The organism is Paenibacillus soyae (genome assembly GCF_024623455.1).
Classification (GTDB): domain Bacteria; phylum Bacillota; class Bacilli; order Paenibacillales; family Paenibacillaceae; genus Pristimantibacillus; species Pristimantibacillus soyae.
In genome coordinates, this window is the sequence record NZ_JANIPJ010000012.1 from 1 (window position 1) to 115,343 (window position 115,343).

Consider the following 115,343-nt stretch of genomic DNA (forward strand, 5'->3'; position numbering starts at 1 on the left):
TTTACTGGTAGTTAGATTACAAGCGAGAAAAGTCTGTCAAAAAACTTTTTGACAGACCCTTATTCAAGTGCGTCAAAAACGTAGGAGCGACACAGACGCTTGACAGGTTTCGTTCATATCAAGGGCTCTCAGTTCCGCAACAGTCACGACTTCCGCAACATTCACGACTTGGGTTCAAGCACCTGTGCAAGCATCCGTTCAGATACCGGTTCACGTAAGTAATGAACGTAAGAGTAAAGTCAATTCATAAGTGAGGAGCCTGTGCATGATCGAATCGAAGGAACAGCTGGAAGCGGCTGCAAGTAAGATCGCGCAGCTGAAGAGCGAAATCGCGAAGGTGATCGTCGGACAGGAGATGGTCGTGGAGCAGCTGCTCTGGTGTTTGCTCGCCGGCGGGCACGCTCTGCTGGAGGGAATTCCGGGACTCGGCAAAACGATGCTGGTCCGAACCGTGGCCGATACCGTGTCGCTGCGTTTTTCCCGCATCCAGTTCACGCCGGACTTGATGCCGTCCGATATTACCGGCACGACGTTAATGGAGTTCGGCACGCAAGGCGCCGCCTCGCAAAGGTTCCAGCCCGGACCGATCTTCGGTAACCTGGTGCTGGCCGACGAGATTAACCGGGCGACGCCGAAGACGCAAAGCGCGCTGCTCGAGGCCATGCAGGAAGGAACGGTTACGGCTGGCGGGGAGACGCATGTGCTGCCGAAGCCTTTTTTCGTGCTGGCCACGCAGAATCCGATCGAGCAAGAAGGCACGTACCCGCTGCCGGAAGCGCAGCTGGACCGCTTCTTGCTGAAGATCGGTGTCGAATATCCGACGCGCGAGGAGTTGAAGGAAATCGTCCTGCGCACGACCACTCTCTCCCAGCCCAAGGCCAGCGTTGCGATGACGGGCGAGGAGCTGATTCACATCCAGCAGCTGGCCAAAGGGCTTCTCGTTGCCGACGACGTGCTCGACCTGGCCGTGAGACTCGTTATGATGACGCATCCGGAAGAAGCCGACGCGCCGGAGGACGTGAAGCGGTATGCCCGGTTCGGCGCAGGTCCCCGCGCCATACAAGCGTTGATCGCGGTAAGCAAAGTTCGCGCCTTAAGCCATGGCAGGCTGCACGTTTCCTGGAATGACCTGCGGACGGCAGCGCTGCCGATTCTGCGTCATCGCATCGTGCTTACTTATGAGGCGCAGGCTCTCGGGCTTACGGCGGACAAGCTGACCCGATCGATCCTTGAAGCGATAGAGGCGTCGCGATGAAGCTTCAGGCATCCTCGGCGATAACGGCCGAAGCCGCGCTTAAGCTTTTGTTTCCCGATCTATCGGTGCTTGCGCTAGCGGAACGTCTCCGGCTGTCATCGGGGAACCGCATTCGCGGCACGATGGCCGGCAAGCGGCGGTCCGTAACGCTCGGAGGCTCGCAGGAATTCGCGGATTATCGCCCGTATTCGCCTGGAGACGATACGCGGCGCATCGATTGGAATGTGTACGGGAGAACCGGCCGCGCTTACGTGCGGCAGTATTGGGACGAGCAGGAGCTGCATGCCCATTTGTACGTGGATGCTTCTCGTTCGATGTCATTTGCCGGCGGATCTGCCGTCAGCAAGCTGCAATATGCCCTTCGATTGGCGGCGCTTGTCGGTTTTGCCGCGCTTGCCGGCGACGACCGCGTTACGGTACGCGCGTTCGATGAGCAAACCATGGGAATGGAGCTCCCGGCTTTGCAGGGAAGGCCGGCTTTTACGAAGCTGTATCGATTTCTGGCCGGCATGTTCGCCGAAGAAAGCCGGTCATCGGGCGGCGGCGCGACCCGTTCGGACCGCCCGGATGTCGGGGCAAGCGATCTGACGCTACCGTTCGGAATGCCGGGTGCCCTTCCAAGAAGGGCAGGCGTAACATGGCTGTTCACGGACGCGATGTTCGAGTCCGGATTGCGCGAAACGCTGCTTACGCTATCGTCGACCGGGCAGCAGGTCGTGTTCGTCCATTTGCTTTCCCCGGAAGAGGTGGACCCTAGCTTAAGCGGAGAGCTGAAGCTAGTGGACAGCGAGCTGGGGACGGGGAAGGAAGTCGCTATTTCGGAGAAGCTGCTGCGGGAGTATCGGGCATCCGTGAGAGCCTACCAGGAACAATTGACGGCGACGTGCGCCGAGCTCGGAGCCTCGTACGTTTTTTTGGAGACGGGCATGTCGATGACGGAGGCTTTGCAGCGATTGCTCGCCCTCCCCGGAGGGCTGAAGAAGTAGCTTGCGGTTGATCGACCATTATGCTTACGAAGTGAGTTTTTCTTCGAAAAACTAAGCTTATGCTTACGAAGTGAGTTTTTCTTCGAAAAACTGTAGGAGGTGATAGCTTGCAATTTCTATCCGCGGCTTCGGCGTGGTTTGCGGCGGCGCTTCCCCTTATCGCGCTGATGTACCTATTGAAGAGGACCTATCGGGAGACCGAGGTGGCCAGCCATTTGCTATGGCGGCGGCTGCTGCAGGAGCAGGAAGCGAACAGGCCGTGGCAGAGATTGCGCGGGCGATTGCTGCTGCTCCTGCAGCTGCTTGCGGCGCTGCTGCTCGTGCTGGCCCTGATGGAGCCGGCCGCGCTGCGACCGGCCGGCTCGAAGGGGCATGCCGTGCTGGTTATGGACCGATCGGGAAGTATGGCCGAAGTATCGGCCGAAGCGGCGGGGGCGGAACGGAGCACCCGGTTCGAGGAAGCGGTACAAGCGGCGAAGCAGTGGATCGCGCAGCAGCCTGGCGGACGGCCGATCAGTCTTATCGCCTCCGGAGCCGAGCCGATGGAGCTGGCATCCGCGGAGACCGACCACGAGTCCATCATTCGGTTGCTGGACGAGATTAGGCCATTTTATGGGAATACGGATAATGCCGCCGCCTTGTCGTTAGCGGACTCTTTGCATCTAGGCGAAGAGGATGGCATCACGCTGCTGTTTACGGACGGCCGATGGCGCGACGCGGAGGAGGCGAATCAGCTCGCGTTGAACGCGGCTGCGGAGATTAGAAGGATTGGCGCCGAGGATCGGCCGGACAACGGCTCGATTATTCAGATGGGCATCGCTTCGGATTCGTCCGACAACCATCTCCTGCATGCGACGGTGACGGTTCAAAACAATGGAAGCGGGGAGAAAACCTTCACCGTTCGATTGCTCGCCGTCCAAGAAGACGGGAGCAGCGAAGCCGCGCGGGAGCTGCAGCTCGCGGTTCCTCCCGGGGAATGGAGAAGCGCCGAGGCTTCAGGTCTTCCTCCCGCGGACTACTACAAGGCCCAGCTGCTCCCCGCCGTGGATGGCGTGTCGGCGGACAACTTGGCCTACGGTTTTCCGGCGGTTCGGCAGAGCAGCAGAACGCTGCTCGTGACGGAGGGTAATTTGTTTCTGGAGAAGGCACTGATGCTGGCGGGCGTGCAGCCCGTAAAGATCCATCCGGATGCCGCCGCGCCGTCCGAAGAGTCCGCGCAGGCTATCGATTGGATCGTGGTCGACGGGAATTACGAGAGATTATCGCAGGATGCAGGCTGGGAGAAGCTGCTGAGCGGAAAGCCGCTTTGGCTGATCGATCATCCCGAGAATGAAGCTCCGACTACCGCCGTTCCGAAGCATGCCGCCGTAGAAGCGGCCGAGCATCCCGTTACCTCATACATTACGCTTCAAGACACGCATATTGGCAAGCTTCATGTGCCGCTATCCGATGAGGTTGACTGGGGGGCGCCGATCCTAACGTTCGGCGAGATACCGGCCATCTTCGCAGGCTCCGAACAAGGAAGGCCGAGACTGCGTTATACGTTCAATCTGCAGGACACGGACTTGCCGCTTCGACCGGAGTTTCCCGTCTTGATCGTGCAGTCCGCAGAATGGATGAGCGGAGGGTCGCTCGGCGACCTCGGCGTCGTCCAAGCTGGCGGCGCGGTTGAAATCCCGTTTCGTTCGGAGACGGCGCGTGCCGAATGGGAGGCGGTCGAGCTGTTAGACGCCGGAGTTGGGGCAGCAGGCACAACAGCGAAGCAGAATCTACCGGCTATCGATCTGACTGCGTCCAGCCAAGAAGCGCCGTCCATTCCCGGCTTGTACAGACTTCTCGAAACAGGTAGCGATGGCGAAATGGCGGGCAGCCGTTATTTGGCCGTTAAGCCGGATTACGCGGAATTCGCGTCTGGACAAGGCGACGAAGGGCTGCTCACGCTGCAGTATCGTTCGGACGGAGGAGATGCCGCCGCGCCGGACAACGATTCCGGAGCTCCGCTAGTCCAGGAGCCTCTGCTGCTATGGGCCGTATTGGCCGTGCTCCTCGTGATGCTGATGGAATGGGAGGTGTATCGCCGTGGGCATGCAGGCTAATTCGGTTTGGGCGCTTCTTCTTCTTCTGCCTCTTATAGCTTATATCTGGTGGATGGTTCGCCGCACGCCAAGACTGAGCGGCGTCCGGAAGCTGGCGGTTGTTGCGACCCGTACTCTTACTCTCCTGCTTCTTATTGCGCTGGCGGCCGGACTGACGCCATACCGAATGCAAGAGCAGCGGAACGTTGTTTTTGTCGCGGACCGTTCCGCCAGCATGAAGGGAGAGGAGCGGCAAGGAGCATGGATTGCGAAGGCATGGACGGAAAAGCCGGAGGAGGGCTTCGCCGGGATCGTCTCGACGGGTCTTCACGCCGTAGTCGACCGGCCGCTCGCAAGCGGCGCGCTGCCGAGCGGAGAGGCTTACTCGTTCCGGACGGAGCTCGCGAGTTTCTATACGGATCTAGCGAAAGGCTTGCAGCTCGGCGCCGCGATGCTGAAGGAGCAGGGCGGAGGCCGCATCGTGCTGCTGTCGGACGGAGCGGAGAATGCCGGCGACGCCATGCGTCAGGCAAGATTGCTGCAGGATGCCGGCATACCCGTCGACGTCGTGCATTTGTCTTCGGAGCTTGCCCGCGACGCGTCGATCGAGGAGCTCCGGGTGCCCGGCGTACTGAAGCAGGGGGAAACGTTCAGCTTCGAGCTTGCCATTCGCAGCACGTTCGCGGGCGAAGCCGAGCTCCGGCTCTATGAGGATGATCGCGAGCTCGCCGTCTCGAAGGTGATGCTCGAACGCGGAGACAATCGCTTTGCCATGCAGAACGTAGCGATCGAACCGGGCTTTCACCGGTATCGCGCCGAGGTGGCCGCCGCGGGAGACGAGCAATCCGCGAACGACGCCGCCCACGCTTTCGGCAGGGTCGGCGGCCCGCCGAAGGTTCTCATCGTGGAAGGAAAGCCGGGCTCGTCGGTTAATATCGAAGCCGCGATGACCGCATCGCTGATCGGGCATGAGACGATCGGACCGGAGCAGTTATCCCGTGAGCTCGCTTCATATGCCGCATATGACAGTATAATTCTTCATAACGTGCCCGCGACAAGGATCGCGGAGCAGCCGATGGAATGGCTGGCCAAGGCAACGGGCGACTACGGCGTCGGACTCGTGATGCTTGGCGGAGACGAAAGCTTCGGTCTGGGCGGGTATTTCCAAACGCCGGTGGAACGGGCCCTGCCCGTCTACATGGATCTGAAGGGGCGGAAGCAAATGCCTTCCTTGGGACTTGTTCTTGTTATCGACCGGTCCGGCAGCATGGGGGACGGCAAGCTGGAGCTGGCCAAGGAAGCGGCCATGCGAACCGTAGAATTGCTGAGAGACGCGGATACGGTGGGCGTCGTCGCCTTCGACTCCATGCCCTGGTGGGTCGTCGAGCCGACGCCGCTCACGAACAGGGATGAGGTGCTGGAGAAGATTCAAGGCATCCAGGCGGAAGGCGGCACCGAGATCTATTCCGCTCTCGACTCAGGGTACCAAGGGCTGCTTCAGCTCGATGCTCAGCGCAAGCACATGATTCTGCTGACGGACGGTCAATCATCGACCAACATGAATTATCGGACGATTACGGACGCAATGAATGAAAACGGGATGACCTTGTCGACGGTCGCAGTGGGAGACGGCGCGGATATAGCGCTGCTTGAACGGCTCGCGAACGACGGCAAAGGACGTTACTATTTCACCCGGGATCAGAGCACGCTGCCGGCCATCTTCAGCCGGGAGACCGTCCTCATGTCCCGCACCTATATCGTCGACGGGACGTTCACCCCGGGGATCGGCGACGCGGGAGCGTGGGGGCAGCTGTGGGAGCGCGGGGTGCCGCCGCTTCAAGCTTACGTGGCTACATCCCCGAAGGAAATGGCGGAGGTTGCCCTGTGGTCGGCCGACGAGGATCCCATTCTGGCGAGGTGGACGTACGGCGCCGGCCGTTCGGTCGCTTGGACAAGCGATGCGACGGGCAAGTGGGCGCCGGATTGGGTGAAGTGGGAGCAGTTCCCCGAGGTGCTTACGGAATGGGTGAAATGGACCTTCCCGCAATTCGACAGCTCTCCGTACCGAATATCCACCTCTTTATCGGGCGGCGAAGGAACGTTAATCGTAGAAGCGGCGGGCGGCGATTCCGGATTGGAAAGCGGTCTTGCGGCCGTTCTGCAGGATTCCGGCGGAGAAACGTTCGCGAGGCGATTGATGCCCGTTGCCCCCGGCCGTTACGAGGCGAGGCTGGAGTCGCTCGAGCCTGGCGCTTACTTAACGCAGATCGGCAGGCTTGGGGGAGCGGGGGAGAGCGCCGAGATCAGCGAAGGGATGACGGCGGGTTATGTCGTTCCGTACTCTCCCGAATACCGGATAGGCGGTCAAGACGGGTCGGAGCTGCTGCGCAGAATCGCGGAAGCGACGGGCGGGAGACAGCTTGGACCGGAGGATGCGGCGAGAAGCTTCCAGTTCGATCCGATCAAGCTGCGGGTTCCCTACGACATATCCCGCGAGCTGTTGATTGCGGTGCTGCTGCTCTGGCTGCTGGATATCGCCCTGCGGCGATTGTCTCTCCCTTGGGGGCGGATTGGCGACGCGCTTCTCGCCCCATCCCGGACCGGCAAGCGCCAGTCCCTTCGCTCTCAAGGCGCCGCGCAGGAAAGCGCGATCGGCAGGATGAAGCAGCGAACGCAGGAGCGCAGCCGGTTCTACGGGGCCGGCGGCTTCTCTGACGCGAAGCCGGCGAAGACGGGCGGCGAGCCCCTCGAGGCGGAACGGAACAGAGCGGGCGCGCCTTCCTCCGAAGCCAATCGTCCGTCCCATTCCGCGGGGCAGATCCGGCGCGACGATCTTGCGGATCGCGCGAATTCGCAGACGCCGAAGCGGGTGCAGCCGCAGACAAACGGAAATTCTCCGGCGGACGCGCCGGAGCAGTCATCATCCATCCATCGCCTGCTCGCTGCCAAAAACAAAAACAAACGGTAACCCGGCGCCTGCCGGCATGGACATTCGGCTCCGGGCGCGATACAATGCTATCGAATAGATGAATGTGACAGGAAGGATGTTGAAGCTATGTTTCGCGAGATGACGGCAGCCGAGCTCCAAGATCAGCTTGAGCAAGGCGTAAAATTGAATTTGATCGACGTGCGGGAGCCGGACGAATGGATGGAAGGGCATATTAAGGAAGCGCGATTGATTCCTTTATCCCAATTTCAGGCCCGCGCGCATGAAGTGCATGACGTGGAAGGCGACGTCGTCTTTATATGCAGAAGCGGCGGCAGAAGCGGCAGAGTGTGCGAGTTTTTGGCCCTGCAGGGCTTCGACGTGACGAATGTGACGGGAGGCATGCTCGCTTGGACGGGCGATGTCGTGGAAGGCGAATAAGTTGTGCAAATGCGGGAGCGGCGATAAGCCCGGCTCCCGCTTTTTGTTGCGGATGAGTGCGGCATGTGACGAGCCTGTTAAAATTCAATGTTAATTTTGTTTACATCGCATGGGGGATCGGTATATATTAAATCATAAAACGACGAGGAGGGCGTGAAATGGAGGATCGGATTCTGGCCATGCCAAAGGTGGATTTGCATGTGCATCTGGACGGAAGCGTGAGGCCGGAGACGGTCATCGCGCTGGCGAGGGAAGGCGGCCATAAGCTGCCCGCTTGGGACCCGGGGCTGCTTGCGCCTTATATGAGAGCGGAAGGCGACTGCGACAGCTTAACGGACTATTTAAGCAAATTTCATTTTGTCGGTCAGTTTCTTCATACCTCCTCGTCGCTGACAAGAACGGCTTATGAGGTCGTGGCGCAGTCGGCGGCCCATAACTGCCGGTATGTCGAGGTCCGGTTCGCGCCGCAGCTGCATCGCAAGCTGGGACTAAGCGTGGCGGATGCGATCCGCGCGGTGCTCGAAGGGCTGCGGCAAGGCGAACGCGACTTCGGCGTTGTCGCGAGGTGCATCGCGATCTGTCTCCGCGGCCACTCCGAAGAGCTGAACCGGGAAGTGATCCGCGAAGCGGCTCATCTGCTCGGTAAGGGGGTCGTGGCGGTCGATCTTGCCGGAGCGGAAGCCGCGTACCCGCCGGAGCTCTACCGGGATATTTTCGCCATGGCCCGCGAGAGGGGGCTGCCGATCACGATTCACGCCGGCGAAGCGGCGGGCGCGTCCAGCGTTCGATCCGCCGTCGAGCTGCTTGGCGCGCAGCGAGTCGGGCATGGCGTTCGCATGAAGGAGGATCCGGCGGTCGTCGAGCTGATTCTTCGGGCAGGCATTCCACTGGAGATGTGCCCCAAGAGCAATCTGCAGACGAAAGCCGCGGAAAGCTGGGTCTCGTATCCGCTGCGGGACTATTTCGACCGGGGCATTGCCGTCACCGTCAATACCGATAACCTAACCGTGTCGAATACGACGATCACGCAAGAATACGCGCTGCTCCGCGACGAGCTGGGCTTCCGGGACGAGGAGCTTGCACAGATCGCGATGAACGGCGCCGCCGCCGCTTTCGTGCAGGGCGAGGAGAAGAGGCGGCTTCTCGAAGGGATGAAACGGGACATGGCCGAGTGGCTGGGCAGTCCGTCTGCTAGCTGACGAGCTCCTTGATCATAAGCGCGATCCTCATGCGCAGGCTGTCGGCGGGATTGCGGACCTGGACGCCAGTCAGCTGCTCGATGCGGTTCAGGCGGTACAGCACGGTATTTCGGTGGATGTATAGGCCTTTGGCCGTCTCCCCGATATGGCAGTGATTGTCGTAAAACACGCGAAGCGTCCGCCGCCATTCCCGCTGCTCGCCCTCGTCGATGCCGTTCCATGCCTCGAAGGTTTCCTGCAGAAACTCCTGCAAATCATCGACAGGGATGAGCCGCAGCAGGTCCTCGAACTCCTTCGTGTGGTAATATTGCACGAATCGCTGCTTGTTGTGGCTTCTTCCCAGCCGGTAGGCGTCCATTGCCTGCTTGTAGGCAACGGGAATGTCGACCAGCTTGTTAATCGGGCTGCCGATGCCGTACGACAATCCGATATCCTCGCTCGCCGCCATGCGCTCCGAGATGGCCTGCAGCTGCTGCGAAGTCCGCAGCTTTCCTTCCGGGGAGGAGCCGAGCAAATCCTTGGCGGACAGCAGGGCAATCAATTTATCCTTCAGCGTAAACAACACAAACGGCGCGCCAAACCTCGCGAATTCTTTGGTCAGAACATGGTAGAGATGATCGGTTTCCCTGGCCTTCCGTTCGATGGCGATCTGATCCTGTTCCGACTCGGCCGCGTGTTCGTCCGAATCCCTTCCGCATACGACGCAGATCATCGATTCCGCAGGGAAGAGTCCGTGCTGCTTGCCGCGATGAATGATCTCCTGCTCCGACGTTATCTCTCCTTGCACGAGCTCCGTAAAAAATTCGATCTTGAACCTCCGGGCTCTATCCTTGACGGCTTGCGCCTTCAGCAGCTCGAAGCCAAGCACATTGGCCGCCTGCTCCAAGGCCAGCGCATGATGCGTCCTTATCTCCTCTTCATCGGTAAACGCCAATATATACCCCGGTCTCTGAGGCGTGGGAATCGGCTGAAGCCGAACATGCTTCGTCCCGTCAGCCGCGGTGCCGCCATGGACCTTATACAAGCCGCCGTTCAGCGTCTGCTTGTTCGAGGCGTAGTCCGCTATCCATTTGTTCAGCAGCTGAATGTTCGGCCGAAGCGTGGTCGACAGGTTGATGAGCTCCAGCTTCGAGCCGAGGATGACGATGGGGCAGGCGATAAGCTGCGAGAGCTTGTCGACGATTTCGATTAATCCTTCTCCGTTCAGTATCAGGTTGAAAAAGGTATGATGCGTATCGAGCGCGTAGCTTAGTTCATTCGTTTTGTTCTGCAGGATGCTGCTCAGCGCGCCGTTCAGCACTTCGCCGAGGGAATAGTCGAGGGAAAGCTCGAGCAACGGGAACTGCAGCTCATTCGCCTTCAGGATGACGGACTCTGGAATTTCCTCCAGGAACCGCTTGGTTTTGATGGCGAGACCGGCGCAGCCCGCTTCCGCCATTTGGGCCACAAGCGTATCCAGCGTTTCGGGATGGTCCTTCATCGCGTAGGCCGTCGTGAGCAGCAGCTCGTTAGCCTTAAGAAAATGGATGATGTCCGGCGCGTCCATCATATTGACCGTATTGACGCTGCGATTCAGACCTTCGGCGCCCGCTGCTATCCGCGCATTCCGAAGCGCGGGGATTTGAAGCAGGTCTTTCAAAAGCATAGAGATCCGCCCCTTTCGCGTCATGTTATCTAACATTAATATAGCGGAATTTGGAGGAAAGGAAAAGATGATTTTGAAAAAAAAGAGATGTTCTGCACAAATCCCCCGCTGAATTCTATATATTATGTACAATGACAAAACGAACGTCCCATCATATGATAGTTTCAATTCCATTTAACGCGTTAACTATTCTGACATGATTCGAGGGTCAATCATTCGTTCCAATTCGGAAAGATATGGATTTGGGAGGAGGGGAGCTATGGAACGGTTGGATCGATCGCGGAAGCATCGCTCGGAACGCAGCTTCACTCCTGATAACAATGAGCCGGCGGGCGACAAACCGCAATACGCGTTAACGGCGGAGGGGGATGCGGTGATTCGCTGCGATATCGAGCGGATGCTGAACCGTCTCTTCCAAAGGGATGCCGGCTGGTCGCTTCCCGCCGTCGGAAGACGGGAGGAGATTATGAACGCGCTCCTCGGCAGTCTCATCCGTCCCAGCGAGACGGTTCTCGTTCCGGTCTATGGGCCGCGCGGCCGAAGCATCGCCGATCTATGCGAGCGGCTCGGGGCGGACCCTGTCGTGCTGGAGATGGCGGAAGCTGACGGCTTCGATCTAGCGGGCTTGGAGAACGAGCTGCGGCGTAGGCGGCCGGTCCTTGTCGCAATCTCCCACGGCGAACCGCTCTCCGGCATGAGCCGTTCGATGGAGAAAATCGGAAGCTTATGCCAAGAGTTGGACATTCTGTTCGTTGCGGATTGTACCGCGACGTTCGGCTCCACCCTGGTTCAGGCGGAGAAGTGGCATCTGGATGCGGCTATTGGCGCACCGATTTCGAGGATGGTTATTCCCGTTTCGTATAACGAGAGAGCGCTGGCCAGGATGCGTCATCGCAGTAACGTCGAGCTGCCCTTTCTCCGCATGATAGACGATTGGAACAGCTTGCTTCGGGAGAACGAAGAGGCCGGACGGCTTGTCCTCCGGAAGCTGCGGGATCGGCTGGCGATTATGATCGGCAGAGTAGACGGGGATGAGGCTATTTGACGGCGAGGATTCCGTCGCAAGAGGTTAGGAACGACTTACAAGCATAAGGGGGTATCCGGCATGGATCCATTATTGAAAGCATCGAACGACTGGGATCTTGCGACATTCGTCGCGCAATACGGCTTGTTATTCGAAGCTTCGCCATGGGTGGCGGAGAGGGCGTGGCACAGCCGCCCGTTCCGCACGAGGGAAGAGCTGCTGGAGTGCATGTCGGCCATCGTGATGGAGGCGGACGAAAGCCTGCAGCTGGAGCTGCTCCGCGCGCATCCCGAGCTGGGCGCGAAGGTGCGGATGACGGCGGAATCGACGGAGGAGCAGAGAGGGGCCGGGCTCGACCGGCTGGAGAGGGACGAGGCGTATATTTTTGGACGGATGAACGCTGCGTATCGGGAGAGGTTCGGCTTCCCGTTCATCATCGCGGTAAAAGGGCTGACGGCGGATATGATCGCGGATTCCATGCAGAAACGGATGATGAACACCGCGGCGGAAGAGAAGACTCGCGCGCTGCGGGAGGTATGCAGGATCGCGTCGTTCAGGCTGGAGCACATGGGCGCCGATCCCGCGGCGAGCTAAGGAGGCGGGCGTCGCATGGGCAAAGTAACGACGCATGTGCTGGACACGGCGCTCGGGCAGACGGCGGCAGGGATGGCCGTCGTGCTATACAGGCTGCTGCCGGGCGGCGGCGAAGAGCTGATCGCGGCATCCTCGACGAACGAAGACGGCCGACTGGACCGGCCGCTGGTCGAAGGTGATCGGTTCGCGGAAGGTTTGTACGAGATTCGATTTTTTGTCGGCCGTTATTTCGAGGAGAAGCCCGGGCTGGCGCCGTCGATATGGGACGTCGTCCCGATCGCCTTCCGGGTAAAGGACGCCTCGCAGCATTACCACATCCCTCTGCTCGTTGCGCCAGGCGCATACAGCACGTATCGGGGCAGCTAAGGCGAAGGAGAGAGCGAGCATGGCGACAAAGCTGATTAAAGGCGCGCAGATTATTACGATGGATGAACGGGAGACGGTGCTCTCTGGGGATGTCCTGATTGACGGCGACCGGATCGTCCGCATCGCGGAAAGTATCGAAGAGGAGGCCGATCTCGTCATCGACGCGAGGGGCAAGACGCTGCTCCCCGGGTTCATCCAGACGCATATCCATCTCTGTCAGACGCTCTTCCGCGGCCGCGCGGACGATCTGGAGCTTCTGGATTGGCTGAAAAAAAGAATTTGGCCGCTCGAAGCGGCTCATGACGAGGAATCCGTCTATTACTCCGCGATGCTCGGAATCGGCGAGCTTATCCGGAGCGGAACGACGACCATTCTGGATATGGAGACGGTTCATCATACCGGCTCCGCCTTCCAAGCGATCGAGTCGAGCGGCATTCGAGCCGTCTCGGGGAAGGTCATGATGGACCATGGAGGCGACGTTCCCGCGGGGTTGATAGAAACGACGGAGCAATCGCTGCAGGAAAGCGTCGACCTGCTGGAACGATGGCATGGGAGAGCGAACGGGCGCATCTCGTACGCGTTCTGCCCGCGGTTCGTCGTCTCCTGCACGGAAGAGCTGCTGCTCGGCGTCCGCGAAATGTCGAAACGGCACAACGTGAAGGTGCATACGCACGCATCGGAGAACAGGGGCGAGATCGCGCTTGTCGAACGGGAGAGAGGGATGCGCAACGTGCTGTACCTCGATCACATCGGACTTGCGACGCCGGATCTCATCCTCGCGCACTGCGTCTGGCTGGACGATGAAGAGAAGCGCGTCATACGCGAACGCGGCGTCAAGGTGACGCATTGTCCCGGCTCCAACCTGAAGCTGTCTTCCGGCATCGCGGAGGTGCCGGAGCTGCTCGGCAGGCATATTCCGGTTGGCATCGGCTCCGACGGCGCTCCATGCAATAACACGCTCGATATGTTCTCGGAGATGAGAATGACGGCGCTGATCCAGAAGACGCTGCACGGCCCGACCTCGATGGACGCCAGGACGGTGCTCCGCATGGCCACGATGGGAGGCGCGGAGGTGCTCGGCATGGAGAGGGAGATCGGGAGCGTGGAGGTCGGCAAGAAAGCGGATTTGATCCTGCTCGAGCTGAACGAATTCCACGCCTACCCGTCCTTCGAAGCGGATCCCTACTCCCGAGTCGTCTATTCCGCGGGCTACAGCGATGTTGATACGGTGCTGATCGACGGAGAGCTCGTCATGCGCGGCAAAATGCTTCTTACCGTCGATAAGGGGACCGTACTGAAGGAAGCGGACCGCTCGATTGAGCGATTGCTGAGGAGATTGAACGAAGGGGGCTGAGCTTATGCCGGACTCGGAGCTCATTAAGGAAGCCGTGTCGCTTGGGGGGTGCTGCGTACTGGCGACCATCGTTCACGTGGAGGGGCACGCCTACCGGAAGGCCGGCGCGATGATGCTGCTCAAGGCGGATGGCGAGGCAAGCGGGGCGCTGAGTCCCGGCTGCCTGGAATCCGATCTTCTCGCTCATGTGCCGGACATTCTGCGGCAGAACGCGCCGCGTCTCGTGGATTACGACATGAGGCCGGCGGATGATTTGTCTTGGGGGGAGCATATCGGCTGCGGCGGCTTGATCCGCGTGCTGCTCGAGCCCGTGTCAGGGGAGTTGTTGTCCCGTCTGAGGATAGCGTGCGAGCGGATGGATGCGGGAGCGCCTGTGCTGCTTATCCGCAGGGTGGGGGCGGAGAACGGACTTCCCGTGGCTTATGAGTTCGCGGAATCCGACGAAGCGGCCGATGCTTGTCATCGGGAAGGCGTCTTGATCGTACGATGGGAGCCGAAGCCCCGATTGCTCCTGTTCGGGGCGGGGGATGACGCGAGGCCGCTGTCCCAGCTGGCGCAGCAAGCCGGATTCGCCGTCACCGTCGCCGATTTTCGCGAATCGCTGTGCAAGGCGGAGCGGTTCCCCGGCGCGAAGCTCTTATTCGGCTTTCCGCAGGAACTAATGCCTTTGCTGCAGCCGGGCTCCGGCGATTACATCGTTATCATGAGCCACCAGCTTCAGAGGGACCGGCAGTTTCTGGAGCTCGTGCTGCCGTCGGAGCCCCGCTTCGTCGGCGTGATGGGTTCCGAGGCGAGGAGAACGCGCCTGCTTGGCGGTTTGTCCCGCTCCGCCGCGGTTTCTTGCCCGGCCGGCTTGCCGATCGGAGCCGACGGCCCGTTCGAGATTGCCGTCAGCATTATGGCGGAGCTCATTCAAGCTAGGCGCGGAGGGGGGCGGTATGGTGCGGGGTGGAATCGCGGTTCTGTATATGGGAGCGGGGAGCAGCAGCCGCATGGGGTATCCGAAGCTTTCGGCTGACGTTCGCGGCAAGGGCAAGCTCGGAAGCCTGGCGCTGCGAAGCGCCCTGCGTTCCGGCATCGGTCCGGTGATTGTCGTGACCAAGGCGGGACCCGTGCCGGATTGGCTGGCGGAGATAGAAGGCGAGCATCAGACGGAGGCGTATACCCGGGTGGAATCGCCGAACGCGGAGCTCGGCATGGCGCACTCCATCCGGGCGGGTTATGCGCAAGCCTCGCGCGGCCAGCTTCGGGGAATCGTGATCCTGCTCGCGGATATGCCGCTTGTCACGGCGGAGATGATCCGCGATCTGGCCGACCGTTACGAGGCCGAACCGCATTTGGATTTCGTCGCCTACCGGCAAGGCGGCCTTCCCCTGCCTCCCGTGCTGCTCGCGTCATCCATGTTCCCGCATCTCCGCCATTTAGAAGGGGATGCCGGAGCCAGGCGGCTGCTTCAGGATCCGAGATTTTGCGGCGCTTTCTTGCAGGCGGAGACGGAATTGAGTTTGGCGGATTTGGATACCGAAGAAGACTGGGCCCTTATGCCCTGGAGCTGATTCATTGACTACGACGACAGGCGGGAGGTAGAAGGAATGGGGCGTATGGCGGTTCAGATGCTCCAAATCGTGAAGCGGTTCGGGCAAGTCGCCGCGAACGACAACGTGGATTTCTCCGTCAAGCAAGGCGAAATCCATGCGCTCCTGGGCGAGAACGGCGCGGGCAAAAGCACGGTCATGAGCCTCTTGTCCGGTATGTACAGAGCGGACGGCGGCGATATTCTCATCCATGGGGAAGCCGCCCGAATCCGCTCGCCGAGGGACGCCATGCAGCTCGGCATCGGCATGGTGCATCAAAACTTCAGGCTGGTCCCGACGCTGACCGCGCTCGAGAACATCATCCTCGGCGAGAAGAGTCGTCCATGGCGGGGGAAGGCCTGGAAGCAGGATAAAGCGCAGGAGATCGAAGCGATTTGCGGGAAATTCGGACTAAGCTTTCCGATTCACGCGCCGGTCTGGCAGCTGTCGGTCGGCGAGCAGCAGCGGGTCGAAATCGTGAAGACGCTGTACCGCGGAGCGGACATTATCCTGCTCGATGAACCGACGTCCGTGTTGACGCCGGGCGAAGCGGAGCTCCTCTTCGAGACGCTCCGGGAGCTGAAGCAAAGCGGGAAGACGATGATTATCACGACCCATAAGCTGAAGGAAGTGATGGCCGTGTCCGACCGCATATCCGTCATGCGCAAAGGCCGCATGATCGCTACGATGGATCGGAGCGTTACCAACACGAGGGAGCTCGCCGAGCTGATGGTGGGCAGACAGCTGCCTGAAGCTAGCGAGACGGCCCCGGGCTGCCCGGGAAACATCGTGCTCGAGGCGACGGGTATGAAGGTGCTGGCCGACCACGGTTACCCGGCGCTGGACGGCGTTAGCTTCGCCGTGAAGAAGGGGGAAATCGTGGGCGTAGCGGGCGTGGCCGGCAATGGGCAGAAGGAGCTGGCTGAGGCGATCGCGGGGCTTCGGAACTGGGAGGAAGGCGCCATGACCTTCCTTGGCGAGCGGATGGAGGCTGCCAGCATACGCCGGAGGATTGATAAGGGCATTTCGCTCATCCCGGAGGATCGCATGAAGAGCGGCCTCGCGGGCAGCCTGGATCTGGTCGACAACTTGATGCTGAAGAGCTATGGAAGTGCGGAGCGGTTCAAGCTCGGTTTCGTTCGGAAGAACCGGAATGAACGCTGGGCGCAGGGACTGGTCGATCAGTTCGATGTTCGAACTCCTGGATTGAACGCGCCGGTCAGGGGGTTATCCGGAGGCAATCAGCAGAAGCTGCTGCTGGCGCGCGAGATCGACCGCAAGCCCGGCCTGATGGTCGCCGTTCATCCGACGCAGGGACTCGACGTCGGCGCCACGGAATCGGTCCATAACATGCTGATCGGCTTGCGCGACTCCTCGGCCGGCATACTGCTCATCTCGGAGGATTTGGACGAAGTGATGAAGCTGTCGGACCGGGTTCTCGTCCTGTACGGAGGCAAGATTGTCGGCGAGCTCGGCAAATGGGACATCGACAAAGAGCGAATCGGCCGCCTGATGGCCGGACTCGGGGAGACGAAGGAGGCGGCAGGATGAGCCGGAACATGATGGCCGAAGCGATACGGGGCGGCAAGCAAGCGGGCCGCAGGGCAAAAGCCGGACCGAAGCTGCCGTTCATTCTGCAGTTCGACCCGATGAAGAAGGGCGGCCCTTGGTGGATGCCGATTGCATCCGTGGCCGCGGCGCTGCTGCTCTGCGCGTTGTTCATCTGGGCGAACGGCATGAATCCGCTGACGGTATACGAGAAGATGGCGGCGGGGGCGTTCGGTTCCTCCTTCGGGATCAGCGAGACGCTGGTGAAGGCGATTCCGCTTCTGCTCTGCGGTCTCGGCGTGGCGGCCGCTTACCGGATTTCCGTCTGGAACATCGGCGCCGAAGGCCAGCTGGTCGTCGGGGCGATCGCCGCGACGGCGGTCACGATTTATTGGCCGAATCTGCCCGGGGCTCTGTACATACCCGTCATGGCTGCAGCGGGCATGGCGGCAGGTGCGGTGTGGGGGCTGTTCACGGCTTATCCGAGAACGCATTTCGGCGTGAACGAACTCATTACCTCGCTTATGCTCAATTACGTCGCGCTTCTGCTGCTGGATTATCTCGTATTCGGACCGTGGCGCGATCCGGCAGGCTTTAACTTCCCCGGCACGCCGCTCTTCTCGCCCGAGCAGCAGCTGATGACCTTCTCGGGTACTCGGCTTCATTACGGCCTGCTGTTCGCGTTCGTCGCCGTCGTCCTGTTCGCCGTCTTCTACGGCAGGACGCGCTGGGGGTACGAGATGAAGCTGCTGGGCGCTAATCCGCTGGCCGCGAAATACGCGGGCATATCCGTAAGCCGTCACATTATTCTGGTCATGCTCGTCAGCGGAGGACTGGCGGGGCTGGCAGGGATGAGCGAGGTGTCCGGCGTCTCGCATCGTCTGATGTACGGCATTTCGCCGGGATACGGATATACCGCCATTATCGTGGCTTGGCTGGCGAAGCTGAATCCATGGGGGATGATGGCGACATCGCTGTTCGTAGGCGGTCTAATCGTAGGCGGCTACAGCGTGCAGACGATCGGTCTGCCGTCCTCCATGTCGCTGATGCTGCAGGGCGCGATTCTGATCTGTCTCATCGGCGGGGAAATGCTGGGCAAATACAAGCTGGTCAGAAGGAGGTGACGCCATGGACTTCTTCGTTAATCTCGTCATCGCGGCGATTTCCTCGGGCACGCCGCTGCTCTTCGCGGTGCTGGGCGGCATCTTAAGCGAGCGGTCGGGCGTCGTCTTCCTCGGGGCGGAAGGGACGATGCTTATCGGCGCGGTCGTCTCGTGCCTCGCCTTCGTTCATACCGGAAGCCTTACGCTCGCGATCGCGGCGGCCGTCGGAGCAGCCGGAGCGTTCGGGCTCGCGCACGCATTCCTCAGCGTCACGCTGAGAGCGAACCAGATCGTATGCGGCTTGGCGCTTACGCTGTTCGGCACCGGGCTGTCCGCTTATCTCGGCAAGCCGGTCGCCGGGCAGGCGCTCGCGGTATCCATGCCGAGGGTGAAGCTTCCGTGGCTGGAGCCGATCCCGTTCGTCGGTCCCATCCTCGCGAATCTGGACATTCTCGTCTGGCTCAGCTTCTCGCTTGTGATCGCTCTTTATCTGTACATGTACAAAACGTCCTGGGGCCTGCATCTGCGTGCCGTCGGCGACAACCCCGCGACCTCGGACGCCATGGGGCTGTCCGTTGACAGGATCCGTTATGTTCACGTCATCGCGGGCTCCATGCTGATGGGACTCGCGGGAGCTTATCTCATCCTGGTCTATTCGCCGAACTGGATGGAAGGCATGACGTCCGGCAGGGGCTGGATCGCGATCGCGCTCATTATTCTGGCAGGCTGGAACCCGTTGTACGCGCTGGGAGGCGCGTATTTGTTCGGCGGGCTGGATGCCCTGGGATTCCGGCTGCAGCTCATGGAGATCGGCATTCCGTCGTATTTCCTGAAGATGCTGCCGTATATCGTCACCATTCTGGTGCTAATGGCGGCCGGATGGCGAGGACGCAACAAGCCGTCTATCGAGCCTAAGGCGCTCGGCGTCCCTTATGTTAGGGAGCAACGATTCTAATCTCAATACGGGGGGCATGCGGATATGGCGATGGAAAATGCGGAGCGGGCCGGAGAGACGGCCTTGCATGAGCCGAAGACCGCGGAGGAAGCATGGAGGGTGAAGCGTAGCTTGGGTCATGCCGCCAGCTATGTGTCGGGAGGAACCCTGCTGCGCACGCAGTGGGAGAATGGCCTCAAGTCCATGCCGCGCCATTTGATCAGTCTGGAGAAGATCGGCGAGCTGTCCGGCATTCGATTGGCGGGAGCCCACGTCCGCATCGGCGCCGCGGCCAGGCTGAACGAATGCCGCGCCCATCCGTTGCTGCTGCGGCATGGCGGCCTGCTCGTCCGGGCGATCGGCGAGATCGCGGCGCCGTCCGTCAGGCATTTGGCGACGCTTGGCGGCAACGTCTCCAGCTTGACCGGGGACGCGATTCCGGCGCTAATGGCGATGGACGCTTCGGTGATTTTTTTCCGGGAGCGGTGCTGGCGGACCGAATCGGTCCGGGATTGGATTCAAGGCGCGGGCGCCGTCCGCGAACCCGATGATCTGATCGGAGCGATCGCGATTCCTGTTCGTTCCGGCGACGGGGAAGGGGATGAAGAAGCCGGCGGGAGCTTCGAGTTCTACGAGAAGGTCGGGCGTAGAGAAGCGTTCACCCCGTCGCTCGTCACCGTCGCCGGGCAGGGCATGGTATCCGATGACGGCGCGCTTCGGGATATTCGGTTGTCTGCCGGCGGCGGATCGGCGCTTCCGGACCGGCTGCCGGCGGCGGAGCGGGCTCTAAGCGGCGCGCGGCTCAGCGAAGAGATGCTGGCCGTTATCCATCAGACGATCAAAGACCAGTACAAGGCGGCCGAGGATTTGTTCGCGGGCTCGGGCTACCGCAAGGAAGCTTCGGCCAATCTCATTACGTCCCAGCTGTGGAAACGATTGAAATCGTAAGGCTTCTTAGGGGGAGGAAGGAGGTTCGGTCATGCTGACGAGGGGAGAAAGAACGTCGCATAAATGGCGGCGGAGGCCGGACGGGCCGGATAAGGTGACGGGCGCTTTGCGATATTTGACGGATATGTCGCTGCCGGGCATGCTTCACGGCAAGGTGCTTCGAAGCGCCGAGCCCCATGCGTTCGTCCTCGATATCCGCACGGCGAAGGCGGAGCGGGTGCCCGGCGTGGCGGCCGTCATTACGCACCTGGACGTACCGGGCTTGAATCGCTTCGGTATCGTCAATCCCGATCAGCCCGTGCTGTGCGAGGACCGAGTGCGCTACGTCGGCGACGCGATCGCCGCCGTGGCGGCCGACACGAAAGAGACGGCCGAATATGCACTGTCGCTGATCGAGGTCGATTACGAGCCGATTCCGGTCGTGGACGATCCGGAGCTGGCGCTGCTGCCGGAGTCGCCGAAGCTGCACGAAGGCGGCAACGTACTGCATCGCACGAGCTACCGGAAGGGGGAGCCGGAAGACGCCTTCGCCGGCTGCACCCACATTGTGGAGGGGACGTACTACACGCCTCGGCAAATGCATGCGTACATGGAAACCGAAGGAGGGTTGTTCGTGCCGGAAGCGGACGGCAGGCTGACCGTCTACGCGGCGACGCAGCACGGCTACAAGGACAGGATGCAGCTATCCCGCATACTCGGCATTCCGGAGGAAGCGATTCGTATCGTATCCAGCCCGATCGGCGGCTCGTTCGGCGGGAAGGACGAATTGAACGTCCAGCCGTACGGCGCTCTGCTCGCCCGCAAAGCCGGCATCCCCGTCAAGCTGCACAACAGCCGCAGGGAATCGGTCCGGGCGGGACTCAAGCGCCATCCGATGAAGATCGTCATGAAGACGGGCATCGACGGGGAGGGAAGGCTCATCGCCCATGAAGCCCGCATCACCGCGGACACGGGCGCTTATTCCACGCTCGGCGCTCCCGTGCTGAACTTCGCGACGGAGCATGCGTCGGGACCGTACCGGATTCCGCATGTTTCGATAGAAGGGGTATCCGTATTTACGAACAACGGCGTATCAGGAGAGTTCAGAGGGTTCGGAGGCAATCAGGCGATCTTCGCCGTCGAGAGCCAGATGAATCGGCTGGCGGAGCTTGCGGGCATGGATCCTTGGGAGTTCCGCAGGCTGAACCTGCGGGAGCCGGACGACCCGGGCCCTCTCGGACAGCGAATCCTACCGTCCGCAGGGCTGCTGAAGGCATGGCAGTCCATCGCGGACTCGGAGGTCTGGAGCAGGCGGACGCGGAAGCCGACGGAGTCCGAGCCGTGGATCAAACGCGGCGTGGGAGCCGCTCTCGCGATGCATGGCTCGGGGCTTGGCTATGGCATTCCCGATCCGGGCGGCGGGAGGCTGTCGCTTACCAAGGAGGGTAAGCTGGAGGCGGCCTTCAGCTTCGAGGAGTTCGGCCAAGGCATAACCGCTACGCTTGAGCTTATGCTCATGGAACGGTTCGGCTGCGGAGCGGACGATCTCAGTATCGTCATCGGGGACACGGACAGGGTGCCGCATACCGGCTCCAGCACCGCGTCAAGATCGACGACGATCGCGCATATCGCGTTGTCGAAGCTGCATCCGCAGCTATCCGAGCGCTTGATAGCGGGCGCTTCGGCAATGGCGGGCGTTGCTGCGGAGCGGTTGATGACGGGACCGGGCGGCATATGGATCAAGCCGGACGATGACTCCGGGTCGTCGCTGGCGGCGACTTACAAGGAGCTGGCGGAGACGCTTGGCGGGGAGCTCGCGTTCGAGACGAAGTTCGACTTTCCCGTCACGCCGGATCCGATCGTCGGGGGCCACTATTTGTATACATGCGCGGCCGTCGCCGTCGAGGCGGAGATTAACACGCTTACAGGAGCGGTCCGGCTGCTTGCCAAGCATCACGCCGTAGCGGCGGGGCCGGCGGTTAATCCGATGGGATATATCGGGCAGATCGAAGGAGCAAGCGTCATGGCGCAAGGCTTTACGTTGACCGAAGACGCGTTGATGCTGGACGGTCATTATAAGACTGAAAATTTAGACAATTATATCGTGCCGACGATTCGGGACGTCGCGGACGATTTCACGCTGCATGCCATCGAAGAGCTGCCGGAAGGCGACCCATACGGTCCGCGGGGGATCGGTGAAGTGGGCTCGGTGGCGCTCGCTCCGGCGATCGCGATGGCCGTGCGCGACGCGGTGGGCAAATGGGTGAACCGGCTTCCGATTCCGAGGGAAGAGCTGATCGAGTCGTTCGCCTCGCAATTGGCGGGCAAAACGGAAGGAGCTGGCGCCACATGAACCCCTACACTTGGAGAGCCGTCGTCAACGGCGCGGAAGCCGAGCTTCACGTCCAGCCGGCGGAGCGGCTGCTGACCATACTTCGGGACGACCTCGGACTGACCGGCACCAAAGTGAGCTGCGAGCTTGGCCGCTGCGGATCGTGCATCGTCCATATGGACGGAAGACCCGTTAATGCCTGCCTGGTTATGGCGTATCAATGCAACGGAGCGTCCATCACGACGATCGAAGGGCTGGCCGAAGGCGATCTGCACAAGGTTCAAGAAGCGTTCCTGGAGGAAGGAGGGTTCCAATGCGGCTACTGCACGCCCGGCATGATCATGTCGGTGAAGGCGCTGCTTGACGAGACGCCGAATCCGACAACCGATCAGATCAAAGAAGGGCTGTCGGGCAATATTTGCCGCTGCACCGGATACGGAGGCATACTCCGGGCGGTTAAAAGATGCGGCGGAAACGCAAGCAAGTGATACCAAAGGAGGAGAAACCATATGAAGAAAATCGTTCTGACCATGCTCGTTCTTACATTTGCCTTAATGACCGCCTGCTCTCAAGCATCGAAGCCCGCAAGCCCGTCCTCGTCGCCGAACCCGTCGCCGTCCGGCGGCGCCTCGGCCTCGCCCACCGCGAAACCGGAAGGGGAGCTGCCGAAGGTCGCGTTCGTCTATATCGGAGTGCCGGGCGACGGCGGCTGGACGTTCGAGCACGACAAGGGAAGGCAGATGGTTGAAGAAACATTCGGCATAGAAGCCACCGTCGTCGAGAACGTGCCGGAAGGACCGGATGCGGAACGCGTGTTCGAGGAGCTCGCGCAGGATCATGACCTGATCTTCGGCACGAGCTTCGGATACATGGACCCGATGTACAACGTGGCGCAGAAATATCCGGACGTGAAATTCATGCACGCGACGGGCTATAAGACGCTGCCGAATCTCGCCACCTACCAAGGCAAAGGCTATCAGCCGGGCTACCTGTCGGGACTGGCCGCGGGCATGCTGACGAAGAACGGAAAAATCGGCTATGTCGGCGCGTTCCCGATCCCGGAAGTCATCTACACGATCAACGCGTTCACTCTGGCCGCGCAAAGCGTCAACCCCGACGTCGAAGTGTCGGTCGTCTGGAGCAATACCTGGTTCGATCCGGCGACCGAGAGACAGGCGGCGATCAGCTTGCTGGATCAGGGCGTCGACGTGCTCGCCAACTACCAGGACTCCCCGGCGGGCATCCAAGCGGCGCAGGAACGCGGCGTCTGGGGCATGGGCAATGACTCCGACATGAACCGGTTCGCGCCCGAGACCTATGTCACGAACCCCGTATTGAATTGGGGGCCGTATTACGTCGACGTCGTGCAAAGCGTCATCGACGGCACGTGGGAGACGCATTCCTTCTACGGCGGCTTCAAGGAGGGTATGGTCGAGATCGCGCCGTTCGGCAAGAACGTGCCGCAGGAAGTGAAGGATGCCGTCGAAGCCAAGAAAGCGGAAATTCAAGCGGAGACGTTCGACGTGTTCGCCGGACCGATCTACGACCAGTCCGGCGCGGAGAAGGTGGCGGAAGGCGCGGCTCTGTCGCAGGAGGATATTTTGGTCATGAACTATTTTGTCAAAGGCATTAAGGGGACCATCCCCCAATAACGGCAGGAAAGGACGGTAATGATCCCATGGCTGAGCTCGACCCCGTACTCAAAGATTTATGGCATCCCGTCTTGCTAAGCGCGAGCTTATCCGAATCTCCCGTCGCGGTAGAGGTGCTCGGGCAGAAGGTTGTCCTGTTCCGCTCGTCCGAGGGGGTACACGCTCTAAAGGATCTGTGCATCCATCGCGGAGTGCCATTGTCGCTAGGCAAGATAGTCGGCGACGAAATCGTGTGCGCGTACCACGGCTGGAGCTACAACGGATGCGGAACGTGCACGCGAATCCCTTCGCTCCCGGCAGGAACGGCCATTCCTTCGAAGGCCAGAGCGGTTGTCTACGCATGTCAGGAAAGATATGGTATCATATGGGTGTGCGTCGGCGCTCCTCGGTCGGAGCTGCCGGAAATCGGCTTGAGCGGCCCGAACCCGGGGTATGCGCAGGTCTATATGGGACCGTATGAGCTGGAGGCCGCGGCGCCGCGCGTCATCGAAAATTTCCTCGACGTGTCGCACCTCATGTACGTGCATGAAGGCATGCTGGGCGACAGCGGCTATTCGGAAATTAACGACTACCGGGTGCATGAGGCGGACGGCGCGCTGCACACGGACGTGATCGAGGTGTATCAGCCCGACCCGGACGGCAGAGGCGCTCCGGTTCAATCGCTTTATACTTACGAAGTGTACCATCCCGTCAGCGTGTCGCTTTCGAAGCGGGTCGCGGGGACGGACGATATTTTTAATCTGTATTTGCTCGTGCTGCCGAAGAACGAAGCCGCCAGCGTCGCGTTTATGCTGATGGAACGCAATTACGCGATGGATGAACCCGACGAGATTTTTGTATCCTTCCAGGACATCCTGCTCGAGCAGGACCGGTTGATCGTGGAGAATCAGAAGCCCGAGCTGCTTCCGCTGGACCTTCAGGCGGAGCTCCATCTCAAATGCGACCGGCTCAGCATAGCTTATCGAAAGATGCTGCGGGAGGTTGGCGTTACGTTCGGAACGGCATAAAATGCGGCGAAAGCGACGCGTTGCCCGGCGGAAGCCGGCTCGCGCCGCTTTCTTTGCCATACTTGAGCGCGTACGACAACATGATCGGGATAGGTGATGAGGATGAACATTAGAAAGCTGCGTTTGCACGATACGGGCGGCACGTTATCCAGCGAGGACCGCGACGAATACGAAAAAGATTACGCGAGGCTGATCCAGTCGCCGGCCTTCCGGCGGCTGCAGGGGAAGTCGCAGGTGTTCGGCGCCGGCTCCGGCGATTATTACCGCACAAGGCTGACGCATTCGCTGGAGGTGTCGCAGATTGCGCGCGAAGTGGCCAGGAGACTGGGCAAGACGTATCCGTTCCTCGGCCAAAACGAGCATCCGGGTCTGCTGATGGTGCCGGAGGTCGTCGAATGCGCGGCGCTCGCCCATGATCTGGGACATCCTCCGTTCGGGCACAAAGGGGAAGAGGTGCTCGATCATATTCTTCGCGAGCGCTACGGCGTGCCGTACGAGGGCAACGCGCAAAATTTCCGCATCCTCATGTTCCTCGAGAAGCGGGCGGGAAGCGATCGCGGGCTCGATCTGACGGCGGCCGTCTTGCTCGCCATCAACAAATATCCTTACAACATGGACGACCCCGGCCGCATGAAGGGCGTCTATCCGATGGAGTGGAAGGGCATCGACTACCTGCGGGGCTTGTGGGGGATGCCGGCCGGCTGCAGCACGCTCGAGGCCCAGCTAATGGACTTGTGCGACGACATCGCGTATTCCACGCATGATATCGAAGATGGCGTTCGCGCCGGCAAGATTTTGCTGACGGAGGACTTTTTCGAGGATGACCGTCTGGTCGACGGCGTCGTGCGCGAAATATTGGACGACCCGGCCAGCATGGCCGCCGTTCAGTGGGAGAGCACCAACCTCAAGGCGATGGTGCGGCGCGTGCTGGAGGATTATTACCGCCAGTGGAAAGAAATTTACGTCCAATACGGCCGGGAGACGTCGCGCACGAACCGCGAGATGAAGGCGAGATGGGTGAGTAAGTTCGCAAGCGGCGTCGGCATCATCGACGATCCGAAGACGGGCTGGAAGCGCGTGACGTTCGTGAAGGACGGAGTCGAGGACTTCGATATGCTGCGGACGATGGAAATTTTGAAAAAGCTGGCCTGGGTGACTTTGATCAAGGATTTTCGGGTGCAGCGGCTGCAGAAACGCAGCGAGAACATGCTGAAGCGGCTGTGGGACAGCTTGGAGCGGTACGAAACCGGTCGGTTGATCCTGCCTCCGGACTGGGTGGAGAGCTACGACATGCAGAAAGGCGACTGGCCGTGGGAGCGGCTTGTCGCGGATTATATTGCCGGCATGACCGACGCCTACGCCGAGAAAGTGTACACGGAGCTGTTCGCGAGCCGGACGGGATCGATTTACGAAAGAGATTAATGGCGTTAACTTTAGCCCGACTTGTTCGGGCTATTTTTTTTAGGGGATAATCCGGCGATCTAGCCTTCCGGCGAACATTCAATCATGCGCGCGCGGGCTGCTTCATATAGTATAAGGCGGCGGGTACAGGCTGTGTCTGGTTTCATGAGGCAGCGGTCGCTTGCAAGATTGGAGGTCGGAACGATGGTTGCCTTAGCGGAAAATCCGCATACGGAAGCCGGCTTGGAGCTGGATTTCACCATACAAGGTATGAGCTGCGCCGCTTGCGCGGCTAGAATCGAGAAAGCGCTTGGCCGAATGGACGGCGTGACGGAGGTGGCGGTCAGCTTTCCGCTGCGCACGGCATGGGTGCAAGTGAAGGAAGGGGCCGTAAGCAAGGAGCAGTTGGCCGAGAAGGTCGGAACGCTTGGCTTTACGGCGAAGCTGAACGAAACGGCGCAAACCGGTCTGAGGCGCGAACGAGCATGGCTGCTTATTAGGCTGATAGCTTCGCTCCTGTTGACGCTGCCGCTGCTTGCGAGCATGACGGAGCATCTCCCTGCTCTAGAGGGCGTTCATGCGCTGCTTCCGGAGCTTCTGTTCAAGCCGGGGCTGCAGCTGCTGCTCGCGACGATCATTCAATTCGTCATCGGCATGCCTTTCTACTTCGGCGCCTATTACGCGATTAGACAACGAAGCGCGAACATGGACGTCCTTGTTGTTATTGGGACGACGGCCGCTTATTTGTACAGCCATTATGTCGTATTCCGCGACGGACTTGAGTCGTTCTTGTCGGGAGTGTCGCACGGCTCCGCTCTCTATTTCGAAACGTCGGCGGTCGTCATGACGGCCATTCTGCTCGGAAAATACATAGAAACCGCGGCTTCGCTTAAGGCGCAGCATGAGTCGCTTGGCTTCGAGCAGCTGCGCGTGCAATCGGCCGTTGTGGAGCGCGCGGGCCAGATCTCGGAGCTTCGTACGGAATTCGTTCGCGAAGGGGATATCGTGTATGTCGAGCCGCATGGGCTCATTCCCGTAGACGGCGTCATCCGGTTCGGCGAGTCCATGGCGGACGAAGCGCTGCTGACGGGAGAAAGCGCGGCCGTCGCCAAGCGCGCCGGCGATACTGTCTGGGCCGGTACCCGGAACGGTCCGGGGCGGCTCGTCGTCGCGACGGGAGCGGCCGGACACGATACGATGCTAAGCCGCATCCAAGAGCTTGTGCTTCAAGGGCAACGAGCCAAATCCTCCCTGCAATCGCAGGTCGATGCGGCCGCAAGCTGGTTCGTACCGGTTATGCTGGCGGTTTCCGTCGCGACCTTTCTGGCTTGGGGCTTGTTTGCCGATCCCGGCAATTGGGGGCATGCTTCGTTGTGCGCCATCGCGGTGCTGCTGGCGGCATGTCCATGCGCGCTCGGTCTGGCGGCGCCCATCTCGCTGGTTATCGCTTCGGGCCGCTTGGCGAAGCGGGGCATCGTCGCGAAGGAAGCGGGGGCGGTCGAACGGCTGGCAAGAGTGAACGTTATGCTTCTGGATAAGACGGGGACGTTGACCGAAGGCAAGCCAAAGGTAACTTACGCCGGAGGGGGACCCGCCGGGAGGTCGTATCTCCTCCGTCTGGCTGCCGCCCTTGAGGCGGAATCCTCGCATCCGCTCGCTGTCGCGATTCGAGAAGAAGCGACCCGGCACGGAATCATCGTTCCCAAAGCGGAACGGCTGAACGACGAGGCGGGCGGAGGCGTCGCTGGATACATAAACGGGGGATATGCGGCTATCGGCAACGAGAGGTTTGTGAGAAAGCTCGGTACGGCCGGTCTGGAAGAGGTCCGGAGCATGGCGGCTAAGCGGGAAGCATTAGGGGAGACGGTGCTGTATGCGGCTTTGCAAGGGAAATGTATCGGAATCGTAGCGTTCGCGGATACGCTCAAGAAGGACGCTGCCGCCATGACGGCCGAGCTGGGAAGACTAGGCGTTCGAACCGTTATGGCGACGGGCGACCACGCGGCGCCCGCCGGTGCCGTCGCGCAAGCGATTGGCATCGGGGACGTCCACGCGTCCATGCTGCCGGAGACGAAGCTGTCGTTGGTGGAGAAATGGAAGAGGGACGGCAAGCGGGTGGCCATGGCGGGCGACGGCTGGAACGACGCTCCTGCGCTTGCGGCCTCGGATGTCGGCATCGCGATGGGCAATGGAACCTATGGCGCGCTGAACGCCGGACATATTACGCTTCTGTTCTCCAGGCTGCCGGCCATTCCGGAGGCCATTCGTTTAAGCAGGTTAACGATTCGGAATATCCGGCAAAATCTGGTGTTCGCGCTCGTCTACAACGCAATCATCATTCCGTTCGCGGCGATCGGGCTGCTGCAGCCGTGGATGGCGGGAACGGCCATGGCGCTTAGCTCGGTTTCCGTCGTAACGAACGCGATCCGGTTGAAATCGCGTCTCGAGCGCGCCAAGGAGTCGGGGTCGTGATGCTGACGTGGAACGGAATCGGACTGATCCTGCTGACGGGATTGTTCAGCGCTCCTCACTGCATCGGAATGTGCGGCGGCATCGTATCGGCGGTTTCCCTGCAGTCCGCGGCGTCCGCTCGCAAGTCCATGCTGCTCTACAACGCGGGCCGGCTGGTTTCGTACATGATTCTTGGCGCCGCGATGGGAGCGGTCGGTTCGTTCGTGGACGTCGCCGGCCGGATGGCGGGAGTTCGCGGGCTGGCCTCCATCGTGGGAGGCTGCTTTGTTCTGCTATGGCTCTGGCGCAAGATCCAAGTGCCATTCCTGAACCGCTTGTCCGGCAAGCTTCATCAGGAGCTGGCTACCGGTAAGGCCTCATCGACGTCAGGCAAAGAAACGGCTCATCTGCTCGCCACCGGCTTCGCGTTCGGTTTTCTCCCATGCGGCTTGACGTACGCCATGAGCATCAACGCCGCGGCCACCGGCTCCCTCTGGCAAGGAGCCGTCGTTATGGCCTTGTTCGGCATTGCGACCGTTCCGGCTCTTGCTTTCGCGGCATCCATCGCCGCCCTCGCGAATAAACGGTGGCGGCGGTTCATGCGCAAGGCGGGCGTCGTAACGGCGGTGCTTGTAGGCGTGCTGTCGATTTTGAGAGGGCTGGCTGCCAATGGCGTCATACCGACGATTTCGCCATGGCTGTGGTGAACGGGGGCGGGCGAAGAATGTCGGTTTTCACCGCTATGCACCTGACATTTTACGACATTAAATATCTACCTTTAACGACATTGAATTCAATCAATTAACGATGTTAATGAAATAAAAGTTAATCGCATGAAATAACTGCGAGGGGTGTCGTGCGTGCAAGGTCGCATTTGCGGAAGATGTCAAACCTTGCCTGCCCGAGCGTGTCGAATCGGGCGTTTTACCCGTACACCGCTTTGAGCGTTCGGCTAATTGAAGGATCTTCGGCGCCGTCGATCGTAAGCGTGGCCTTCCAAAGTCCGGCCATCAGCGGAATTCCTTCTCCCGTGTATACGCCGGGTGCAACCTCGGTCAGAACGAAATCATAATCGCCGCACACCATGTCGATCATCTCTAGCTTGACGGCGAGGCTGGCGTTTTGAATCGGCTGCCCCCCGGCGTCTTTCAGCGTAAGGAGGAACGTGTTTTCGGCAAGCACCGCGGCGGGATAGTCTTGGATTTCCCAGACGAGATGTCCTCCCGCGAACGAATGCTCCGTCATAGCTGAATCGGCCGAAGTGGATTGCGGACGCACGAGAAGCATGACGATCGCGACCGCGGCCGCGCCGGCGAGCGCCAGCATGAGCCACGAATGCCAGCGCCTTTTTTGGTTTTTGTCAGCGGACGTTAACTCTTCATCTGCAAGCATCGAATCCCCCCTTAAAGCATCTTCTCTCATTACCTATGAGCGTGCATCCGTCATTTATGTCAATAAAGCCGACCTTCGCGCTCGGACAACCCTGAGAAAAAGAATAGACAAACAGAACGAAGGCGTGTATAGTTACTACTGATATTTTGAATAGGTAAGCAAACAGGTGCCAAGCGAGCATTGCCGAGAGAGAGTCAACATCAACCATCGGAAGCATTCCGCGGAAGCTTAATAGGGAAGCCGGTTCAATTCCGGCGCGGACCCGCCACTGTAAGGAGGGCTGCGTAACCCCCCAGATAAGGGAACTTACGCACAGCCATCGCCGCCGCAACACGTCACTGAGCGAACGCTCGGGAAGACGCGGCCACGCGACAATCCAAGCCAGGAGACCTGCCTGTATTGCATAAACGCTGTTACCTACGTGGACTTAGGGAGGTGTTGGAGAAGCTTGTTTCGTCGTGTTCGCGGCGAGAGATAGGGAGCGTTTCCGGCACAGAAGCCGGGATGCTCTTTTTTTGTTGGCAGGGATAGGCTGCCGAAAATCTAACAAACCTGTACAGGAGTGGAGCTAGCATGAACGCAACGAAGTGGAACAGAATGAAAACGCTGATGAGCCTTCTGCTCATCATGATGATGGTAGTCCTGGCTGCATGCGGAGCCAATGAAAAAGAAAATAACGCCAATGCGGGCGCTAATAACGCGCAAACGGAGCAGGGCGCCGAAGGCGAACCGTCCGAGACGCCTAGCGAGGAGCCTGCGGGCGAAGCAGGCGAAACGGTCTACCCCCTCACCGTAACGGACGCGACGGGTACGGAGCTGACGTTCGAGAAGGCGCCGTCCGCGATCGTCACTCTGGTGCCGAGCGAGACGGAGACGATCTTCGCGATCGGCGGCGGACAATTCGTCGTTGGAGTCGACGAGTGGAGCAACTATCCGGAGGAAGCGGCGTCGGTGCAGAAGATCGGCGATATGACAACTAATATCGAAGCGGTAGCCGCTCTGAACCCGGATCTTATCCTTGCCGCATCCACCATGAACGCGGAAGCGATCACGAAGCTCCGCGAGCTGAACCTGAACGTGTACGCTTCGAGCCCGAAGACGTATGACGAAGTCGTTGCGAAAGTCGAGGAACTTGGTAAAATAATGAATATGCAGGAAGGCGCCGCGGAAGTCGCGAACCGCATGCGCGAAGTGCGCGAGCAGGTCGAGACGGCCGTGAAGGACGCGGAGAAGAAGAAGGTTTATCTCGAGTTTTCCCCGGGCTGGACGGTAGGCTCCGGCGAATTCTTGGACGAGCTGCTGTCGATCGCGGGCGGAACGAACATTTCGGCCGCGCAGCCGGGCTGGTATGAAGTGAATGCCGAAGAAGTGATTACGCAGAATCCGCAAATCATTATTTACCCCGATATGGGAGAGGAGAAAAGCTCGATCGTTGCCGCTATCGAGTCGCGTCCAGGCTGGGAGACGATTGACGCGGTGAAAAACAAGCAGATGTTCGCCGTTACGAACGATCCGCTCGTCCGCGTAGGTCCGCGTCTCGCGGATGGCCTGCTGGAGCTTGCGAAAGCGATCCACCCCGAGCTTGTGAAATAAATGTTGCGAATAAAAGGATTGACGTATGGAGGAGCAGCTATGCTCCTTCTTGCTGTTTCTATGATCGCCAGCCTTTCTATCGGCTCGGCCGGGTTGTCGTTCCTGGACGTGTGGGGAATCCTGCTCGGCCAGCTGACCGGCATGCCGGAAGGCGCGGAATGGACCGCCGGCGAGATTGCCGTCGTCACGCAGGTCCGACTGTCCCGCGTCCTGCTCGATATTCTCGTGGGGGCGTGCCTTGCGCTGGCGGGGGCGGGCTTTCAAGGCGTGCTCCGCAATCCTCTGGCCGATCCTTATACGCTTGGAGTCGCTTCCGGCAGCTCGGTCGGGGCCGCGGCCATCATTTTATTCGGTCTCCAGCTTGCGCTCGGGCTCTGGACGATACCGCTCGTCGCTTTCGGCACGGGGATCGTTACGCTGCTAGGGGTCATATGGCTTTCCCGGAGCAGGGGCGTGATGCAGATCGAGACGCTTATTTTGTCCGGGGTCATCATTCAATCTTTTTTGGGCGCGTTCGTATCGCTTATGGTTTCGATGTCGGAGGGCGTCGTGAACCAAATTCTGTTCTGGATTATGGGATCGCTCGCGATGAAGAGCTGGGAGCACGTCTATATGCTGGTCCCGTTCGTATGCGTTGCGATGCCCGTGTTGCTGGCGTACAGCCAGGCGCTGAATTTGTTCAGCTTGGGTGAGAGGCATGCCGCCAATCTCGGGGTGAGGGTCGAACGGACGAAGCTCGTCGTCATGATCATGTCCACGCTGCTTACCGCGGCGGCGGTATCCGTATCCGGCGTCATCGGCTTCGTCGGGCTTGTCGTCCCTCATCTCATACGCCTTATCGTCGGTCCCGATTATCGTCTCATTATCCCGATCTCGGCCATCGGAGGCGGGATCTTTATGTTATGGGCGGATACGCTGGCCCGCAACGTGCTTAGTCCGAAGGAGCTGCCGCTCGGCGTCGTGACGGCGCTTATCGGCGCCCCGTTCTTCGCTTATTTGCTTCATCGGAAGATGAAGCTGGAGGGAGGAGTCGGCGGATGAGCATGCTTGCGGAAAAAATTTGGGCGGAACGTCAAGGCGCGCCCGTCTTGAACGGCGTATCGTATGAATTCCGCATGAACCGGTTCTACGGCATTATCGGACCTAACGGCGTAGGGAAGTCGACGCTGCTGCATATTTTGTCGGGCGTGGACGCGCCAAGCCGAGGCGTCGTGAGTCTGGATGGACAACCCATCTCGGACATTGCCGGCAAGACGCTTGCTCGCAGACTAGCGGTGCTTCAGCAGGGAGGGCTTCCTGCGGTGGGCTTCTCGGTCCGTGAAGTCGTTGCGATGGGCAGGTTCCCGCATCAGAATTGGCTGGGCGGGGAAGCGTCCGATCCGGAGCCGATTATTGAGGAGGCGCTCTCCGTGATGGGGCTTGCGGAGCTGCAGAACCGGAAGCTGCACCAGCTGAGCGGAGGCGAGAGGCAGCGCGTCGCGCTTGCGAAGCTGATGGTTCAGCAGCCGGATATTTTGTTGCTGGACGAGCCCACGACGTATCTGGATATCGGCTACCAGATCGGGCTTCTGGACACGGTGAGAGCGTGGCAGCAAGAGAAAGGGCTGCTCGTGATCGCCGTCCTTCACGATCTGAATTTGGCGGCGATGTATGCCGACGAGCTGATCGCCCTGCACAAAGGAAGCATCGCGGCGGCGGGAACTCCCGAGGAAGTTATGGATCCCCTTATTATAGAAGACATGTACGGAACCCGAACGATAATGATCAAACATCCTGTATCGGGCGCGCCTCAGCTCATGCTGCAGCCTGGCGCCCGGTCAGGCCATACGGATAGGAGAGTGTAATGGCGTATGCTGCGGGAAATCGACCGGAATAGGGAAGGGGAGCGCAAGCTTCATGAAGTGATCAAGAGGATCGAGCCGTTCGACGAGGGAGCGGCCGAACTGGCGAGACGGCATTCCGACAACCTGACGAAGCCGCCGGGCAGTCTGGGGAAGCTGGAGGAAATCGCGGCGCAGCTTGCGGGCATGACGGGAGAGCTGTGGCCGGAGCTGAGCCGGAGAGCCGTTATCGTGATGGCAGGCGATCATGGCGTCTGCGAAGAAGGCGTCAGCGCGTTCCCTCCCTCCGTTACGCCGCAGATGGTGCTTAATTTCCTGAACGGAGGAGCGGCCGTTAATGTGCTGGCCAGGCAGGCGGGAGCCGACGTGATCTGCGTCGATATCGGCGTAGCGGCCGAGCTCGAACATCCCGGCTTGGAGCCGCGCAAAATCGTCTTCGGCACGCGCAACATGGCCAAGGAGCCGGCTATGACCCGCGAGGAAGCCGTAGCGGCTATTAACGTCGGCATAGCGATTGCTGAGGAACAGTACACACGAGGCGTCCGGATGTTCGCGACCGGCGAGATGGGCATCGGCAATACGACCGCCAGCGCCGCGCTCGCGTCCGTGCTGGCGGGACTGGCTCCCGAAGCCTCGGTCGGACGAGGGACGGGCATTAATGAAGAGACAAGGCAGCATAAGGTTATGGTCGTAAAACGCGCAATCGATGTCAATCGCCCCAATCCGAAGGATCCGATCGACGTGCTTGCCAAAGTAGGCGGAGCGGAAATCGCGGGTCTGGTCGGCGTCATTCTCGGCGCGGCTGCCCTCCGTTGTCCCGTCGTGATTGACGGATTCATCTCCTCTGCGGCGGCATTGGTCGCATCGAAGCTGTCCCCAATGGCGGCGGCTTACATGATCGCCTCGCATCTCTCGAATGAACAAGGACACCGGAAGCTTATGGACGTGCTGGGGCTGCCGCCTGTCCTGCATCTGGATATGCGCCTCGGAGAAGGGACGGGAGCGGTGCTGGCGTTCCATCTGATCGACGCGTCGCTGCGATTGATGCGGGAGATGGCGACGTTCGACAGCGCGGGCGTGTCCAGAGGGTGAGCGGGATGGCGATTCTAATAACGGGCGGGGCTAGATGCGGCAAGAGCCGATTCGCCGAGCAATACGCCTCGAGAATCGGCGGGAAGGGCGTATACGTGGCCACCTGTCAAGCTTATGACGACGAGATGAGGGAGCGCATTGCGAAGCATCGGGAGGATCGGGAGCAATCAGGCTTCCGATGGGAGACGATCGAGGAACCGTTCCAAGTGCCGGAGCGGCTTGGGCTGCTTGCGGCAAAGCTGCACGCTGAGGAAGCCGCTGCAATGCGATCGGGGGGCGAATGGCAGCCGCCGGTTGTGCTTCTCGATTGCATGACTTTATGGTTGACGAATTGGCTGCTGCGCGAGGAAGAGATGCAAGAAGGAGGGGACATGCTGGAGAACGCGGTAGATCGGCTGCTCATAGCGGTCATTCGTTATCCGTACCCGCTGCTGCTTGTGACGAACGAGGTCGGGGACGGCATCGTGCCCGCTTATCCGCTAGGCCGGCGGTTCCGCGATGAAGCGGGGCGGCTGAACCAACGCTTGGCGCAGGTATGCGACCGCGTGTTCCTCGTAACGGCAGGCATCCCCGTCGACTTGAAGAAGCTGGCTTTCCGCTGGGAGGAGCTGACTTGATCTACTCGTTCCAAGAGCTTCTATGGTTATGCGCGGCGGCCATCGTCATCGATCTGATCGTGGGAGATCCGAAATGGCCGACGCATCCCGTCATCCTGATCGGGAGGCTCGTCAAGCGGCTCGAGCGCCTGCTCAGGCCGGAAGGGCGGCGAGACATTTCGCCCGCGGGCATGAAGCTTCGAGGAGCGGTGCTTACGCTTGTGACCATTGCGGTAAGCGCGGGGGCTATGTGGGCTATCGTTACGGCAGCGGATGCCGTTCATCCTTGGGCGGGATACGCCGTGTCCGCTTGGTTCATCTCCACGACGATCGCCGTCAAAGGCCTTAAGGATGCGGCGATGCTCGTCTACGTGCCGCTGGTTCAGGGGGACTTGGAGCAAGCTCGCAAATATGCAGGCTATATCGTTAGCCGCGATACGCATGATCTGAGCGGGAAGGAAGCGGCGAGGGCGGCGGTGGAGACCGTAGCCGAGAACACGGTGGACGCGTTCGTGTCTCCGATCTTCTTCGCGCTCATCGGCGGCGCGCCTCTCGCGATGCTCTACAGAAGCGCGAACACGCTTGATTCCATGGTCGGCTATCGTAATGAAGCTTACTTGCATTTCGGCTGGTGCTCCGCACGGCTGGACGATGCCCTCAATTTCATCCCGGCTAGAATGACCGGCTTGCTGCTTATCGCGACAGCCGGACTGATGCCGGGCTTGCGCGCGGGAAGAGGCTGGAGAGCATGGAGGAGCTTCGCGAAGCGGCATCCCAGCCCGAACAGCGGCATCCCGGAGTCGGTCGTCGCGGGAGCACTGGGCATCGAGCTCGGCGGGGTGAATCGTTACTTCGGCGCCGAGAGCGAGAGGGCGCGAATGGGATGGCCGGAGCGCGAGCTGTCGGCGGCCGATATTAAAGCAACGATCAGGATGCTGTATGGCGCTTGCGTCCTCATACTTACAGGATTGGTGGCGGCGCGGTTATGGATCGGTTGAAGCTTCACGCGCAGGCCGTTATAGCGGCGCTGCAATTTCTTACCCGGCTTCCGGTTCCGGTTCAAGTGCCCTTCGAGAAGCCGGTTTTATCGAGAAGCGTCATTTATTTCCCGTTGGCGGGCGCTCTGATCGGCTGCGCGCTTTGGCTTGCGTCAGAGCTGCTAGATTGGGCTTTGCCGCCTTGGCCGGCGGCGATCATCCTCGTATCCTTATGGGTTTTGCTGACCGGAGGACTTCATCTCGACGGCTGGATGGATACGGCGGACGGCGTGCTCAGCCATCGTCCGAGAGATCGGATGCTGGAAATCATGAAGGACAGCCGGGTGGGCGCAATGGGCGTCATCGCGGCTGTCTTGCTGCTGCTTCTAAAGACGTCTGTCATAGCGGAGCTCTTCGTTATTTCCAGTCAGCATGAGGTATCGGCCGGCATGCTGTACGCGCTGTCGGCCATTTGGAGCCGGATGTGGATGGCCGCAGCCATTGGCGGGTGGCCGAAAGCCCGGGGAGAAGAAGGTTTGGCAGCATTATTTAATGATGTTAATAAAGAGTCGGTGTTCGCATCGGTTACCCTATCTGTGTTACTTAGCTTTCTTGCATTAAATATTAATGGCATTAATCGGATATCTGTCATCGGGCTAGCTTCCGGGCCGCTCGGTGCGGCGCTTCTCGTTGCGGGAGCGGGGGCTGTAACCGTCATCTGCGGCGGGGCGATGGCGCTCTGGCTGACCCGCAAGCTTGGCGGATTGACGGGCGATACGTACGGAGCCATGAACGAAGCGATCGAGGCGACGCTGCTGTTGGCCGCATTGATATGGATACATCAACAGATATGAAGGAGGAAACAGCGTGCTGGAACGATATGGACACGGAGGAGATCTGGCGACGGCCGAGGAGCGCTTCGGACTGCCGGCGGATGGATTCCTCGATTACAGCTCCAATATGAACCCGCTTGGACCGCCGGCCGCCGTTCGGGAGATACTCGCCCGCTATATGGACGAGATCAGCAAATATCCGGATCCCGTCTCGAGGAAGCTGCGGGCCAAGTTGGCGAAGAAACACGGGATTGACCAGTCGGCGATTCTGGTCGGCAATGGAGCGGCGGAGCTCATCGATTTGGCCGTCCGGGCGCTGCGACCGTCCAGAATGGCCATCGCCGCGCCTTGCTTCGGCGAGTACGGCGATGCCGCCAAGAAGGCAGGCGTGCCGGTATATGAAGGCTTATTGCGTTCCGATGCGGACTTCGAGCTGGGCGAACAATGGGTAACCGAAGCTTTGGAGGCATCCGGCGCCGACCTCTACCTGCTAGGTTCGCCGAACAACCCGACAGGCGCCCTGGTCGAATACCGGCACATTCAGCGCCTGCTGGACAGCGGCGCGACCGTCGTGCTGGACGAGGCGTTCCTCGATTTCCTGCCGGATGACGAGCATAGAAGCCTGGCGGCGGAAGCATCTACGAACGGGAGGTTGTTCGTCCTCCGTTCCATGACCAAATTTTATGCGATACCCGGTATTCGTCTCGGCTATATCGTCGGTCATCCGGAAGCGCTGGAGGCGATGCGTCGGCTGCAAGTGCCTTGGAGCGTCAACTCGCTCGCGCAAGCGATCGGCGCCGCGGTTCTGGAGGATGAAGCATTCGCGGGAGAAACATGGGCATGGCTGCAATCGGAAAGCGAATTTCTTCGGGCGGAATTGCGAAAGCTCGGCTTCCGGGATTACCCCGGAGCTGTGAATTACTTGCTTGTTCGGCTGCCGGACGACGCCCCGTTCACCTCTACGGAGCTGCAGCAGGAGATGGGAAGGCGGGGCGCGCTTATTCGCGACGCTTCCTTGTTCACCGGACTCGATCATCGATATATAAGGCTGGCGATTAAGCTTCGAGCTCAAAATGCGCGGCTTATCGGCGTGCTCAGAGAGGCAATCGCTTCGTTGGGAGGCAGCGGAACGTGACGGAGAAGCTCGCTCGCACCATTATGGTACAAGGCACGGCATCCGATGTCGGCAAAAGCTTGGTTACGGCGGCGTTATGCCGCATCTTCACTCAGGACGGATACCGCACCGCTCCGTTCAAATCGCAAAATATGTCCTTAAACTCCTATGTGACCTGGGACGGCAAAGAAATCGGAAGGGCACAAGGCATGCAGGCCGACGCGTGCGGGATTCTGGCGACGACGGACATGAATCCGATCCTTCTGAAGCCGACCCGGGAGATGGCCTCCCAGGTCGTCGTTCACGGCAAGCCGCTTAGGGAATACGAGGCCAGGGACTACAGGGAGAATTACCTGCCGATAGCGGGTGACATCGTGCGGGATTCGCTGGACCGTCTGCGCCGGACCAACGATTTGATCGTACTGGAGGGGGCTGGCAGTCCTGCGGAAATTAATCTGAAGGATCGCGATATCGTCAACATGCGCATGGCGGCCTGGGCCGATGCCCCCGTCGTTCTGGTCGCGGACATCGACCGCGGCGGCATGTTCGCGTCGATCGTAGGCACGCTTGAGCTGTTAGAGCCGGAGGAGCGCGACCGGATCGGCGGATTCATCATCAATAAATTCCGGGGCGACGTGACGCTTCTCCAGCCGGGACTCGACTGGTTGGAGCAGAGAACGGGCAAGCCCGTCCTCGGCGTGCTGCCGTTTCTGCCGGGACTCGCACTCGAGGATGAAGACTCCTTGTCGCTCCGTTCCGAAGCCAACCGGGCAGCGGAAGGAACCCAGACGAACAGGGACAAGCTCGACATCGCCGTAATCAAGCTGCCGCGGGTGTCGAACTTCACGGACGCGGATCCGCTCCGGCATGAGCCGGACGTCAGGCTTCGGTTCGTCGAACACCCGGGAGAATGGGGCGAGCCGGATATCGTCATTCTTCCCGGCAGCAAGAACACCGCCGAGGATTTGGTCTGGCTGCGCGAGCAAGGACTCGAGCGGCGCGTCTATCAGCATGCTGCTCAGGGAGGAAGATTGGCCGGTCTCTGCGGCGGCTACGAAATGCTCGGGGAGAGGCTGCTCGATCCAGACGGCGTCGAGTCGAAGCGCGTGGAGACGGCGGGACTGGGCTTCTTTCCGTTCGAGGTCGCGTTCGGCGCGGAGAAAAAGACGATCCGGGTAGAAGGGACGGCGAAGCTATGGGGGGAGGGGCTGCCGATTGACGGCTACGAGATTCATATGGGCATCATGAAGCCTCTAGGCACAGGACTTCGGCAGCCGTTCCTCATTCGTCCTGCTGGTGCCGATTCTACCGCTTCCGCCCCCGAGGGCGCGTGCACGCCGGACGGCCGGATCTGGGGGACGTTTATCCATGGCGTCTTCCATAACGACAGCTTCCGTAGAGCGTGGCTGAACGAAGCGAGGACGGGGAAAGGGCTGGAGCCGCTGCCGCCTGAGCAAGGGGTTCGTTTCCGGGAGCTGCGCGAGTCGGAGTTCGACCGGCTGGCGGAGCATGCCAGAACGCATCTGGACCTGCAACGCATTTATAAGCTGGCGGGGATCGGAGTTTCTCCATGACGCAGCCATTTCGAGCCGGAACGGATTACCGCTCTACGTTGTTCCCCGAGTTAAATCTCGAGCTGAATGAGAACCGCATCGAGCTCCGACTCCCTCGAGCGTTCCATACGCTGAGCAGCGCGATTCTGCCGGGCGGCTTCGGGCTCGCCGACGGTTTCGTCAATTGGAAGGTGCCGCTCGACTATCGCTGCGGGGACCCGATAACCGATCTTAAAAGGCAATGCGGATTGTGGGGGTTCGATCCGGAACGAACGGTCGGCTTCATGACGGCGGCCAAGCTGACGCACGCTTCCGTCGCGGAGACGGAAGGCGATTGCTTCAAGCTGATCTGCTGCACGACTAGCGGAACAAGAAACGCGGCGCGGGCCGGCATGACGAGAACGACTTATTCCGCTTACGCTCCCGGAACGATCAATACGATCCTTCTCATTGACGGAGCCATGACGGAAGCCGCCATGGTGAACGCCGTCATAACGGCGACGGAAGCGAAGGCCGCCGCGCTTGCCGACCTCGGCGTTCGCGAGCAGTCAAGCGGCCTGCTCGCCACGGGCACGACGACGGATGCGCTTGCGGTCGGCGTCAGTCAAGACGGCGCCGCAGGAGCGATTCACGCGTATGCGGGCGCGGCGACGACAATCGGATGCGCGATTGGCGAAGCCGTCTATCAGACCGTGCTGGAGTCGGTTCGCGCGCAGCACGAAGTCTAATCGGCCCGGGAATGGGCAACCATGGATGGAAAGGAAGCGGAATGCCGGCGCCTTGCGCGATCGGTATTTCGGTATTTCGGGATGCGATGGACGACACTGGAAAATTTTAAAGGAAATGGTCCTGCAACTTTTCCAAATCCTGAACGTCTATACGTGTGGGCTTGGCCGAGAGAGATAGAATCTTTGATTCCGGAGCCCAAACTAAAGATAGATCGAGGAGTTGTAAGAACATGCTGCAACGAAGACTTGGCACAAGGAAGAAGGCAGCCGCAGCGCTGCTGTCCGTGATGCTGCTGACCGCTCCGTTCTCGCACGCGGATGCTCAGGACTCGCCAACGGCGGGTACGAACTACGTTATTTTTTATTTGGACAACAAAGAAGCGTTTCTGAACGGCGAACAAGTGACGCTGGACGCTCCGGCTTTCGCCCTCAAAGGTAAAACGTACGTGCCGGCTAAGTTTCTGGGCGACGCGTTCGGCATGAAGGTCGAATGGCAGGAGAAAACGCGCACGATTCTGATGGAAACGCCAGAGCATGAAATATTGCTGGATACCGTAAACAAGAAAGCTTGGGTCAGCGGCTACGAATATCCGTTCGATGACGTGGCCACGCTGAAGAACGGCAGGCTGATGATCAAGCTGACCTGGCTGTCCGATTATATGGGCGCTACATACACTTATAATCCGGAGCTTCGGCGCGTCGACGTGACGCACGTAAGCAAGCCGGCGGGCAACTATGATCCCGATAAGAACAATTCGGATCCGATCGCCAAGTTTACGTTCGGCAAACAAACGTACCGAATCGGCGAGCCGATCAAATACATTAACCTCAGCTACGATCCGGACGCGGAAGGCGTGAGGCTGGAATGGACGGGCAAGGAGGACGTGTTCTTCAAACCGGGCACCTATCCGATTACGCTCGTCGTCATGGACCAGAACGGGCATAAGAGCAAACCTTTTACGCGCGACCTGGTCATAACGGACGAAGTCTATTTGACCGAGCAAGAATATCCGGTCTACACGAAGCCTGCCGGCGGCTATATCACGACCGATTGGAAAACGCTGTACGGTTCATACTTGAACCTGCCGGACCTGCCGAAGACCGTAACCGAAGACAAATCCCGCACGCTGCTTATGAGCGACAGCCCGGAGACGTTCGAGGAGCTCGGCATTCTGTATCAGGACACGATTAATGGAAGAGGACGCCTGTACGCGGATCATTTGAACGGAACGGATAAGACGGTCAGCTTCGCCATCCTGGCGACCAACAAATCGGACAAGCCGGTAACGATCAAGACGACGAACAAAGGCGAGGTGTACCCGTCGATCTACGCGCATCTCATCGGCAGCGAGGCGATGGTGGACTATTTGATGGACGACACCGAGGTAGAGACGATGACGATTCCGGCGGGAGCGACTTTCATCTACAAACAATTCCCGGACTTCTACCCTGGCTCGGGCGTTAACCTGATGTACGACGTGGAGACGGACGGCGAGGTGCAGTTCACGTTCGCCGCGGCGGAGAGAGCGTCGAAAGCGATGCTCGACATGCCGAAGCTGGCGTTCAACGGACATATTCGCGGCACGTTCCAGATCGCCGGGTTCGACTGGAAGGTCAACCTGACCGAGTCGGGACTCAAGAAGCCGATGAAGCTGGTGCTTGGCGACGGCAAGGTGGACCCGTTCCAGAAGGGCTTCGATCCTCAGAGGGGAACGGAAGCGACGCTGAGCGGCAACTATGGCACCGTCTACAAGATTCACTCCGACAAGCCGCGCAAGATGGCGATCATGATCCTCGCCAAAGGCGGTCCGTTCAAAGGCCCGTTCAAAATCAACGGCGAGATGGTCAAAGTGCCGGCATCCGGCGTGCTTACCGCTTTCGACGGCATGATCATTCTGGCGAAGACGACCGGCAAGGAAGAAAGCCTCGACATCGAGTTCAGTCCTCCGGCCGGCTCCGCTTTCCCGATCAACCTGATCTTCTATCCGCTCGACGACCGCGCGGAATAACGACGGCATGGCATCGCTGCTCTTCGCGTGAAGGGCGGCGATGTTTTGTTTGCGGGGCGAGTAGGCCCGTCCTTCTGGAGGCCTCGCATCAGCAATTGCAGAGTAGACAATCAGGCCCGTGAAGCGGTACAATAAAAAGCTTAGAAAAATCGAAGGAGCGAGGATTCGGACATGTCGTCGCAATCGAAAAACGAAACGGCAGCACATCCGGCTGACCGTCTCGGCAGGAAGCAGATCATTCGCGTTATACTCATTATCTCGTTTATATTTTTGGCGCTTGGCGCGGTATTCGTCGTGCTGTTCCAATCCCTGGTCAATCGGGATCCCGGCGCTTCCGCCCCGCTGGAGGCCGTCACGCAATATCGTTACGAATACGCGGAAGCTTCGAACGGCATGAAGCTCCACGCGCTCGTGACGAAGCCGGCCTACGTATCGCTGGAGACCGTGAACGATAACGTGGCGCTTACGGACAAGGTTGGCGTGAACGGAGGCTTCTTCTACGAAGGCTCGCTTGTCAGCATGGGAGTCGTGAACGGGCATCCGGTTAACGGAGACGGCTACGGCGGCGGCGGCGAAAACATGAAATACGCGCGCGGCACGCTCGTATGGGACGGAGAGGCGGATTCGCTCAGCGTGCAGGTGGTGTCCAAGGCATCGGAGCTGAAAGTAAAGGATCATACCCGCTTCTGGGCGCAGGGCGGTATAAGCATGAGCATCGGCCGCGACGACGCTTGGGTCCGCCAGGCGGAGGCCGAGCACGCACCGTTCCCGGACGAGGATCGCTTGCGTACGGGAGCCGTCTTCGACGACCGGGGCAGCCTCTATCTGGTCGTGAGCGAGAACGAAGGCACGCTCGCGGACTTCCGGAGCGCCGTACTGGAAACCTTCGGAGACGGCCGCCTCGTGGACGGCATCTTCCTAGACGGCGACGGATCATCCCAGCTGTCCAGCAAGGAAATGATGCTTCGCGGCGACAATCGCCCCGTCGTGCAGATGGTTCGGATTATGAAATGATTCTTGGAATGTCTTCGCGATCAAATGCGGGCTTTTTGAACATCTACTTAAGGGGAAATGAGCGATGAAGCAGCTGCCGATCGACAACGTCTTGCCGGAGCTTCTGGACGCGCTTGCCCGCGGCGGCAACGCGGTGCTGGTTGCGGAGACGGGAGCGGGCAAGACCACTCGCGTGCCTCTGGCATTAATGGAACAGAAATGGCTGGGAAGCGGCAAAATCATCATGCTGGAGCCGAGGAGGCTGGCGGCGAGATCCGCCGCCGCCTTCATGGCGGGAGAGCTGGGCGAGAAGGTGGGGGAGCGGGTCGGCTACCGCGTTCGTCTGGACGCGAAGGTCGGCCCCCGCACCGTCATCGAAGTCGTGACGGAAGGCGTGCTTACCCGCATGCTCCAGTCCGATCCCGCTCTGGAAGGCGTTGCCGCCGTTCTGTTCGATGAGTTTCACGAACGCCATCTGCACGGAGACTTAGGGCTCGCCTTATGCTTGCAGGCGCAGTCGCTGCTTCGGGAGGATCTTCGCCTCCTCGTTATGTCCGCAACGCTGGATGCGGCTCCGGTAGCGGAGAAGCTAGGACAAGCGCCCGTCATACACAGCCGGGGGCGGACATACCCCGTCGAGACGAGGTACGCCCCAGCTCGTCACGGAGGTCCGGTCGAAGCGGCGGTGGGCCAGACGCTGCTTCATGCGCTGCGCGAGGAGGAAGGCGACGCGCTCGTCTTCCTCCCCGGCGTGGCCGAAATTCGGCGTACGGCACGATGGCTCGCACAGGCGGGACTGCCTGCGGGTATCCGCGTAGCCGAGCTTCACGGCAGCCTGCCGCTAGACGCCCAATCGTCCGCAATCGCGCCGTGCGCGGACGGCGAGCGGAAGATCGTGCTCGCCACCTCGATTGCCGAATCGAGCTTAACGGTGCAGGGCGTGCGGATCGTTGTCGACAGCGGCTTGATGCGGGTGTCCAGATTTTCTCCGCGTACCGGGCTCAGCCGCTTGGAGACGGTCCCCGTGTCGCAGGCGTCGGCAGACCAGAGGCGCGGACGGGCCGGCCGTCTGGCTCCCGGGGTTTGCTATCGGCTTTGGACCGAGGAGGAGCATCGCCATCTTCCCGAGCAGGGCAGGCCCGAGATCATGGATGCGGACTTATCCCCGCTCGCGCTGGAGCTGGCGATTTGGGGCGTCCGCGACCCGCTCGAGCTGGAATGGATGACGCCGCCGCCGAAGGCCGCTTACGACAGCGCGCTTGAGCTTCTGCGCAGGCTGCTTGCGGTGGACGAGGAAGGAAAAGCGACGGAGCGCGGCGCAGGAATCGCAAGGCTTGGCGTCCATCCGCGTCTCGGCGCGATGCTGGGAGCGTTCGCCGCGAATGGAGCGGCTCTGCGGCAAGCCTGCGAGCTTGCGGCTCTGTTAAGCGAAAGAGATTTGCTTGGCGCGGAACGCAACGTGGATATGTCGCTGCGACTTGATGCGCTTCGTTCGGGGAGCGCCGGCGACATGGCGGCGGCCCAGCGGGTGAAGGCGCAAGCAGAGCATTGGCGGAAGCTGATCGAGGGCATGTCCGGCGGAGGCGGCGGCGGAGAACGAAGCTCGGACTCCGGTACCGACGGACGGGCCTCGATCGGCGCGATGCTGGCTGTCGCCTATCCGGATCGGGTCGCCCAGCGCAGGCCGGACGGAAGGTATGTGCTGGCAAGCGGCAGGGGCGCCGTGCTTCCCGAGCTCCAGCCCTTATCCCGCTATTCGTACCTCGTCGTTTGCGAGATGGACGATGCCGGCCCGGAAGGCCGGATACGGCTTGCCGCGGCGATTGAACAGGAGGAGCTTGAGCGCTGGCTGCCGGATTATTTGGTGAAGGAAGAAGCGGTCGAATGGGATGCTGGGGCAGGCGCCGTCCGCTCCCGTAAACGTCTGCGGCTGGGGGCGCTCGTTTTGAGCGAAAGCCCGCTCGAACGGCCGGATCCCGAGAAGGTCGCGGACGCGCTTATCGGCGGCATCAGGCAGAAAGGGCTCGCCGCGCTTCCTCTCGGCAAGAGCGCGCTCGCACTCTTGTCGCGGATGCGTCTCATGCGGTTTAGCGGAGACGCCGAATGGCCGGACGTATCGGAGGAGGCGCTGCTGGATACGCTGGAGCAATGGCTGAAGCCGCATATATACGGCATTCGCAGCTTAAGCGAGCTCGGCAAGCTGCCAATGGGGCAAATTATTAGCGGCATGATGAACTGGAAGCAATCGCAGGAGCTGGACGAGCAGGTGCCGACCCATATTCAGGTGCCCAGCGGATCGCGCATTCCTGTCGACTACAGCGATCCCGCTTCGCCTGTGCTCGCCGTCCGGCTGCAGGAGCTGTTCGGGCTGCGGGAGACGCCGCGTCTCGTCCGGGGGAGGCTGCCCGTCACGCTGCACCTGCTGTCGCCGTCTCAGCGGCCCGTGCAGGTGACGCAGGATTTGGCCAGCTTCTGGGAGCATGCTTATTTCGAGGTGAAGAAGGATTTGAAGGGTCGTTACCCGAAGCATTATTGGCCGGACAATCCGTACGAAGCGACCGCCACGAATCGCGCGAAGCCGCGAACGTAGGCGAGGGCGTGAAGGGAGGAGTGCAACCTTGGAGCTGCTATACGGCATCTACGTTTACCTCGTTGTGATCAATATATATACGTTTATTCTAATGGGCCTCGACAAGCGATACGCGAAGCGGAAGAAGCGAAGAGTGCCGGAACGCCGGTTCTTCGTGCTCGGCGCGGCCGGGGGGGCGATCGGCGTATGGTACGGCATGAAAATGTGGCGCCATAAGACGCAGCATCGGAATTTTACGACGGGCATTCCGTACTTGGCCGCTTTTAACATAATCGCGATTATCGTCATTACGGGCTTGTATAACATGAATAGTTGAAATGGAATGGGATAATCAAACGATAAAAACGTCGAAATAGCTGAGTCCGGAAATGGGCTCGGCTCTTTACGGTTGGGAGGGAACGCGCAATGCAAAAAACGGTTCAGCAAGAAGAACAAGAGCGGCTGGACGCCGCGCTTCGCGATATCGAAGAGCAGCTCCGCGGCATCGGGCCGCGGTACACGGGGCAGGACTTCACGGAGCAGATGCTCGATCTGCAGCGCGAAGAGCGGAAGAACAGGCTTGAGGTGGCGAGGAAGGAGCCTTACTTCGGCCGTCTCGACTTTCAGGAGCTCCCGCAGAATACCGGGGTTAACCCGGGAGAGCCGAAGCCGCTCTACATCGGCAAAGCGGGGGTGGCCCGGAACGGAAGCAACGAGCTTCTTGTCATCGACTGGCGCGCTCCCGCGGCCAGCATGTATTATTCCTTCACGGGCGGAGACGACCCGGCCGCTTATTCGTCGCCGGACGGCGACGTGTCGGGTTATGTGCATCTGAAGCGCAACTTCATGATCCGCGGCGGCGAAATCGTCAGGCTGGTGGACAGCTATATCCGCGGCCAGGAGGAAGGAGGCGTCTCCGACGAGTTCCTGCTCTACCGGCTGGGAGAAAACAAAGACAATAAGCTGAGAGATATCGTCTCCACGATTCAAGGCGAGCAAGACAAGATCATTCGCGCCGAACGGAACAAAGCGTTGTTCATCCAAGGGGTTGCGGGAAGCGGAAAAACAACCGTCGCGCTGCACCGATTGGCGTTCCTGCTCTATCAATACGAGGGACGCATCCGTGCCGAGCGCATGATTATCTTCGCACCGAACCGGATGTTCCTCGACTACATATCCGGCGTGCTGCCGGAGCTTGGCGTCGGCGACATCGGCCAAACGACGTTCGGCGATTGGGCGCTCGAGCTGCTCGAGCATTCGGTCCAGCTTGCCGATCCGTCCGAGACGATGGCGTATTGGTTCGAGGAGCGCCGCACGATCGAGGAGATCGAAGCGTCCTCCGGCCGATGGAAAGGCAGCCTCGCCTTCAAGGCCTCTATCGACGAACGTCTGGCCAAGCTGCAAGAGAGTATTCTGCCGGACGCGCCATTCGTCCCGCTGGAAGGCTTCACGCTCACGCCTTCGATGATGAAGGAATGGTACGAGACGGATTACGGAGACGAGACGGTTATGGTGAAGCGCGACCGGCTCGTCAGCCGGATCAAGCGCTGGCTGGAGTCGGAGCTGAAGCATCGAGGCGTGGCGGACAAGAAAAAACGTTCGGCGGCGCTTGCGAAGCTGAATTCGTTCGTGAAGCGCATTCCGTCTTATACGGCGCTGCAGCTGTATGCTTCCTTGTACAAAGGGAAGACAGCGCTGCCGGATGTGCCGAAGGCGATCGCGAAGACAACGTCGGAGCGGCTCCAGGCGGGGTATGCGGCGGCGGAGGATTTGGCGCCTCTCGCGTATATTCATTTGAAGCTGTACGGCCTCGCAAAGCCGCCTTTCGACCACATCGTCATCGACGAAGCCCAGGATTATTCGCCGTTCCAGCTGGAGGCGCTGCGCCTCTGCCAGCGGACTCCGTCCATGACGGTGCTCGGCGATCTGCAGCAGGGGATCCATGCCTATGCGGGGATTCAGCGTTGGAGCGAGCTGATGGATTTGTTCGCCGACGGCGACACGGATTTCTTCGAGCTGAATCGAAGCTACCGCTCCACGATGGAAATCATCGATTTCGCCAACTACATTCTAGGCGGGATGACCGGCGGCGTGAAGCCGGCGGTTCCGGTGTTCCGGAGCGGGGATCCCGTTACCGCGGTAGAGACGTCTGACGAAGGCTGGCTGCCGGCCGTATCGGAGACGGTCAAGGAGTGGAAGGCCGCCGGCGGCTTCGACACCATATCCGTTGTGGGGCGCACTGCCAAGGAGTGCGCGGAAATTCACCGCTATCTGCTGGCGCAAGGCCTGGAAGCGTCACTCGTGCAGAGCAAGCAGCCCACTTACGGAGGCGGCTTGACGGTAGTGCCCGTCTACTTGTCCAAAGGACTGGAGTTCGACGCCGTGCTGATCGCGGACGCAGGCAGGGCAAACTACGACGCGATCGACGCGAAGCTGTTGTACGTCGGGTGTACGAGGGCGCTGCACAAGTTGAAGCTGCTGTATCGAGGAGAGCGGACGCCGCTGCTCGAGAAGTGGCAGGGATAACGTCCTTCCTAGCTTGGAGTACATGCGTGTTAGAACGCCCGTTCTTTCGTCCACTGTTTCAGGACGAGAGGACGGGCGTTAAATAAGGGAAATGGCTGGAAGTATGAGGAAATCGAATAACGGATAGGCTGTATAAGTGGAAGAGCCGGCTGCGGCAAGCTTCGGGACCGCTTATATCGGCCGATCGCGAAAGGAGATTTTTTTTATGGCCTTCAAGCTGATCTTATTTGCTTTGCTTTTATTGTTCACGGCTTTTTTTGTGGCGACCGAATTCGCCATCATCCGAATGCGGGCAAGCCGCGTGCAGCAGATGGTGGACGAAGGACTTAAAAACGCGAAAGCGATTCAGCGGGTAACCAGCCGGTTGGACGGCTATTTGTCGGCGTGCCAGCTCGGCATTACGATTACGGCGCTCGGGCTCGGCTGGCTCGGGGAGCCGACGGTCGAGCAGCTGCTTCATCCCGCGTTCGAAGCGCTTGGCGTGCAGGGTCATACGGGCTCCGTCATTTCGTTCTTCGTCGCCTTTCTGGTTGTTACTTACCTGCACGTCGTCCTGGGCGAGCTGGCTCCGAAAACGGTCGCGATTATCAACGCGGAGAAGGTAAGCCAGCTCACGACGCCGGGCATCATCTGGTTCTACAAAGCGATGTATCCGTTCATCTGGCTGCTCAACGGGTCCGCGAACAAGCTGGTCCGTCTGCTCGGCTTCCAGCCGGCCAGCGAGCATGAAGCCCACTCCGAGGAGGAGATCCGCTTCATTCTGTCCGAGAGCTACGAGAGCGGCAAAATCAATAAAAGCGAATATGGCTTCGTGAACCGCATTTTCGAATTCGACGAGAGGTTGTCCCGCGAAATCATGGTGCCCCGGACCGATATGGTGTGCTTGTACGTCGATAAGCCCCGCGAAGAGAATTTGGCTATCATCCGGCAAGAGCAATATACGAGATTCCCGCTGGCGAAGGGGGACAAGGATACGATCATCGGCATCCTGAACACGAAGCATCTGTTCCTTCAGGATTACGATGACCGCGAGCTTGACCTGAAGAAGCTTGTGCAGCCGGCCTTGTCCGTGCCGGACGTGATGCCGATCAGCCAGCTGCTTCGCCTGATGCAGCTTGAGCGCGTTCACTTGGCGATTCTGCTGGACGAATATGGAGGAACCTCGGGGCTGCTTACGATCGAGGATATTATCGAAGAGATCGTGGGCGATATCCGCGACGAGTTCGACGAGGACGAGGAGCTGGAGATCGAGCGGCTGGAGCAGGAGCATTATTTGGTCGACGGCAAAGCCTTGATCGCGGATGTGAACGAGGCGGCGGGCCTGCAGCTCGGCAGCGAAGAAGCGGATACGATCGGCGGGTGGCTGTACCAGAAGCAGCCCGGCTTGCCGGAGGGCGAGAGATGGTCGTATGGCAACGCGGTTTTCGTGATCAAGGAACGGGACGATCATCGCATTCGCAAGATCGAAATCTATACGGACGCCGAGGAAAGTGAAATGAGCGAGTATGGACACGCATAAGCTAGGAGGGAGGACGAACCGGTAAGGGAGTGGAAGAAGGTTGGATGAAATCATCAAAGCGATTATCCTGGGCATTGTGGAGGGGCTGACGGAATTTTTGCCGGTCTCCTCCACGGGCCATTTGATCTTGGCCGGCGAGCTCATGCAGTTCACGGGCGATCGCGCGAAGACGTTCGAGGTCGTCATCCAATTCGGCGCGGTGCTCGCCGTGCTCGTGCTGTATCGGCAGAGGTTCGCGAAGCTGCTCAACTTCAACTTGAAGAAAGGCAGCGGACTGAACGTCCTGCATATCGCGCTTGCGATGCTGCCGGCATGCGTGCTCGCCGTAGCGCTGCATGAAGTGATCAAGCAATATCTGTTCGGATCGGGTACGGTTCTGTTCGGCCTTGTCGCCGGCGGCCTCCTAATGATCGTCGCGGACCGCTCCAAACGGATAATCGTGTCGGAGGAGCTGGACGACATCACGTACAAGCAGGCGTTCATCATCGGCTGCTTCCAGATTCTGTCGTTGTGGCCGGGCTTCTCGCGTTCCGGCTCCACGATTTCCGGGGGCATGCTGGCGGGCACGAGCCAGAAGGCGGCGGCGGAATTCACGTTTATCGTGTCGGTCCCGATCATGGCGGGCGCGAGCACGCTGGATTTGATCGGGAGCCGGGAATTGCTGACGGTCGCGGACGCGCCCCTGTTTTTGATCGGCCTTATCGCGGCGTTTACCGTGGGCATGATCGCGGTCGTCACCTTCATCAACCTGATGAAGAAGCTTCGGCTCTCTTATTTTGCCTATTACAGATTTGCGCTCGCGGCCTTGTTCTATTTCATTATTCTATAAGACTCCTTGCGCGAAAAAGAAAGCATCCGATTCTCTTACGAGGATCGGATGCTTCTTTGCATGATCGGTATGACACTAATCGCGAAGCAGCTTCCGGTCGACCACGAACGGGCCAAACGGGAGGAACGACGCGATGCACGCGGCTGCGAATTTCAAGAACGACCAGCGATGCGCGAACGTAACGTGGATAACGGCTAGAATATAGAGGACGAAAAACAATCCGTGCAGGCCTCCGACAACGGTCACGACCTCCGGGATATCGGCCCAATACTTAAGCGGCATCGCGATCAGCAGCAGGACGAGAAAGGACATGCCTTCCAGCCAGCCGATGACTCGCAATCTTCCAATAGCGGATTTCAACATACAAGGGGAGCCTCCTTCTTAAGAACAAGCTGCTAGCGAGGCTCGAGGCCTCTCCATAGCAATTGTACGATTTCCGAGGAGGTTTGTCCCACTGTTTGCAAATCGTTCACAATCTCCTTGCGGTTGCGGACGGTAAGGGTGGCCGTGAAGACATGAGAGAGCAGCATCGGATCGCTTTCCGATATTTCGCCTTCGTCCATCGCCCTTCGGAACACGCTTGCCAGCAGTCTGTGCAGCGCCTGCTCGCCGTCGCGGATGCGATCGACTTGCTCTTCCGTTAATTCCGGGCTTGCTTCCCGCATCATCGTCTCGAAGTCGATATGCGCGTTGCCCATATGCCGCTTGGCGACCTCGGAGAGACGTTCGCGGAGAGGACCGGGACCGTTCACGATGAGAACGGTCTGGTCATGCGCGATCTTGAGCACGAATAGGAGCGCTTCCGTGAAGAGAGCTGCCTTGTTGCTGAAATAATAGTAGACGCTGGCCTTCGTCACGCCGCAAGCCTGGGCGACGCTCTCGAGCGACACCTTCTCGTAGCCTTGCTCCATGAAGAGGAAGGAAGCGGTTTTTAATATTTGCACCATCGTTTGCGGAGATCCGGTCGCTTTCGGTCTGCCGGGTCTTCGCTTCGGTTGTTCGGACTTGGAAGTCAACGCAAAACACTCCATTCAAAAAGTTGTCAGAATTACGGATTGATTAATTAACCTTCTGGTATATATAATTAAATTCGAAGCTTGATCTTATTTTAAACCAACAATGCCCATAAGGGAAACGGAGGAAGGCAACATGTTAGAAAAAATTGGGCGGTTATTCGCAGGCCGCCGGTCGAAGTGGGTCACGCTGTTCGTATGGATCGCCGCCGCGGCCATATTGACGCTTACGCTGCCCGCGGTAGGAGATAAAGAAAGGAACAACGCGCCGAATTTGGAGCCGGATAGTCCTTCGGTAGCGGCCGACGAGATGATCAAGCAATATTTCCCCGGGTCATCCGGCGTTCCGGCTCTGGTTGTCTGGCATAGGGAAAGCGGGCTGACGGAAGCGGATTATTCGGCTATTCAGCAGCTGACTGCGGAGCTGGCAAGCAGCCCGCTGGAAGCGCAGGGCGAGCTGGTCCCGCTTCATGAGATGCCTCCTCAGGCGCTCGCGCAATTCGCTTCGGAAGACGGCACGACGCTCGTCCAGCCGGTCTCCTTCATGGAAGGAACCGAAACGGAGCTGCTGAAGCACAACTTGGAGACGATCCAGAGCCAGATCAAGGAGCTGACAGGGACGGATCCGTTCGAGGTCGGGACGGACAACGCGTCCGAGCTTAGCGTCCGGATCAGCGGTCCGATAGGCATCTCGGTCGACGCGACCGATCTGTTCAAGAACGCGGATTTCGTCCTGCTGCTGGCGACCGTTATCCTCGTTCTCGTTCTGCTCCTGCTTATCTATCGTTCGCCGATTCTGGCCATCATTCCGCTTATCGGCGTCGGCTTTGCCTATCTCGTCACAAGCCCGATTCTTGGCTGGATGGCGGGCGAAGGATGGATTACGGTCGATTCGCAGGCCATTGCCATCATGACGGTGCTCTTGTTCGGCGCCGGAACGGACTACTGCCTGTTCTTCATCACGCGGTTCCGGCAGGAGCTGACTCGCGAAGAGGACCGGACCTCCGCGCTTGCCCACGCCTTCAAAGGCTCTTCGGGCGCGATCCTGATGAGCGGATTTACGGTCGTCTTGTCTTTGCTAGCCCTTCTACTAGCGAAATACGGAGCTTACGAACGCTTCGCCGTTCCGTTCTCCTTGTCGATCTTTATAATGATGATCGCGAGCTTGACGCTTATCCCGGCGCTCATGGCGATCATCGGCCGCGCTTCCTTCTTCCCGTTCATCCCGAGAACGGAGGAGATGGAGAAGGCGCGTCAGGCGAAGCGGGGCAAGCCGTATTTGCCGAAAAAAGCCGGACAAGGCATCGGAACAAAGGTTGGCGAGCTTGTCGTGAAACGCCCTTGGACGGTCGCTCTAAGCTGTCTTGTCGTGCTGGGCGTTCTTGCCGGCTTCGCTTCACAGACCAAGTACACGTACGATTTGCTCTCCTCGTTCCCTGAAGATATGCCGTCCCGCGAAGGCTTCGACGTCATTGCCGATGCGTACGTGCCGGGGGACCTGGCTCCAGCGACCGTCGTCGTAAGAGGAGGCGGCGAATCCGCGGATGTCCAGGCGGCTTTGTCGGGGATCCAGCATGTCGATCACGTATCGGAAGGATCCGTCAGCACGGTCGATCCGGAGCTGACTTCCTACAGCGTCGTATTCGCGATCAATCCGTATTCGCAAGACGCGATGGCCGCGATCCCGCAGTTACGGGAAGCCGCCGCAGACGCCTTGGCCGGCGCCGGAGTCGCCGATGCGGATGCGAACGTATGGGTCGGCGGCCAAACGGCAAGCCAATACGATACGAAGGAGCTGTCAGATCGCGATAACCGCGTCATTATCCCGGTCGTTACCGGGTTGATCGCGCTGCTGCTTCTGCTCTATTTGCGCTCGATCGTAGCAACCGTCTATCTGATCGCGACCGTCCTGCTGTCCTATGTCGCCGCGCTCGGACTAGGCTGGATCATTCTTCATCACATCATGGGCGTCGACGCCATTCAAGGCTCGATTCCGCTGTACGCTTTCGTGTTCCTCATCGCGCTCGGAGAGGACTACAATATCTTTATGATTTCGAGCATTTGGCAGAAACGCAAAACGATGCCGCTGCGCCAGGCCATTAAGGAAGGCGTCAGCGAAACGGGAGGCGTCATCACGTCCGCGGGTCTGATCCTGGCCGCTACGTTCGCGGTTCTAGGCACGCTCCCGATTCAGGTGCTCGTCCAATTCGGCATCATTACGGCGATCGGCGTTATGATGGACACGTTTATCGTGCGGCCGTTCCTCGTTCCGGCGATAACCTCCATTTTGGGTAAATTCGCATTCTGGCCGGGCGGATCGAAGAGCGCGGAGCATTCCCGCTCATACGATGCCTAGCGAATAGCCGTCAAAAGACATCGTCGCACGGTTGAGGGTGCTTAAGAAGTTTGCCTCAGACGAAAAGAAGGTACGGCCCGCGTGAATGAGCAGCGGGCTGTACCCTTTTTTATATTGCGGATGATTCTGATTTAGGGCTCTATTGGTATGGGTAACGGATATGAGAGGCCTTATCGCGGATAAATCAGCATTTTTTTAAAGGGTAAGGGAACTGAGAGCCGCTATTCGCCTGATTGTATGGTGATTCAACCGAATTGGAGTGCAATAAAGGCGCCATGTTCCGTTAGCCACCGAAAAAACGCGGATTTCCGGTGAATAACGTCGCTCACTTCCGTTAAGTGTTTCTCTCGAACGGAAGAAGACATCCACACCAATAGGCTTTCGCTTATTGCTCCGCGGTTTTCCTTGTAACTTTAGCCGGCTTGCGAGCGTCTTTGTAGAAACGGAAGTTAGTTATATATAGAGGGGGAACGATAATGAAAACAAAGAACCTGTGGCTGGGGATTTGGATGGCGCTGATGCTGGCGGCCGGATCGATCGCGATCGGCCCCGAGAAGGCGAGCGCATGCAGCTGCGCGATGAATCCCAGCGTGAACGAAGCGAAGCTGAATAGCGACGCCGTGTTCAAAGGAACGGTTACGTCTCGCGATCAACCGTTAAAGTGGTTTCAGCGATCGTCCGCCGATCCCGTGACATGGACGTTCCAGGTCGATGAAGTGTGGAAAGGGAAGGTAGCGCCCGAGATAGCGGTTACTTCCGCGGAGAGCGGCGCCAGCTGCGGCTACGAATTCCAAGTCGGGCAGCCATACGTCGTCTATGCCTACAAGAACGGCGATTCGCTCGATGTCAGCCTGTGCAGCAGAACCGTGCCGGTGAGCGCCGCCGGCCAAGATCTGGCAGAGCTCGGCAGCGGCTCTGTTCCGCCACGGCCCGGAGCCGTTGCCGAATCCGGCTCAGGATTCCCATGGTGGTGGATCATGGCCGGTATCGCCGCAGCCTTGGCTTCGATCTGGCTGTTCCGCCGCAAAGTTCGCGGCCGCTCTTTCTAAATAAGGAACATAGCGACGATCGTCGTGACGACTAATCCGATCAGAACGGGCTTCAAATTCCGCCTTGCAAGCTCGAACGGGCTGACGCCGCAGATGGCGGCGGCGGGAATAAGCGCCCATGGGACCAGCGTGCCCCCGCCGACCCAGATGGCGGCGACTTGGCCGAGAGCGGTCAGCGTCGGAATGCCCGAGCCGATGGCATGGCCGAATAGCTGGGCGATGGAGCCCGCAAGCGATATGCCGGAGAAGCCGGAGCCGTCAAGTCCCGTTACCGCCCCGACAAGAGCCAGCGTAATCGATCCCACGACGCCGTTGACCGGCACTTCATGGGCGAGCGCGACGCCAAGGTCATTCACGATGCCGTTCGACGCTTCGGGAAGCTTCTCGCCGAATAAGGAGAAGAAGCCGGCATCGCCCAGGTAGAAGAACGCGGCGATCGGGATGACGGGACCGAAGACCCGGAAGCCGAACAGGAAGCCCTCGATGAGATAGCCGGTCGTTTTCTCTAATCCCTTGCCGCGATGAGCCAACATCGTAATGACCAGCATAATAAGAATCGACGTGCCGCCGATAAGAGCCGTCGCGTCGCCGCCCTGCAGGTTAAAGAGGAACATGGCGACGACATTCAGCGCGAAGAGAATCGGGATGACGATGGCCAGAACGCGCTTGGCCGTCATGGACAACACTTGCTCGCCAGACGACGACTTCGATCCGGTTATAGCCTCTTGGTGGTCGACGGCTTCGATCAAGCCATCCCTCCATTTGCCTGTTCGCATATCCCGCTTCATAAGCCAGAAAGCGGCGACGGTTGTCACAAGACCCATAACAATGACGAGCGGTATGCTGGCCTGCATGACGTCGCTGACGGGAATGCCGGCCGCGTCGGCCGTCAGCTTCGGCGCGCCTTGAATAATATAGTCGCCGGAGAGTGCTATGCCGTGTCCGAATAAGTTCATCGCGACGGCTGCGCCGAGCGCGGGCAAGCCGACTCGAAGCGCAACCGGCAGCAGAACGGCGCCGATTAGCGCAACGGCGGGGGATGGCCAGAAGAAGAAGGAGGTCACCATCATGATTAGGCCGATTCCCCAGAATGCAAGCGAAGGCGTTTTCATAAATCGGGCGAACGGCGCAATCATCACTTCATTAATTCCCGTTCGGATGAGAATACGGCTCATGGCGACGATAACGGATATGATGAGAATCGTCCCGACCAATTCCTTGATCGCGTAGATGAAGCTGTTGAATATGCCGCTGACGGAGCCTTCGATTGTCGTGGTGGCCAATATGCCGATCCCTAATATGCCCGCGATACAGATGAGCGTAGTATCTCTTCTCACCAGCATGAAGCCGATGATCGCCACGACGAATGCCAGATAAACCCAGTGTATGGCTGTTAACTCGATGATCATAATTGATCAACCTCCCAGCATCGCGACAGTCGGTCTGCCGGCTATCGTAATGTAATGTATGCAGGGAGGGACATAGGCGTTCAGCCGTATAAGGACGAAGCGGACGCGGGTTCTTGCGCCGCCATATTCGCTGTGCTATCCTACTTAGGACAAAGGCGAGAGAATCTCGTGATTACGTTTCGGAGGGACCCATGCTAAACATTCAAATCTTGGAAGCGTCCATGAGCTACAGCAAGGAAGACGGCTACGTCGGCAAGGTGCAGTTCGGAGTCGAAGGCCACGAGAATCAATACGAGATTACGCTGCATAGCAAGAAGGGCAATGATTGGGGCTATGGCTTATTCTTCCTGCACGAATCCGGCAAGGAGGAGCAGCTTCTTGCTCTGGAGGACGAGCTGGAGGAGAACGACGAGCTGTTCGATACGCTGGTTGAAGCGGCGAAAGCAAAGCTGGAGAAATAACGGCGAGGCAAGACAAAACAGAGCCCATAACCGCGTCCTTGCGAATGCGATTATGGGCTCTATGACGTGAAAGCGAAAAGCGCTACAAGGACCGGCGTACCGGCTCGTTCTTGTCCGTTCTCTTCGAGCGGACGATGCGATAGCAGACATAGCCTGCTGCCGCCGCTGCCAGGAATCCGACTACCCATAGCCCGTATTCGTAGATGAGGTTCGCGATTTGTTGGACTTGATTGCCCACCAGCGATCCAAGGACGAAATAGATCATGGTCCACACGAATGCGGAAGGGTACGCGAATAGAATAAAGCGGCTGAATTTCATCCGGTTAAGTCCCATGACGTAAGGAGTGACATGCCTCAGGAACGGCAGGCACAGGCTGATGCTGATCGCGTAACCGCCGTATTTTTCGCTGAGCTCCTCGGAGCGCGACAGGAACCGCCCGATATTTTTTTTGCTGCGGAACCAGTTCGACAGCTTGGCGCCCGCGAATCGGCCGATGCTGTAGCCGAACGTCATGGCGGAGCATATGCCGAGAAAGGTCATGATGAAGGCGGGGACAGGCGACAAGGTGCCGGCCGCGGAGAGCGCTCCGCCCGTCATGACGACCGCTTCGTTCGGGATCGGCAGTCCGATTAATCCGAGGCAGAGGACTAGGAACAACGCCGCGTAGCCGATCTGTTCGATGATGTCCAACAATAATTCATAAGCCATATGTCAACACGCTTCTTCCTTTATGCCAAATCATAGAAAAACGAATAAATAATCTTTATACAGGGTACCATAGATCATCGCTCATGCCTACCTCTCGAGGTCTTAAGACCGAGGTCTAGTCGCGTTTTAACCTTTTCGTAACTTTTTGTTCAAGCCCTGCGCCTATAATGAAAGGTAGCTTACTGGCTTGACGAAGGAGCGGAGGTTTGCATGGCGAAGTTTCAAAAGAAAGTGGCGGATTTGCGCAAATGCGAGCCCGTTGTCTATTCCATATGTTTAACGATGCTTGCGGATGAAGCAGCCGCCTGCGAGGCGGCCAAACGGATTTTGGTCGAATTATTTCGGGATTCGGCTTTTTGGATGAAACAGGAGTCGGATTGGCAAGCTTATATGACTAGGATATGCATCAGACATTGCTTACATAACGTTGCAAACGCCGATAAACAAGCGGAGACCGCTTCAACCTGCGTCTCTTAGCGCAAGTCGGCTCGAGGGAGCAGAGAACGGAGTTTATGAAACAGCTGAAGGAGCATTCGATCGAGGAAGCCGCGCGTGAGCGGCGGATCAAAAGTTATGTCGTCTATCGCGACGGCAGGCTGCTAGAGGAATGGCACGAATCCGGCCGAGACGCGATAGGACCCTTATATTCCTGTACCAAAAGCGTCTTGTCCACGCTCATCGGCATTGCGCTGCACCGGGGAGAAATCGAAAGCTTGCGGCAGCCGATCAGCGTTTACCTGGGCGACGTCGAGATAGGGGACGAAAACGGTCATCCCATTACGATCGAGCATTTGTTAACGATGACGCCCGGCTTCGACTGGCCGGATTTCGATAAACCGTACAAGACGTTTCGCGCTTCGCAGGATCCCGTCGCTTTCACCCTCGCGAGGCCGGTCATTCATACCCCGGGGCACGCCTTCACTTACAACTCCGGCGGATCGCATCTGTTATCGGCCATCCTGACGAAAGCGACGGGCCAGTCCGCGCTTCAATATGCCGAACGGACGCTGTTTGGTCCTCTGGGGTTCCGAGCGGCCAAATGGACGGAAAGGGGCGGCATCAGCGAAGGCGGTACGGGGTTGTCCTTATACGGGCATGATTTGGCGAAAATCGGGCTACTGTATTTGCGGCGCGGCCGCTGGGACGATAGGCAGCTTCTTCCCGGGCAATGGGTGGAGGAAGCGGCTTCCATGCGGCATCGCGCTCTTCTTCATTATGAGCCGCCGATTTATGGCGGATACGGCTATCATTGGTGGGTTTCCCCGCAAGAGCATAACGGCTGCGCGGACTGTTATTTCGCATTCGGGCACGGCGGCCAATATCTAATGAACATTCCGAGCCTAGACCTCACGGTCGTCGTCCGCAAAAAAATCACGAAACGGAACGAAGCGATCCACGCCAGATCGTTTATTTTCGAACATCTGGTTCCCCTTGTCAGCCGATAAGCTCGCGGATTCGTTCGCGAGGAGCGCGGCGGTAAGCCCCGCCATGATGGCAAAAAACAGCTTGAATCTCGTAGTCTAGCAGCTGCCGCAGCGATTCTACGGCTTGCTCGAAGTCCGTGCAAAGAGCGGCGTCCGGCAGCTCCAGCTGATCGTTTACGACTTGCAGCGCATCGCCGGCGATAAGCGTTCCGCTCTCGGCATGATACAAGCTGATATGACCGGGCGTATGTCCCGGCGTCTCCAAAACCCGCAATCCGCCGGCTAACGGGAGCAGCTCGAGATGGCCGATTTCATGATCAACCTCGACGCGCGGCGGCTGCTCGAGCGTTCGTCTGAACGCTTCCTTCCATTCCGGGGGCACGCTATCGGGCATGGCTTGCACCGCAGCCTCGATCGCCCCGGGCGTAAGCTTCAGCAGCCTACGCTGCCCCTCGATATACGGCTTCTCCAGCGGATGCGAATAGATTCGCAAGCCGGATCCGGCCCATTCCTTAAGCGCCTGCGCGCTGCCGATATGGTCGAGATCCTGGTGGGTTAAGATCAATTGCGTTACTTCGCGGCCGCCAATACCCGCCTGCTCGAGCTCCTGCCGAAGGAGCGGGAGCTGCCCCGGATAGGCGGTATCGATTAGAATGACATCCTTCTCATCCCAGAGCAGCGTCGGGTATATCGTCTCCACCCGATTCATCATTTTTGCGGAAATGGGTAAAGAAATAATGGAAAAGCTTCTCATTGTCCTCGTCCTCCTCCGATACAAATCGTTCCCTATGAACCAGGGTAAAGCTTATAGTAGCAGAGAAGAAGCGTGTGGTAAATACTAAAATATTATATTATAACACAAAAATAATATTTTGTCAATGGTTAAATTTCGAGAAATTGCGCACTTCTACCACTTTGTTTAATGGCGAAATAAAGTCTATTTACTCTATCGACGGCTTGCTTCTAGGAAACATTAACTAAAACTAGAAAAAAACGAGGTTGGGACTTCCTCGGGTCTCCTAATGGTTGTATAATCATGGAAGTCGCGCTAATGGTCATTGCTATTGTTTCGCTAAAGATTGGAGATCGTGGTAGTATGAACATTCATGCCATTAATCATTTATGTTTTTCCGTGTCCGATTTGGAGAAGTCGATCGCTTTCTACCAGAAAGTATTCAACGCGAAGCTGAGAGTGAAAGGCAGAAAGCTTGCTTACTTCGATTTGAACGGAATCTGGATCGCCCTTAACGAAGAAGAGATCGCGGGCAGGCATACGGCGCCCCGGACCTATACGCATATCGCGTTTTCGATTCCGGAGGAAGAATTCGAGGATGTATTCGAACGGCTTGAAGAGCTGCAAGTCGATGTGTTCTCTGGAAGGCCCAGGCATAAAAAAGATAAAAAATCGATGTACTTCGTCGACCCTGACGGCCATATGTTCGAGTTCCATACAGGTACGCTCGCCGATCGGCTGGAGTACTATAAGACGGATATGGACCATATGACCTTTTATAACGAAACATGAAGCGAAAGCCCGGCCTAGTCCGGGTTATTTCGTTTGGCAGGCTATTACAAATTCATGGTAGGAGCGATAAATTTGTTATTGACGAGAGACATTGCGCAGCTTCTTGAGCAATCGGAGATAGACTACATGTCGGACCGGATGGCGGCCATGGCGGAGCTGCCTGGCAATCCACATGGCGTGGAGACCGCCCGCTTCGGCTCGGCAACGGCGTTCTACAGCCGTGGCATGCCGTGGCCGATGTTCAACAATGTCAAAGGCGCGCTCGAGGAGGATCAGCTTGCGTCCATCGTTGCGTTCTATGAGGAGCGGGAGAGAAGCTTCGAGTTTCATATTTCGCCTCTCGGTACCGACTCCCGTTCGATGGAACGGCTTGCCCGGATAGGCTTCTATCAGTCGGGCTTTCATGCCACGATGTATACGGAGGCAGCGGCTCAAACGATGGATCTGCCTTCCGGCGTGCAAATACGCGAGCTCCGCGATGACGAGTTCATGACGTACGCGGCCATCCACTGCGAAGCTACGGGTCTCTCCATGGACGGGCAGATATACGTGGCGGAGAACAACCGAATCCTTGCCGTCCGGCCCGGATGGCGCTACTATATCGCGTTCTGCGAAGAACAGCCGGCAGCGGTCGCCGCTATGTACCGGAACGGAGGAAGCGCATCCTGCACCTTTGCGGCAACGCTGCCGGCTTATCGGGGAAGAGGACTGCAGACGGCGCTCCTGAGGAGAAGGATAGCTGACGCGTATTCAGAGGGCTGCGAGATCGTTGTCGGCCAATGCGCGTACGGTTCCACCAGCCACGCGAACATGGAGCGGGCGGGCATGCGCCTCGGTTATTCGAGAGCAACATGGAAAAGACTCGCAAATAGTTGACATAATTATTATTATGTTATGAAAGGGTGGGCTCGATGCATAAGTTGGATCTATTGGGATTGATCGTCGACATGCATGAGTTCGATTCGAGCTACAAAGAGTTTTTGAAAGTGCCCGCCATGAGCGCGGGAATTTATAAGCTGCCGGCAGGTTCATCCGATCAACAGCAGCCGCATTCAGAAGACGAGCTGTATTATGTGCTGCGAGGCCATGGAAGATTTCATATGGCGGGAGAAGACTGCGAAGCAGTAGAAGGAACCATCCTATTCGTTCCCGCGCATGTTGAACATCGGTTTCATTCCATCACGGAGGAGCTTCTTATTCTCGTCGTATTCGCGCCGGCGGAATATAGCAATCGCAAGGAATAAGAACATACCTCTTGGCAGACGAAGTATTGCGCAGCTTCCGTCCCCTGTGTCAAAATGGGGAGAGCTATAGGACATTCTATCAACAGAAGAATCGAGGAACGACGTTGAAATTCAGACCTTGTATCGATCTGCACGACGGCAAAGTGAAACAAATCGTAGGAGAAACCTTGAATGACGCCATTGTCGAAAATTTTGTCTCTACGCATGATTCCGCTTATTACGCGGAATTGTTCAAACGGGACGAGCTGACGGGCGGACATGTCATCATGCTTGGCCCGGGCAACGAAGAGGCGGCGCTGCGGGCGCTGCAAGCTTACCCCGGCGGTCTGCAAATCGGAGGAGGCATTACGGCCGACAACGCTTCCACTTATTTGGAGAAGGGCGGCTCGCATGTCATTGTGACCTCGTATATTTTCCGCGACGGCCAATTAAACCACGCGAACCTGGATCGGATTGCAGCCGAAGTCGGCAAGGACCGGCTTGTCATTGATCTAAGCTGCAAGCAGAAGGACGGTAAGTGGTACGTCGTGACGAACCAGTGGAAGCTGTTCAGCGATTTCGAAGTGAACGAAGCGAACATTCGGGCGCTGGAGAGCTGCTGCGACGAGTTTCTCATCCATGCGGTGGACGTTGAAGGCAAGCAAAGCGGCATCCAGGAGTCATTAGTCCGGGATTTGGCGCAATGGGTGAACATTCCGACCACCTACGCGGGTGGAGCCCGATCGATCGCCGATATGGAGCGGTTCCTGGAGCTGTCGGGCGGCAAGCTCGATCTGACGATCGGCAGCGCCCTCGATATATTCGGGGGCAAGTTGTCCTACGAGGAAGTCGTGCGGTTCAGCCGCGAGCAACACACATCATAATAGAATACGGCCCTGCAGCATGTTGAATGGATGCTGCAGGGCCGTTTTTATCATTCGTTGATCGTGCCGTTGCCTCGCGGATATTCCGCCACTTGAACGGAGCTGTCCGCCATTTGATACGTTAGGGTCGCTTCCGCGTAGACGTCTTCGTCGTACATCACATATACGTAGCAGTTGTCTACGCCGAGCACATGCCCCCAGCGATCTTGCACAAAGCCGTTCATAAACTTCGCTTTATTTTCTTTGGAGAGGCTGTTGAACGCATCTAAGTCCTCTTCCGTCGAGAGCTGGATGAACATCATCGCTTCCGTGTTGGACAAGTCATATTCATTCTCGTAGTAGCCGTCGGCGTAAGTAAAGTCGGAATTTCGGGACAGCGATTTTATTTTGCTGTCTTCCGTAACGGGAGGCGGATCCTCGCCGTAAAACTCGTCGTTCACCCAATAGCCCTCATTATGAATCGTGCCGTCGACTTCCTTGATGAAGCCATAACCGTCCATTTTATCTTCGAACACTTCGCCAATGTATCGAGCTTCGTCATCCAAATAGAACATGCCTACGCCCGTAATTTGGCCGTCCTTCATCTGACCTCTGTAGTACTTTTCTCCGTTATCCGTCAAATAGACGGTGCCGTAACGATTCGGCACATTGTCGAAGAAATAACCTTCATAACCAAGCTTGCCGTCGTAATATTCTTTGCCAATGCCCCGATTGCTGCCATACCAGATGCCTTCGAATTTCAGCTCGCCTTCGTAATACATTTTGCCTTGGCCGTCGAAGCTTCCATCCGTGAAGGAACCTACGTAATAGGACGTATCGTCGAAGTAATACGTGCCTTTCCCGTTTAACGCGTCGCCGCTGAACATGCCGGCATATTGCAAGGAATCGTCGGCATTCAGCAGCTTGCCGCTTCCTTCGCGCATGCCGTCCACGAAAGGTCCTTCATAATAGGAGCCGTCGCTGTATACGGTTGTTCCTTGGCCGTTGAAGCGGTTGTTCTTGAACTCGCCTTCGTAGTAGGAGCTCCGGTCCTCCAGATCGTACATGATACCCGAGCCTTCAATGATTCCGTTCTTGAAATCGCCTTCGTAGAACAGCTTGCCATTATGAAGCAGACGTCCCTCACCATGCGGCAGCCCGTTCTGCTCAGCTCCGAAGTATTCCGTATCGTTCGAGTACAAGTATTCGAAGTTGTAGGAGGTTACCGTGCTGTCGATGTAAACCGTCCGGGTCTCGCCGTCCCAAGTGACGCGCCGGCCGGTTGCTTCGCCGATAAACCGCAGCGGAACCATCGTATTGCCCGTCAAAATTTTAGGAGCCGTTGGCAGCGTGAGCTGCTGTCCGCTGACGCTCGCGGTTTTGCTGTCGATGACCAGCTCGATTTCCAGCTTCTCTTTTGTTCCGGTTACCGTACGAGTCGCTTGATCCCAGCCGACCTCCAAACCGAATTGCTCGAATAGAGGGCGGAACTGTACCATGGTCGAACCGCTGATAATGACCGGATCGATCTGGAATTCGGCCAGCTCGCCGTCGATGTAGACTTCGATGGGGCCGTTATCTTCGAATTCGGAAGGGTCGATATCCACAACGGCAACATCGTTTTCCTCCAATTGGTCCACCACGTACCGGCCTTCTTTGCTCAAGGCGTCGCGGTCGATGGCGAGCAGCTCCAAGCTCTCCACGTCCGCAAGGGCAGACAAATCAAGAGCTTCGTGCGCGCCAAGCAAGAGCAGAGTGTGCAAGAAGTACGCTTGCTCCAAGCCCTTCAAGCTTCGGATGTCTTCGCCCGCGTCGATGGACAGCTGCGTCAGAATATGAACCTCGTCCTCCGTCACAGGCTCGGAGAGAGGGAGTCCCAATTCCTCGCGAATTTCGTTCTCAAGCCCCTTGTCCAGCTTATGCGACAATGCCGCATATGTGCTGCCTGGCGCGCTCCACGAGAGAGCGGCGGCCGTGATTGCGCTTGCAATCAATAATTTACCTGCTTTGCTAAACAAACGTTTTCCACCTTCCGAATGTGAAATATTTGGTGCCACTCCCATTAATACGATGCTTGCTCAAAAAATCCTTCTTTTGGCATGTCGGAAAATGAAGAAAAATATGATAATCGATTATCGCTGGATATGCTTTCATGATTAGGCCGAAAGAGGTATAATCGTGGAAGTTTACATATACATAAGAGCGAATGGAAACAAGGAGGCCGTCATGGAGTTTGGCAGAGCAGTACCCATTCTACGAATATTCGATCAAACGAAAGCTTTAGAGTTTTATATCGATTTTCTTGGGTTCCACATCGATTGGGAGCACCGGTTCGAGCCCGGTACGCCGCTATACCTGCAAGTATCGAAAGGCGGCTGCATCCTGCATCTATCCGAGCATCACGGCGATTGCACGCCGGGCTCCGCGGTTCGCATCGAGGTTGGGGACGCCAAGGCGTTCCAGGAAGAGCTCCTCTCCAAGCGATACAAATACGCGCGTCCCGGTTATTCGGAGGAATGGCGCGCCGTTGAAGTCACCGATCCGTTCGGCAACCGCCTTGTATTCTACACGCGGGAGCCCAAGGAGCAGACGACATGATCATCAAGCTTGCCATAGAGGTTGCCATCTCGGCCGCGTACGAGGCGGGCAGATTAACGCGGGAGAGATTCGGCGATTTAACTAGCATTCAAGAGAAGGATGAACACGGCGATCTGGTGACGGAAGCGGATTACGAGGCGGAAGCGATTATTCTGGCCAAAATTCGCGGCGTCTTCCCCGACCATCGCATCCGATCGGAAGAATTTGGGGACAATGAGAACGAGAGCGACTGGGTATGGCTGGTCGATCCGCTCGACGGAACCAATAATTTTGCCGTGGGGCTGCCGTTGTTCGGCATCTCGATTACGCTGCTTCATCGGTCGGCGCCGGTCATGGCCGTTATCTACGAGCCGATGACGGACCGCCTGTACACAGCCGTCTCTGGCGAGGGCGCGAGATGCAACGGACAAGTCGTTGCCATCGGCCAAGCGAAGCCGGTCGCGAAGCCGCGCGTCGGGTGGATTCAAGGGCATGCCGTTCAGAATGCGCAGGACGCGGTTAAGCTAAGGCATTATATCGATGTGCAAGCGAAACGGATGATGAGGCTGTGGGCTCCGACGCTTCAATGGTGCATGCTAGCCAGAGGCGATCTGGACGCCATCATCGTCTATAACTCGGAAGGCGAAGATCTGTATTCCGGTCTTCTTATGGCGCAGGAAGCGGGAGCCGTCGTCTTCGATTACGACGGGCAGCCGTTTACGGGCGCGTTCCGTCAGCCTTTTCTTATCGCATGCCATTCGGAGCATGCGGAATATTTTCAGAACATGGTTCGAAGCGGACTTCCTTCCTCATAAGAATCCATTCGGCACAGAGAATAGAAGGGACTAGGACGGCAATGGAAATATTGCGGGAAATTTACGAACGCGATCTTGGAATCAGCGATCGCGACGCCGGCTCTCGCAGGCACGGCAAGCAGGTCTGGTTCCGGCGCGCCGTCAGAGGCGTCATATTCGATAGCAAGTATCGGATGGCGCTACTGCATATCGACGACGGCAACTATTATAAGCTGCCCGGCGGCGGGATCGAAGGCGAAGAGTCGATGGAAGCGGCGCTGGCAAGAGAAGCGATGGAGGAGATCGGGGCGCCGATCAGCATCCATAGCGAGATTGGCCTCGTCGTGGAATACCGGGACGAGCACGAGCTGGTTCAATTCTCGTACGGCTACGTCGCCGAGGTAACGGGAGAGATGACGCCGGCCCAGCCTACGAACGAGGAGCTTGCCAGCGGTTTGAAGGTCAGCTGGATGACGCTTCGGGAAGCGATCGCGACGATGGAGCGGCATTCGCCCGAGACGTACGTCGGCAAGTTCATCCAAGAACGCGATATCAGCTTCTTGAAGACATTACACCAATAAGGAGAGACTCGCTATGACTGCTGCTCTTCTTGGCAGTTTTATATCCGCGATGGCGACCGTGCTGGGCGCGATTCCGCTGCTGTTCGTCCGGTCGCTGTCGGAGAAATGGAAGGATATTCTCATTGCTTTCACGGCGGGCATTATGGTGTCCGCCTCCACCTTCGGCTTATTGCCGCAAGCGTTGAACGAATCGGGATTGCTGGGACTCACATTGGGACTCATCGTCGGAGTCGTGATCTTGGACTTGCTCGAGAAAAACATTCCCCACATCGACGTTGAGCAGAAGCGGGGGATCAGCTCGTTCGATTCCAAATCGCTGCTCGTCATATTCGCGCTGTTCATTCATAACATCCCGGAAGGGCTCAGTACGGGATTCAGCTATGCCAGTACGAACGAAGGCTTGGGACCGATGGTGGCGATCGCGATCGGCGCCCAGAATATGCCGGAAGGGCTGGTGCTCGCCGTATTCCTGACCCAATCGAAGGTCAGCAAGCTGAAGCTGCTGCTTATCGTCACCGCGACGGGACTCATGGAGATGGTGTCCGCGGTCATCGGGTATTTTACGGCCAGCTACATCCAGTCGCTCATCGGCTTCGGGCTCGCGTTCGCGTCGGGCGCGATGCTGTTCATCGTATATAAGGAGCTCATCCCAGAATCCCACAGCCATGGGTACGAGCGCCCGGCCACGTATTCGTTCATTATCGGGCTTCTTGTCATGATATATATAAGTTATTTTTTCGGATAACGACGCAAAAAAGAGCACAGGCTATGTGCTCTTTTTTGGTGCCCGTGCTGCGGTTAATTCGCCGGTTTCTCGCTCGTGCGCACTTGCTTCGGCGACGCTTGGGTGTCATCAGCCAGCTTATCGCCGAATTGATCGAGCCTCGACGGGCTGGAAGCCGGGCCGTTATTGTCGGGTTTGTTGTTTCTGCCTGCCATATCTCATCACCTCCAACTCTGTTAGGATGAGCGGCCAGCTTCATTTTATGCAGAAGAAGGAATTACTCCGATGTTTCCCTATAGTAGATCACCGTAGCGTCAAGCTCGCCTGAAGCCGATCTGGCGAACCGCGGGATCTGTCCCGCTTCCTTGTAGCCCAGCGATTGGTACAGAAGATTGGAAGGGTCGCCGGCTCGCGTGTCCAGGACAAGCAGCGTTCTCCGTTCGGCTATCGCCCGGTCGTGCGCGGCGTTCATCAGCTTCCTCGCGATGCCGTTCCTCCTCTTATACGGATGGACCATCAACTTGGCGATTTCCGCCCGGTGGGCGGCATTCCGTTTCATGGCCAGCTGAAGCTGAACGGAGCCGGCGAGCTGTCCGCCAAGATAGGCGGCCCACAAGATCGTACCCGGTTCGATGACGCTCTTCCAATAGCTTGCTGCTTCCTCTAGCGACAGTGGCGGAAGGAAGCCGATGGATGCGCCGTCCTCGACAACGTCCAAGAGCAGCCGGGAAAGGTCGTCGAGCTGCTGCTCGTTAATGAAGGTAAGTTCCACAATGGTTACGGTTTCTTGCATGCCGGGCATCTCCTTTGCGTATCCATGTCGATGGAGTAGGATTTATACGAGTCCGATTTTTTGAAGCCAGGATTTGGCGTCCGCAGCCTTACCCTTGGCGGGTACGGTCAGTTTGGCCGATGGCTTCGCGTCCGTGACAAAATCGCCTCGTTTTGCTCTCCGGTTCCATTCCGCCTCGCGATCCTTCCATAGCTGCTGCTGAACGAATTCATGTACTAGCATAGGTATCATCTCCCGTTTCTCTTTGTTGATTCCATTATGCTCTCGCTAAAAGGGAAGAAAAAGAGTATAATCTGGAATATTAATTTCCCCTTTTATTTGGGAGAGGAGGCAGCCCTCTTGATTAGTGACGAACGATATCTCATGCTGTACGTGAAGATCGCGGAGCCGGAGGGATACGGCAAGCCGATCGAGGTGTCGCTGGACAGCCTTGCCGACGTTCTGTACTGCACGCAGCGGAACGTGAAGCTGATCGTGCACAAGCTGGAGGAAGAAGGATTCATTGCATGGCACGCGGGGAGAGGGAGAGGCAACCGCTCCAGGATGACCTTTCTTATTCCGAGGGAGAAGAAGCTGCTTGAGCTCGCGCAGCATTATGCCTCCAAAGGCGAATACAAACACGCGTTCGAGGTGATCGACAAATACGGCGAAGGCACAAGCGTGCGGAATCAATTCGTCGAATGGATGAACGGACATTTCGGATACCGCACGGAGCTGATCGACGACGAGGAAGCGGATATTTTGCGCCTTCCCGTTTATCGGCCCATTCTTACCTTAGATCCTAAGCATATCTATTACGCGTTCAGCGCGCATATGGTGAAGCAGCTGTTCGATTGTTTGGTGCAATACGACCGCGACGCGGGGAAGGTCGTGCCTTCTCTGGCGCACGCATGGGAGCATGACGCCGGCGGCAAGCGATGGACGTTCCACTTGCGCAAAGGCGCCTCGTTTCATCATGGCCGTGATCTTGTGGCGGAAGACGTTGTCTATTCCTTCGAGCGGCTCCGGGGAAGCGCTTCGGGCTGGTTCGTTCGTTCCTTCGCCGAGGTGAAGGCGGCGGGGCCGCGCACGGTTATCATAAAGCTGGAATCACCCAATTGGCTGCTGCCTCGATATCTTTGCTCGCCCGGCATGTCGATCGTGCCTCACGAGCTCGTTCAGCAGGACGAGGATTTCTGGCTGCATCCCGTCGGGACGGGGCCGTTCCGTTACGTCGAATGGCGGAACGACCGCTTTATTATGGACGCCAATCCGCATTACTTCCAAGGACGGGCGCATCTGGACGGCGTCGTGATCGTCAATATGCCGGAGGATACGATCATCTTCGCCAAGAATTGGGAGCAGCTCATCGTCGACCACGATCTCCGTGACCTCCAGCCGGAGCAGGGCTGGCAGAAGATTGAATATATTTGCAACGGCTGCAGCCTGCTCACTTGGAATTTAGGGAAAGACGGACCGCAGCGTTCGATCCCATTCCGGCAAGCCATCGATCTGCTTATCGACCGCAAACAAATGATCGCGGATCTCGGGGAAGACCGGATTCATCCGGCGAGCGGATTCTATCCAAGCGAACAGTCCTATCGGCAGGGCGAATGCACGAACGTGGAGCGTGCGCTGGAGCTGCTGCGGGAGTGCGGCTACCAAGGCGAGACGATCCGCATCTCGACCTACGGGATACACGTTCAAGACGCGGAGTGGCTGAGACGATATTTGGCCGGTTTTGGGGTCAACGTGGAGGTTCAGGTGGAGAGCTGGCTCACGATCCGCGATCAGCATGTGATTCAGAATGCCGATTGCTTGCTCTATTGCGTCGTGTTCGCGGAGGACGAAGTCTGCATGATTGAGTTGTTCGAGCAGACGGGCAACTTCCTGAGAGAGCATCTTTCTTCCGAGCTTCTGGAATGGGTCGAGAAAAAAATCGATCTGGCGCTGGGGATTAAGGATCCCGAGCAGCGCTGGTTCGAGTGGATGGATATCGAGCGGAAGTTGAAAGAAGAGACGCATGTTATTTTCCTGCTTCACAAGAAGCTGAACACGTTCTACAATCCGCATATCAAAGGCGTCGGCGTGAATTCACTCGGCTGGATCGACTTTAAGGATATTTGGCTGGAGCGGGCGGCTGCGAACTGAGGTCGGAAGAGCGTTACACCTCTAATAAAAACATCGGATTAGGACGATATATGAGTTATTAATCATCAAGGAGGATTCATCGTACTCGTGAAGTTTACATCTAGAATCAACATCAAGCTCGGCCTGATGGCCAAAATCAATCTGATGATCATCGGCATCATCGTATCGTTATGCTTGAGTATCAGCATTATTGTTTATATCGAAATTACGCAGGGCATTAAAGAGACGGCAACGGAAAAAGCAAAAGGCGACCTGGAGCTGTCGTACAGCTACATCGATACGACATACCCGGGCGAATGGCATATTCAAGACGATCAGCTGTATAAGGGAACCGAGCTGATGAACGGGAATGACGGAATCGTCGATAAGATCGCGGCCGATACGCAGGATACCGTCACGATCTTCCAAGGAGACACTCGGATAGCTACGAACGTTATGAAGGAAGGGAAGCGGGCGGTCGGCACGCAGGCATCCGCCGAAGTGCAGGAGCAAGTGTTGACGCGCGGCGAACTGTTTTACGGGGAAGCCAATGTGGCCGGCCATCTGTATCAGTCGGCATACATGCCGCTTAAGAACGGGAACGGCGACATTATCGGCATGTATTATGTCGGCGCATCCCAGCATATGATCGACAAAATTATTGATCGGTTCGTTGCGACGCTTATTCCGATCGTTGCGGCGATTATCCTCATTGCGGGATTCATCGGCTATTGGTTTACGAGAATGCTGAAGAAAAGACTGAATCGCATTGTTGTCGCGCTTGACCGGGCGGGGAACGGAGACTTCACGGCTTATGTCGAGGACAGAAGCTCCGATGAATTAAACCAGCTCTCCGCAAGCTTCAACCGGATGGCGGATCGTCTGAAGCATCTGGTGAATGAAGTGATCCTTAATTCGCAGCAGGTGGCCGCCTCTTCGGAGCAGCTGTCGGCGAGCGCCGAACAAACGGGCAAAGCGACGGAAACGATCACCGAATCGATCCAAGAAGTAGCCGACGGCGCGGAGCAATCGTCATCCAAGATGAAGGAAAGCTCGATTGCGATCGAAGAAGTAACGAGAGGCGTTCAAAGCATTGCCGAAAGCGCGTCCTTTATTTCCGAGCTGAGCATTCAAGCCTCGGAGAAAGCGAATGACGGTGAGGAGCTCGTCGAACGCTCCGTCAAACAAATGTCCTTTATTAGCGAATCCGCCAACACAAGCGATCAGCTCATCAAATCGTTGGAGCAGCGCTCTAGCGAAATCGGCGAGATCAGCACGGTCATATCGGGCATTGCCGAACAAACGAATTTGCTTGCGTTGAATGCGGCAATTGAAGCGGCGAGGGCCGGCGAGCATGGCAAGGGCTTTGCGGTAGTCGCAGGCGAGGTGAAGAAGCTGGCGGAACAATCCCGGCAATCCTCCTCCCAAATCTCCGAGCTGGTGCGAACGATTCAGGTAGACATGATCCGTTCCCAGCAATCAATGGGCCAAGTGCTCGTTGACGTGAAGGAAGGTATACATGTTGCGCATCAGACGGAAGCGAGCTTCAAGGAGATCCTAGAATTAATGGGGAAGCTCTCCGAACATATTCACGGCATGGCGGCCGTATCGCAGCAAGTGTCCGCCAGCACGCAGGAAATCGACTCCACCGTTGCCGGCATCACGCAAATCTCCGCGGCAGCTTCGAACCGTTCCCAAGATGTTGCGGCGGCTGCGGAGGAACAGCTGGCTTCCATGGAAGAGATTACGGCTTCGGCCCAATCGTTGTCGAAGCTGGCCGATGATTTGCATGAGATTACTTCGAAATTCAAAGTGTAAGGATGAACCCGCGTTGCCTTGTGCGCGCGGGCTTTTTGTCTAGTTTCGAAGCGGGCGAGGAAAGTGTATGGGGAATAATGGTGAAGTCGTAACTTTTTAGGTTGGAGGAACGTTCTAGTGTTAAACCATTTGGCTGGATCGATTTTTTTTGTTAACATAACATTATTTATGTAATTTTATGAGGAGGAGTCTAGGTGGTAGATGAATGAAAACCTTTTGGAAGCTGAACGGGTTAAGTGCTCTTTTTTCTTTATTTCCTTTTATTGGAATCGAAATGTATTTAAATGTGTATCGGCTGAGCCGATTAACAGGAAGGACGGTTGAACAAGTCGAGCTCTGGGCCGAATATGGTTTCATACTCGGATCGGTTCTTTTTTCGATTTTATTTATATGGTTAACGAATCGGATAGGGAAGGGGCGACTAGTTTCGTTTTTTTCGGTCGTGATGTGGGTTCCTTATTTCGTACTATTCGTTTATATCTTGGCAACATGGTATCCCATGACGGATCCAGCGGATGATCCGGGTCCTGCTGCAGGGCTTGTAGCAATGGGGGGACTGATTGCGTACCCGTTTTATTTAGCGGTTATTGTTGCGCTGTCCCTGGCAATTGGTCGGCTTCAAGGAAAAAGCGCTAAATAGTTAACATAATTATTGTTATGTAATCAATGGCGTGAAATGAGGCGGCAGTATCGGATGTAGTAGTCTATCCTTTACTGCCGCCGATAAAACACTCTACCAAGGCATGACGATTCCTTGTTCATCTAGAAGCGTCAACTCTTCTGATGGATCGGCCTCTAATCGGCTATCTATCAGCCTCATGATCCTCTCGGAGGATTCATCCGGCGTGAGCTTCCCGGTAACATCCAGCTTGCCTTGCATAAATGTTTGAACATGCCCCGGATGGAGGACGATCACTTTGCCGCCTAGCGGCGCGATTTCGTTATGAATCAGCATGGATTGCATATTGAGCGAGGCCTTGGACATGCAGTAGCCGAACCACGCCGTCCGCCAACAATTGCCGATGCTGCCGGCTTCGGAAGAGATGTTGACCAACAGCTTGCTTTCGCTTGCCAGAAGCAATCCCATCAGTTTATTCGACATGCGAAGCGAGCCTAAAGCGTTAACTCGGAACACGCGTTCTATTTCTTCAAAATCAAGCTCGTCTTGAATCGTCGCATGAATGTCTCCGAGAATGGCCGCGTTATTGATTAGAATATCCAATCGATCCGTGACGGCATATACGCTCTCGGCCGCCTTGTCTACCGGATCGCCGATATCGAGAGGGATGATTTTCAATTTTCCTTGGCATGACGCCTCTAATTGAGTTAACTCGCTGCCGTTCTCCGAATATTGTCCTCCGAAGACGAGATAATCCCGTTCAAGCAGCCGTTTTACCAAACTTAATCCAACTCCGCGATCCGCGCCCGTAACGAATGCCCATTTCTTCATTTTCGATTCCTCCATAGTTAGGTATGCTTCAATCCGTTATATTGCTCTAGAACAATTGGTGGCTATTGCACTTTAGTTTTAGCGAGAAACGTTGGAATGGAAGGACGGACTTTATTCATGGCACGTTCTTTGGCCTCGTCCAAAACGTGCGTATATATCTGTGTGGTCGAAATGTCTTCGTGGCCAAGGAGTTCTTGAACGGTTCGTAAATCAGCGCCATTGCGCAAGAGATCCGTGGCAAAGGAGTGCCGGAGCTTGTGCGCGGATAATGATAATCCGGCAAACTGAGGGTACTTTTCAGTTAGAGCCGCGAATGTTTTCTCCGCGACGCATTGCACCATGCGTTTGCTGATCCTTCTTCGAAATTGGGAGATGAAGAAGGCGTCGACATCCTTGTTGCCTCTAGGCGGGATCCGATCGTCGATTGTCAGCTGCAGAAGCTGAACGATTTCATCCGGAAGCGGGATGTACCGCCATTTTTCGCCCTTGCCAAGAACGGCGAGCTGCTTGCCTTCCTTGTCAAAGTTCTGAAGATTCAAACGAACGATTTCGCTGACACGCAGACCGGCATGCGCCATAAGAGCGATGATGGTGACGTCGCGCGTGGCATATCTTCCTTCGATCATATGAATACAGGCATCGAGAAATGGCTTTTGCAAGTAGGTCGGCTTTCTATTTTTCTCCACCTTGGCTTTTTCGATGTCCAAGGTTGGGTTATGGGAGGTTATTTTGAACCGGATCATCACTTTGTAGAATAGTCTGATCGTGGATTGGCGCCGATTCCGGTAACGGCTGCCGGATCCGGACTCGCGTACCTGGGTGAGATGGGACATGACGTCAATTTCCGTTGCATCCGAAACGTTTTTGCCGCCCAAATGAATGAGGAAGTGCTTCAGATCATGCAGGTAGGCGGACTGCGTTTCTTTTGAATAGCCGCGGTCTTTGAGATAGACCAGAAATAATTGGATTTCACGCTCGTAATGCTCTTGAATGTCTGGGATTTGACTCATATAGGCTCCATTCCGATCGTTTCAACTCGAAATTGCATGAAATACATGTTTCATGCAATTTCTATTATAGCAATGATGCCGTTAAAAGGACATCATCCGATAGATTTCCGGCATACTGGACTCAGGTCCGGTTCTAATCCCATCCGTCGGAAGGATGATAGAATACAGCCGTAAGGGCTACAATGATAACAACATTACGAGAAAGAGTGGTTGTTATGATGAAGAAGCCAAGCGCCTTCCAGGCGTGGGAACTGCTAGTTCTGTCACTACCGAAAGGAATCGCGGCATTTGTCGTCATCGTTGCCGGATTGTCCATTAGCCTTCCGTTGTCGGTTTTTCTGATCGGAATTCCGTTGCTAGCGTTCACCTTAGTGTTGTGCCGATCGATTATGGTTGGAGAAGGTAGCAATGTCACGGCTTGGCTCCAGGGTCAGAAGCGTAGCGCCGCTAATGATCAGCCGAAAGCGGCTGCGACAGAGCAGCAGAGCTGGAGATCATGGCTTGCGTCCGTTATGAAAGACGGCAAATCGTACCGCAGCATCTTATTCGGGATTGTACAGCTTCCGATTAGCATTGTTATGTTTACCTTAGCCATCGTGCTGCCCGCGACGGCATTCGCGGTTTTGCTTTCACCGGCTGCTTACGAGGTAAGCATGCGTCTTTTCGAATTCGACTTGTTCTCGACAGAATGGGGACTGGACCAGTTGTTTGACTGGAATCTGACTTCAGCTCAGCGCTCCTGGATTGCCGGTGGGGTCGGGCTAGTGTTCTCGCTGCTCATTCCGCCACTGCTGAAAGGGCTTGGCCGTTGGTACTCGGCTTGGATTCTAAGCGTAGCCGGTCCTGAGCCTGTGCGTGAGGTAAAGCAGGAAGTGGCATACAACAGAGAGATGTTCGAGTACTTAATGGCATTAGGCGAAGAAGGGCATCCAGCGAACGAAACGGATAAAAATTTAGCTAGAGCTTAGTAATAGGCAAATCGTATAGGGAGCAGCGGCAGCCTCGGAGGTTTTCTCGTCCAGGGCGGCCGCTGTTTTCTATTTTTATCAAAACGGTATGGATGCTGAATGACGGTAGGATGGTTCAATTAGTTTACATAATTATTGTTATGACAATTATTAATTGTTATTTTGAGCTTTGTAAATAAATAAAGCGCTTTCAAAATAGTAGACAAAGGGCAAGGAATGTAGATACTGGCACATTCTCGAAGCTTTTTAATGCCTATATACTGAAAACGTATACAAGATAGAGCTCCTGCGTAAGAAGAAGTGCTGTTTTGCAATTTAAGACTTCTTAAGGGCTCATACCAAACGGGAGGTGATAGAGTTGGTTTCTATCTTTTAGGCGATAGTCCTGTCGTCAAATTGAAATGAAAGGGACTGAGAGAAGGAATAAGAGAGAGGAGTTGTAAGTAATGCGTAAAGTGAGATTAGCGGTGGTTCTTTTGGTTTGTTTCATTATGGCAGGTTTGATGGTATCCCATTCACCTCAGACCACAGCGGCGGCCGCGTCGGAACCACCTCACACGTGGAGGCAGGTCGACCCTGCTGATGTCCAAATTGGCAGAAGCTATCTCATTGTGTCCGAGCACGGCGCGCTTGCTAACGCTCAAGCGATCATCAACACACCCGGCGACGTAACCGGCGACACTCAGATTGGCATGACCTCCAAACCCGTGACGATTGAAGACGGCTTCATCACTTCCGAAGTGACGGACGACATGATCTGGCAGTTTGGCCTTGGAGCGAACACTGCGGCGGCATCCGGCGGTCTTGGCGAAGGCTCGGGCTACTATTTATTGAACAACGCTCCCGGCGCAGGCGGAGGCAAGGAACCCCTGAGAAGGGAATCCAGCTTCAACGCGCAGCACGCGCCTCTCAACACGACCAGCGCAGCCATCAATGGCAATCAGCAGAGCATGCTGCTGCATGTTCTGGATGAAGAAGAAGGCACAATCGGCATGTACATTTGGGGCGGGAACAACCAGTGGAACTTTGCCCTGACGAGTACGGAAGACGGCTTCACCGCGAAGAGCAAAGCGGCGAGCACGACGAGCGCGGCTCAACTGCTTGATCAGATGAAAGAGTCACCGTCATTAAGACTGTATGAACCGAATGAGACCGTCGGCGTTCAGCATTACGTCATGGCTTCATCCGGTGCGAACGGCAGTATAAGCCCATCCTCCTTGGCAGGCCATGTTTGGGTAAATGATGGTGAAAACGTGACCTTCACATTTAACCCCGCATTTGGGTTTGAAGTCGATAAGGTTACGGTTAACGATGAAGAAGTAGCTGTTACAGACAACACTTACACAATAATGAACGTCACCTCAAGCGGCACAAGCATCCACGTCACATTCAAGCCAGCTTCCAATGCAGCAGATTTACCGTTCACCGTGTTTAACGACATATTCTCTGTCGGTAACGTCACTACAGCGGTCATCATCGATCTTGGCGAAGGCAACGCGGCAAACCTTGCCGACTTGAGTTCCGATATGTTCACGGCAGCCGCCAGGAACACAAGGCTTGATGGCTCGACCTTGATCTTCGACGGTTTGCGCAATATCACTAGGGTATACGTCAACAACGATCCCGAGCCGCTTGGCTACATATCGCCGGAACCGGGATCCGACAACCTCGTAACAGATACACCCGCGAGCGGACGTTATATCATTGTTGAATTTGAATTCTGGAATGCCAATGGGTACACATCCGGCGCAATGGTTTCGGGCAACTTGCAAAACGCATTCTCGGCGCTCCTCAATTACCGCGTCAACGTGAATCGCGAGATCAAGCTGACCGACGGCACGACCATAACCCCGAAATTCACTCAGGCAGCGGTAGTCAACCCAGCGCTCGACAAGTTTGTCCCGGACAAAACGAACCCCGGCGGCACTGGCAGCATGGACATTCTGATTTCGATCGACGAGTCCTGGGAAGAGCTAGGACCTCTCCCGTTGTTCATCTACAACCATGGCGGCGGCCGAGGCGGCCCTTCGGGAGACTATTTCGCACCCATGCAAACCGCGAACGGCGCGGCCGTGCTTTCCAAACGCCAATTGGAGAGCCCCGGCAAGTACAACGCGCACATCATCGCTACTCAGAACCACGCGAACAATCAGGATAACAACGAAGCCCTTATGGCATACGTGGAGAAACTGGCCGCCGAGGGCAAAGTGGATCTAAACCGTATCTATATGTCCGGCTTCTCGATGGGCAGCATGTATACCATCGGTTTCTATGACCGCAATCCTGAGTTCCTTGCGGCAATCGTTCCGCTAGCAGGAGGCACCTTGCCAACCGTGACACGGCTTACCGAGAACCCTGAACTGGCAAAAACGGCCATTTGGGCGCACACACATAAGAATGACGGTGCTGGTAATTCATGGACACAATATTTCTCGACAGGTGCCGGCGCCAGCGGCTTATTTTCAAATGCCAACGTGAATGTTCTGGAAACGAATCAGGCCTTTAATTTCCCGTACTACGGCTTTGACTGGACGCCGCACGAAACCGAAGCTCAAGTGTACAGCAACCTTCTCGGCCAATCGAACGCCAGCTTCAGGTATGGCCCAAGCCAGGAAGAGTACGCAGATAAGAACATCTTCGATTGGATGTTCGCGCAGTCTAGGAACAGTGCTACCAACTCAGCAACTTTGTCAGGTCCAGCTTTCGTACAGTTCGGTGATACATTCGATGTGACCTACGGTCTTGAAAGCTTGAAACAGGAAGTGTATGCACAAGACATCACAATCGAATACGATGCGGAAAAGCTAGAGCTCGTGGGCGAGCCCGTATCCGTGGATTCCGAGAAGTTTGTTATCGTAGGCACAGACAGCCAAGCGGGAAGCATTCGAATTCTAGGCACTCATTTAAATGACAGCGTAAATAATCCAAATCAGAATCTCTTTAAGCTTAGCTTCAAGGCAAAGAACACCGCTGGTATTGCGGATGTCGCTGTAACGCCTGTCATGCTTGCAGATGGCGAAGGCGTAGAGGCGGAAGTTGATGGAGGTACGCATTCCGTTGAGATTCGCAAGCCTGTAGTACCAGGTGACGTTAACGATGATGATAGAGCAAGCGTCGGCGACCTGGCTATCGTTGCGAAAGCATATGGCAAATCTTCGAATAGTCCGGATTGGGATCAAGTGAAGAAATACGACTTGAATAAAGACGGTACAATCGACATTGAAGACCTTGCCGCATTGGCTCGTCTCATTCTGAATAAGTAATCTTAATAGCCAAACTAGAAATGGCATAACAACGCCCCCTCTAATGGTAGATAGAGGGGGCGAATCATTATGAGCTATGGAAAGAAAAGGGCAGAGATCTCGATAAACCATGCCTATTCGCAAGGGTTATATCTTATGGGAGTAATTATAATTGGTTAATATTCCCATATTGGAACTAACACGATAATTTACGATTGTGTAAGCTGACATCAAAAAAGAAAAAAAAGATCGTGCAAATACTTGAATCGACTTGAATCAAAACGGCTTATCTCCTCCGCCATCTCGGCAAGGTTACGAAGGGAAAAAGCATCTTCCCTACGGATGAATCCTTGTAGGTCGTTTCGAATTAAGGAGCCAGTGGTTTCTGCTTGAGTGGAGAGGATAATACGATGAGCGTCGTGGAATCACCGAACGCTCCCAACTGATTGATCGCACTCTCCAGCGTATGCAGCGATTCGGTGACCAGCTTGACGAGGAAATTATATTGGTGACCGCTGATACGATGCAGCTCGACAACATCGCGCGATTGCTCGCAGTATTCCACGAACCGGTCGCATCCTTTCGTATAGAATAGAACGAACGCGGCGATCGGCTTGTTGATTTTCTCTGAAGCGACGACGGCACGATAGTGGTCGATGATTCCCTTCTCTTCCAGCCTGCGTACTCGCTCGGTGACGGCGGGTTGCGATAAGGAGACGGTTTTGCCTAAATCCGTCATCGAGATGCGTCCTTGCTCCTGCAGCACGAGTAAAATTTGTTTGTCCAAGTCGTCCATATGGCAAGTCCCCTTTATTTTTAAAGTGAATGTTGAGAAATTAAATGATTCTATTAAATATTCGGATCTAATACCTTTAAAATTCTATGGGATCTTTAGACTTAATTATATAAAATTTATTCACTGAAATGAATTCGAAAAGGAGAGAGACAAAATGACATATAAAGAATTACTACAGCCTGTGCGCATCGGAAACTGGAACCTTCGGACGCGCATTGCGATGGCGCCGATGACGCGCAGCTTTGCGGATGATACAACGGGGACAGTCGGTGAAGATGTTGTCGCCTATTATCAGCGTAGGGCTCAAGATGGAATCGGCCTGATTATTACGGAGGGCATTACGCCGTCGCCCCGAGGCAAAGGGACATTCAGAGTTCCAGGTTTATATACGAGAGAGCAAGCGAACGCTTGGCGTAAAGTAACGGAAGCGGTGCATGAGGAGGGCGGCACGGTCATTGCGCAGCTATGGCATGTCGGAAGGCTGACGCATCCCGATCTGACCGGAGGATATGCACCGCAAGCCCCGTCAGCCGTGCAAGCGGAGGGACTCGTGCACCGGCTTCGCAAGCCTTTTGCAATGCCTGAATCGATGACAATCGGGGAGATCGGGGAAGCTGTCCAACAGTATACGCAGGCGGCGAAGTTAGCGATTGAAGCGGGGTTCGATGGCGTAGAACTCCATGGAGCGCATGGATACTTGATCGACCAATTCGCTTGGGAGGTCACGAATCGCCGGACCGATCGCTACGGAAGAGGAAGATCGGGGCGGCTTCTGTTCATGAAAGAGGTGCTTTGCGCCGTCGGAGAAGCTATTGGCATGGATCGAGTTATCGTTCGCTTCTCTGAATTGAAGGACGATAAACCCAACTTCAGGTGGCAGGATCCATTGGCAGAGATCGAAGCGTATCTGGAGGTGTTTCGCGAGACGGGCTTGCGCGTGCTCCATCCTTCGACGAATACGTTCACCCAGCCAATGGCTGACGGTATGACGCTTCATGAGCTCATCCGCAAGCGCTGGGACGGTGCCATTATTGGCGTAGGTGGGTTGACCCCGAGTTCTGCGGCGGATGCAATTCGCGAAAGTGTCATCGACATAGCCGCATTTGGCAAGCCATTGTTAGCAAATCCAGATTTCGTGTGGAGGCTTCGGAATGATCAACTATTAATCCCTTACGAGCCGGAAATTCATTTGAAGCAACTGCTATAATCCATCGGTATATCACAAATGTCGCAAATTATCGGAGTGATTTTCCGAAAACGAAACCCGGTTCTTCCTACGCTAAGGTAGGAAAATCCGGGTTTATAGTTTGTTGGCTATACGCGTTATGACTACAGTTAAGCGTTAGTCAAAAGCTCAATTAGCCTGCGAGCTGCTCCATGCCGGATGAGATCCATTGCGGGTAATAGCCGAACGAGTCGTCGTTGGCCGCCTCGAATCTGGTGCGCGTCACCGCCTCATCGTCCCAAGCCACATGAATAGCTCCTTCTCGTTTCAACCAAATAGAGTATAATTTCGGTGTTTCTTCTAATCTATATATATAATATTATAGACTGGTTTGATGACTCCGCATTCATACTGTTTCATATTGACCAAGTCTAGTTTCAGACGCGGCTTGGAGTTGCCGAAAAGAGGTACTCCTGCACCGACCATGATCGGATTCACTTTCAAAACCAATTGGTCTATAAGTTTACGCTCGATCAACGCGCCAGCTAATTGGCCGCCTCCGCAAAGCCACAATTTCCCGGATTCCTCCTGTTTCAATTTCTCGATATATGCTACAGCGTCTCCTCTGACAAGTTCAACTTCCTCGTTTGATTCAAACTGCAAGGTGTTTGAAAATACGTAATGCTTCAACCCTTTATAGCCGCCGGGCTCACCTGGTTTTGCGCCGAATTGAAATCCCCACTCATAGGTTTTTCCGCCCATTAACACTGCAGTATACTGTCGTATTTCCGATAAAAAGTCCGGACCATGATCACCTTCAAAAAGGAAAAGTGTGCGATCAATTTTGCCTTCATCCAAACTTTGATCCGCGATAAAATTGTCCAGCGAAACAGCAACATGATAGATCAAAGTAGCCATACAATACGCCTCCATAAAATGATTATAGGATCAATAAAAAAGTGTGGTCGACCGAAGGGGTCGCCTATTCATGAAGTTGTCATGAATGTTGGTAATATTTTGAACATCATAACTGACACTAGTGTAAATTATAACTTTCATATATGTCAATATTGTTTTCTTATTTGCTTGTTTAATTTGACGGTTACTCAATAATTCAGTACCATTGACACAGGTAACACAAATGGAGGAATAGCATAATGGGGGAAATTCGTAACGCAGAACGCACTCGCAAGAACATATTAAAGGCAGCCCTAAAAGAGTTTATTGAAAAGGGATATACCGGAGCCCGGATTGAATATATTGCGAGCCAAGCGAATGTGAAGAGGCAATTGTTCTATCACTACTTCAAGAATAAGGACGAATTGCTCGAGGCCGTCATCCAAAATATGCGGGATGAAGAACCGAAATGGACAGCTTATGCTCCATCCGATCCAGTTCATATTGCCGAGCATCGTTTCCAGGTGAATTGCCAGGCTAGACTGGATTTTTTAAAATTTACCGCATGGGAGGCGCTGGAAGATCGTCCGGGTCAGATAGCGAGAAGAAAAGTTAGAGCGGAAGCGCTTCAAGGGTATGTTGATGATCTGAAAGCCAAAAAAGAAGCAGGTCTAGTTCCTGTGGAATTGGAGCCGGAACTGCTTACCTTGGCGATAACCGCATTGACCGCATATCCTATCATTTTTAGTGATGTTACGAAGATGGTAACGGGTAACGACCCAACCGATCCCGAATTTCAAACGAAATGGTCGACATTCCTTACGAAGATCAGCGCGCGGATTTTCAAAAATATGTAGACGCTCTGAGCGGGGTGCATTGTCGGCTGATCGGGCTGTTGGGGCCTTCGTCCGGCATCGTCCTATCGCGGGCTGCCGTTCCGGGGCACTCGCCGCTGGAGACGAGTCGGGTGTGCTGGCTAAGCTCGCTTGGCTTTCAGGGATGGGCACCGTTTATCGTAACTTGCCTTCGCCCCGAAAGAGCTTGAAGCGGCAAGAATAACAAACGTTGCAAACAGCCGCGGGATTGCGGCTGTTTTTGTTTTAGTGAATGTTAGTTGTTATCAATTACATATAAACGTCCCAGTAAATGTACGAGAATATATTGGAGACCCCATTTATCGGTTGCCCCTTGACTCTATAGTCGACTCGAAGGTATATACTCATCCTGAAATTCAAAGGAGGAAGGTGAGATATTGTTTAAAATCAGCGAGTTTTCCAGGCTAAGCCGCATTTCGCTGCAGACATTGCGCTATTACGATCAGATCGGGTTATTAAAGCCGGCGCGGATCGATAGATCGACCGGGTATCGGTATTACGTCGCCGAGCAGCTGCTGGAGATCAATCGAATTGTCATTTTCAAGGACTTGGGGTTCACGCTCCAGCAAATTGCTCAGCTGCTTCAAGAAGATATACCTACTGAGCAAATTCGTGGAATGCTGAGGTTGAAGGAAAGCGAGATTCAGCAGCTGCTGGAGAACGAAACATCGAAGTTGTCGCGTATTAAAGAACGAATGCAGCTTGTGGAGCGAGAGGGGAAAATGGAGAAAGAGCAGGAGGCCGTCATCAAACAGGTAGAGCCCCTGCACTTGATTTCCTATGCCTCGTTAGGTTCTGCCGAAGAAATTCCGCAGCTGTTTCAACATTTTGAAGGCCTTCTGGAAGCCAGTACACGTTCTGTCCTGTCCGGTCCTAGAACAGTGCTTTGGAAGGAAAGCAACCTTCAAGATCATGATTTCGAGCTGGAGGTCGGTTATTCCGCCAAACCGGGCTCCTATAAGCTTTCCGAGGGTCTTCGAACGCGCTGCATGTCTGCTGAAACGATGGCGACGCTTCTGTTCCGCTCCGATTCGTCGTTCTCGAAAACGGCTTGCGCGGACCTTGCCGCCTGGATCGAACGCCACGGCTACCCTATTCGGGAGAATCAGCCTGGAAGGGAAATCTATGTGCCATTATCGGATGAACCGGGCGTGTGCCTGGTCGAGATTCAAATCCCGATCATGGATGCGGGGGCAGCTGAATGAATAATAAATGGGTCGTCTATTTGCTCGCCTTTGCGGTATTCTTGATTGGGACGGTCGAGTATATCATAAGCGGCATTATTCAAATGGTGGCCACCGAGCTTAGCGTAACGACCTCTGCTGCCGGTCTGCTTGTCACCGTATTCGCTCTTTCCGCAGCCATTGGCGCTCCTATCATCATTGCGGTTACGATCAATGCAGACCGTAGAAGCGTATTGCTTATCGTGCTCAGTGTTTTCATTCTGAGCAGCCTTTTGGTCTATGTAAGCCATTCCTTTGAAATGATGCTGGTTACCCGCATGTTGCAAGGACTTAGCGGAGGGATTGCCACCATCGTTGCGATGGCGGTGGCCACCAGACTTGCCGGAGAGTTAAAGTTCCCTCCATGCGGGAACGGAATGCTGTCACGCTCGGGATGCAACTGTCGATTTTGAAGGATCGGAAGATCTCCCTAGTAGTCATGGTTACCTTGTTGTATATTGGCGCTTACTCCACCTTATTTACGTATATCGCCCCATATTTGCAGGCTCATGCCTAGCTTTCGGCAGCAGCGCTTTCAGGCATTTTGTTCGCTGCAGGTATGTGCAGTTTTATCGGCTCGAAAATCGGAGGCGTATTGGCGGATACCAAAGGATCGAAGTTTACCATCTATGTCGGACTGTCCCTTCAATCAGCGATTCTGCTTATGCTCTCGATGGTCAACGGGTGGTTGTCGGGTGTCATTGCGATGATCATGCTATGGATGGTTGCGACCTGGGCAACTTCACCGGCGCAGCAGTTATATCTCGTCACACAAGTGCCTCGATCCCCGGACATTGCCCTCAGTGTGAACACTTCGTTTATTCAATTTGGATTTGCTCTAGGATCAGGCATTGGAGGAGTGATGATTAATCGCGCGTCAGTCGAGGTTCTAGGCTGGGCGGGATTCTTTATCGTATTCTTGGCATTACTGCTGGCTATCAGTTTGTTTTCGAGCGGCCGGGAAACCGATCAAGAGCGGGTGTCAAAATCGTTGTAACGTGACCAGTTTACACGCAAAAAAGCCGCGAAGCTGCGGCTTTTTTGGCTCCATCCAGGTGTTAATGATTCCGTATCCACCGATCCCGCCTTTGGAGAGTTTACACAGTAAATTTTACACACCGGAGTTTTATTTCCTCGTTTACATCACTTTAGGAGGAATTTGGCTATTTGCGGGCAGTACCTTTAAGGTTTTCGGGAAAGACATCCCTATTGATCTGCCAGGAACAAAGCGAGAACTGCTATTAGTTGTACCTGTGTCGGATATTGCTGGTGCTGATTTGAAAGGAAACTTCTGAGGACATGGTTATTCGCCGTGGCTGCATTCCCCCGAAGGCCGTAAGTTTGCTGAAGAGATGTCCGCGCTTGGACCTATCGGTGAACCGTCAGATATGGCGGGCATCGTTGCATTCGCAGCGTCGCCGGACGGCAGATGGATAACGGGTCTGATGCTCGATGCGACCGGAGGGTCGCATTTGTAAGCGGGAGTGCCATTGCGTTTATACATTGCAGACCTGTCTAAGATAGGGAAAGAAAACTAATCACGAAGAAGACGCCGAGGAAGATGTCCGGCGTCTTTCTTTTTGAACATTAGTACGAGCTATAGATTAGATACTCTATTTGGTTGAAACGAGAAGGAGCGTTCATGAATTCGTATGACGATACATTTGTTTAACCTGAGAAACCGTCAAATTAAACAAGTATAACCGAAAGCAATATTGACATTAACGAAAGTTATAATTTACACTTATGTCAGTTGTGGTGTTCAATATATTACCAACATTCATGACATATCATGAATAGGCGTACGACCCCCTCGGTCGACCACATTTTTTTGTTGATCCTATAGCACAAATGGAGGAATAGCATAATGGGGGAAGGCCGGTTCGATCGTCAACGATAAACCGACGACGATGTCCTTGCCGAAGCGCTGCAAGCGGTGTACGACCGAAGCGTTGAAACCCGCTATGATAGGGGAGTATGTCAATCTCGTTTCAGATGGCGGAATGGTTGGTTACACGGCTTTGGAGTTTGGCGAAAATGTTGAGGGGGAGTAAGGTATGGAAGTTAGCACGGAACGGCTGTTGATCATTCCATGCAATGAGGAGAATTACCGTGTGCAATCTCGGCTGTATGAAATGGGGCCTCACATTCTTTCTTATTTGGATCAAGTTAGAGACGATCCGACGACAATTGGGTGGGGCGTTTGGTTCGTGCAGCAAAAGGAAAGCCTTCAGGTCATTGGCGACATTGGTTTTAAAGGTAAGCCACATCAACGAACGGTTGAAGTCGGGTACGGAATGCAGCCTTCGCATCATAACAAAGGTTTTGCGACGGAAGCCGTCAGCGGGCTGTTGCATTGGGCTTTTTCTACGGGACTCGTTGACAGGGTGATTGCGGAATGTTCGGTCGACAACGGCCCGTCCTTTCGCGTGTTAGAGAAGGTAGGAATGAAGCAAGTTTCCGTAAGTGATGGAATGATATACTGGGAACTTTCTTAGTAGGGGTTTGCCGAAAGGGCCACGATCGTATTGCGGCCTCGGGAAGTTGATTAATGGGTAATTTACTAAGCTCACTGACGACGGAGTTACGGAGAGGGACGCTAACGTTAGCGGTATTAAGCCAACGTCGTCTGGAAAAGCAAGAACTCGTCACGAGCAGTTGGGATACATCCGAGAGTAGGCCACGCCGTTACTATGAGTTGAGTGAAATCGGCATGGAGATCTATGAACAGTTAAAGAATGAATGGGAAGAAACGACCTGGGAATTGAACGCTTTATCAAAAGGAGTGGATCCACTTGAATCTGATTGACATGTATATCCAAGAAGCTACGCGAAGGCTCCCTGAGAAAAGCCGCGCAGATATTGCGCTTAGACTGCGTTCAACGATTGAAGATATGCTGCCTGACGAATATTCCGAGCAGGAGGTCAAGTTTGCGCTCTCGAAGCTTGGAGATCCGGCGATTCTTGCGAATGGGTACCTGGATCGACCGATGTATCTGATCGGGCCGCGTTACTACGATCTGTACATTCAGTTGTTAAAAATGATCTTGCCTATATGCGCGACGATTTCAATCGTATCGGTCGTCGTTAATCGCATGATTGCAAATGACGGGAGCGAAGCGGCGCTGAATGTCATTCTCGATACGATCGGGCATGGGATCTGGAATGTATTAGGGGTAGCGCTTCAAGTGTTCTTTTGGGTAACGATCGTGGTTGCTTTCTTGGAACGCGTTCATCATCCCAAAGCATTTGCTAAAGAATTGGAGCCTGACGATATGTACCATATTTCATATATCCCCAAAGAAAAAAAGATAACCAGGGGGGAAGTGTTCGGCAGTTTAGTGTGGACGGCAATATGGGCATCCGTTTATTTTAATGCCGCCCATCTAGTAGGGATATACGAGAAAGGTCATGATGGTCTCATTTTCGTAACGCCTACTTTCAATCAAGACGTGCTGCTTTCCTATTGGCCAATGGTGGTCATCGTGATCGGCCTTGAAGTGTCCTCGTCCATCTACAAGTGGATCGCCGCGCAATGGACCAGAAAAGTAGCTTGGATGAATGCTGCCTTCCAGCTCATATCTTCTGTTATCTTTATTTACATGATTAGTGACTCCCAGTTGTTTACTACCGCCTTCGTATCGTATATGACGGATCTATTCGCTATGACGGACAATTCCAAAAGAGGAATTTACGGGCTGGCGGTCTCTGCATTCGTTATTTACGCTGTAATTGACGCTTACCAAGGGTTTCGCAAAGCAAGTGGGAATGGAAGTGAAACGTCGGATCCTCGACAAAATGTAAACAGCAAATAAAATACGAAAGCCACTTCGGTCCGAAGTGGCTTTTTCATGAATGAATCAACAATGCACGGTGTCAGAACCGTATGTATTCGTCCTTGGTAATTCCGATCAAGGATGCGGGGGCAGCTGAATGAATAATAAATGGGTTGTCTATTTGCTCGCCTTGGCGGTATTCTTGATTGGGACGGTCGAGCATTTCATAAGCCGCATTATTCAAATGGTGGCCACCGAGCCTAGCGTAACGGCCTCTGCTGCCGGATTGCTTGTCACCGGCGTTACGTCGACCGACTCCGGGAATCGTATCTATTCGCTCCAGATCTTTCTCATAAGGGAGCATCCGATGAAGTAGCACAACTTGCCCACAACGGAACATCATGGTATACCTCTCTGAAGCTAAAATGTTATTTCAATCATATATGGAAATGAGTGATCGGCGAATGGAAGCAAACAAGGAACTGAGTATCAGCCAAGTTGCCAAGAATACCGGCCTGAGCCCCCACGCCCTACGATTCTATGAGCGTGAAGGACTTCTGCTGTCGGCGCAGGTTATGCGCGGCAACAGAGGGCATAGGCGCTACAGTCAGTCAGATGTCGAATGGCTCGACATTTGTATCAAGCTTCGAGCTTCAGGAATGCCGCTTGCCCAGATCAAACGATTCGCTGAGCTGGTTCGCCGAGGGCAAGGAAACGAACATCTGCGTTTGGAAATTCTTCGGGAGCACCAACGGCGGGTTGTCGCTCAGATGGATCAATTAAAAGACTGCCTCGATCTCATAAACTGGAAAGTCGGTGTTTACGAAGAACATCTCAAGCAAGGCACCGCGCAGCTCCTTTGGACTGGATGTGATCCAGACGATGCGCCTTCTGATGCTTGATCTGGATTGACTCTTGACATAGAGTACGCTCTAAGTTGTACGATCCAGATATGTCTTGTTAGGAAAGGAATGGTAAACATTAATCAACAAAGGGATTCAAGAACGGCGCAACATTCAATCGGCTCAGGATTCGGCTATCGCAGCACCGCTGAAGAGGCGCTGCTCAATCTCGATTTATCGGGGCGCACGGCGCTTGTGACTGGGGGATATTCGGGGTTGGGCTTGGAAACGACACGGGCGCTTGTCAAAGCAGGAGCGCGCGTCATCGTACCGGCTCGCAGGGTGGACACCGCAGAACGCGCTCTCTGTGGCCTACAAAACGTAGAGATCGAGGAGTTGGACCTCTCGGATCTCGCAAGCATCCAAGCTTTCAGTCGTCGGATTCTCGGCAGGGGCCGGGGGCTGGACATGGCTATTCTTAGCGCTGGGATCATGGCTTGCCCAGAAACGAAAGTAGGACTCGGCTGGGAGGCGCAATTCGCGATCAACCATCTCGGGCACTTCGCCTTAATCAACTCGATATGGCCAGCATTAGTTGCCGAAGGAGGAGCGCGTGTCGTATCCGTGTCATCGGGCGCCCATCACATTACCCCGATCCGATGGCATGACGTTCATTTTGAGCAAGGTTATGACAGGTGGCAGGCGTACGGGCAATCCAAAACCGCCAACATTTTGTTCGCCGTTGAACTCGACAAGCGCGGCGCAAGTCAAGGGGTTCGTGCCTTTGCGGTTCATCCAGGGTCCATTCTGACTCCGCTCCAGCGCCATTTTTCGAAGGATGAATTGGTTTCGTTCGGCTGGATTGACGAGCATGGAGCGCCTGCGGATCCAAGCTTCAAGACACCTCAGCAAGGCGCTGCTACACAAGTATGGGCTGCAACTTCTCTCCAACTCATAGGTCTTGGCGGGGTCTATTGTGAGGATTGTGACATCGCGGAACTCGCTCGAGAAGGAGTTCCGAACGGTGTCAAGGACTACGCTGTTGACCCTCTGGAGGCTTTGCGATTGTGGAATCTCTCTGTAGAGCTCACATCAGTCGACATTTCGGGTTCATGAGAACGTCACTGTTCTTGGTTTACAGACTCTAACCGAATGAAGAGCCGGAAGGCACGTATAGCTGTTCATTCGGTAATTGGAAGGCGCCTAACTCCATTTTTCTTTCTGGAGCTAGGCGCAATTTTGCGTTCGGAATGTGGTAAAACAATAAATATCTGCTGAAAAATAAAGTTTAGACTGAAAAATAAAGTATTAGACCGTGAAAATAAAGTTGTAGACTGACCGTAGCCGTTAAGCTACGGGCAGGATAACGTGGAAAATGAAGGTTAATTTCGGAATATACATCTCTAACTTTAAGTGAATGATTCCCACACATAGTTCCAACAAGTAAAAAAGACATATACACGAAATGAAACAACTTAGTTATCGATCAGTGTACAACTTCTCCCTGGTAAAAAGCGTCTTAACCATTTAAAGGAGGCATGTTGATGTTAAAAAGATTATTGATGTATTTGTCATTGATATGCTTATTTTATCTTTCTTATTGGGCTGGATTTTATGCTTATGAGAAGACACTCTGGTTTGGCTGGAAACAAACACTCGGAGGGGATAAGCAAGCGGTTATTTTTTGGTCTTCAATTGCTTATATAATCATACTCGTTCCATTATATCTTCTTATTTGTTATGTTGTTAAGATTAAAGTAAAACGTAAATATTTCCGTTTGTTTATTTATCCCTTATTTTGTTCATTGTCGTTTATATTACCTACGATCTTTATTACGACGATCTTTGGAGGCAGCAGTATACTATCTCCAGAATCACAGTTATTTTACTCATTTTTCGCTTCTTCAGGGATCATTTTTGGTATAGGTTACGGGATTATTTCACTGGTGTTTGATGTAAGCTAAATGGCAGATTTGCACAACTTCCCAGACAGTTTTTACGTCATGAATTAAAATGAGCAAAATGGGGGGGATATCTTGAACAAGCTAGGATTTTTTACAATACTGTTTCTTATAACATTAACAATGACTGGCTGTGGTTTATTTGAATCTAAAAATGATATTTCTATCGAGATGGTAGCGTTTGGTAGCCTTACGAATGAAGAAAAGGAGCGAATACCAGTAAGCCCTAAAGATTCTACTGTAAAGAAAGTGTCCGTTAATGGTGAAATAAAATCTGTAATTGATAAGAACTATAATAAAGAAGAGGTCTATTCAGTTACATTTAATCATACTGAAACTAGCTCTACTGGAAGACTTATAGTATTTGTTGATTTGGATAAAAAAACAGTTGTTGGTAAGAATTCTTTATTGCGGGAGACGATAGTTCAACGATTGAGGGAGCAGTTTGCCGCTGCGGCAGCTGCTTCTTTTTATTGAACTATTGGGCAGCATAAACAAAAAGAAGGATAATAACGTGATTCATGCGAATAAATTTACTGTTTAGGTGCTAAAGAAAATGATAGCAAAAATCAAGGGACTATAACGGTAACTATATAATCTTTAAATTAGGTGATGAAATGAACCATGAAATACAAATTCGTGAAGCAAATGAAAAAGGTGACTTTTCTGAATGGAATCTTCCTGGTTCAGAGCAAACATTCAATTGAATTTTTCTAATACAATCAACTTGGATTGAATAATGCAACTAGTATGGGTTGAACGGACACGACACCAGAAATCACCAGGCTCCCGGATTGAACCTATATACTTTTTCACAAAACTCGTATTTTGTACATATGTATATATACCGTGGAAAGGCCTTTTTGTATCGTGATTTTTTCTTTTTCCTCTTAGTGTGGCCGGCTGCCGTCTTGTCGTGGTGCTATCGTCTCCCGTTAACGTAACGATTCTAATATTCTCATCGAATTTGGCGCTAAATTCTTTTCGGCCTATTCACTCTAGTCATGTGAGTGCACATCACTTACCTGTCGGGATAGCAGCCATGATGTTTTAAATATCCCGGCGCTCCAATCGAGACGGTCGTCAAATAGAAATACCGTTTCTCGAGCTCCTGGTTCTCCACGCTCATATCTAGAAAGCCCGGGTCCTTCATAAGGTCATCATTTATGATGCCTTCGCGCCAGAAACCAAACTCAAGTTCTTGAATGGTACAGCATCTTGATATAACTAGCCGCTATGCCATCGTTAAGCCTCCAATCAACGAGGTCAAGAAAAACCTGATCGACCTCTGGCTTGCTCATTCCCAGCAGAAAGGGACCAATTCCGACATGCGGCGTGATAATAATTTCGTCCATTGCAGACTCCTTTCAAAGTCAGTTTCTCTTGTCCAGTATAAGGATTCCTAACATAAACTCCCTTTAGCTTAATGAAAAAAGAGCAGCTAGCGCGATGGCAAACTGCTCCTGGTGCTCTGAACTTACTTCTCCCGTTAATAACATCTTCATTACTGTTCTGCTAATTGCTTAATTCTGTCTAAAGTCTCTTCCCAGTTTTTATCCGAGTGCTCATACATCGTCGGTGTAGAAAAGTTACGGTGCGTTAAACTAAGTGTCGTATTTTCGTGATTATCAAATAATTGAAACGTAATATTTGAGTAATTTTCCGGAGTGTCTGGAGTTTCCGAAAACCCACTCCAATAATCATAAGAAAAAGTATCCAGTTCCTTGAATTTCAATACGTGTCCCTTATCGGTAAAGTTTTTTCCGTCCCATGAAAATGAAAATGTGATCGTACTGCCTTCTCTCCAGTCCGTTTCAATATTTACACCTAACCAATCTCTGATGTAATTAGGATCAGTTAATACGTTCCAAACAACATGCTTATTTGCTTTAATATCCCTGTTTTTTTCAATTATCAAATCCATTGTCACCTAGTTCCTCCCTTGTAAAAAACTCGAACATTTGTTCCGTTTTTATTGTATACATCCTTCTGCCAAATGTCAATTTTTCCCTCGAAAGTACCCTCTGCCCGCTTAATGACAACACCTTTATTATCGGATATTTGGAACATTCGGCTAAGGATATAAGTTCTTGTCCTTTGACATTTTTCCTCTTTTATACAAAGCAAAATAGCCGCGATTTCCGCGACTACTTGACCTTGTATATTCAGAACAATATTTCGATTCTTGTACCGCGATGCATCTCGCTCGCAACGCGGATCTCACCGCCATGAGCCTTCACGATATCATGTGCGATGGCCATGCCGAGTCCTGACCCTATATGCCGCTCGCCTGTATGGGATCCACGATAATAACGGTCGAAAATCCGTGCCAGTTCTTCATTCTTGATTCCTTTGCCACGGTTAGCGTCATGATGTCCACCTCCGAGCGTCGACAATACCTCGAGAATCTGTCCGAAAAATGCTTTTCTTGTCATATCGCGCTTATGAAGCTCCTTGAACAGCCTGCCGTCGTTAATGAAAACTACCCGCTTGCAATAGCTCGCGGCATACTCGTCATGCGTAACCATCAGGATGGTGGATTGATCTTGCTGATTCAGCTTACTCAAGCTTTCCAGAAGACCGGTCGGCGATTTCGAATCGAGCGCGCCGGTAGGCTCGTCCGCCAAAATCAGGCTCGGATTCGACACGATTGCCCGCGATGCGGCAGTCCGCTGTTTTTGACCTCCCGAAATATGATAAGGGTATTGATGAAGAATGTGGCGTATGCCGAACGTATCGGCGATTTGCTCAACCCGCTTCTCGATTTCGGCTGCCGGGACTTTGGAGAGAGCAAGCGGAAGCAGGATATTCTCCTTGACCGTCAGCGTATCAAGCAGATTGTAATCCTGAAAAATAAACCCGAGATTATGGCGTCGGAAATCGGATAGCTTCTCCTCATTCATCGCAACTATGTTTTGACCGTCGATCGTGATTTCGCCGGAGGTTGGCGTATCGATGGTCGAGAAGATGTTCAGCAGCGTCGATTTTCCCGCTCCGGACGGGCCCATGATGCCGACGAATTCCCCTTCTCCAATAGTTAGGTCTATGTTTTGCAGCGCCGTATATCGATTTTCTTTAGTGCCGAAGGTTTTGTTAACGTTTTTTGCTCGTAGTATGGTTTTCATGGGGTCTCTCCTTAAACATTGATTTCAAGAACGTAATTCCAATTTTAAAGATCGCATCTTACACCGACTTAATCCCAACCTTACAAGAGCCTTAAATTTACGCAAAAACCCTCAGGACGCCTTATTGCTGTCCTGAGGGTTACTCCATTGAACTTTCTTGAATTATTAATCCTGCATCTTGTTGCGATTGGCAAGTTTAGCAAATACTTCGTTTATTGATCTCATTCGCTCTTCAACCTTCTTTGAAGAGGCATCCAACGTAAAACCATCTTCTGCTTAATCGGTCATTGCTCGCGGGAATCCTCTTGACCGTTCGCCGTATCTAGCAAGGCCGCATTCATGCCGTTCAAGAAAGCCTGGGCGCTGGCTTTGATAATATCGGTATCCATCGCGCGGCCCGAATAGATTTTACCGCAGTATTCGAGCTGGACGTTGACCCGCCCCACGGCCTCGGTCCCCCGCGAGATGCTATTGATTTTATAGTGCTTCAAACTAACGTCGAGCCCCGTCAAAGTCTTAATCCCGCTATATAAAGCATCGATCGGACCGTCTCCATTTGCGCTTCCCTTCAGCATCGTGTCGCCTTTGCGCAAAGTTATCGCTGCGGTTGGACGCTCATCGTTCGTTACGACTTGGAACGACATCAGCTCGAAGAGCTGCCGGCTGCTGGCCTCCTGCTCCCGATGCTCGGTGACCAAATAGAATAGGTCGTGATCGTAGACCTCCTTCTTGGCGTCGGCCAATTGGAGGAATCGTTGGAACAGCTGCTCCAGCGCCTCGCCTTCGCCGGGATCGAAGCCCAGCTGCCGGACCGCATGCTGAAAGGCATGGCGACCGGAACGAGCCGTTAACACCAGCTCCATGCTATCCGCTCCCACCTCTTCCGGCGACATGATCTCATACACCCGTTTATCCTTGAGCAAACCATCCTGATGAATGCCCGAGGAGTGGGCGAAAGCATTCTCCCCGGTGATAGCCTTGTTCACCTGGACATCCAAGCCCGTCAGATACGTTAGCAGCCTCGATGTTCGCATCAGCTCGGTGGTTTGGATATTCGTCCTGCATTGGTAACGCGCTTCTCTCACTTTGAGCGCCATGACGACCTCTTCGAGAGAGGTATTGCCCGCCCGTTCGCCCAAGCCGTTGATCGTGCATTCGATTTTGTCTGCGCCGTTCTTGATCGCGCTCAGCGTATTGGCAGTCGCCAAACCCAAGTCGTTATGACAATGCACGCTAAGTAGAACCTCGTGGTTCACATTCTTCAGCCGTTCGTTCACCTTGCGGATCAACTCGCCGAATTCCTCCGGCTCGGCGAATCCGACGGTATCGGGCACGTTAATGATCGTCGCGCCGGCCTTCACGACCGCTTCGATCGTGCTCCACAAATATTCAAAATCGGATCTCGATGCGTCTTCCGTGGAATACTGCACCTGCGGCAGCAAGGTTTTGGCATAACGAACCGCGTCTACCCCCATCTGCAGGACGGCTTCCTTGGAGCGGTTGAACTTCTTCTCCACATGGATATTCGAGGTCCCGAGCACGATATGGATCAACGGCTGCTGCGCGATGCGGATACTCTCGTATACGGCATCGATATCGCTTTTCACCGCCCTCCCCAGCGCTGTGACCGACACGCTATCCCCCACTGTACCGGCGATTTCCCGCACCGCTTGAAAATCTCCTTGGGACGAGGCCGGGAATCCGGCTTCGATAATATCGACCTTCAAGCGCTTAAGCTGCTGCGCAAATTCAACCTTCTGCTGCATATTCAACTTCGCCCCGGGCACTTGCTCTCCGTCGCGCAAGGTAGTGTCCAGTACCATAATGTTTCGAATTGTCATTTGAGCTCCTCCTCTAAATCGAACGGAATCATCTATATGAAGCGGGGTTGGCGAAACCCGGAATTTCGCCAACAAAAAAACCCCGTCTCTGCAATAGAGACGAGGTTGAACCCGCGGTACCACTCTAATTTCATTTCACTGGGGTGAAATGAACTCCTTCGATGGCCATCACCATCTATCCTTGTAACGGCGGAATCCCGGTTTCCCCTACATGTCAGGAAAACTGTTCATAGACGAGTTCAAAGCTATCGACGCTGCCGTTTCGCACCAACCAACGGCTCTCTGAAAGGTCTCATCGCTTCTACTAATTCTAATCAGCACATTTTGATTTGAAATTACTGGTAATTATAGCCGTAGAAATAACCTTTGTCAATAGTTATTCTGCATGCGAATCGTTTTTCGATTCCGCCTTCGATTGGTTCATAAATTCGATATGCTTGAAGCCCCATCCGCACATATCGGCCAACACCGAGCTAAGCGTCTTTCCATGATCGGATAACGAGTATTCGATCTTCGGCGGTATCTCATTATAGACCAGGCGTACGATTAGTCCGTCCTGTTCCATCTCGCGCAGCTGGCTCGTAAGCATTCCTTGGGTAATGTGCGGAAGCAGACGGCGTAATTCCCCGAACCTTCTCGTCCCGTCGTGCAGCAATATAAACAGGATCAGCGGCTTCCACTTTCCCCCGATCGCTTGCAGCGTCGCTATAATTCCTTGCGTGCGATGATTCGGTTCGCGTAATCCATCGTGCATGTTCCCCACCTCCGCCGGACTCTTCTAATGCCACTTTACCAGAGTATCCGGCAATCGAACAGTACGATCATTTACCGTACTTAGTACGGTTTTTAGTACTGTTTGTATTTTTCCACTCGGAATCCATAGTACGTTCGGCAGAACCTAGTACGGAAAAAGAGCGTACTTTGCAAGTTGCTCTTTCTCCCTAATAATAGGGGTTGCAGATCGCGATGCTGCTAAAACCGAGTAAAGGATGATCGATATGAACGTTATGGTTATCGCCGCACATCCCGATTTTCATCAGTCCAGAGCCAATAAGGCCTTGATTCAGGAGCTAAAAAAACATGCGGATATGGATATTCATGTTCGGGACCTCTATCTGGAATACCCCGATTGGCAGATCGAAGTTGAGAAAGAGCAGCGGATGCTGCTGCAATACGATCGGATCGTGCTCCAGTTCCCCTTTTATTGGTACAGCTGTCCACCTCTGCTTAAGAAGTGGTTCGACGACGTGCTGACGTTCGGCTGGGCCTTTGGGCCTGGGGGGAAGAAGCTGCTCGGCAAAGAATTCATGATCGCCACTACGACCGGAGGTACGGAAGCCTGCTACAGATCGGGCGGCGAGAACATGTATACAATCAGCGAGCTCTTGCGACCGATCGAGCGAACGCTGACGAAATGCAACGGCACGTTTCTTCCTGCCTTTGTTATGTACAACGTGATGCAAGCTACGGATACTGAGTTGGCGCATGCGGCAGAAAAATACGCGGAAGTCATTAAGGCTCCCAGGGAAGCACTCACTCATTGATATCAAACCAAAACTATCTATCCGTTCTTAACTTAGAAACGTGGTACTCCACTTTTGTTCTGAGCTTATGTTTACATTTTTGGTCTAAGCAATCTTCCAACAACAACATATGGTAATTACGCGCTAACCTGTGCCAGTTGACCTTGATGATTGTCAGGATAGACATGACGCCACCTCCTAAAGGTCTTGTGCAGTTTTATCATAAACTTCGCATTAGGGGCTCCATTTGTGTCGGTGCAAACGCCTTCTTTTTTGTAATATATGAGTGAAATAACAGTTATTCTACATGTAACGAAGTTACCTGCTTGCGAAAAAAACGAAAGAGCCTCCGTGGAGGCTCTTCTCTCGTAGAAAGCGGATCAACAGGCTCTTAATCGTGTTCTACTCCATCTTCTTCAACTAATGAAAAGTTCATTTCCTATGATTCAAGAAACCAGCTTCGCATATTCACGGAGCATATCTGTGAAGAACAAGGGTTTCGTCCTACTATTATTTTTGAAGCAAATGCGGTATCCTCCCTCCGTTCCATGGTAGAAGCCAATATGGGACTCTCTCTTGTTCCCTATTTCCCGCATCAAACCAAAGAAACATTCGGTCTCGCCTAAATTTGCGTCAAGGAGATATGAGGCGCCTAATAAAAAACGCATCCCCTTCCGGGGCTGCGCTTATTCGTTATTCATTGCTATATCGTCGATCTTCCTCATTTTCACAATTGTCGCTTGATTGCCGCCATTACGTTTCGATATATACATGGCGTTATCCGCTGAGCGGATCAGTTCGGCAGCCGTCGCTTCTTCGCCCTGTTCGAGAAAGGCAATACCAATGCTTGATGTGACGCGAATTTCCTTACCATCCAGCCAATAGGGGGCCGCCAGCTCTTGACGCAGGAATTCCGCGACTTCGCGGATATGCTGCTCGGAGACCGCCGGGTATAGGATAACGCCGAATTCGTCCCCGCCTAACCGAGCGCATGTCCCCTCCGCTTCGATGAGGGGCGTGAGTCGCCCGGCAATATCACATAGGAGAAGATCGCCTGTCTGGTGTCCGTATTGATCATTAACCGGCTTGAATCCATCAAGGTCAAAATAAAACAAAGCGGCCGCTCGGCTCTGCTCTTGCGCGCGACTTATCGTTCCGCGAAGCTCCTCCAAGAAAGCGCGTCGGTTCAGCAGCTGAGTTAACCCGTCATGACGGGCCATATATTCCGTCTGCTCGAGTGTGCCATTCAGCTGAATGAGCAGCTTCTCCCGCTCCGCCATGAGCAGGATCTGACGAATCACAAGCGCTCCGACAACCAGAACCAAGCCAAGCTTATAGACCAAGTCGCTGGGACGAAGGAGTGGAATCACGGTCAGTATCATTAATCCGATATAAGGCAGGACGTGTCTCACTCGATTGTCGGGGTCAATATCGACGGGCTTGTCCTCGCGTCGGGTTACTAAGGTGGAACGTCCGGCGAGAAGTAAAGCGAAAGCGGCAAAACTCCAGAGCGGTTCGATTAAGGGGGTGCCCGCGCAACCGTTTATCTCGCTAACAACTAGAAAATACGTATCGCCTGCGATACAGCTCAAAGCACCCATGATGAGCCAAAACTGTGCCGCCCGGCTTACTTCGATGTCCCCCTGATATTTCCACATAATGATAGCGAATAACATGAGAATGTCCATCAGCGGGTACATCAAGTTAACGATTATGACGTGTAAACTGCTCATCTCGGCTTGCGCGTAGATTGGCTGAATCACATACGTCCAGCTGATCAGGAAAAGCGTCGTCATGATGGTGACGGCATCCGCTAGATAGCGGATCCTTTTGCTTAAACAAAACCCTACTGAGTATAACGAAATAACAAGAAACAGATAGCCCAAGATATAGAAAAGATCCGCCGCTCGAATATCCATTACTTTAAGCTCTACTGTCCAATTATCAAAGGCATTTATTAAATGCGCGATGGCATTGAAGAGAAGTCCGCACCCGATGTAAACCCAGAATCTTCGCTGCTTCCCCGTATGCCGGCGAATGACAGGCACGAGCATCGCGATCACAATCATTGGCGCGCCTATTACCAGGAGATTAGGCAGAATGCTGCCGCGAGGCAGAAGTACGGATGCGAAGCATTGGATAAGTAAAAAACATCCTACAAAGAGATATAGTTGAGAGGGTATGCTCTGTCGTTGCTGCACGAAACGGGTTCCCCCTTCTAGAATAGCGAATGCTGAAGATGCTCATTCGTTCCCTATTATAGAGAGCGATTGCCAATCCTGTCCATAACTAAATCTAGGGAAGAACGAATATAAAAACGACAGCCGACCTCTGATCGACTGTCGTTTAACTATTGCTCCACTGCTGCTTTTATTTCGTAAATTGCAGATTGAAGCCGCCTGTATAGGGTACATGTTCAACCGTTATGTAAATTTCATTTCCTTCTGCATTTTTACCTAGCCGTTTATAGGTGAATTTATTGTTATTTAATTCTGTCAGCTCGAGAACTGCCCCATAATTCATCCCTTGCGAAATATGAGCGCGTTGCTTATTCCCGTGAACGACATCGTAATATCCGTAGTCGCCGCGGCTTTGTCCTGTTTTCGCGTCAAAAAACTCATATTTATTGGTCTCGAAATCATATTTGGCAAGACCTAAAAAGTTAGCGTTGTAACTGGAGACATCATTCCCCTGCTCATCTAAAGCGACCGTTCCTTGCCATAAAGCGGAGGATAAAATATCGTCCCCATCCCTTGCCGTCTCGACTTCACCGGTATAAGACTGCAAGGGCTTATCCGGGACCGTAAACGAGAGCTCCGTTTCCTTGTAGGGTATATGGTCTACATACACTTCGATGCTATTGCCATTGGCGTCGACACCCATTCTTTTGTAGGTGAAGATTTCATTTGTGAGCTTGGTTATTTCAACAATGGCTTGATAGCCCTTCGATTCCGAGATTAATCCTCTAATCTTCCCGTCATTGGTGATAAAAAAGGTTCCAAAGTCGCCGCGGCTTTGCTTGGACGCTTTTTCGAAAAATTCATACCGGGCTGTCTCGTCGTCATATCGCGCAAGACCAATAAAATTAGCGTTTTCTTTTGTTAAGTCATTGTTATTCGCGTCATATACCTTCGTTCCTTGCCAATAAGTGCTGCCAAGAATATGGGCCATTTCCTCCCCGGCCATCAATCCATCCGCATTGGTTGTGGTTGGGAGCGAGCCGAGAATCAGGAGCATGCCTGCGGCGATCAGCAGCATTTTTATTTTATTCATTTTGAACTCCTTCAATTATTGGGCTTAAACAATCAAGTTTATCTTTCACCAATTATGGAGAAATATACCACGACCGATTTTCAACCTTCTATAGACAAAGAACGTACCTCGAGCTTTTGTTGCCATTGTCCATACAAGCCTGCGAGCGCGGCGGCAATCGCCATAAAAATGGCGCTGGATGCAACGCCTAATTGCAATCCGTACCTTTCGACCACCAGGCCTCCAACGATTGGACCGATAATTTGCCCAGAGGCAAAGAAGGCAGTGGCTATACTCAGACAACCCGCATAAGCGTGATGAGGAACATGACGGCGAAGCAACGCAGTCGTCATGAGCGGCGGAGTAATAAAGGACACCAGTCCAATTATGGCGGCTCCGAGCACCGTAAAGAAAATATGGTTGGTTGCAACCCCAATCACGCCGATCGTTCCCAGAGCTAAGCCCGACGCCAGCGTGTACCCGCTCGGCCATCGGTCAATCGCTTTGCCGCCGATCCATCCGTTGAACAAACCCGCGAATCCGATTCCAGACCATATCAGCCCGGCATACAGAGACGGAATGCCCTTGCTCACCAGATAGGGAATCAAATACGTGAAATAAATGATATATCCCCAGCCGAAGAAGAAATAGGAAGCGATTAGGAACAAGAGCCTCTTGGGATTCAGCAGGATACGGTACAGCTTTTCGTTTTTAATGTCCTGAGGTTTCGATTCGGTCTGCAAGGGTATGGTTTCGGCTCCCGCCTTCCTTGTAACGAACTCGAAGCCGAACGCGGCGATTACCCCGAATACGCCCATGATTACCCAAGCATATCGCCACCCCTGCAAATGCGAAGGATCTATGGTCAATGGAGCGAATAAACCCGTTACTAGAATGCCGGCAGATCCGCCCAGCCATATAAGACCCGATGCCGTTCCCCGTTCCGCCGGTCGAACGGCATCCATGGCGATGGACAGGACCAGCACTGTAGCGAATGCCGATAGCAATCCAATGGCGAACCGCCAAAGACCAAGCCCGGCGAAGTGATTACTAAAGGCCGAGCCGATCAAAGTCACTCCGAGCAATAAGCACGTTATTCGATTCATGACACTTTTTCTTTCTGGGAACCGCGAAATGATAGGAGAAAGACACAATGTCCCGACCAAATAACCGATAAAGTTAACGGTTCCGAGCATACCTAGCTGAACGTAGCTTCCCCCGATCTCCCTCTGTATCCCTGGCAAGAACATGCTGTAGGAGAGCCGTGAAAAACCGAGTATGACGACAAACAATAAAGATGCCCATAGGGTGATCCCATTCATTGCGGATTTTGTAGCCATGTCCCCTAACTCCTCCCTTATGCGTTCGCCCTATTCCTTCTGCAAAACAATTTCCGCTTCGAAACCCAGCTGTTCACACAACGTGTGAATCAGGCGCATGTCCTTGGTGCTGGTAACCCATTCGCAACCCAAAGCTGAAGCTTCGCGAGCCGCCCATTGCAGGATATAGACCAAAGCATCCGCATGAGCTTCCTTCGTGGCGAAGTCCTCCAGCACAAGCCGGTCACCTCGGACCGAAGCGTAAGCGTACGCCCAGTACTGGTCGGCAAAGCTGCGGGCGACAAAACGCGTATCGCCATCCGACTTAACCCGCGCGGAGAGTGTTTGCAGCCATCTGACATATGCGCCAGCCCCTGACGGTGCTTTCGGGTTCCCCCATTCGAGTGAATCGGCGGCCAACTGTCGCAATTCCTCTTCATCAGCCACCTGTTTCCACTGCTCGCTTTGCAAAAAATCTTGGGGGACTGGTTTGAAGCGAACCTGCCAACTGCGTTCGTCTGCAATGAGCCCATTAGAATGGAGCAACTCGGATACGGAAACCGCGGCAAGACCCTTGGCCTGAGCCTGCTGAATCAGCGACTTAACGGCCATCGGTGTTTCTTTGGCGATTTCATTGGCATGAAACATCAGAATCGCCCCGTTGACCAGCTTAGGCAACACCTGCTTCACAAGCTGCGCGCTTGGCGGCCCTGACCAGTCGACGGTATCCTCCCCCTCGACCAGTACATAGTTCCACTCCCGGAGCCATTCCAAATTCTCCTGCCGATAAGAGGCATAAGGAAAGCGCATGAAGGCTGGGGCCGGCCTTCCCGTTGCTTCCTGATAAGCGAGCTCGGCCAGCTTCAGCTCCTCGAAGAATACGGCCTTGGTCACGTCCGCCATTCTGCGGTGATGATAGGTATGCGTTGTGAGCTCATGGCCCCTTGCTATCATTTCTCTTGCTTTCGCGGGGTACCGGTCGAACCATTCGCCTGTTAAAAAAAACGTTCCGCGGGCGCCTCCTTGCTCCAGAGCCTCCAGCCATGCGTCAATGGGAATCCGCATTGGACCGTCGTCGAACGTAAAGGCACACTGTGAAACCATTGGATTGCCGCGAGTAATGACCATGTTTGTCATTTCGTTTCCCCCTTCTGTGGTATCCCATTCCATAAGATACCGTTGACCCTATTGTAAAATCCGACGAATGTTTTGTAAAATTGAATTATATGAACGAATGATTCGAAATAAATGAATAAAGGTGATGACAATGGATCTTCGAGCTTTAAAGACCTTCGAGACTTGCGTACGACTTGGTCATTTTCTGAAAGCAGCCGAGGAGCTTCAATATGCGCCCTCGACGGTCACCCTTCAAATCCAGCGCCTCGAAGCGGATCTAGGCGTTTCCTTATTCGTGCGCGACGGAAAACGCATGATCGTGACCGAAGCCGGCAGATGGCTTCATCAAGAGGCATCGGCTTTACTGAAATCGGTAGGAGCCATAAGACAGAACGTCACGGATATTGCTGAGGGAGATAACGGCTCCGTCTGTTTTGCCGCGATCGAGCCCGTCGCAAGCCAGCAGCTGGCGACTGTTATCGCCGGCTTTTGCAAGACTCGACCGAAAGTAGAGGTAACCATGGAAGTAGGCGGCAGCAGATCGATCGCGGAAAGGGTCCAGGCCGGCGAGCTGGATTTCGGCGTTTGCTCGGCTCCGCCAACGAAGCTCGCTCTGGAGTTTGAGCCGCTGGTCGAGGAAAGATTAGGGGTCATGTTAAGCACGAACCATCCATTAGCCGATCGGGAGCACATCATGGCGAGCGATCTCGCGGGGCAAACCGTCCTGGTCAAAGAACCGACTTGCATCTATCGAAAGCTTTGGGAGTCGGCAATAGATGGGGTTGGGCGAAACCAGTTCTCATGTATGGAGGTTGGAAGCTTCTTTGTCATTCAACAAATGGTTAACGCGGAGTTCGGTATCGGGATTGTTCCGATTTACAGCGGACTGGAACAGGAAGGCTTAGTTATTAGACCTATGGCCGATTTGAATCCTGTTGTGGAAGTAGGCATCGCTTATAAAAACATAAACTTCCTCGGCAAGGCAGCCGTATTGTTGATGGATGCCATTAGGGGCATCCGTTAAACGAACGACAGCAGCCGAATAGGCTGCCGTCGTTTTGCTTTATAGCTTGATAAGGTATTTATAATAGGCCGGGAATTCCCTTATCATCGAGTAAATGTCTCTGGGCTCGAAAAAAGCCGCATGAGCCGAATATACTTCTTGAATTCCCAGTTTTTTGAAGGCTAGTTTGGTCCTGCTAACATGGAAATATTGCGTTACCACCATCACAGAATCTAATTTTAAATCATTCATGATCTTGCTGGCATTTTGAGCGGTCATCTGGGAGTTGTAGCCCTTATTGTCTTCTATAATTTTTTCTTCAGGCACTCCTTTGTCTATTAAATAAAACTTCATTACTTTTGCCTCATCAAAACCTTCCTTGCCAATGCCGCCGCTCACAATAACTAATCTAAAATATCCCTGGTTATAAAGTTCTACGGCTTTATCCAATCTTGCTTGCAACCGTTCAGAAGGTTGTCCGTTAACTTCCACTTTGTTTCCCAATACAACAGCAACATCAACGCGCCTCAACTCATCGTTCAACCCATCTGCTATGACGAGAATAGTGTGAACGATAAACCATAGGAAGAGAATGGCTGCTAACACTAATATACGTTTTATGAAAACGAAGCTCACTCTCTCACCCGCTTTTTCTCTGTTTATAGTAGTTCCCGTCTATCTTAGAACGTCTTTAATCGAGACATTGTTGCCATTGCTCGCAAAGTAAAAAACGGCAGCCGAGTCGGCTGCCGTCTGATATTTAAGAAACGTTAGCGGTCAAAATGCGGCCAAGTCGCGCCTATCGGTATTAAAAGGGCTTAGTGACCATAAGGACCAAAATGGCAATCAGCAGCAGCTGTGATGCCGTCTCGATTGGTTGGATCTTTAATACCGATCAGTCAATAATTGAATCGTGCTTTTTCCTCGATGCCTATGTAATCGCCCTTCTCCATCTTCAGCAATAGATAATAGGACAGCATGACAAATAGGAAGACCACGACAGACTGTATGCTGCCCATGGGATTGCCGACGGCCATCATGGACCAGAACGCGGATATGCAGTCAATCGTAAATCCGGCATAAGCCCATTCCTTGAGTCTGTAATAGCGCGGAACCAGCAGAACGATAATCCCTATGATTTTAGCCACCCCTAGAAGCGTGAGGAAGTACGCCGGGTAGCCCAGCAGCTCCGTGGTTCCCGTGAAGGTTTTGGGGGAATGCGTAATCTCGTTGAACGCGCTGATCGCGAATCCAATGAGCGTGCAAGCCGTAACGATCCAGTACGCGATTTTGATCTTTTTCATCTTCGAAAACTCCTTTTCGTTTTTATGGATGGTTCTTGTATTTGATTGTAGCTGGAATCGGACGCCGGCAACGCTGCGAATAGTCATAAATTCGCAAAGAAAAAGGCAGAACGTTTGATCGCTAAAGCGTGATAATTATCATGCTCTATGTCAAAAGTCATGCCCTTATGAAATGTATGTATGATGACGAACCGCATACAGTGCAGCCTGAGTTCGGTCTCGCAGCCCAAGCTTGGCTATGAGGTTTGAAACGTGGTTTTTCGCCGTGCCTTCCGTGATGACAAGCTCGCCCGCAATCTCTCGATTATTGTAGCCTTGGCCCAATAAAACGAGAATTTCTTTTTCGCGTTCGGTCAGTTCACCCAGGCGGGAAGGTTCATCCATGCTGAGGAAATGAGGGGTATCCATGTGCGGCGCTGACAGTTTCTTTAGCTCATTCATCAGCATCGCCGTTATATCGGATTGAAGAACGGTTCCTCCGTTATAAACCGAATGAAGGGCGCTCACGATCGCCTCGGACGGCATATCCTTCAGCAAATAGCCATGGACGCCTTGCTCCAAAACCCGGAGGATTAACTCCGCGTCGTCGAAGGTCGTCAGGATCAGGATTTTGGTCTCCGGCAAATGCTTTAAGATCAACTGCGTTCCTTCTATTCCGTCCATTCCCGGCATTCGGATATCCATCAACACCACATCCGGCCGCCATTCCATCGCTTTCGAATAGGCATCTCTCCCGTCAACGGCAGTCCCGACCACTTCCATGCCCGGTTCAAGTCCGATGAGGGCAGCCAATCCTTCTCTCATTAGCCGCTGATCGTCTACGATTAATATTTTCAATGATGGACACGCTCTCTTTCTGCTTGCGAATAAGGAAAGGCTCCTTCGACGGCAAAGCCTTCGTTCGGATCCAGGTTAAATCGCACCTCTCCGTTCCATTCCCTTGCTCTCTCCTGCAAACCGATGAGGCCAAAGCCCGGCTTCAGTTCATCAGGCACAACGCCGTCATTACGTATATGCAGCGAAAATCCGCTATCCGAATAAACCATGGACACGATCACATTTCTCGCATGGCCATGTTTCTGCGCGTTTGTAAGGGATTCTTGAACCATGCGATAGGCCGTTAACTGAAGCTTGTAAGGTAAAGCGACGGGGACTCCCGCCATTTCAAAAGTGGTCTGCACGCCAGTGAATTTCGTGAACTCCGCAGTCAGTTTTTCGAGACTGTCATGCAGGTTGCTTAAGGAGCCTGCAGGCTCCTCGCGAATAGCCCGTACCGACAGCCGGATCTCCTGTAGGGATGTTTTGATTAAATCTTCACATTCCAGGTAGATTTGCTGACTGCGCGAAGCGTCCGCCCCGCCCAGCTTGCGAGCCAACTGCATTTGGACCATTAACGCCGTTAAATGATGCCCTACCGTATCATGAATGTCCCTCGCAATGCGCACTCTTTCCCTGGCTGCTGCCCACTCCTCCGATTGGAGAGCATACTCCTGCAGCTGCTCATGAGACCGCATTAACTGGGCGTGCAGCTGGATCGCTTCCTCGCGAGCGCGTTGATAATGCTGGATAACGGCGCTTACGATACCCGCAAATATAATCAAAGATCCGGAAACGAAATAGCTTGCTGCATCGAATTGACGATAGAGAAACCAGTCGACACCGCCCATCGTTACTAGATACACGGCAAGCAGAGCGATACAAGCAAGGAGAGTCAGCCGGATGCTCCTGACCAGCATTAGAATCGCCAGTGCGGTAATTCCAATGAACAGATGGTTCGGAAATTTCCCGCTGATCGATACATATCCGTAAGCAGCGGATACTAGGAAATCAATGAGCAGGACGTGGAGAAACCAATGGGGCCGCTTGTTCTTGTTAAGGAAAAGGAAGTATATCCCTATAAACATCAGTAACGAAATTGCAATAAAGCCCAGCTTCCAAAAAATCGTAATCGAATGCTCCCAATAAAAAACACCGGTTATGGCTACATCAAAAACGAGCTTCAAACCAAATAAGACCTGCCAAGAACGAGGGTTCTTCATGGCGTTTCTCATACCTTGGAATATAATAACCACCTCACTGGAACCTATATTAGCACAGATTTCCATTTTCCATCAAAAATAAAAAGATGATTGTCAACCGTTTCACTTCGGTGCCTCTAACCTTCGAAACCTTAACAATCGCATGCTGTTTAAGATCACGATTACCGCGGCGCCCGTGTCGCTGATAACCGCGATCCATAACGTGAGCACATCGGGGAAAATAAGGATCAGCGCCAAAGCTTTCACAACTAACGAAAACCAGATGTTTTGCTTAATAACGCGCAGCGCCTTCCGGCTGAGCTTAACCGTGTGAGGCAGCTGCTCCAGATGATCCGCCATTAACACAATGTCGGCCGCCTCCATGGCGGTATCGGTGCCGGCTCCGCCCATCGCGATGCCCAGATCCGCGGTTGCGAGCGCCGGCGCGTCATTCACGCCGTCCCCCACCATGGCCACCACGTGGCCCTCTGTCTGCAGCTTCTTAATGGAAGACACTTTATCTTCCGGCAGCAGTTCGGCGAAAAAGCGGTTAATTCCGGTCTGCGCGGCGACTTTCTTAGCCGTTCCCTCGTTGTCGCCGGTCAGCATCACGACCTGACTCACCCCGGCTGTCCGAAGGCTCGTTAGCGCTTTGACCGATGTATCTCGAACGACATCTGCTACGGCAATGATGCCGAGTAGCCTATCACGCGTGCCGACGATGACCATCGTGTGCCCTTCTTGCTGCAGCGACAGGATCCTTTCGTTCGCGCCTTCGAGATTCGTCCCGAGCTCCCGGAATAATTTTAGATTCCCGGCAAAGTAAGGTTGACCGTCAATGAACGTGCTGACGCCCTTTCCGACAATGTTCGTAAACGCGTCTCTTTCTCTCGCTTTCACTCCCGCATGAGCGGTATATTCGACCACGGCCTTCGCAATCGGATGCGTAGAATACTCCTCCAGCGTCCTCGCGATGGAAAGCAGCTTATCTTCCGTCGTACCGTATGGAATGACTTGCGATACCTTTGGTTTTCCTTCGGTCAAGGTGCCGGTTTTGTCGAAAGCAATAGCCGATAATTTGCCTGCGATCTCCAGAAAGGCGCCTCCTTTGATGAGGATGCCGTTCCTCGCCGCGTTCCCGATAGCCGATACGATGGCCACCGGCGTGGAGATGACAAGCGCGCACGGGCAAGCCACGACCAGAAGCTCCAACCCCTTGTAAAACCATTCGCTCCACGCACCGAATCCGGCAAAAGGCGGAATCACCATCACGACAAGCGCGAATAGGAAGACGATTGGCGTATAAATACGCGCGAATTTATCGACGAAAGCTTCCGTTGGCGCCTTCTGCTCCTGGGCTTCCTCGACCAAATGAATGATTCGGGAGATGGTCGTGTCTTGGACCAGCTTCGTCACCTTAATCTCAAGCAATCCCTGTTCATTGATCGTTCCGGCATACACTCCGTCGCCTGCTTGCTTATCAACAGGTATGGATTCTCCTGTAATCGGAGCCTGATTCACGCTGGATTCGCCGCTGATAACCTGTCCGTCGAGCGGGATCCTGCCGCCTGGCTTGACTACGATGACTTCGCCGAGCGAGATTTCTTCTACGGGCCGTCTTATGAGCTCCTGGCCTCGTTTCACCCAAGCTTCGGGAGGAGCCAAATCGATTAAGCTGCGAATGGAATTTCTCGTCTTCTCGATGGATCTCGATTGCAGGACGTTGCCTAACGCGAACAGCCAGACAACGGTCGCGCCTTCGAACCATTCGCCTATCGCCGCGGCCCCCATCACTGCAGCGGTCATCAGGACGTTCATGTCCAGCGACCGGCTTTTGACGGCGAAGTAGGCGCTTTTGGCCGGCTTATATCCGCTGATTACGATGGCTAGCGCATAAAGGATGGTCATAAGAACGGGAGACATCGCGGAATAAGATCCGACAATACCGGAAAGCAGCAATACGCCTGACAGAACAAGAGCATTCATGCCGGAACGATTCGTTTTCGTTTCGACCGTTCGACTTTTTGTCGCAAGCGAGGCTTTATAGCCGGTTTTCGACACTTCTTTAATAATGTCCTCGATAGAGTTGTCGTGCTCAATGCTCATTTTTCCCGTTGAGAAATTGACGTTTACGCTTCTGACTGCTTTCTGGCCTTTCAAATGGTTTTCTAACGTTTTTGCGCAGGAGCTGCAGTCCATTCCTTCGATGTTGTAAGTTCGTGCGTTGGCTGAGTCGCTCATCATCCGATCCCTCCGCTCATTATTTATCGTAATGGCTTAGTTCGTCATTTTTTTCGCAAGCCTCAACTTCGGCCTCAACCTGCTGAAATACGGAATCCATGACGTTTAGAAGCTGCGCGATTTGTTCATTACGCAAGCTATAATACATATATTTTCCTTCTTGCCGGCCGACAATGATACCGCATCCCTTCAAACAAGCCAGATGCTGCGAGATGTTGGACTGATTTCCTTTGAGCTCCTCCACCAGTTGAGTGACCGTTTTTTCTTCCCGTTTTATGCATTCAAGAATTTGCAGTCTTGTTTTATCGCTGAAGCCGCGCATAAATTTTGCTTTAACGTCACACTTGTGAAGCTCCATATAGGTGCACCTCCGAAATTTCATATCAGCGGATTCTAATATGAATATCATATTAGCAATACCTAATATATGTGTCAATTGAAATGACTTCAGAAATGAAAACAGCGACAGCTAAGGACGAATCATGTCCTTGACTATCGCTTTTTCATTATATTTCTCTCCTATGATTGTCCGGTTATCTTTTATAAAAGAAGGAAGTTACCCCTATAACAGTCAGACCTCCAATCAACGGCAGTGCGCAGCACAAAGCGCATGCTCCTAATAATCCGAGACCAGTCAGCCAGCTCCCTTTTTTCATGTACACCATCTCCTTATAAAGTTATAATGTAAGCATAAATCTTAAAGTTAACTTTAAGTCAAGGAGTTGTTTTGATGGCAGGACTGAGCATTGGTCAACTCGCGACAAAGGCAAATTTGAACGCATCGACGCTTCGATATTATGAATCGATTGGGCTTCTACCCGCTCCAGAGCGCAAGAATGGTCAGCGCCGATATGACGAGGGGCTTTTAGATCGCATTCATTTTATTAAAATCGCGCAACAAACAGGATTTAGCATCCAGGAGATTACGATTTTGCTGGAAGGCTTTGAACCAGGCGATTCCTTATCGGAGCAATGGGAGCAGATGGCAAGGCAAAAACGCTCCGATCTCGAAGAGCGGAAAAAACAGCTGAATGCGATGATACAAATTCTAGACAGCGGCTTAAGCTGCAAATGCCTTACTTGGTCGGAATGTAAAGATAAAATAGAAAACGAGGGCTCGTGTTAGAGGAGAGTACGAAAATGGTAACCCGGGAGAAGCTTGAACAAAATCAGATTTGGCTTTATATCGCGGTATTAGTGCTTGCGGCCGGGCTTGGCTTATTCATTCCTGAACGAATGACGGCATTCGATCACCCCATCCTTATCTCTGTCGTCGTCGCGTTTTTAATGTTCGGCATGTTTACCCAGATCCCATTTACCTCGATCAAGGAATCGCTGGGTAATCGACGTTTTATTGGAGCCATCCTAACCGCCAATTATGTAGCGGTACCGGTTGTCGTCTGGCTTTTATCTCAGCTGCTGCCTCAGCAATCTCCTGTTTTGCTCGGCGTTTATCTTGTTTTGCTGGCACCGTGCATCGATTATGTCATTGTTTTTACTCATCTAGGCCGCGGGAATGAAAAAGCGATGCTTTTATCGACGCCAATCCTTTTTGTGACGCAAATGATTGTATTACCAGTTTATCTATGGCTGTTCATGGGCAAAAAAGCATCGGAGGTTGTGAATCCGGGTCCGTTTGTTGAAGCGTTTCTTATCATCATCGTCTTGCCGCTGTTGCTCGCTATAGGATTGCAATTGTTAGCCAGCAAAACAAAAAATCGCGGTCAACTGCTGCTAGATGGATCGGCATGGATCCCTGTCCCGCTTATGGCTCTTACGCTTTTTGTCGTGGTATCCTCGCAAATAAGCAAGCTATCCGGCTACTGGGAGCTCCTTGTTAAGGTTATCCCGATCTATCTGGCATTCATGTTCATCATGCCGCTCCTTACTCGATTCATCGTGCGCTGGTTTCGACTCGACGCGAGATCAGGACGAGCTGTTATTTTTAGCGCGGGAACCCGCAATTCTCTTGTGGTCCTCCCCCTTGCCCTAGCCTTGCCTGAAAATTGGAGCACCCTCGTAGCAGCCATTATCGTAACGCAAACCATTGTCGAGCTTGCAGGAGAACTGATTTATGTTCGTTTTATTCCGAATGTAATTCTGCGTGACGTAGATGTGAGAGCGGAATAAGGAAAAAAGCGGTAAATGAAAGAGGCACACCTAGACCGGTGTGCCTCTCCTATTTCGTCAGGCTAGAGCGTTATTCATTGTCCATTGTGCCGATGTCGATCACAAAACGATACCGGACATCCGAAGCGAGAACGCGCTCCCATGCTTCATCAATCCGATTGGCGGATATAACCTCGATCTCGGGAGCAATGTTGTGCTCCGCGCAAAAGTCCAGCATTTCCTGCGTTTCGCGTATTCCGCCGATCATCGAGCCGGCGAACGACCGACGGTGAGGAATCAGCGAAAATACCTGAACCGGCAATGGTTCAGCCGGCGCGCCGACATTGACCAAAGTTCCGTCAAGCGCCAGTAAGGAAAGGTAGGCATTAATGTCGATTTTTGCGCTCACTGTATTTACGATAAGATCGAACGAACCGGCCAGCTGTTTAAAGGTCTCCGGATCGCTTGTAGCGTAATAATGGTTTGCGCCAAGCCGCAATCCGTCCTCTTTCTTCGACAACGATTGCGATAAGACCGTCACTTCCGCCCCCATCGCATGCGCGAGCTTTACGGCCATGTGGCCAAGTCCGCCTAACCCAACGACGGCTACTCTCTTGCCTGGAGCGGCTCCCCAATGGCGAAGCGGCGAGTATGTTGTAATGCCTGCGCATAAGAGCGGTGCGGCTTTGTCCAGCTCCATGCCATCCGGAATTCTGACGACGAAGTCTTCGGTCACGACGATATGCGTGGAATAGCCGCCTTGCGTATATTGCCCATATCGGTCGATGGCCCCGTAAGTTCCCGTATTGCCGCTAAGGCAATATTGCTCCTCTCCCTTATGGCAGTTCGGGCATTCCCCGCAGGAGTCGACCATGCAGCCTACCCCTACTCGATCGCCGATGGCATACTTCTTCACTTCGGAGCCAACCTGAGTCACAATCCCGGCGATCTCGTGGCCAGGCACGAGCGGATAGTTTACCGGTCCCCAATCGCCGCGAGCCGTGTGGATGTCGGAGTGGCAGATTCCGGCGTATTTAATCTCAATAAGAACATCGTGCGGCTGAAGGTCCCGGCGCTCTATGGTGGTCAGCTTGAACGGACCTTCCGGATGAAACACAGCTCTTGCATTAGCGGTAATCATATTGAAAATCCTCCCATTGCTTCATAATTGTCAATAAACAAAAGCTATTGTTTAATCAACTCATGTCCATTATTATATGTAAAGCGGGACGGATTCAATGGTTAAAAAACCGCAAATCGTTGATATATCAACAGAGTTCTTGAAAGTGTTCATTAACGTAGAAGGATTGGTGATTATTGATGCCCAAGCTGGATCGGAGAATTCTCAAAACGCAAGAGTCCTTGAAAAAAGCGGTTATTGAATTGATGTCAGAAAAAAACTTCGATGACATTACCATTCAGGATATCGCGGACCGGGCAAACGTCAACCGCGGAACCATCTATCTTCATTATCAGGACAAATACGATTTATTGGATAAATTGATTGAATCCTACTTCAATGAATTAGGAGAGATGGATAAGTGGGCCTGTGAGATGGACTGGATTGACGCATTAGTCCCTTACTTTGAATATTTCGAACAAAATTATTTGTTCTTCTCTACCATGCTGGCAAGCAAAGATGCCAAAGGCGCCCCCTCCTCCTTCAGAACCCGGTTGCTTGCAACTTTTATGGAAGGATTCAAAGGCGAGATCGACAGGGAAAGCGGCAGAAATGAGGGTTTAAACGATGACGTCATGCTGCAATATGCGGGAACGGCATATGTAGGGGTTATCGAGTGGTGGATCAGGAACGGTATGCCGTATCCGCCGAAAATAATGGCCAAACAAGTCGGTACATTGTTAGAAAGAAGCCTATAACCGAAGATTGGTTGATTACTCAACAATGTTCCCAAAAAAAGAGCCGCGATATACGCGGCCCTTCCAGTCACTCTAATCGGTTCTTCAACAATTCAGCGTAATGAGTCAGCATCCACCTAGCTTCTGCGGAAATCTGCCCTTCTTGCTCCTCGCTCAAGTTTAGCAGGAATTTGTCCAAGAAATGATTCGCTTGCTTGATTGCTCCCTTTTCGAGATGATGCTGAACCTGCTTGAGGTCATTGGTTAGTTTGGAAGCGGCCGGACCGGACAATTCGCCCGTTTCCTTATACTGGTTCAAATATTGCTCAAGCACGGGAACGAGTCCTGGCGTCGTTGTCACTCTTTCCGATGCTTCCGATTCGCCGGCGGCGTTCTGCGCTTTTATGAAGTAAGTGTAGGCTACGCCGGGTTCGGCCGTCCGATCATAGAAAGTATTCACCTTGGCCACGCCGACAAGCTCGACAACGCCGTTCGCTTCTCGATAGACGTTGACCCCGTTCGCCCCGCCGCCAGATGTCCAGATCAGTCCAACGAAGTCCTCGCCGATCAAGCCGACGACCAGATCCGTTGGCGAAGCGGGAACCGGCATCGCAATGTACAAACTCGATGTCTTCTCCGTCTCTCCCATCTCGTTGACTGCGCTTATTTGGTAGCTGTAACCCGCACTGTTTATACTGACGCTATCATCAACGTACATAGTTGAAGAAGCGGCGATCGTGTCGAGCAGAGCGTACGTGTCCTCGCCATCCGCTTGGCGGTAGATCCTATAGCTTTCCGCTCCGGATACGGGGTTCCACTGTATCGCGAAGGAAGAAGCGGATACCTCTCCAGCCGCTAGTCCCGTTGGCACCTCAGGCAAGCTCACAGGCTCCTTCGTCGTAACCTGGATCGGAGCGGATAGAACGGACTCGCCTCCGATTCCCGTTACTGATACCTTATAGGAATAGGCGGTTGCGGGAGTAACGTTATGATCCGTATAGGCCGCCGTCGCCGTCGTTCCTACTTTGGTAAATTCTCCATCTGTTCCGGTCGCCCGGAATACACTGTAGCTGATAGCATCTTCGACCGGCACCCATGCCAGCTCGACGGACAGACTCTTAGCTGCGGCTGCATGCAAACCCGTCGGCTCCGAAGGCACGGGATAAGACGAGTCGTAAGTGAAAACCTCAATCGCGCCTGATAACGGAGTTTCCCCTCCTGTCCCGACGACCGATACCTTGTACGAGTACGCGACGCCTTTCTCTACGGTACGATCCATGTATGACGGCTGTGTCGTGGCTGCTATCGTTTTGAAATGAGGATCTTTGCTCGAGGAACGATAGACGAGATAAGCGTCCGCCCCTTCTACAGAAGACCAATTAAGCGATACTGTCGCGTCCGTTAACACCTCTCCCGCAAGCCCGTCAGGCGTGTTGGCAGGAGGAGCCGCATCCAAGCTTGCCGGCTTCAGGATGACATAATACGGACAACGCGATGTGTTATTATTCGTTCCCATGACGACGTGAGAGCCTGCGGAATACCTCTTTTTGTACAGCTTATACGTCACCGGTTGACTATCGACGATCGTCTCTCCGGTATCTTCATAATGGGCCGTGAGCCATTCCGGTTCCGTCGTTATCCTGGAATCATAGGCCACATAGACATCGGCTTCGGCTGCCAAGTAGAAGGATAACAAGTCGCTGCTCGTCGCGCTTCTCGAGGCTACCGCTGAGCGAATCCATTCCATGCCTAGCAGCGGATCCGGCAAGCTCTCGAACCTGTAAATCTTACTTCCCGTCATTCGGTCTCCGTAGACGATATCGCCAAGCTGCAGATTGCTTTGCACCGACCAATTGGCCATGTTCGCGCTGCCGTTGGCGCTATTATCGTTAATCACGACATTTCTGACGAGCGTGCCATCCATGCTCGGCTTAGGCTCCGGAGCGGGCTCCGGCTCAGGCTCGATAGACGGCGGAGTAAACGGAGGTCCGTCCCAAGCGGGAGGCGTCGTCGGATAGCCGGCAGGGAAGCCTGGCGCCGCCAG

103 protein-coding genes, 6 pseudogenes, 1 riboswitch and 1 other annotated feature (1 of these 111 running past the window's edge) are annotated in these 115,343 nt (G+C 54.7%); of the genes and pseudogenes, 75 read left to right on the forward strand and 34 right to left on the reverse strand.

The genetic code is table 11. The features are described from left to right. Positions 1-265 precede the first annotated feature (265 nt). The 6 genes from NQZ67_RS16540 to add all read left to right on the forward strand — a co-directional run bounded on the left by NQZ67_RS16540 (position 266) and on the right by add (position 8,882). Positions 266-1,255: an AAA family ATPase gene (locus NQZ67_RS16540; protein WP_257447989.1), complete on the forward strand. Its 990-nt coding sequence runs from the start codon at positions 266-268 to the stop codon at positions 1,253-1,255. Continuing rightward, the gene (locus NQZ67_RS16545; RefSeq protein ID WP_257447991.1) at positions 1,252-2,241 is read left to right on the forward strand and encodes a DUF58 domain-containing protein; all 990 of its coding nucleotides are present in this window, start codon (positions 1,252-1,254) and stop codon (positions 2,239-2,241) included. Before NQZ67_RS16540 ends, NQZ67_RS16545 begins: the two co-directional genes overlap by 4 nt. A 107-nt stretch (positions 2,242-2,348) precedes the next feature. Beyond that, the gene (locus NQZ67_RS16550) at positions 2,349-4,337 is read left to right on the forward strand and encodes a vWA domain-containing protein (protein ID WP_257447993.1); all 1,989 of its coding nucleotides are present in this window, start codon (positions 2,349-2,351) and stop codon (positions 4,335-4,337) included. After that, complete coding sequence (locus tag NQZ67_RS16555; protein ID WP_257448416.1) at positions 4,327-7,284, forward strand: VWA domain-containing protein; 2,958 nt, start codon at positions 4,327-4,329, stop codon at positions 7,282-7,284. The genes NQZ67_RS16550 and NQZ67_RS16555 overlap by 11 nt, the downstream gene beginning before the upstream one ends. An 87-nt stretch (positions 7,285-7,371) precedes the next feature. Continuing rightward, complete coding sequence (locus tag NQZ67_RS16560) at positions 7,372-7,683, forward strand: rhodanese-like domain-containing protein (RefSeq protein ID WP_257447995.1); 312 nt, start codon at positions 7,372-7,374, stop codon at positions 7,681-7,683. A gap of 158 nt (positions 7,684-7,841) precedes the next feature. Further along, positions 7,842-8,882 (forward strand): adenosine deaminase, encoded by a 1,041-nt coding sequence (gene add / locus NQZ67_RS16565; RefSeq protein ID WP_257447998.1) that lies wholly within the window; start codon positions 7,842-7,844, stop codon positions 8,880-8,882. Here the strand turns inward: add and NQZ67_RS16570 are convergent. Next, complete coding sequence (locus tag NQZ67_RS16570) at positions 8,875-10,527, reverse strand: PucR family transcriptional regulator (protein ID WP_257448001.1); 1,653 nt, start codon at positions 10,525-10,527, stop codon at positions 8,875-8,877. The two genes, add and NQZ67_RS16570, sit on opposite strands and share 8 nt — an antisense overlap. 259 nt (positions 10,528-10,786) lie before the next feature. Between NQZ67_RS16570 and NQZ67_RS16575 the strand changes: the two genes are divergently transcribed. From NQZ67_RS16575 to NQZ67_RS16655, 17 genes are all read left to right on the forward strand, one after another. Next, entirely contained in the window at positions 10,787-11,572 is a 786-nt protein-coding gene (locus tag NQZ67_RS16575; protein WP_257448004.1) for an aminotransferase class V-fold PLP-dependent enzyme, read from the forward strand. Between the two features lie 60 nt (positions 11,573-11,632). Continuing rightward, complete coding sequence (gene uraD, locus NQZ67_RS16580; RefSeq protein WP_257448007.1) at positions 11,633-12,145, forward strand: 2-oxo-4-hydroxy-4-carboxy-5-ureidoimidazoline decarboxylase; 513 nt, start codon at positions 11,633-11,635, stop codon at positions 12,143-12,145. Between the two features lie 15 nt (positions 12,146-12,160). Then, positions 12,161-12,511, forward strand: a complete 351-nt coding sequence (gene uraH, locus NQZ67_RS16585; protein WP_257448010.1) for a hydroxyisourate hydrolase — start codon at positions 12,161-12,163, stop codon at positions 12,509-12,511. Positions 12,512-12,530: 19 nt separating this feature from the next. Further along, a complete protein-coding gene (locus NQZ67_RS16590; RefSeq protein ID WP_257448013.1) occupies positions 12,531-13,865 on the forward strand; it encodes a 5'-deoxyadenosine deaminase in 1,335 nt (444 codons plus the stop codon). Positions 13,866-13,869: 4 nt separating this feature from the next. After that, entirely contained in the window at positions 13,870-14,883 is a 1,014-nt protein-coding gene (locus tag NQZ67_RS16595) for an XdhC family protein (RefSeq protein WP_257448017.1), read from the forward strand. After that, positions 14,858-15,421 carry a nucleotidyltransferase family protein gene (locus NQZ67_RS16600; RefSeq protein WP_257448020.1) on the forward strand — a complete coding sequence of 188 codons (564 nt, stop codon included), beginning with the start codon at positions 14,858-14,860 and terminating at the stop codon, positions 15,419-15,421. The genes NQZ67_RS16595 and NQZ67_RS16600 overlap by 26 nt, the downstream gene beginning before the upstream one ends. 36 nt (positions 15,422-15,457) lie before the next feature. Further along, positions 15,458-16,990 (forward strand): ABC transporter ATP-binding protein, encoded by a 1,533-nt coding sequence (locus tag NQZ67_RS16605; protein WP_257448023.1) that lies wholly within the window; start codon positions 15,458-15,460, stop codon positions 16,988-16,990. Further along, complete coding sequence (locus tag NQZ67_RS16610) at positions 16,987-18,111, forward strand: ABC transporter permease (protein ID WP_257448025.1); 1,125 nt, start codon at positions 16,987-16,989, stop codon at positions 18,109-18,111. The genes NQZ67_RS16605 and NQZ67_RS16610 overlap by 4 nt, the downstream gene beginning before the upstream one ends. A gap of 4 nt (positions 18,112-18,115) precedes the next feature. Then, the gene (locus NQZ67_RS16615; protein WP_257448027.1) at positions 18,116-19,045 is read left to right on the forward strand and encodes an ABC transporter permease; all 930 of its coding nucleotides are present in this window, start codon (positions 18,116-18,118) and stop codon (positions 19,043-19,045) included. Positions 19,046-19,069: 24 nt separating this feature from the next. Beyond that, positions 19,070-19,972 carry an FAD binding domain-containing protein gene (locus tag NQZ67_RS16620; protein ID WP_257448028.1) on the forward strand — a complete coding sequence of 301 codons (903 nt, stop codon included), beginning with the start codon at positions 19,070-19,072 and terminating at the stop codon, positions 19,970-19,972. A gap of 31 nt (positions 19,973-20,003) precedes the next feature. Then, complete coding sequence (pucD, locus tag NQZ67_RS16625; protein ID WP_257448030.1) at positions 20,004-22,304, forward strand: xanthine dehydrogenase subunit D; 2,301 nt, start codon at positions 20,004-20,006, stop codon at positions 22,302-22,304. Beyond that, the gene (locus NQZ67_RS16630) at positions 22,301-22,771 is read left to right on the forward strand and encodes a (2Fe-2S)-binding protein (protein ID WP_257448033.1); all 471 of its coding nucleotides are present in this window, start codon (positions 22,301-22,303) and stop codon (positions 22,769-22,771) included. The genes pucD and NQZ67_RS16630 overlap by 4 nt, the downstream gene beginning before the upstream one ends. A gap of 21 nt (positions 22,772-22,792) precedes the next feature. Then, positions 22,793-23,935 (forward strand): BMP family ABC transporter substrate-binding protein, encoded by a 1,143-nt coding sequence (locus NQZ67_RS16635; RefSeq protein ID WP_257448035.1) that lies wholly within the window; start codon positions 22,793-22,795, stop codon positions 23,933-23,935. A gap of 26 nt (positions 23,936-23,961) precedes the next feature. Next, on the forward strand, positions 23,962-24,942 hold the full coding sequence (locus NQZ67_RS16640) for a Rieske 2Fe-2S domain-containing protein (protein WP_257448038.1): 981 nt from the start codon (positions 23,962-23,964) through the stop codon (positions 24,940-24,942). A 102-nt stretch (positions 24,943-25,044) separates the two neighbouring features. After that, positions 25,045-26,364 (forward strand): deoxyguanosinetriphosphate triphosphohydrolase family protein, encoded by a 1,320-nt coding sequence (locus NQZ67_RS16645; protein WP_257448040.1) that lies wholly within the window; start codon positions 25,045-25,047, stop codon positions 26,362-26,364. Between the two features lie 183 nt (positions 26,365-26,547). Beyond that, positions 26,548-28,815, forward strand: a complete 2,268-nt coding sequence (locus NQZ67_RS16650; protein WP_257448043.1) for a heavy metal translocating P-type ATPase — start codon at positions 26,548-26,550, stop codon at positions 28,813-28,815. Next, on the forward strand, positions 28,815-29,501 hold the full coding sequence (locus tag NQZ67_RS16655) for a sulfite exporter TauE/SafE family protein (RefSeq protein WP_257448418.1): 687 nt from the start codon (positions 28,815-28,817) through the stop codon (positions 29,499-29,501). Before NQZ67_RS16650 ends, NQZ67_RS16655 begins: the two co-directional genes overlap by 1 nt. A gap of 217 nt (positions 29,502-29,718) precedes the next feature. Here NQZ67_RS16655 and NQZ67_RS16660 read toward each other — a convergent pair whose 3' ends face one another. Further along, positions 29,719-30,186 (reverse strand): FixH family protein, encoded by a 468-nt coding sequence (locus NQZ67_RS16660; RefSeq protein WP_257448045.1) that lies wholly within the window; start codon positions 30,184-30,186, stop codon positions 29,719-29,721. A 191-nt stretch (positions 30,187-30,377) separates the two neighbouring features. After that, positions 30,378-30,598: riboswitch (cobalamin riboswitch) on the forward strand. Between the two features lie 161 nt (positions 30,599-30,759). Between NQZ67_RS16660 and NQZ67_RS16665 the strand changes: the two genes are divergently transcribed. The 17 genes from NQZ67_RS16665 to NQZ67_RS16745 all read left to right on the forward strand — a co-directional run bounded on the left by NQZ67_RS16665 (position 30,760) and on the right by NQZ67_RS16745 (position 50,958). Further along, positions 30,760-31,779 (forward strand): ABC transporter substrate-binding protein, encoded by a 1,020-nt coding sequence (locus tag NQZ67_RS16665; protein ID WP_257448048.1) that lies wholly within the window; start codon positions 30,760-30,762, stop codon positions 31,777-31,779. A gap of 39 nt (positions 31,780-31,818) precedes the next feature. Next, positions 31,819-32,820: a FecCD family ABC transporter permease gene (locus tag NQZ67_RS16670; RefSeq protein WP_257448051.1), complete on the forward strand. Its 1,002-nt coding sequence runs from the start codon at positions 31,819-31,821 to the stop codon at positions 32,818-32,820. Next, positions 32,817-33,623, forward strand: a complete 807-nt coding sequence (locus NQZ67_RS16675; RefSeq protein ID WP_257448054.1) for an ABC transporter ATP-binding protein — start codon at positions 32,817-32,819, stop codon at positions 33,621-33,623. Before NQZ67_RS16670 ends, NQZ67_RS16675 begins: the two co-directional genes overlap by 4 nt. Before the next feature lie 6 nt (positions 33,624-33,629). Further along, on the forward strand, positions 33,630-34,712 hold the full coding sequence (gene cobT / locus NQZ67_RS16680) for a nicotinate-nucleotide--dimethylbenzimidazole phosphoribosyltransferase (protein ID WP_257448058.1): 1,083 nt from the start codon (positions 33,630-33,632) through the stop codon (positions 34,710-34,712). A 5-nt stretch (positions 34,713-34,717) separates the two neighbouring features. Beyond that, the gene (gene cobU, locus NQZ67_RS16685; RefSeq protein WP_257448060.1) at positions 34,718-35,329 is read left to right on the forward strand and encodes a bifunctional adenosylcobinamide kinase/adenosylcobinamide-phosphate guanylyltransferase; all 612 of its coding nucleotides are present in this window, start codon (positions 34,718-34,720) and stop codon (positions 35,327-35,329) included. Beyond that, on the forward strand, positions 35,326-36,306 hold the full coding sequence (gene cbiB, locus NQZ67_RS16690; protein ID WP_257448062.1) for an adenosylcobinamide-phosphate synthase CbiB: 981 nt from the start codon (positions 35,326-35,328) through the stop codon (positions 36,304-36,306). The genes cobU and cbiB overlap by 4 nt, the downstream gene beginning before the upstream one ends. Then, positions 36,294-37,139 (forward strand): adenosylcobinamide-GDP ribazoletransferase, encoded by an 846-nt coding sequence (cobS, locus tag NQZ67_RS16695; RefSeq protein WP_257448064.1) that lies wholly within the window; start codon positions 36,294-36,296, stop codon positions 37,137-37,139. The genes cbiB and cobS overlap by 13 nt, the downstream gene beginning before the upstream one ends. Before the next feature lie 13 nt (positions 37,140-37,152). Next, entirely contained in the window at positions 37,153-38,253 is a 1,101-nt protein-coding gene (gene cobD / locus NQZ67_RS16700; protein ID WP_257448066.1) for a threonine-phosphate decarboxylase CobD, read from the forward strand. Continuing rightward, positions 38,250-39,806: a cobyric acid synthase gene (locus NQZ67_RS16705; protein WP_371825317.1), complete on the forward strand. Its 1,557-nt coding sequence runs from the start codon at positions 38,250-38,252 to the stop codon at positions 39,804-39,806. The genes cobD and NQZ67_RS16705 overlap by 4 nt, the downstream gene beginning before the upstream one ends. After that, the gene (locus NQZ67_RS16710; protein ID WP_257448068.1) at positions 39,803-40,513 is read left to right on the forward strand and encodes an adenosylcobinamide amidohydrolase; all 711 of its coding nucleotides are present in this window, start codon (positions 39,803-39,805) and stop codon (positions 40,511-40,513) included. Before NQZ67_RS16705 ends, NQZ67_RS16710 begins: the two co-directional genes overlap by 4 nt. Positions 40,514-40,743: 230 nt before the next feature. Then, a complete protein-coding gene (locus tag NQZ67_RS16715; protein ID WP_257448070.1) occupies positions 40,744-42,522 on the forward strand; it encodes a copper amine oxidase N-terminal domain-containing protein in 1,779 nt (592 codons plus the stop codon). A 171-nt stretch (positions 42,523-42,693) separates the two neighbouring features. Next, complete coding sequence (locus NQZ67_RS16720; RefSeq protein WP_257448072.1) at positions 42,694-43,536, forward strand: hypothetical protein; 843 nt, start codon at positions 42,694-42,696, stop codon at positions 43,534-43,536. 64 nt (positions 43,537-43,600) lie between these two features. Further along, complete coding sequence (gene hrpB / locus NQZ67_RS16725) at positions 43,601-46,105, forward strand: ATP-dependent helicase HrpB (protein ID WP_257448074.1); 2,505 nt, start codon at positions 43,601-43,603, stop codon at positions 46,103-46,105. Between the two features lie 28 nt (positions 46,106-46,133). Beyond that, the gene (locus tag NQZ67_RS16730; RefSeq protein ID WP_257448076.1) at positions 46,134-46,421 is read left to right on the forward strand and encodes a DUF1294 domain-containing protein; all 288 of its coding nucleotides are present in this window, start codon (positions 46,134-46,136) and stop codon (positions 46,419-46,421) included. Positions 46,422-46,510: 89 nt separating this feature from the next. Further along, positions 46,511-48,610, forward strand: a complete 2,100-nt coding sequence (locus tag NQZ67_RS16735; protein WP_257448079.1) for a HelD family protein — start codon at positions 46,511-46,513, stop codon at positions 48,608-48,610. A gap of 205 nt (positions 48,611-48,815) precedes the next feature. Then, complete coding sequence (locus NQZ67_RS16740) at positions 48,816-50,129, forward strand: hemolysin family protein (RefSeq protein WP_257448082.1); 1,314 nt, start codon at positions 48,816-48,818, stop codon at positions 50,127-50,129. A gap of 40 nt (positions 50,130-50,169) precedes the next feature. Beyond that, a complete protein-coding gene (locus NQZ67_RS16745; protein WP_257448086.1) occupies positions 50,170-50,958 on the forward strand; it encodes an undecaprenyl-diphosphate phosphatase in 789 nt (262 codons plus the stop codon). A 75-nt stretch (positions 50,959-51,033) separates the two neighbouring features. Here the strand turns inward: NQZ67_RS16745 and NQZ67_RS16750 are convergent, their stop codons facing one another. Together NQZ67_RS16750 and NQZ67_RS16755 are read right to left on the reverse strand one after the other, a co-directional pair. Next, positions 51,034-51,321: a DUF3817 domain-containing protein gene (locus NQZ67_RS16750; protein ID WP_257448089.1), complete on the reverse strand. Its 288-nt coding sequence runs from the start codon at positions 51,319-51,321 to the stop codon at positions 51,034-51,036. Positions 51,322-51,353: 32 nt separating this feature from the next. After that, entirely contained in the window at positions 51,354-51,974 is a 621-nt protein-coding gene (locus tag NQZ67_RS16755) for a TetR/AcrR family transcriptional regulator (RefSeq protein WP_257448092.1), read from the reverse strand. A gap of 133 nt (positions 51,975-52,107) precedes the next feature. Between NQZ67_RS16755 and NQZ67_RS16760 the strand changes: the two genes are divergently transcribed. Then, on the forward strand, positions 52,108-54,327 hold the full coding sequence (locus tag NQZ67_RS16760) for an MMPL family transporter (protein ID WP_257448095.1): 2,220 nt from the start codon (positions 52,108-52,110) through the stop codon (positions 54,325-54,327). A gap of 476 nt (positions 54,328-54,803) precedes the next feature. After that, a complete protein-coding gene (locus NQZ67_RS16765) occupies positions 54,804-55,376 on the forward strand; it encodes a hypothetical protein (RefSeq protein WP_257448098.1) in 573 nt (190 codons plus the stop codon). Here NQZ67_RS16765 and NQZ67_RS16770 read toward each other — a convergent pair. Continuing rightward, positions 55,373-56,785, reverse strand: coding sequence for a hypothetical protein (locus NQZ67_RS16770; RefSeq protein WP_257448101.1), 1,413 nt, complete (start codon positions 56,783-56,785; stop codon positions 55,373-55,375). The two genes, NQZ67_RS16765 and NQZ67_RS16770, sit on opposite strands and share 4 nt — an antisense overlap. A 191-nt stretch (positions 56,786-56,976) precedes the next feature. Between NQZ67_RS16770 and NQZ67_RS16775 the strand changes: the two genes are divergently transcribed. Continuing rightward, complete coding sequence (locus NQZ67_RS16775; RefSeq protein ID WP_257448103.1) at positions 56,977-57,246, forward strand: hypothetical protein; 270 nt, start codon at positions 56,977-56,979, stop codon at positions 57,244-57,246. An 82-nt stretch (positions 57,247-57,328) separates the two neighbouring features. On the opposite strand, the gene NQZ67_RS16780 is transcribed toward NQZ67_RS16775, so the two are convergent. Further along, positions 57,329-57,955 carry a DedA family protein gene (locus NQZ67_RS16780; RefSeq protein ID WP_257448106.1) on the reverse strand — a complete coding sequence of 209 codons (627 nt, stop codon included), beginning with the start codon at positions 57,953-57,955 and terminating at the stop codon, positions 57,329-57,331. 512 nt (positions 57,956-58,467) lie between these two features. On the opposite strand from NQZ67_RS16780, the gene NQZ67_RS16785 reads away from it, so the two are divergent. Then, positions 58,468-59,400, forward strand: coding sequence for a serine hydrolase domain-containing protein (locus NQZ67_RS16785; protein WP_257448109.1), 933 nt, complete (start codon positions 58,468-58,470; stop codon positions 59,398-59,400). Here NQZ67_RS16785 and NQZ67_RS16790 read toward each other — a convergent pair. Further along, the gene (locus NQZ67_RS16790) at positions 59,390-60,133 is read right to left on the reverse strand and encodes an MBL fold metallo-hydrolase (RefSeq protein WP_257448112.1); all 744 of its coding nucleotides are present in this window, start codon (positions 60,131-60,133) and stop codon (positions 59,390-59,392) included. The genes NQZ67_RS16785 and NQZ67_RS16790 overlap by 11 nt on opposite strands. A gap of 342 nt (positions 60,134-60,475) precedes the next feature. Between NQZ67_RS16790 and fosB the strand changes: the two genes are divergently transcribed. From fosB to hisA, 4 genes are all read left to right on the forward strand, one after another. Further along, positions 60,476-60,904 carry a metallothiol transferase FosB gene (gene fosB, locus NQZ67_RS16795; RefSeq protein WP_257448115.1) on the forward strand — a complete coding sequence of 143 codons (429 nt, stop codon included), beginning with the start codon at positions 60,476-60,478 and terminating at the stop codon, positions 60,902-60,904. Positions 60,905-60,976: 72 nt separating this feature from the next. Beyond that, entirely contained in the window at positions 60,977-61,780 is an 804-nt protein-coding gene (locus NQZ67_RS16800) for a GNAT family N-acetyltransferase (RefSeq protein ID WP_257448118.1), read from the forward strand. Between the two features lie 35 nt (positions 61,781-61,815). Continuing rightward, a complete protein-coding gene (locus NQZ67_RS16805) occupies positions 61,816-62,148 on the forward strand; it encodes a cupin domain-containing protein (protein ID WP_257448120.1) in 333 nt (110 codons plus the stop codon). Positions 62,149-62,252: 104 nt separating this feature from the next. Continuing rightward, the gene (gene hisA / locus NQZ67_RS16810; RefSeq protein WP_257448123.1) at positions 62,253-63,011 is read left to right on the forward strand and encodes a phosphoribosylformimino-5-aminoimidazole carboxamide ribotide isomerase; all 759 of its coding nucleotides are present in this window, start codon (positions 62,253-62,255) and stop codon (positions 63,009-63,011) included. Between the two features lie 50 nt (positions 63,012-63,061). On the opposite strand, the gene NQZ67_RS16815 is transcribed toward hisA, so the two are convergent. After that, positions 63,062-65,008: a stalk domain-containing protein gene (locus NQZ67_RS16815; protein WP_257448126.1), complete on the reverse strand. Its 1,947-nt coding sequence runs from the start codon at positions 65,006-65,008 to the stop codon at positions 63,062-63,064. Between the two features lie 208 nt (positions 65,009-65,216). On the opposite strand from NQZ67_RS16815, the gene NQZ67_RS16820 reads away from it, so the two are divergent. Genes NQZ67_RS16820 through NQZ67_RS16835 form a run of 4 tightly spaced genes read left to right on the forward strand, consistent with a single transcriptional unit; the run spans position 65,217 to position 67,687 of the window. Beyond that, positions 65,217-65,588 carry a glyoxalase superfamily protein gene (locus tag NQZ67_RS16820; RefSeq protein WP_257448129.1) on the forward strand — a complete coding sequence of 124 codons (372 nt, stop codon included), beginning with the start codon at positions 65,217-65,219 and terminating at the stop codon, positions 65,586-65,588. After that, positions 65,585-66,382 (forward strand): inositol monophosphatase family protein, encoded by a 798-nt coding sequence (locus tag NQZ67_RS16825; RefSeq protein ID WP_257448132.1) that lies wholly within the window; start codon positions 65,585-65,587, stop codon positions 66,380-66,382. The genes NQZ67_RS16820 and NQZ67_RS16825 overlap by 4 nt, the downstream gene beginning before the upstream one ends. A 41-nt stretch (positions 66,383-66,423) precedes the next feature. Continuing rightward, positions 66,424-66,942, forward strand: coding sequence for an NUDIX hydrolase (locus NQZ67_RS16830; RefSeq protein WP_257448135.1), 519 nt, complete (start codon positions 66,424-66,426; stop codon positions 66,940-66,942). Positions 66,943-66,955: 13 nt separating this feature from the next. After that, on the forward strand, positions 66,956-67,687 hold the full coding sequence (locus NQZ67_RS16835) for a ZIP family metal transporter (RefSeq protein ID WP_257448138.1): 732 nt from the start codon (positions 66,956-66,958) through the stop codon (positions 67,685-67,687). Positions 67,688-67,740: 53 nt separating this feature from the next. On the opposite strand, the gene NQZ67_RS16840 is transcribed toward NQZ67_RS16835, so the two are convergent. From NQZ67_RS16840 to NQZ67_RS16850, 3 genes are all read right to left on the reverse strand, one after another. After that, the gene (locus NQZ67_RS16840; protein ID WP_257448141.1) at positions 67,741-67,881 is read right to left on the reverse strand and encodes a hypothetical protein; all 141 of its coding nucleotides are present in this window, start codon (positions 67,879-67,881) and stop codon (positions 67,741-67,743) included. Positions 67,882-67,943: 62 nt separating this feature from the next. Next, positions 67,944-68,459, reverse strand: coding sequence for a GNAT family N-acetyltransferase (locus NQZ67_RS16845; RefSeq protein WP_257448144.1), 516 nt, complete (start codon positions 68,457-68,459; stop codon positions 67,944-67,946). 42 nt (positions 68,460-68,501) lie between these two features. Then, entirely contained in the window at positions 68,502-68,681 is a 180-nt protein-coding gene (locus NQZ67_RS16850) for a hypothetical protein (protein WP_257448146.1), read from the reverse strand. A gap of 117 nt (positions 68,682-68,798) precedes the next feature. Here NQZ67_RS16850 and NQZ67_RS16855 point away from each other — a divergent pair, with 117 nt between their 5' ends. From NQZ67_RS16855 to NQZ67_RS16865, 3 genes are all read left to right on the forward strand, one after another. Beyond that, on the forward strand, positions 68,799-70,589 hold the full coding sequence (locus NQZ67_RS16855; protein WP_257448149.1) for an ABC transporter substrate-binding protein: 1,791 nt from the start codon (positions 68,799-68,801) through the stop codon (positions 70,587-70,589). An 87-nt stretch (positions 70,590-70,676) separates the two neighbouring features. Continuing rightward, positions 70,677-72,386: a methyl-accepting chemotaxis protein gene (locus NQZ67_RS16860; protein ID WP_257448152.1), complete on the forward strand. Its 1,710-nt coding sequence runs from the start codon at positions 70,677-70,679 to the stop codon at positions 72,384-72,386. A 205-nt stretch (positions 72,387-72,591) separates the two neighbouring features. Next, positions 72,592-73,026, forward strand: a complete 435-nt coding sequence (locus tag NQZ67_RS16865; RefSeq protein WP_257448155.1) for a hypothetical protein — start codon at positions 72,592-72,594, stop codon at positions 73,024-73,026. Between the two features lie 93 nt (positions 73,027-73,119). Here the strand turns inward: NQZ67_RS16865 and NQZ67_RS16870 are convergent, their stop codons facing one another. After that, entirely contained in the window at positions 73,120-73,836 is a 717-nt protein-coding gene (locus NQZ67_RS16870; protein WP_257448158.1) for an SDR family NAD(P)-dependent oxidoreductase, read from the reverse strand. Positions 73,837-73,898: 62 nt separating this feature from the next. Next, on the reverse strand, positions 73,899-74,846 hold the full coding sequence (locus NQZ67_RS16875) for a tyrosine-type recombinase/integrase (RefSeq protein ID WP_257448161.1): 948 nt from the start codon (positions 74,844-74,846) through the stop codon (positions 73,899-73,901). A gap of 215 nt (positions 74,847-75,061) precedes the next feature. Between NQZ67_RS16875 and NQZ67_RS16880 the strand changes: the two genes are divergently transcribed. Continuing rightward, complete coding sequence (locus tag NQZ67_RS16880) at positions 75,062-75,814, forward strand: sensor domain-containing protein (protein ID WP_257448164.1); 753 nt, start codon at positions 75,062-75,064, stop codon at positions 75,812-75,814. Positions 75,815-76,260: 446 nt separating this feature from the next. Then, positions 76,261-79,077: a cohesin domain-containing protein gene (locus NQZ67_RS16885; RefSeq protein WP_257448167.1), complete on the forward strand. Its 2,817-nt coding sequence runs from the start codon at positions 76,261-76,263 to the stop codon at positions 79,075-79,077. A 346-nt stretch (positions 79,078-79,423) separates the two neighbouring features. Here the strand turns inward: NQZ67_RS16885 and NQZ67_RS16890 are convergent, their stop codons facing one another. Continuing rightward, a complete protein-coding gene (locus tag NQZ67_RS16890; protein ID WP_257448169.1) occupies positions 79,424-79,852 on the reverse strand; it encodes an Lrp/AsnC family transcriptional regulator in 429 nt (142 codons plus the stop codon). Between the two features lie 154 nt (positions 79,853-80,006). Here NQZ67_RS16890 and NQZ67_RS16895 point away from each other — a divergent pair, with 154 nt between their 5' ends. Further along, positions 80,007-81,059, forward strand: coding sequence for an oxidoreductase (locus NQZ67_RS16895; RefSeq protein ID WP_257448171.1), 1,053 nt, complete (start codon positions 80,007-80,009; stop codon positions 81,057-81,059). A 151-nt stretch (positions 81,060-81,210) separates the two neighbouring features. Here NQZ67_RS16895 and NQZ67_RS16900 read toward each other — a convergent pair whose 3' ends face one another. Both NQZ67_RS16900 and NQZ67_RS16905 read right to left on the reverse strand, forming a co-directional pair. Continuing rightward, the gene (locus tag NQZ67_RS16900) at positions 81,211-81,324 is read right to left on the reverse strand and encodes an aminopeptidase (RefSeq protein ID WP_257448173.1); all 114 of its coding nucleotides are present in this window, start codon (positions 81,322-81,324) and stop codon (positions 81,211-81,213) included. 53 nt (positions 81,325-81,377) lie between these two features. Continuing rightward, positions 81,378-81,935 carry a dihydrofolate reductase family protein gene (locus NQZ67_RS16905; RefSeq protein WP_257448175.1) on the reverse strand — a complete coding sequence of 186 codons (558 nt, stop codon included), beginning with the start codon at positions 81,933-81,935 and terminating at the stop codon, positions 81,378-81,380. Positions 81,936-82,174: 239 nt separating this feature from the next. On the opposite strand from NQZ67_RS16905, the gene NQZ67_RS16910 reads away from it, so the two are divergent. From NQZ67_RS16910 to NQZ67_RS16965, 11 genes and pseudogenes are all read left to right on the forward strand, one after another. Further along, a complete protein-coding gene (locus tag NQZ67_RS16910) occupies positions 82,175-82,771 on the forward strand; it encodes a TetR/AcrR family transcriptional regulator (RefSeq protein ID WP_257448177.1) in 597 nt (198 codons plus the stop codon). A gap of 395 nt (positions 82,772-83,166) precedes the next feature. Next, positions 83,167-83,994 carry a MerR family transcriptional regulator gene (locus tag NQZ67_RS16915; protein ID WP_257448179.1) on the forward strand — a complete coding sequence of 276 codons (828 nt, stop codon included), beginning with the start codon at positions 83,167-83,169 and terminating at the stop codon, positions 83,992-83,994. Then, positions 83,991-85,009 (forward strand): annotated as a pseudogene (locus NQZ67_RS16920) (MFS transporter). The gene NQZ67_RS16915 and the pseudogene NQZ67_RS16920 overlap by 4 nt, the downstream one beginning before the upstream one ends. A gap of 1,060 nt (positions 85,010-86,069) precedes the next feature. After that, complete coding sequence (locus tag NQZ67_RS16930) at positions 86,070-86,510, forward strand: GNAT family N-acetyltransferase (protein ID WP_257448182.1); 441 nt, start codon at positions 86,070-86,072, stop codon at positions 86,508-86,510. A gap of 53 nt (positions 86,511-86,563) precedes the next feature. Beyond that, positions 86,564-86,821 carry a PadR family transcriptional regulator gene (locus tag NQZ67_RS16935; protein WP_257448184.1) on the forward strand — a complete coding sequence of 86 codons (258 nt, stop codon included), beginning with the start codon at positions 86,564-86,566 and terminating at the stop codon, positions 86,819-86,821. Next, positions 86,808-87,827 carry a hypothetical protein gene (locus tag NQZ67_RS16940; RefSeq protein WP_257448186.1) on the forward strand — a complete coding sequence of 340 codons (1,020 nt, stop codon included), beginning with the start codon at positions 86,808-86,810 and terminating at the stop codon, positions 87,825-87,827. Before NQZ67_RS16935 ends, NQZ67_RS16940 begins: the two co-directional genes overlap by 14 nt. A gap of 118 nt (positions 87,828-87,945) precedes the next feature. Continuing rightward, positions 87,946-88,092 (forward strand): annotated as a pseudogene (locus tag NQZ67_RS16945) (MFS transporter); the annotation flags it as partial. A 160-nt stretch (positions 88,093-88,252) separates the two neighbouring features. Then, entirely contained in the window at positions 88,253-88,690 is a 438-nt protein-coding gene (locus tag NQZ67_RS16950) for a MerR family transcriptional regulator (protein ID WP_257448192.1), read from the forward strand. 69 nt (positions 88,691-88,759) lie between these two features. Then, positions 88,760-89,746, forward strand: a complete 987-nt coding sequence (locus NQZ67_RS16955) for an SDR family NAD(P)-dependent oxidoreductase (RefSeq protein WP_257448194.1) — start codon at positions 88,760-88,762, stop codon at positions 89,744-89,746. A 428-nt stretch (positions 89,747-90,174) separates the two neighbouring features. Next, positions 90,175-90,594, forward strand: a complete 420-nt coding sequence (locus NQZ67_RS16960) for a hypothetical protein (RefSeq protein WP_257448196.1) — start codon at positions 90,175-90,177, stop codon at positions 90,592-90,594. A gap of 72 nt (positions 90,595-90,666) precedes the next feature. After that, on the forward strand, positions 90,667-91,068 hold the full coding sequence (locus NQZ67_RS16965; RefSeq protein WP_257448198.1) for a hypothetical protein: 402 nt from the start codon (positions 90,667-90,669) through the stop codon (positions 91,066-91,068). A 716-nt stretch (positions 91,069-91,784) separates the two neighbouring features. Here NQZ67_RS16965 and NQZ67_RS16970 read toward each other — a convergent pair. The 6 genes and pseudogenes from NQZ67_RS16970 to NQZ67_RS16995 all read right to left on the reverse strand — a co-directional run bounded on the left by NQZ67_RS16970 (position 91,785) and on the right by NQZ67_RS16995 (position 96,311). Further along, positions 91,785-91,946 (reverse strand): hypothetical protein, encoded by a 162-nt coding sequence (locus NQZ67_RS16970; protein WP_257448200.1) that lies wholly within the window; start codon positions 91,944-91,946, stop codon positions 91,785-91,787. Between the two features lie 149 nt (positions 91,947-92,095). After that, entirely contained in the window at positions 92,096-92,515 is a 420-nt protein-coding gene (locus NQZ67_RS16975; RefSeq protein ID WP_257448422.1) for an SRPBCC family protein, read from the reverse strand. A gap of 241 nt (positions 92,516-92,756) precedes the next feature. Continuing rightward, positions 92,757-92,942, reverse strand: a pseudogene (locus NQZ67_RS16980) (ATP-binding protein); the annotation flags it as partial. A 15-nt stretch (positions 92,943-92,957) separates the two neighbouring features. Further along, a pseudogene (locus tag NQZ67_RS16985) lies at positions 92,958-93,716 on the reverse strand (ABC transporter ATP-binding protein); the annotation flags it as partial. 284 nt (positions 93,717-94,000) lie between these two features. Beyond that, positions 94,001-95,557 (reverse strand): 2-isopropylmalate synthase, encoded by a 1,557-nt coding sequence (locus NQZ67_RS16990; RefSeq protein ID WP_257448202.1) that lies wholly within the window; start codon positions 95,555-95,557, stop codon positions 94,001-94,003. A 92-nt stretch (positions 95,558-95,649) separates the two neighbouring features. Further along, positions 95,650-95,884: a binding site (T-box leader), on the reverse strand. Between the two features lie 49 nt (positions 95,885-95,933). Next, complete coding sequence (locus tag NQZ67_RS16995) at positions 95,934-96,311, reverse strand: winged helix-turn-helix transcriptional regulator (protein ID WP_257448204.1); 378 nt, start codon at positions 96,309-96,311, stop codon at positions 95,934-95,936. 244 nt (positions 96,312-96,555) lie between these two features. Here NQZ67_RS16995 and NQZ67_RS17000 point away from each other — a divergent pair, with 244 nt between their 5' ends. Together NQZ67_RS17000 and NQZ67_RS30675 are read left to right on the forward strand one after the other, a co-directional pair. Further along, positions 96,556-97,101 carry an NAD(P)H-dependent oxidoreductase gene (locus tag NQZ67_RS17000; protein WP_257448206.1) on the forward strand — a complete coding sequence of 182 codons (546 nt, stop codon included), beginning with the start codon at positions 96,556-96,558 and terminating at the stop codon, positions 97,099-97,101. 407 nt (positions 97,102-97,508) lie between these two features. Continuing rightward, a pseudogene (locus tag NQZ67_RS30675) lies at positions 97,509-97,706 on the forward strand (LysR family transcriptional regulator substrate-binding protein); the annotation flags it as partial. Positions 97,707-97,766: 60 nt separating this feature from the next. Here the strand turns inward: NQZ67_RS30675 and NQZ67_RS17005 are convergent. The 4 genes and pseudogenes from NQZ67_RS17005 to NQZ67_RS17020 form a co-directional block, all read right to left on the reverse strand. Continuing rightward, the gene (locus NQZ67_RS17005) at positions 97,767-99,281 is read right to left on the reverse strand and encodes a GGDEF domain-containing protein (protein ID WP_257448209.1); all 1,515 of its coding nucleotides are present in this window, start codon (positions 99,279-99,281) and stop codon (positions 97,767-97,769) included. Between the two features lie 169 nt (positions 99,282-99,450). Next, positions 99,451-100,260, reverse strand: a pseudogene (locus NQZ67_RS17010) (DUF4822 domain-containing protein); the annotation flags it as partial. Between the two features lie 173 nt (positions 100,261-100,433). Continuing rightward, positions 100,434-101,672, reverse strand: a complete 1,239-nt coding sequence (locus NQZ67_RS17015; protein WP_257448212.1) for a YbfB/YjiJ family MFS transporter — start codon at positions 101,670-101,672, stop codon at positions 100,434-100,436. A 30-nt stretch (positions 101,673-101,702) separates the two neighbouring features. Continuing rightward, on the reverse strand, positions 101,703-102,788 hold the full coding sequence (locus tag NQZ67_RS17020; RefSeq protein ID WP_257448214.1) for a polysaccharide deacetylase family protein: 1,086 nt from the start codon (positions 102,786-102,788) through the stop codon (positions 101,703-101,705). 130 nt (positions 102,789-102,918) lie between these two features. Between NQZ67_RS17020 and NQZ67_RS17025 the strand changes: the two genes are divergently transcribed. Further along, positions 102,919-103,791 carry a LysR family transcriptional regulator gene (locus tag NQZ67_RS17025; RefSeq protein WP_257448217.1) on the forward strand — a complete coding sequence of 291 codons (873 nt, stop codon included), beginning with the start codon at positions 102,919-102,921 and terminating at the stop codon, positions 103,789-103,791. A gap of 39 nt (positions 103,792-103,830) precedes the next feature. Here NQZ67_RS17025 and NQZ67_RS17030 read toward each other — a convergent pair whose 3' ends face one another. From NQZ67_RS17030 to NQZ67_RS17055, 6 genes are all read right to left on the reverse strand, one after another. Further along, entirely contained in the window at positions 103,831-104,406 is a 576-nt protein-coding gene (locus NQZ67_RS17030; protein WP_257448220.1) for a YdcF family protein, read from the reverse strand. Between the two features lie 263 nt (positions 104,407-104,669). Next, positions 104,670-105,161, reverse strand: coding sequence for a DoxX family protein (locus tag NQZ67_RS17035; protein ID WP_503636299.1), 492 nt, complete (start codon positions 105,159-105,161; stop codon positions 104,670-104,672). Positions 105,162-105,239: 78 nt separating this feature from the next. Further along, positions 105,240-105,911: a response regulator gene (locus NQZ67_RS17040; RefSeq protein ID WP_257448225.1), complete on the reverse strand. Its 672-nt coding sequence runs from the start codon at positions 105,909-105,911 to the stop codon at positions 105,240-105,242. Next, the gene (locus NQZ67_RS17045) at positions 105,908-107,179 is read right to left on the reverse strand and encodes a sensor histidine kinase (RefSeq protein WP_257448227.1); all 1,272 of its coding nucleotides are present in this window, start codon (positions 107,177-107,179) and stop codon (positions 105,908-105,910) included. Before NQZ67_RS17045 ends, NQZ67_RS17040 begins: the two co-directional genes overlap by 4 nt. A 36-nt stretch (positions 107,180-107,215) precedes the next feature. Further along, positions 107,216-109,336 carry a heavy metal translocating P-type ATPase gene (locus tag NQZ67_RS17050; RefSeq protein ID WP_257448230.1) on the reverse strand — a complete coding sequence of 707 codons (2,121 nt, stop codon included), beginning with the start codon at positions 109,334-109,336 and terminating at the stop codon, positions 107,216-107,218. A gap of 16 nt (positions 109,337-109,352) precedes the next feature. Next, entirely contained in the window at positions 109,353-109,691 is a 339-nt protein-coding gene (locus NQZ67_RS17055) for an ArsR/SmtB family transcription factor (RefSeq protein ID WP_257448233.1), read from the reverse strand. Between the two features lie 372 nt (positions 109,692-110,063). Here NQZ67_RS17055 and NQZ67_RS17060 point away from each other — a divergent pair, with 372 nt between their 5' ends. Both NQZ67_RS17060 and NQZ67_RS17065 read left to right on the forward strand, forming a co-directional pair. After that, positions 110,064-110,459 (forward strand): MerR family transcriptional regulator, encoded by a 396-nt coding sequence (locus tag NQZ67_RS17060; RefSeq protein ID WP_257448235.1) that lies wholly within the window; start codon positions 110,064-110,066, stop codon positions 110,457-110,459. 14 nt (positions 110,460-110,473) lie between these two features. After that, a complete protein-coding gene (locus tag NQZ67_RS17065) occupies positions 110,474-111,463 on the forward strand; it encodes an arsenic resistance protein (RefSeq protein WP_257448238.1) in 990 nt (329 codons plus the stop codon). 70 nt (positions 111,464-111,533) lie between these two features. Here the strand turns inward: NQZ67_RS17065 and NQZ67_RS17070 are convergent, their stop codons facing one another. Continuing rightward, on the reverse strand, positions 111,534-112,583 hold the full coding sequence (locus tag NQZ67_RS17070; RefSeq protein ID WP_257448241.1) for an NAD(P)-dependent alcohol dehydrogenase: 1,050 nt from the start codon (positions 112,581-112,583) through the stop codon (positions 111,534-111,536). Between the two features lie 179 nt (positions 112,584-112,762). Between NQZ67_RS17070 and NQZ67_RS17075 the strand changes: the two genes are divergently transcribed. Further along, positions 112,763-113,320 (forward strand): TetR/AcrR family transcriptional regulator, encoded by a 558-nt coding sequence (locus NQZ67_RS17075; protein ID WP_257448244.1) that lies wholly within the window; start codon positions 112,763-112,765, stop codon positions 113,318-113,320. Positions 113,321-113,387: 67 nt separating this feature from the next. On the opposite strand, the gene NQZ67_RS17080 is transcribed toward NQZ67_RS17075, so the two are convergent. Next, positions 113,388-115,343, reverse strand: partial view of an FIMAH domain-containing protein gene (locus tag NQZ67_RS17080; RefSeq protein WP_257448247.1) — the 3' portion only. The gene runs 1,302 nt beyond the window's last position; the window shows 1,956 of its 3,258 coding nt (coding positions 1,303-3,258); the start codon falls outside the window, past its right edge; it ends in the stop codon at positions 113,388-113,390.

What these genes read in the sequence shown, in the direction of transcription:
- NQZ67_RS16540 (WP_257447989.1), top strand. Translation starts at nt 266, where the DNA reads ATGATCGAATCGAAGGAACAGCTGGAAGCGGCTGCAAGTAAGATCGCG.
- NQZ67_RS16545 (WP_257447991.1), top strand. Translation starts at nt 1,252, where the DNA reads ATGAAGCTTCAGGCATCCTCGGCGATAACGGCCGAAGCCGCGCTTAAG.
- NQZ67_RS16555 (WP_257448416.1), top strand. Translation starts at nt 4,327, where the DNA reads ATGCAGGCTAATTCGGTTTGGGCGCTTCTTCTTCTTCTGCCTCTTATA.
- NQZ67_RS16560 (WP_257447995.1), top strand. Translation starts at nt 7,372, where the DNA reads ATGTTTCGCGAGATGACGGCAGCCGAGCTCCAAGATCAGCTTGAGCAA.
- add (WP_257447998.1), top strand. Translation starts at nt 7,842, where the DNA reads ATGGAGGATCGGATTCTGGCCATGCCAAAGGTGGATTTGCATGTGCAT.
- NQZ67_RS16570 (WP_257448001.1), bottom strand. Translation starts at nt 10,527, where the DNA reads ATGCTTTTGAAAGACCTGCTTCAAATCCCCGCGCTTCGGAATGCGCGG.
- NQZ67_RS16575 (WP_257448004.1), top strand. Translation starts at nt 10,787, where the DNA reads ATGGAACGGTTGGATCGATCGCGGAAGCATCGCTCGGAACGCAGCTTC.
- uraD (WP_257448007.1), top strand. Translation starts at nt 11,633, where the DNA reads ATGGATCCATTATTGAAAGCATCGAACGACTGGGATCTTGCGACATTC.
- uraH (WP_257448010.1), top strand. Translation starts at nt 12,161, where the DNA reads ATGGGCAAAGTAACGACGCATGTGCTGGACACGGCGCTCGGGCAGACG.
- NQZ67_RS16590 (WP_257448013.1), top strand. Translation starts at nt 12,531, where the DNA reads ATGGCGACAAAGCTGATTAAAGGCGCGCAGATTATTACGATGGATGAA.
- NQZ67_RS16595 (WP_257448017.1), top strand. Translation starts at nt 13,870, where the DNA reads ATGCCGGACTCGGAGCTCATTAAGGAAGCCGTGTCGCTTGGGGGGTGC.
- NQZ67_RS16600 (WP_257448020.1), top strand. Translation starts at nt 14,858, where the DNA reads ATGGGGTATCCGAAGCTTTCGGCTGACGTTCGCGGCAAGGGCAAGCTC.
- NQZ67_RS16605 (WP_257448023.1), top strand. Translation starts at nt 15,458, where the DNA reads ATGGGGCGTATGGCGGTTCAGATGCTCCAAATCGTGAAGCGGTTCGGG.
- NQZ67_RS16610 (WP_257448025.1), top strand. Translation starts at nt 16,987, where the DNA reads ATGAGCCGGAACATGATGGCCGAAGCGATACGGGGCGGCAAGCAAGCG.
- NQZ67_RS16615 (WP_257448027.1), top strand. Translation starts at nt 18,116, where the DNA reads ATGGACTTCTTCGTTAATCTCGTCATCGCGGCGATTTCCTCGGGCACG.
- NQZ67_RS16620 (WP_257448028.1), top strand. Translation starts at nt 19,070, where the DNA reads ATGGCGATGGAAAATGCGGAGCGGGCCGGAGAGACGGCCTTGCATGAG.
- pucD (WP_257448030.1), top strand. Translation starts at nt 20,004, where the DNA reads ATGCTGACGAGGGGAGAAAGAACGTCGCATAAATGGCGGCGGAGGCCG.
- NQZ67_RS16630 (WP_257448033.1), top strand. Translation starts at nt 22,301, where the DNA reads ATGAACCCCTACACTTGGAGAGCCGTCGTCAACGGCGCGGAAGCCGAG.
- NQZ67_RS16635 (WP_257448035.1), top strand. Translation starts at nt 22,793, where the DNA reads ATGAAGAAAATCGTTCTGACCATGCTCGTTCTTACATTTGCCTTAATG.
- NQZ67_RS16640 (WP_257448038.1), top strand. Translation starts at nt 23,962, where the DNA reads ATGGCTGAGCTCGACCCCGTACTCAAAGATTTATGGCATCCCGTCTTG.
- NQZ67_RS16645 (WP_257448040.1), top strand. Translation starts at nt 25,045, where the DNA reads ATGAACATTAGAAAGCTGCGTTTGCACGATACGGGCGGCACGTTATCC.
- NQZ67_RS16650 (WP_257448043.1), top strand. Translation starts at nt 26,548, where the DNA reads ATGGTTGCCTTAGCGGAAAATCCGCATACGGAAGCCGGCTTGGAGCTG.
- NQZ67_RS16655 (WP_257448418.1), top strand. Translation starts at nt 28,815, where the DNA reads ATGCTGACGTGGAACGGAATCGGACTGATCCTGCTGACGGGATTGTTC.
- NQZ67_RS16660 (WP_257448045.1), bottom strand. Translation starts at nt 30,186, where the DNA reads ATGCTTGCAGATGAAGAGTTAACGTCCGCTGACAAAAACCAAAAAAGG.
- NQZ67_RS16665 (WP_257448048.1), top strand. Translation starts at nt 30,760, where the DNA reads ATGAACGCAACGAAGTGGAACAGAATGAAAACGCTGATGAGCCTTCTG.
- NQZ67_RS16670 (WP_257448051.1), top strand. Translation starts at nt 31,819, where the DNA reads ATGCTCCTTCTTGCTGTTTCTATGATCGCCAGCCTTTCTATCGGCTCG.
- NQZ67_RS16675 (WP_257448054.1), top strand. Translation starts at nt 32,817, where the DNA reads ATGAGCATGCTTGCGGAAAAAATTTGGGCGGAACGTCAAGGCGCGCCC.
- cobT (WP_257448058.1), top strand. Translation starts at nt 33,630, where the DNA reads ATGCTGCGGGAAATCGACCGGAATAGGGAAGGGGAGCGCAAGCTTCAT.
- cobU (WP_257448060.1), top strand. Translation starts at nt 34,718, where the DNA reads ATGGCGATTCTAATAACGGGCGGGGCTAGATGCGGCAAGAGCCGATTC.
- cobS (WP_257448064.1), top strand. Translation starts at nt 36,294, where the DNA reads ATGGATCGGTTGAAGCTTCACGCGCAGGCCGTTATAGCGGCGCTGCAA.
- NQZ67_RS16710 (WP_257448068.1), top strand. Translation starts at nt 39,803, where the DNA reads ATGACGCAGCCATTTCGAGCCGGAACGGATTACCGCTCTACGTTGTTC.
- NQZ67_RS16715 (WP_257448070.1), top strand. Translation starts at nt 40,744, where the DNA reads ATGCTGCAACGAAGACTTGGCACAAGGAAGAAGGCAGCCGCAGCGCTG.
- NQZ67_RS16720 (WP_257448072.1), top strand. Translation starts at nt 42,694, where the DNA reads ATGTCGTCGCAATCGAAAAACGAAACGGCAGCACATCCGGCTGACCGT.
- hrpB (WP_257448074.1), top strand. Translation starts at nt 43,601, where the DNA reads ATGAAGCAGCTGCCGATCGACAACGTCTTGCCGGAGCTTCTGGACGCG.
- NQZ67_RS16735 (WP_257448079.1), top strand. Translation starts at nt 46,511, where the DNA reads ATGCAAAAAACGGTTCAGCAAGAAGAACAAGAGCGGCTGGACGCCGCG.
- NQZ67_RS16740 (WP_257448082.1), top strand. Translation starts at nt 48,816, where the DNA reads ATGGCCTTCAAGCTGATCTTATTTGCTTTGCTTTTATTGTTCACGGCT.
- NQZ67_RS16750 (WP_257448089.1), bottom strand. Translation starts at nt 51,321, where the DNA reads ATGTTGAAATCCGCTATTGGAAGATTGCGAGTCATCGGCTGGCTGGAA.
- NQZ67_RS16760 (WP_257448095.1), top strand. Translation starts at nt 52,108, where the DNA reads ATGTTAGAAAAAATTGGGCGGTTATTCGCAGGCCGCCGGTCGAAGTGG.
- NQZ67_RS16765 (WP_257448098.1), top strand. Translation starts at nt 54,804, where the DNA reads ATGAAAACAAAGAACCTGTGGCTGGGGATTTGGATGGCGCTGATGCTG.
- NQZ67_RS16770 (WP_257448101.1), bottom strand. Translation starts at nt 56,785, where the DNA reads ATGATCATCGAGTTAACAGCCATACACTGGGTTTATCTGGCATTCGTC.
- NQZ67_RS16775 (WP_257448103.1), top strand. Translation starts at nt 56,977, where the DNA reads ATGCTAAACATTCAAATCTTGGAAGCGTCCATGAGCTACAGCAAGGAA.
- NQZ67_RS16780 (WP_257448106.1), bottom strand. Translation starts at nt 57,955, where the DNA reads ATGGCTTATGAATTATTGTTGGACATCATCGAACAGATCGGCTACGCG.
- NQZ67_RS16785 (WP_257448109.1), top strand. Translation starts at nt 58,468, where the DNA reads ATGAAACAGCTGAAGGAGCATTCGATCGAGGAAGCCGCGCGTGAGCGG.
- NQZ67_RS16790 (WP_257448112.1), bottom strand. Translation starts at nt 60,133, where the DNA reads ATGAGAAGCTTTTCCATTATTTCTTTACCCATTTCCGCAAAAATGATG.
- fosB (WP_257448115.1), top strand. Translation starts at nt 60,476, where the DNA reads ATGAACATTCATGCCATTAATCATTTATGTTTTTCCGTGTCCGATTTG.
- NQZ67_RS16805 (WP_257448120.1), top strand. Translation starts at nt 61,816, where the DNA reads ATGCATAAGTTGGATCTATTGGGATTGATCGTCGACATGCATGAGTTC.
- NQZ67_RS16820 (WP_257448129.1), top strand. Translation starts at nt 65,217, where the DNA reads ATGGAGTTTGGCAGAGCAGTACCCATTCTACGAATATTCGATCAAACG.
- NQZ67_RS16825 (WP_257448132.1), top strand. Translation starts at nt 65,585, where the DNA reads ATGATCATCAAGCTTGCCATAGAGGTTGCCATCTCGGCCGCGTACGAG.
- NQZ67_RS16830 (WP_257448135.1), top strand. Translation starts at nt 66,424, where the DNA reads ATGGAAATATTGCGGGAAATTTACGAACGCGATCTTGGAATCAGCGAT.
- NQZ67_RS16835 (WP_257448138.1), top strand. Translation starts at nt 66,956, where the DNA reads ATGACTGCTGCTCTTCTTGGCAGTTTTATATCCGCGATGGCGACCGTG.
- NQZ67_RS16840 (WP_257448141.1), bottom strand. Translation starts at nt 67,881, where the DNA reads ATGGCAGGCAGAAACAACAAACCCGACAATAACGGCCCGGCTTCCAGC.
- NQZ67_RS16845 (WP_257448144.1), bottom strand. Translation starts at nt 68,459, where the DNA reads ATGCAAGAAACCGTAACCATTGTGGAACTTACCTTCATTAACGAGCAG.
- NQZ67_RS16850 (WP_257448146.1), bottom strand. Translation starts at nt 68,681, where the DNA reads ATGCTAGTACATGAATTCGTTCAGCAGCAGCTATGGAAGGATCGCGAG.
- NQZ67_RS16865 (WP_257448155.1), top strand. Translation starts at nt 72,592, where the DNA reads ATGAAAACCTTTTGGAAGCTGAACGGGTTAAGTGCTCTTTTTTCTTTA.
- NQZ67_RS16870 (WP_257448158.1), bottom strand. Translation starts at nt 73,836, where the DNA reads ATGAAGAAATGGGCATTCGTTACGGGCGCGGATCGCGGAGTTGGATTA.
- NQZ67_RS16875 (WP_257448161.1), bottom strand. Translation starts at nt 74,846, where the DNA reads ATGAGTCAAATCCCAGACATTCAAGAGCATTACGAGCGTGAAATCCAA.
- NQZ67_RS16880 (WP_257448164.1), top strand. Translation starts at nt 75,062, where the DNA reads ATGATGAAGAAGCCAAGCGCCTTCCAGGCGTGGGAACTGCTAGTTCTG.
- NQZ67_RS16885 (WP_257448167.1), top strand. Translation starts at nt 76,261, where the DNA reads ATGCGTAAAGTGAGATTAGCGGTGGTTCTTTTGGTTTGTTTCATTATG.
- NQZ67_RS16890 (WP_257448169.1), bottom strand. Translation starts at nt 79,852, where the DNA reads ATGGACGACTTGGACAAACAAATTTTACTCGTGCTGCAGGAGCAAGGA.
- NQZ67_RS16895 (WP_257448171.1), top strand. Translation starts at nt 80,007, where the DNA reads ATGACATATAAAGAATTACTACAGCCTGTGCGCATCGGAAACTGGAAC.
- NQZ67_RS16905 (WP_257448175.1), bottom strand. Translation starts at nt 81,935, where the DNA reads ATGGCTACTTTGATCTATCATGTTGCTGTTTCGCTGGACAATTTTATC.
- NQZ67_RS16910 (WP_257448177.1), top strand. Translation starts at nt 82,175, where the DNA reads ATGGGGGAAATTCGTAACGCAGAACGCACTCGCAAGAACATATTAAAG.
- NQZ67_RS16930 (WP_257448182.1), top strand. Translation starts at nt 86,070, where the DNA reads ATGGAAGTTAGCACGGAACGGCTGTTGATCATTCCATGCAATGAGGAG.
- NQZ67_RS16935 (WP_257448184.1), top strand. Translation starts at nt 86,564, where the DNA reads ATGGGTAATTTACTAAGCTCACTGACGACGGAGTTACGGAGAGGGACG.
- NQZ67_RS16950 (WP_257448192.1), top strand. Translation starts at nt 88,253, where the DNA reads ATGGAAGCAAACAAGGAACTGAGTATCAGCCAAGTTGCCAAGAATACC.
- NQZ67_RS16955 (WP_257448194.1), top strand. Translation starts at nt 88,760, where the DNA reads ATGGTAAACATTAATCAACAAAGGGATTCAAGAACGGCGCAACATTCA.
- NQZ67_RS16960 (WP_257448196.1), top strand. Translation starts at nt 90,175, where the DNA reads ATGTTAAAAAGATTATTGATGTATTTGTCATTGATATGCTTATTTTAT.
- NQZ67_RS16970 (WP_257448200.1), bottom strand. Translation starts at nt 91,946, where the DNA reads ATGGACGAAATTATTATCACGCCGCATGTCGGAATTGGTCCCTTTCTG.
- NQZ67_RS16975 (WP_257448422.1), bottom strand. Translation starts at nt 92,515, where the DNA reads ATGGATTTGATAATTGAAAAAAACAGGGATATTAAAGCAAATAAGCAT.
- NQZ67_RS16990 (WP_257448202.1), bottom strand. Translation starts at nt 95,557, where the DNA reads ATGACAATTCGAAACATTATGGTACTGGACACTACCTTGCGCGACGGA.
- NQZ67_RS16995 (WP_257448204.1), bottom strand. Translation starts at nt 96,311, where the DNA reads ATGCACGATGGATTACGCGAACCGAATCATCGCACGCAAGGAATTATA.
- NQZ67_RS17000 (WP_257448206.1), top strand. Translation starts at nt 96,556, where the DNA reads ATGAACGTTATGGTTATCGCCGCACATCCCGATTTTCATCAGTCCAGA.
- NQZ67_RS17015 (WP_257448212.1), bottom strand. Translation starts at nt 101,672, where the DNA reads ATGGCTACAAAATCCGCAATGAATGGGATCACCCTATGGGCATCTTTA.
- NQZ67_RS17020 (WP_257448214.1), bottom strand. Translation starts at nt 102,788, where the DNA reads ATGACAAACATGGTCATTACTCGCGGCAATCCAATGGTTTCACAGTGT.
- NQZ67_RS17025 (WP_257448217.1), top strand. Translation starts at nt 102,919, where the DNA reads ATGGATCTTCGAGCTTTAAAGACCTTCGAGACTTGCGTACGACTTGGT.
- NQZ67_RS17035 (WP_503636299.1), bottom strand. Translation starts at nt 105,161, where the DNA reads ATGACTATTCGCAGCGTTGCCGGCGTCCGATTCCAGCTACAATCAAAT.
- NQZ67_RS17045 (WP_257448227.1), bottom strand. Translation starts at nt 107,179, where the DNA reads ATGGAAATCTGTGCTAATATAGGTTCCAGTGAGGTGGTTATTATATTC.
- NQZ67_RS17050 (WP_257448230.1), bottom strand. Translation starts at nt 109,336, where the DNA reads ATGATGAGCGACTCAGCCAACGCACGAACTTACAACATCGAAGGAATG.
- NQZ67_RS17055 (WP_257448233.1), bottom strand. Translation starts at nt 109,691, where the DNA reads ATGGAGCTTCACAAGTGTGACGTTAAAGCAAAATTTATGCGCGGCTTC.
- NQZ67_RS17060 (WP_257448235.1), top strand. Translation starts at nt 110,064, where the DNA reads ATGGCAGGACTGAGCATTGGTCAACTCGCGACAAAGGCAAATTTGAAC.
- NQZ67_RS17065 (WP_257448238.1), top strand. Translation starts at nt 110,474, where the DNA reads ATGGTAACCCGGGAGAAGCTTGAACAAAATCAGATTTGGCTTTATATC.
- NQZ67_RS17070 (WP_257448241.1), bottom strand. Translation starts at nt 112,583, where the DNA reads ATGATTACCGCTAATGCAAGAGCTGTGTTTCATCCGGAAGGTCCGTTC.
- NQZ67_RS17075 (WP_257448244.1), top strand. Translation starts at nt 112,763, where the DNA reads ATGCCCAAGCTGGATCGGAGAATTCTCAAAACGCAAGAGTCCTTGAAA.